The 113,935-nt window shown below is 63.5% G+C and carries 100 protein-coding genes, 1 tRNA gene and 5 pseudogenes (2 of these 106 only partly in view); 57 read left to right on the top strand and 49 right to left on the bottom strand.

Going from position 1 to position 113,935, the window contains the following annotated elements:
* Nucleotides 1-939, bottom strand: partial view of an LLM class flavin-dependent oxidoreductase gene (locus FJ546_RS05650; protein WP_140888442.1) — the 5' portion only. It extends 39 nt beyond the left edge of the window; the window shows 939 of its 978 coding nt (coding positions 1-939); it begins with the start codon at nt 937-939; its stop codon lies off the left edge, out of view.
* 78 nt (nt 940-1,017) lie between these two features.
* Nucleotides 1,018-1,938, bottom strand: coding sequence for a LysR family transcriptional regulator (locus FJ546_RS05645; protein ID WP_140888441.1), 921 nt, complete (start codon nt 1,936-1,938; stop codon nt 1,018-1,020).
* 132 nt (nt 1,939-2,070) lie between these two features.
* On the opposite strand from FJ546_RS05645, the gene FJ546_RS05640 reads away from it, so the two are divergent.
* From FJ546_RS05640 to FJ546_RS05625, 4 genes are all read left to right on the top strand, one after another.
* The gene (locus FJ546_RS05640; RefSeq protein ID WP_140888440.1) at nt 2,071-3,288 is read left to right on the top strand and encodes a urate hydroxylase PuuD; all 1,218 of its coding nucleotides are present in this window, start codon (nt 2,071-2,073) and stop codon (nt 3,286-3,288) included.
* Between the two features lies 1 nt (nt 3,289).
* Nucleotides 3,290-4,603 (top strand): guanine deaminase, encoded by a 1,314-nt coding sequence (gene guaD / locus FJ546_RS05635; RefSeq protein ID WP_140888439.1) that lies wholly within the window; start codon nt 3,290-3,292, stop codon nt 4,601-4,603.
* A 120-nt stretch (nt 4,604-4,723) separates the two neighbouring features.
* On the top strand, nt 4,724-5,227 hold the full coding sequence (locus FJ546_RS05630; RefSeq protein ID WP_140888438.1) for a heme-degrading domain-containing protein: 504 nt from the start codon (nt 4,724-4,726) through the stop codon (nt 5,225-5,227).
* Complete coding sequence (locus tag FJ546_RS05625) at nt 5,224-6,489, top strand: glycerate kinase (RefSeq protein WP_140888437.1); 1,266 nt, start codon at nt 5,224-5,226, stop codon at nt 6,487-6,489. Before FJ546_RS05630 ends, FJ546_RS05625 begins: the two co-directional genes overlap by 4 nt.
* A gap of 77 nt (nt 6,490-6,566) precedes the next feature.
* Here FJ546_RS05625 and FJ546_RS05620 read toward each other — a convergent pair whose 3' ends face one another.
* Entirely contained in the window at nt 6,567-7,445 is an 879-nt protein-coding gene (locus FJ546_RS05620; protein WP_140888436.1) for a hypothetical protein, read from the bottom strand.
* 64 nt (nt 7,446-7,509) lie between these two features.
* On the opposite strand from FJ546_RS05620, the pseudogene FJ546_RS05615 reads away from it, so the two are divergent.
* A pseudogene (locus tag FJ546_RS05615) lies at nt 7,510-7,704 on the top strand (DUF4147 domain-containing protein); the annotation flags it as partial.
* A 96-nt stretch (nt 7,705-7,800) separates the two neighbouring features.
* Here FJ546_RS05615 and FJ546_RS05610 read toward each other — a convergent pair.
* From FJ546_RS05610 to FJ546_RS05600, 3 genes are all read right to left on the bottom strand, one after another.
* Nucleotides 7,801-8,448, bottom strand: a complete 648-nt coding sequence (locus tag FJ546_RS05610; RefSeq protein WP_246686752.1) for a UdgX family uracil-DNA binding protein — start codon at nt 8,446-8,448, stop codon at nt 7,801-7,803.
* A gap of 91 nt (nt 8,449-8,539) precedes the next feature.
* Nucleotides 8,540-9,940: a glutamine synthetase family protein gene (locus FJ546_RS05605; RefSeq protein ID WP_140888434.1), complete on the bottom strand. Its 1,401-nt coding sequence runs from the start codon at nt 9,938-9,940 to the stop codon at nt 8,540-8,542.
* A gap of 11 nt (nt 9,941-9,951) precedes the next feature.
* Nucleotides 9,952-11,331 (bottom strand): aspartate aminotransferase family protein, encoded by a 1,380-nt coding sequence (locus tag FJ546_RS05600; protein WP_140888433.1) that lies wholly within the window; start codon nt 11,329-11,331, stop codon nt 9,952-9,954.
* 166 nt (nt 11,332-11,497) lie between these two features.
* Here FJ546_RS05600 and FJ546_RS05595 point away from each other — a divergent pair, with 166 nt between their 5' ends.
* Nucleotides 11,498-11,950 carry a hypothetical protein gene (locus FJ546_RS05595; RefSeq protein ID WP_140888432.1) on the top strand — a complete coding sequence of 151 codons (453 nt, stop codon included), beginning with the start codon at nt 11,498-11,500 and terminating at the stop codon, nt 11,948-11,950.
* An 18-nt stretch (nt 11,951-11,968) separates the two neighbouring features.
* Here the strand turns inward: FJ546_RS05595 and FJ546_RS05590 are convergent, their stop codons facing one another.
* Nucleotides 11,969-12,400 carry a MarR family transcriptional regulator gene (locus tag FJ546_RS05590; RefSeq protein ID WP_140888431.1) on the bottom strand — a complete coding sequence of 144 codons (432 nt, stop codon included), beginning with the start codon at nt 12,398-12,400 and terminating at the stop codon, nt 11,969-11,971.
* 64 nt (nt 12,401-12,464) lie between these two features.
* Between FJ546_RS05590 and FJ546_RS05585 the strand changes: the two genes are divergently transcribed.
* Entirely contained in the window at nt 12,465-12,920 is a 456-nt protein-coding gene (locus FJ546_RS05585) for a hypothetical protein (protein WP_140888430.1), read from the top strand.
* A gap of 2 nt (nt 12,921-12,922) precedes the next feature.
* On the opposite strand, the gene FJ546_RS05580 is transcribed toward FJ546_RS05585, so the two are convergent.
* From FJ546_RS05580 to FJ546_RS05565, 3 genes and pseudogenes are all read right to left on the bottom strand, one after another.
* Complete coding sequence (locus tag FJ546_RS05580) at nt 12,923-13,897, bottom strand: WD40 repeat domain-containing protein (protein WP_140888429.1); 975 nt, start codon at nt 13,895-13,897, stop codon at nt 12,923-12,925.
* Between the two features lie 106 nt (nt 13,898-14,003).
* Nucleotides 14,004-14,204 (bottom strand): annotated as a pseudogene (locus tag FJ546_RS31505) (GNAT family N-acetyltransferase); the annotation flags it as partial.
* A 1,274-nt stretch (nt 14,205-15,478) separates the two neighbouring features.
* Nucleotides 15,479-16,549 carry a GTP-binding protein gene (locus tag FJ546_RS05565; RefSeq protein ID WP_140888427.1) on the bottom strand — a complete coding sequence of 357 codons (1,071 nt, stop codon included), beginning with the start codon at nt 16,547-16,549 and terminating at the stop codon, nt 15,479-15,481.
* A gap of 398 nt (nt 16,550-16,947) precedes the next feature.
* Here FJ546_RS05565 and FJ546_RS05560 point away from each other — a divergent pair, with 398 nt between their 5' ends.
* Nucleotides 16,948-17,418, top strand: a complete 471-nt coding sequence (locus FJ546_RS05560) for a MarR family winged helix-turn-helix transcriptional regulator (protein ID WP_140888426.1) — start codon at nt 16,948-16,950, stop codon at nt 17,416-17,418.
* Here FJ546_RS05560 and FJ546_RS05555 read toward each other — a convergent pair whose 3' ends face one another.
* A complete protein-coding gene (locus FJ546_RS05555; protein WP_140888425.1) occupies nt 17,419-18,291 on the bottom strand; it encodes an AraC family transcriptional regulator in 873 nt (290 codons plus the stop codon).
* A gap of 51 nt (nt 18,292-18,342) precedes the next feature.
* On the opposite strand from FJ546_RS05555, the gene FJ546_RS05550 reads away from it, so the two are divergent.
* From FJ546_RS05550 to FJ546_RS05530, 5 genes and pseudogenes are all read left to right on the top strand, one after another.
* Nucleotides 18,343-18,750, top strand: coding sequence for a DUF2000 family protein (locus FJ546_RS05550; RefSeq protein WP_095771583.1), 408 nt, complete (start codon nt 18,343-18,345; stop codon nt 18,748-18,750).
* 200 nt (nt 18,751-18,950) lie between these two features.
* A complete protein-coding gene (locus FJ546_RS05545) occupies nt 18,951-19,835 on the top strand; it encodes a DMT family transporter (RefSeq protein WP_181167823.1) in 885 nt (294 codons plus the stop codon).
* A 78-nt stretch (nt 19,836-19,913) separates the two neighbouring features.
* Nucleotides 19,914-20,936, top strand: coding sequence for a LacI family DNA-binding transcriptional regulator (locus FJ546_RS05540; protein WP_140888423.1), 1,023 nt, complete (start codon nt 19,914-19,916; stop codon nt 20,934-20,936).
* Complete coding sequence (locus FJ546_RS05535; RefSeq protein ID WP_140888422.1) at nt 20,933-21,916, top strand: 2-hydroxyacid dehydrogenase; 984 nt, start codon at nt 20,933-20,935, stop codon at nt 21,914-21,916. The genes FJ546_RS05540 and FJ546_RS05535 overlap by 4 nt, the downstream gene beginning before the upstream one ends.
* Before the next feature lie 83 nt (nt 21,917-21,999).
* Nucleotides 22,000-22,397 (top strand): annotated as a pseudogene (locus tag FJ546_RS05530) (hypothetical protein).
* On the opposite strand, the gene FJ546_RS05525 reads toward FJ546_RS05530, so the two are convergent.
* On the bottom strand, nt 22,398-23,171 hold the full coding sequence (locus FJ546_RS05525; RefSeq protein WP_140888421.1) for a gamma-glutamyl-gamma-aminobutyrate hydrolase family protein: 774 nt from the start codon (nt 23,169-23,171) through the stop codon (nt 22,398-22,400).
* Nucleotides 23,172-23,435: 264 nt separating this feature from the next.
* Between FJ546_RS05525 and FJ546_RS05520 the strand changes: the two genes are divergently transcribed.
* Nucleotides 23,436-24,545: a TRAP transporter substrate-binding protein gene (locus FJ546_RS05520; RefSeq protein ID WP_140888420.1), complete on the top strand. Its 1,110-nt coding sequence runs from the start codon at nt 23,436-23,438 to the stop codon at nt 24,543-24,545.
* Between the two features lie 182 nt (nt 24,546-24,727).
* Here the strand turns inward: FJ546_RS05520 and FJ546_RS05510 are convergent, their stop codons facing one another.
* The 4 genes from FJ546_RS05510 to FJ546_RS05495 all read right to left on the bottom strand — a co-directional run bounded on the left by FJ546_RS05510 (nt 24,728) and on the right by FJ546_RS05495 (nt 29,232).
* Complete coding sequence (locus tag FJ546_RS05510) at nt 24,728-25,756, bottom strand: zinc-dependent alcohol dehydrogenase family protein (RefSeq protein ID WP_140888419.1); 1,029 nt, start codon at nt 25,754-25,756, stop codon at nt 24,728-24,730.
* A gap of 13 nt (nt 25,757-25,769) precedes the next feature.
* A complete protein-coding gene (locus FJ546_RS05505) occupies nt 25,770-27,560 on the bottom strand; it encodes a TRAP transporter large permease subunit (protein WP_140888418.1) in 1,791 nt (596 codons plus the stop codon).
* Nucleotides 27,560-28,144 carry a TRAP transporter small permease subunit gene (locus FJ546_RS05500; RefSeq protein ID WP_140888417.1) on the bottom strand — a complete coding sequence of 195 codons (585 nt, stop codon included), beginning with the start codon at nt 28,142-28,144 and terminating at the stop codon, nt 27,560-27,562. Before FJ546_RS05500 ends, FJ546_RS05505 begins: the two co-directional genes overlap by 1 nt.
* A 182-nt stretch (nt 28,145-28,326) precedes the next feature.
* The gene (locus tag FJ546_RS05495) at nt 28,327-29,232 is read right to left on the bottom strand and encodes a branched-chain amino acid ABC transporter permease (protein ID WP_140888512.1); all 906 of its coding nucleotides are present in this window, start codon (nt 29,230-29,232) and stop codon (nt 28,327-28,329) included.
* A 143-nt stretch (nt 29,233-29,375) separates the two neighbouring features.
* Between FJ546_RS05495 and FJ546_RS05490 the strand changes: the two genes are divergently transcribed.
* The 10 genes from FJ546_RS05490 (at nt 29,376) to FJ546_RS05445 (ending at nt 41,697) form a co-directional block, all read left to right on the top strand.
* A complete protein-coding gene (locus FJ546_RS05490; protein ID WP_140888416.1) occupies nt 29,376-29,987 on the top strand; it encodes a CGNR zinc finger domain-containing protein in 612 nt (203 codons plus the stop codon).
* Nucleotides 29,980-30,513 (top strand): hypothetical protein, encoded by a 534-nt coding sequence (locus tag FJ546_RS05485; protein WP_140888415.1) that lies wholly within the window; start codon nt 29,980-29,982, stop codon nt 30,511-30,513. The genes FJ546_RS05490 and FJ546_RS05485 overlap by 8 nt, the downstream gene beginning before the upstream one ends.
* Nucleotides 30,514-30,731: 218 nt before the next feature.
* Complete coding sequence (locus tag FJ546_RS05480) at nt 30,732-34,211, top strand: indolepyruvate ferredoxin oxidoreductase family protein (RefSeq protein ID WP_140888414.1); 3,480 nt, start codon at nt 30,732-30,734, stop codon at nt 34,209-34,211.
* A 143-nt stretch (nt 34,212-34,354) separates the two neighbouring features.
* The gene (locus FJ546_RS05475) at nt 34,355-36,670 is read left to right on the top strand and encodes an EAL domain-containing protein (protein WP_140888413.1); all 2,316 of its coding nucleotides are present in this window, start codon (nt 34,355-34,357) and stop codon (nt 36,668-36,670) included.
* A gap of 310 nt (nt 36,671-36,980) precedes the next feature.
* A complete protein-coding gene (locus FJ546_RS05470; RefSeq protein ID WP_246686750.1) occupies nt 36,981-37,805 on the top strand; it encodes a hypothetical protein in 825 nt (274 codons plus the stop codon).
* Between the two features lie 117 nt (nt 37,806-37,922).
* A complete protein-coding gene (locus FJ546_RS05465) occupies nt 37,923-38,072 on the top strand; it encodes a DUF3096 domain-containing protein (protein WP_019862764.1) in 150 nt (49 codons plus the stop codon).
* A 164-nt stretch (nt 38,073-38,236) separates the two neighbouring features.
* A complete protein-coding gene (locus FJ546_RS05460; RefSeq protein ID WP_095771597.1) occupies nt 38,237-38,461 on the top strand; it encodes an aa3-type cytochrome c oxidase subunit IV in 225 nt (74 codons plus the stop codon).
* Nucleotides 38,462-38,548: 87 nt separating this feature from the next.
* A complete protein-coding gene (locus FJ546_RS05455; RefSeq protein ID WP_140888412.1) occupies nt 38,549-39,868 on the top strand; it encodes a Re/Si-specific NAD(P)(+) transhydrogenase subunit alpha in 1,320 nt (439 codons plus the stop codon).
* Nucleotides 39,865-40,293 (top strand): proton-translocating transhydrogenase family protein, encoded by a 429-nt coding sequence (locus FJ546_RS05450; protein WP_027023845.1) that lies wholly within the window; start codon nt 39,865-39,867, stop codon nt 40,291-40,293. The genes FJ546_RS05455 and FJ546_RS05450 overlap by 4 nt, the downstream gene beginning before the upstream one ends.
* Before the next feature lie 6 nt (nt 40,294-40,299).
* Nucleotides 40,300-41,697, top strand: a complete 1,398-nt coding sequence (locus tag FJ546_RS05445; RefSeq protein WP_140888411.1) for an NAD(P)(+) transhydrogenase (Re/Si-specific) subunit beta — start codon at nt 40,300-40,302, stop codon at nt 41,695-41,697.
* Nucleotides 41,698-41,989: 292 nt separating this feature from the next.
* Here the strand turns inward: FJ546_RS05445 and gyrB are convergent, their stop codons facing one another.
* From gyrB to FJ546_RS05430, 4 genes are all read right to left on the bottom strand, one after another.
* Entirely contained in the window at nt 41,990-44,461 is a 2,472-nt protein-coding gene (gene gyrB, locus FJ546_RS05440) for a DNA topoisomerase (ATP-hydrolyzing) subunit B (protein ID WP_140888410.1), read from the bottom strand.
* Nucleotides 44,462-44,544: 83 nt separating this feature from the next.
* Nucleotides 44,545-44,964 carry a hypothetical protein gene (locus FJ546_RS31500; protein WP_246686749.1) on the bottom strand — a complete coding sequence of 140 codons (420 nt, stop codon included), beginning with the start codon at nt 44,962-44,964 and terminating at the stop codon, nt 44,545-44,547.
* A 71-nt stretch (nt 44,965-45,035) separates the two neighbouring features.
* Nucleotides 45,036-45,245 (bottom strand): hypothetical protein, encoded by a 210-nt coding sequence (locus tag FJ546_RS31495; protein WP_246686748.1) that lies wholly within the window; start codon nt 45,243-45,245, stop codon nt 45,036-45,038.
* 225 nt (nt 45,246-45,470) lie between these two features.
* The gene (locus FJ546_RS05430; protein WP_140888409.1) at nt 45,471-46,040 is read right to left on the bottom strand and encodes an NADPH-dependent FMN reductase; all 570 of its coding nucleotides are present in this window, start codon (nt 46,038-46,040) and stop codon (nt 45,471-45,473) included.
* A gap of 200 nt (nt 46,041-46,240) precedes the next feature.
* Here FJ546_RS05430 and FJ546_RS05425 point away from each other — a divergent pair, with 200 nt between their 5' ends.
* Nucleotides 46,241-47,608, top strand: coding sequence for a cytochrome P450 (locus FJ546_RS05425; protein ID WP_140888408.1), 1,368 nt, complete (start codon nt 46,241-46,243; stop codon nt 47,606-47,608).
* Nucleotides 47,609-47,635: 27 nt separating this feature from the next.
* Here the strand turns inward: FJ546_RS05425 and FJ546_RS05420 are convergent, their stop codons facing one another.
* The 3 genes and pseudogenes from FJ546_RS05420 to FJ546_RS05410 form a co-directional block, all read right to left on the bottom strand.
* The gene (locus FJ546_RS05420) at nt 47,636-48,613 is read right to left on the bottom strand and encodes a complex I NDUFA9 subunit family protein (protein WP_140888407.1); all 978 of its coding nucleotides are present in this window, start codon (nt 48,611-48,613) and stop codon (nt 47,636-47,638) included.
* A gap of 110 nt (nt 48,614-48,723) precedes the next feature.
* Nucleotides 48,724-48,882: pseudogene (locus FJ546_RS05415) on the bottom strand (DoxX family protein); the annotation flags it as partial.
* Nucleotides 48,883-49,136: 254 nt separating this feature from the next.
* Entirely contained in the window at nt 49,137-50,090 is a 954-nt protein-coding gene (locus tag FJ546_RS05410; RefSeq protein ID WP_140888406.1) for a GlxA family transcriptional regulator, read from the bottom strand.
* A gap of 88 nt (nt 50,091-50,178) precedes the next feature.
* Between FJ546_RS05410 and FJ546_RS05405 the strand changes: the two genes are divergently transcribed.
* The gene (locus FJ546_RS05405; protein WP_140888405.1) at nt 50,179-51,315 is read left to right on the top strand and encodes a DJ-1/PfpI family protein; all 1,137 of its coding nucleotides are present in this window, start codon (nt 50,179-50,181) and stop codon (nt 51,313-51,315) included.
* Nucleotides 51,316-51,364: 49 nt separating this feature from the next.
* Here FJ546_RS05405 and FJ546_RS05400 read toward each other — a convergent pair whose 3' ends face one another.
* The 5 genes from FJ546_RS05400 to FJ546_RS05380 all read right to left on the bottom strand — a co-directional run bounded on the left by FJ546_RS05400 (nt 51,365) and on the right by FJ546_RS05380 (nt 55,806).
* Entirely contained in the window at nt 51,365-52,366 is a 1,002-nt protein-coding gene (locus tag FJ546_RS05400; protein WP_140888404.1) for an Ldh family oxidoreductase, read from the bottom strand.
* A 91-nt stretch (nt 52,367-52,457) separates the two neighbouring features.
* Entirely contained in the window at nt 52,458-53,267 is an 810-nt protein-coding gene (locus FJ546_RS05395; protein WP_140888403.1) for an ABC transporter permease, read from the bottom strand.
* Nucleotides 53,267-53,932, bottom strand: coding sequence for an ABC transporter permease (locus FJ546_RS05390; RefSeq protein ID WP_140888402.1), 666 nt, complete (start codon nt 53,930-53,932; stop codon nt 53,267-53,269). Before FJ546_RS05390 ends, FJ546_RS05395 begins: the two co-directional genes overlap by 1 nt.
* Nucleotides 53,933-54,138: 206 nt before the next feature.
* The gene (locus tag FJ546_RS05385) at nt 54,139-54,936 is read right to left on the bottom strand and encodes a transporter substrate-binding domain-containing protein (protein ID WP_140888401.1); all 798 of its coding nucleotides are present in this window, start codon (nt 54,934-54,936) and stop codon (nt 54,139-54,141) included.
* A 54-nt stretch (nt 54,937-54,990) separates the two neighbouring features.
* Nucleotides 54,991-55,806 (bottom strand): ABC transporter ATP-binding protein, encoded by an 816-nt coding sequence (locus FJ546_RS05380; protein WP_140888400.1) that lies wholly within the window; start codon nt 55,804-55,806, stop codon nt 54,991-54,993.
* A gap of 214 nt (nt 55,807-56,020) precedes the next feature.
* Here FJ546_RS05380 and FJ546_RS05375 point away from each other — a divergent pair, with 214 nt between their 5' ends.
* The 4 genes from FJ546_RS05375 (at nt 56,021) to FJ546_RS05360 (ending at nt 60,059) form a co-directional block, all read left to right on the top strand.
* Nucleotides 56,021-56,893: a dimethylarginine dimethylaminohydrolase family protein gene (locus tag FJ546_RS05375; RefSeq protein WP_140888399.1), complete on the top strand. Its 873-nt coding sequence runs from the start codon at nt 56,021-56,023 to the stop codon at nt 56,891-56,893.
* Nucleotides 56,890-57,537, top strand: coding sequence for a TetR family transcriptional regulator C-terminal domain-containing protein (locus tag FJ546_RS05370; RefSeq protein WP_181167822.1), 648 nt, complete (start codon nt 56,890-56,892; stop codon nt 57,535-57,537). Before FJ546_RS05375 ends, FJ546_RS05370 begins: the two co-directional genes overlap by 4 nt.
* On the top strand, nt 57,534-59,114 hold the full coding sequence (locus FJ546_RS05365; RefSeq protein WP_140888397.1) for a 5-guanidino-2-oxopentanoate decarboxylase: 1,581 nt from the start codon (nt 57,534-57,536) through the stop codon (nt 59,112-59,114). The genes FJ546_RS05370 and FJ546_RS05365 overlap by 4 nt, the downstream gene beginning before the upstream one ends.
* Nucleotides 59,115-59,351: 237 nt before the next feature.
* Nucleotides 59,352-60,059 carry an SDR family NAD(P)-dependent oxidoreductase gene (locus FJ546_RS05360; RefSeq protein WP_140888396.1) on the top strand — a complete coding sequence of 236 codons (708 nt, stop codon included), beginning with the start codon at nt 59,352-59,354 and terminating at the stop codon, nt 60,057-60,059.
* Here the strand turns inward: FJ546_RS05360 and FJ546_RS05355 are convergent.
* From FJ546_RS05355 to aroA, 4 genes are all read right to left on the bottom strand, one after another.
* A complete protein-coding gene (locus tag FJ546_RS05355; protein WP_140888395.1) occupies nt 60,044-61,909 on the bottom strand; it encodes a hypothetical protein in 1,866 nt (621 codons plus the stop codon). The genes FJ546_RS05360 and FJ546_RS05355 overlap by 16 nt on opposite strands.
* 132 nt (nt 61,910-62,041) lie before the next feature.
* A complete protein-coding gene (gene rpsA / locus FJ546_RS05350; protein WP_010913037.1) occupies nt 62,042-63,739 on the bottom strand; it encodes a 30S ribosomal protein S1 in 1,698 nt (565 codons plus the stop codon).
* A 209-nt stretch (nt 63,740-63,948) separates the two neighbouring features.
* Nucleotides 63,949-64,599, bottom strand: a complete 651-nt coding sequence (gene cmk / locus FJ546_RS05345) for a (d)CMP kinase (protein WP_140888394.1) — start codon at nt 64,597-64,599, stop codon at nt 63,949-63,951.
* A gap of 91 nt (nt 64,600-64,690) precedes the next feature.
* On the bottom strand, nt 64,691-66,049 hold the full coding sequence (aroA, locus tag FJ546_RS05340; RefSeq protein ID WP_140888393.1) for a 3-phosphoshikimate 1-carboxyvinyltransferase: 1,359 nt from the start codon (nt 66,047-66,049) through the stop codon (nt 64,691-64,693).
* A gap of 206 nt (nt 66,050-66,255) precedes the next feature.
* On the opposite strand from aroA, the gene FJ546_RS05335 reads away from it, so the two are divergent.
* The gene (locus FJ546_RS05335) at nt 66,256-66,642 is read left to right on the top strand and encodes a TIGR02300 family protein (RefSeq protein ID WP_095771615.1); all 387 of its coding nucleotides are present in this window, start codon (nt 66,256-66,258) and stop codon (nt 66,640-66,642) included.
* A 172-nt stretch (nt 66,643-66,814) separates the two neighbouring features.
* Nucleotides 66,815-66,890 (top strand) — tRNA-Ala (locus FJ546_RS05330).
* Nucleotides 66,891-67,281: 391 nt separating this feature from the next.
* Here the strand turns inward: FJ546_RS05330 and FJ546_RS05325 are convergent.
* The gene (locus FJ546_RS05325) at nt 67,282-67,533 is read right to left on the bottom strand and encodes a hypothetical protein (protein WP_140888392.1); all 252 of its coding nucleotides are present in this window, start codon (nt 67,531-67,533) and stop codon (nt 67,282-67,284) included.
* Between the two features lie 584 nt (nt 67,534-68,117).
* Here FJ546_RS05325 and FJ546_RS05315 point away from each other — a divergent pair.
* From FJ546_RS05315 to FJ546_RS05305, 3 genes and pseudogenes are all read left to right on the top strand, one after another.
* Nucleotides 68,118-68,348: pseudogene (locus tag FJ546_RS05315) on the top strand (SfnB family sulfur acquisition oxidoreductase); the annotation flags it as partial.
* 62 nt (nt 68,349-68,410) lie between these two features.
* On the top strand, nt 68,411-68,971 hold the full coding sequence (gene msuE / locus FJ546_RS05310; RefSeq protein WP_140888510.1) for an FMN reductase: 561 nt from the start codon (nt 68,411-68,413) through the stop codon (nt 68,969-68,971).
* 98 nt (nt 68,972-69,069) lie between these two features.
* The gene (locus FJ546_RS05305; RefSeq protein ID WP_140888391.1) at nt 69,070-69,555 is read left to right on the top strand and encodes a hypothetical protein; all 486 of its coding nucleotides are present in this window, start codon (nt 69,070-69,072) and stop codon (nt 69,553-69,555) included.
* Nucleotides 69,556-69,655: 100 nt separating this feature from the next.
* Here the strand turns inward: FJ546_RS05305 and FJ546_RS05300 are convergent, their stop codons facing one another.
* A complete protein-coding gene (locus FJ546_RS05300) occupies nt 69,656-70,315 on the bottom strand; it encodes a TetR/AcrR family transcriptional regulator (RefSeq protein ID WP_181167821.1) in 660 nt (219 codons plus the stop codon).
* A 240-nt stretch (nt 70,316-70,555) separates the two neighbouring features.
* On the opposite strand from FJ546_RS05300, the gene FJ546_RS05295 reads away from it, so the two are divergent.
* Nucleotides 70,556-71,995, top strand: coding sequence for an aldehyde dehydrogenase family protein (locus FJ546_RS05295; protein ID WP_140888389.1), 1,440 nt, complete (start codon nt 70,556-70,558; stop codon nt 71,993-71,995).
* A gap of 54 nt (nt 71,996-72,049) precedes the next feature.
* Entirely contained in the window at nt 72,050-72,625 is a 576-nt protein-coding gene (locus FJ546_RS05290) for a DUF1349 domain-containing protein (protein ID WP_140888388.1), read from the top strand.
* 330 nt (nt 72,626-72,955) lie between these two features.
* Here FJ546_RS05290 and FJ546_RS05280 read toward each other — a convergent pair whose 3' ends face one another.
* The 4 genes from FJ546_RS05280 to FJ546_RS05265 all read right to left on the bottom strand — a co-directional run bounded on the left by FJ546_RS05280 (nt 72,956) and on the right by FJ546_RS05265 (nt 77,674).
* The gene (locus tag FJ546_RS05280) at nt 72,956-74,485 is read right to left on the bottom strand and encodes a mercuric reductase (RefSeq protein ID WP_140888387.1); all 1,530 of its coding nucleotides are present in this window, start codon (nt 74,483-74,485) and stop codon (nt 72,956-72,958) included.
* The gene (locus tag FJ546_RS05275; RefSeq protein WP_140888386.1) at nt 74,475-75,824 is read right to left on the bottom strand and encodes a glucoamylase family protein; all 1,350 of its coding nucleotides are present in this window, start codon (nt 75,822-75,824) and stop codon (nt 74,475-74,477) included. The genes FJ546_RS05280 and FJ546_RS05275 overlap by 11 nt, the downstream gene beginning before the upstream one ends.
* A 227-nt stretch (nt 75,825-76,051) precedes the next feature.
* The gene (locus FJ546_RS05270) at nt 76,052-76,801 is read right to left on the bottom strand and encodes an SDR family NAD(P)-dependent oxidoreductase (protein ID WP_140888385.1); all 750 of its coding nucleotides are present in this window, start codon (nt 76,799-76,801) and stop codon (nt 76,052-76,054) included.
* 102 nt (nt 76,802-76,903) lie between these two features.
* Nucleotides 76,904-77,674 (bottom strand): LuxR C-terminal-related transcriptional regulator, encoded by a 771-nt coding sequence (locus FJ546_RS05265; RefSeq protein WP_140888384.1) that lies wholly within the window; start codon nt 77,672-77,674, stop codon nt 76,904-76,906.
* A 110-nt stretch (nt 77,675-77,784) separates the two neighbouring features.
* Here FJ546_RS05265 and FJ546_RS05260 point away from each other — a divergent pair, with 110 nt between their 5' ends.
* From FJ546_RS05260 to FJ546_RS05240, 5 genes are all read left to right on the top strand, one after another.
* Nucleotides 77,785-79,926, top strand: a complete 2,142-nt coding sequence (locus tag FJ546_RS05260) for a hydantoinase/oxoprolinase family protein (protein WP_140888383.1) — start codon at nt 77,785-77,787, stop codon at nt 79,924-79,926.
* 14 nt (nt 79,927-79,940) lie between these two features.
* Complete coding sequence (locus FJ546_RS05255) at nt 79,941-82,145, top strand: hydantoinase B/oxoprolinase family protein (protein ID WP_140888382.1); 2,205 nt, start codon at nt 79,941-79,943, stop codon at nt 82,143-82,145.
* Nucleotides 82,142-82,627 carry an acetone carboxylase subunit gamma gene (locus FJ546_RS05250; protein WP_140888381.1) on the top strand — a complete coding sequence of 162 codons (486 nt, stop codon included), beginning with the start codon at nt 82,142-82,144 and terminating at the stop codon, nt 82,625-82,627. Before FJ546_RS05255 ends, FJ546_RS05250 begins: the two co-directional genes overlap by 4 nt.
* Nucleotides 82,628-82,697: 70 nt before the next feature.
* Nucleotides 82,698-83,525, top strand: coding sequence for an SDR family NAD(P)-dependent oxidoreductase (locus FJ546_RS05245; protein WP_140888380.1), 828 nt, complete (start codon nt 82,698-82,700; stop codon nt 83,523-83,525).
* Nucleotides 83,526-83,861: 336 nt separating this feature from the next.
* Nucleotides 83,862-85,175 carry an O-antigen ligase gene (locus FJ546_RS05240; RefSeq protein ID WP_140888379.1) on the top strand — a complete coding sequence of 438 codons (1,314 nt, stop codon included), beginning with the start codon at nt 83,862-83,864 and terminating at the stop codon, nt 85,173-85,175.
* Nucleotides 85,176-85,466: 291 nt separating this feature from the next.
* On the opposite strand, the gene FJ546_RS05235 is transcribed toward FJ546_RS05240, so the two are convergent.
* Nucleotides 85,467-86,726: a polysaccharide biosynthesis/export family protein gene (locus FJ546_RS05235; protein WP_181167820.1), complete on the bottom strand. Its 1,260-nt coding sequence runs from the start codon at nt 86,724-86,726 to the stop codon at nt 85,467-85,469.
* Between the two features lie 83 nt (nt 86,727-86,809).
* A complete protein-coding gene (locus FJ546_RS05230) occupies nt 86,810-87,487 on the bottom strand; it encodes a sugar transferase (protein WP_140888377.1) in 678 nt (225 codons plus the stop codon).
* A gap of 600 nt (nt 87,488-88,087) precedes the next feature.
* On the opposite strand from FJ546_RS05230, the gene FJ546_RS05225 reads away from it, so the two are divergent.
* A complete protein-coding gene (locus FJ546_RS05225) occupies nt 88,088-88,363 on the top strand; it encodes an exopolysaccharide production repressor exox (protein WP_140888376.1) in 276 nt (91 codons plus the stop codon).
* 24 nt (nt 88,364-88,387) lie between these two features.
* On the opposite strand, the gene FJ546_RS05220 is transcribed toward FJ546_RS05225, so the two are convergent.
* The 6 genes from FJ546_RS05220 to FJ546_RS05195 form a co-directional block, all read right to left on the bottom strand.
* Nucleotides 88,388-90,232, bottom strand: a complete 1,845-nt coding sequence (locus FJ546_RS05220; RefSeq protein WP_140888375.1) for an ABC transporter ATP-binding protein — start codon at nt 90,230-90,232, stop codon at nt 88,388-88,390.
* 8 nt (nt 90,233-90,240) lie between these two features.
* On the bottom strand, nt 90,241-91,272 hold the full coding sequence (locus FJ546_RS05215; RefSeq protein WP_140888374.1) for a serine kinase: 1,032 nt from the start codon (nt 91,270-91,272) through the stop codon (nt 90,241-90,243).
* Nucleotides 91,269-93,233, bottom strand: a complete 1,965-nt coding sequence (locus FJ546_RS05210; RefSeq protein ID WP_181167819.1) for a lasso peptide isopeptide bond-forming cyclase — start codon at nt 93,231-93,233, stop codon at nt 91,269-91,271. The genes FJ546_RS05215 and FJ546_RS05210 overlap by 4 nt, the downstream gene beginning before the upstream one ends.
* Nucleotides 93,230-93,640, bottom strand: a complete 411-nt coding sequence (locus FJ546_RS05205; protein WP_246686747.1) for a lasso peptide biosynthesis B2 protein — start codon at nt 93,638-93,640, stop codon at nt 93,230-93,232. The genes FJ546_RS05210 and FJ546_RS05205 overlap by 4 nt, the downstream gene beginning before the upstream one ends.
* An 88-nt stretch (nt 93,641-93,728) precedes the next feature.
* The gene (locus FJ546_RS05200) at nt 93,729-94,028 is read right to left on the bottom strand and encodes a PqqD family protein (protein ID WP_140888372.1); all 300 of its coding nucleotides are present in this window, start codon (nt 94,026-94,028) and stop codon (nt 93,729-93,731) included.
* Nucleotides 94,029-94,165: 137 nt separating this feature from the next.
* Nucleotides 94,166-94,318 carry a lasso peptide gene (locus FJ546_RS05195; protein WP_013891488.1) on the bottom strand — a complete coding sequence of 51 codons (153 nt, stop codon included), beginning with the start codon at nt 94,316-94,318 and terminating at the stop codon, nt 94,166-94,168.
* A gap of 518 nt (nt 94,319-94,836) precedes the next feature.
* Here FJ546_RS05195 and FJ546_RS05190 point away from each other — a divergent pair.
* From FJ546_RS05190 to FJ546_RS05155, 8 genes are all read left to right on the top strand, one after another.
* Complete coding sequence (locus FJ546_RS05190; RefSeq protein ID WP_140888371.1) at nt 94,837-95,961, top strand: nucleotidyltransferase family protein; 1,125 nt, start codon at nt 94,837-94,839, stop codon at nt 95,959-95,961.
* 64 nt (nt 95,962-96,025) lie between these two features.
* Nucleotides 96,026-97,048: a glycosyltransferase family 2 protein gene (locus FJ546_RS05185; RefSeq protein ID WP_140888370.1), complete on the top strand. Its 1,023-nt coding sequence runs from the start codon at nt 96,026-96,028 to the stop codon at nt 97,046-97,048.
* 289 nt (nt 97,049-97,337) lie between these two features.
* Entirely contained in the window at nt 97,338-97,739 is a 402-nt protein-coding gene (locus tag FJ546_RS05180; RefSeq protein WP_140888369.1) for a hypothetical protein, read from the top strand.
* A 156-nt stretch (nt 97,740-97,895) separates the two neighbouring features.
* Nucleotides 97,896-98,777, top strand: coding sequence for a family 16 glycosylhydrolase (locus FJ546_RS05175; protein ID WP_140888368.1), 882 nt, complete (start codon nt 97,896-97,898; stop codon nt 98,775-98,777).
* Between the two features lie 49 nt (nt 98,778-98,826).
* Nucleotides 98,827-100,158 (top strand): UDP-glucose/GDP-mannose dehydrogenase family protein, encoded by a 1,332-nt coding sequence (locus tag FJ546_RS05170; protein WP_140888367.1) that lies wholly within the window; start codon nt 98,827-98,829, stop codon nt 100,156-100,158.
* Nucleotides 100,159-100,222: 64 nt separating this feature from the next.
* Nucleotides 100,223-101,665: a GMC family oxidoreductase gene (locus FJ546_RS05165; protein WP_140888366.1), complete on the top strand. Its 1,443-nt coding sequence runs from the start codon at nt 100,223-100,225 to the stop codon at nt 101,663-101,665.
* Between the two features lie 13 nt (nt 101,666-101,678).
* Nucleotides 101,679-102,128, top strand: coding sequence for a hypothetical protein (locus FJ546_RS05160; RefSeq protein WP_140888365.1), 450 nt, complete (start codon nt 101,679-101,681; stop codon nt 102,126-102,128).
* A gap of 66 nt (nt 102,129-102,194) precedes the next feature.
* On the top strand, nt 102,195-103,274 hold the full coding sequence (locus FJ546_RS05155; protein ID WP_140888364.1) for a glycosyltransferase: 1,080 nt from the start codon (nt 102,195-102,197) through the stop codon (nt 103,272-103,274).
* Nucleotides 103,275-103,297: 23 nt separating this feature from the next.
* On the opposite strand, the gene FJ546_RS05150 is transcribed toward FJ546_RS05155, so the two are convergent.
* On the bottom strand, nt 103,298-104,320 hold the full coding sequence (locus tag FJ546_RS05150; RefSeq protein WP_140888363.1) for a phosphoribosyltransferase family protein: 1,023 nt from the start codon (nt 104,318-104,320) through the stop codon (nt 103,298-103,300).
* Nucleotides 104,321-104,373: 53 nt separating this feature from the next.
* Nucleotides 104,374-105,870: a lipopolysaccharide biosynthesis protein gene (locus FJ546_RS05145; RefSeq protein WP_140888362.1), complete on the bottom strand. Its 1,497-nt coding sequence runs from the start codon at nt 105,868-105,870 to the stop codon at nt 104,374-104,376.
* A gap of 187 nt (nt 105,871-106,057) precedes the next feature.
* Here FJ546_RS05145 and FJ546_RS05140 point away from each other — a divergent pair, with 187 nt between their 5' ends.
* The 6 genes from FJ546_RS05140 (at nt 106,058) to FJ546_RS05115 (ending at nt 113,788) form a co-directional block, all read left to right on the top strand.
* Complete coding sequence (locus FJ546_RS05140) at nt 106,058-107,230, top strand: glycosyltransferase family 4 protein (RefSeq protein WP_140888361.1); 1,173 nt, start codon at nt 106,058-106,060, stop codon at nt 107,228-107,230.
* Between the two features lie 15 nt (nt 107,231-107,245).
* The gene (locus FJ546_RS05135; RefSeq protein ID WP_140888360.1) at nt 107,246-108,235 is read left to right on the top strand and encodes a glycosyltransferase family 2 protein; all 990 of its coding nucleotides are present in this window, start codon (nt 107,246-107,248) and stop codon (nt 108,233-108,235) included.
* Nucleotides 108,235-109,185, top strand: a complete 951-nt coding sequence (locus FJ546_RS05130; RefSeq protein ID WP_140888359.1) for a glycosyltransferase family 2 protein — start codon at nt 108,235-108,237, stop codon at nt 109,183-109,185. The genes FJ546_RS05135 and FJ546_RS05130 overlap by 1 nt, the downstream gene beginning before the upstream one ends.
* On the top strand, nt 109,175-110,143 hold the full coding sequence (locus tag FJ546_RS05125; RefSeq protein WP_140888358.1) for a glycosyltransferase family 2 protein: 969 nt from the start codon (nt 109,175-109,177) through the stop codon (nt 110,141-110,143). The genes FJ546_RS05130 and FJ546_RS05125 overlap by 11 nt, the downstream gene beginning before the upstream one ends.
* Nucleotides 110,144-110,217: 74 nt before the next feature.
* Entirely contained in the window at nt 110,218-111,114 is an 897-nt protein-coding gene (locus FJ546_RS05120; RefSeq protein WP_140888357.1) for a UTP--glucose-1-phosphate uridylyltransferase, read from the top strand.
* A 286-nt stretch (nt 111,115-111,400) separates the two neighbouring features.
* The gene (locus FJ546_RS05115) at nt 111,401-113,788 is read left to right on the top strand and encodes a polysaccharide biosynthesis tyrosine autokinase (protein WP_140888356.1); all 2,388 of its coding nucleotides are present in this window, start codon (nt 111,401-111,403) and stop codon (nt 113,786-113,788) included.
* A gap of 58 nt (nt 113,789-113,846) precedes the next feature.
* Here the strand turns inward: FJ546_RS05115 and FJ546_RS05110 are convergent, their stop codons facing one another.
* Nucleotides 113,847-113,935, bottom strand: partial view of an acyltransferase gene (locus tag FJ546_RS05110; RefSeq protein WP_140888355.1) — the end only. It continues 994 nt past the right edge of the window; only the last 89 of its 1,083 coding nucleotides appear in the window; its start codon lies beyond the right edge, outside the window; its stop codon occupies nt 113,847-113,849.

Below are 113,935 nucleotides of genomic sequence, written 5' to 3'. Positions count from 1 at the left end.
CAACGTCGCCCCGCGATAGCCCTCCCGGACAAGGCCTCGTTGCCGCAACTCCGGCAGAACGCGATCGGCGAAATCGTCGAGCGCTGAGTGCTGCGCGGGCAGCCGGATGTTGAAGCCGTCGCAGCTTTTCGCCCGCAATTGGGTTTCCAGCCTGTCCGCGATGGCGGCTGGCCCGTCATCCGGGGTGAACGAGATATTCGTCAGGATCTTCACCGCGTCCGGATCGCGCCCAGCGGTCGTTGCGCGACGCTTCAGATCATCAAAGCGTATTTTCGCGCTCTCGGCCGACCCGCTCTCCAGCAAAATGACATCGGCGGTGCGGGCCGCAGTATCCAGGTCGGGCTCGGAAAGGCCTGACAGCACCAGCACCGGCGTATCCTGCGGCGAGCGCGCGACGTTCAGCGGCCCGCGCACCGAGAAGAACTCGCCCTTGTGGTCGAGCAGATGCATCTTTTCCGGATCATGGAAGCGGCCACCTGTCTTGTCGAACAGCAGCGCATCCGCATCCCAGCCCTGCCACAGGCCTTGAACGATACCGATATATTCCTCGGCGCGGCGGCGAAAGTCGGCGTCGGAAAACCCCTCCGGTCGGCTGAAATTGGCGGCTTCGCGAGAGCCCTGCACCATCGTCGCATGCCAGCCGGAACGACCATGGCTGATGATGTCGAGCGAAGCGAAACGACGCGCCAGATTGTAGGGCTGGTGGGCAGCCGTCGAGGCACTGGCCACGAACCCGATCTTGTCGGTGACGGTCGCCAGGGCGGCCAGCAGCGTTGTCGCTTCGAACGGGCTGCTTGATAACCCTTCCGCGGAGTCGGAAATCACGACCACATCGATGCCGGCCGCCTCTGCCGCCCGCACGAAGGTCTTGATCTCTCCGAAATCCAGAACGGCCTGTTCGTTGGCGGCAGCGATGTTGAGCGAAATGGCGAGATGCATTGCGTCAACCTAGGTTCGCCGGTGCGCAAGGCAAGTCCGGCGGATAGACCAGTGGACCCTCGCTTGTCGGCCAGCCGCTCACTTGCCGGCCAGGATATCCTTGATCAGCCGCTGGCAGCGCTCGGCCATGAAGTCGAGCAAAAGCCGCACCTTGGGGTCCTGCAGCTTCTTGTGCGGATACACGGCGGCGAACTGCACCGGCGTCGGCGGCGTGTTGGCCAGGATCACCTGCAGCCGACGGTCGCGGATGAACGGTTCGACCTCGAAGCGCGGCTTGTTGATGATGCCGCGTCCCGACAGTGCCCAGCCGGTCAGCACATCGCCATCGTCGGTGTCGTAGGGTCCGTGCACCTCGAATTTCTGCGGGCCGGCGGCGGTCTGCAGCGTCCAGACATATTCGCGTGCGCCGGAATAGCGCAGCATCAGGCAGTCGTGTTTCTTGCCGATCAGCTCCTGCGGCTCCGCCGGTTCGCCACGCGCCTCCAGATATTTCGGAGCCGCCACCAGTACGCGTTCGCACTCCATGATGCCGCGCATCCTGAGGCTGGAATCCTCGATGATACCGAGCCGGAAGGCAACGTCGATGCCCTCCTTCATGATGTCGACATTGTGGTCCGAGAGCCTGAGCCGCACCTCGATGTCAGGATATTTGTCGTGGAAATCGGGAATACCCGATGCCACCAGCCGGCGCCCGAGGCCGAGTGGCGCTGTCACGCGAATGGTGCCGCGCGGCTGGCCGGACAAAGCCGACACCGCCGCTTCGGCTTCGGTGATCGCCTCCAGCACCTGCTTGGCGCCCGAGTAGAAAACCGTGCCATGCTCGGTCGGCATCAATTGCCGCGTCGTGCGGTTGAACAGCCGCACGCCGAGGTGCTTCTCCAGTTCCTTGATGCGATTGGAGGCGACCGCCGGCGAAATGCGCATGTCGCGGCCGGCCGCCGACAGATTGCCGAGTTCGACAACGCGAACGAAGACGGCGATGTTATCGAGATAGGCCATGCGGAGCACCTTCGCCGGTTTGCAGCGACAAACCTAGTATTTTCCATTTTTTTTTGAAAGTCATCGTACACCTCGCCTCTTTCCGTTTGCGTGCGACACCGTAAAGTCGCGTCATCGGCAGGGACGACTTCAATGATGGATTTCGCGATTTTCTGGGACTGGCTGAGCTTTGCCGTGCGGTGGCTGCATGTCATCACCGGCATCGCCTGGATCGGCTCGTCCTTCTATTTCGTCGCGCTCGATCTCGGCCTGCGCCAGCGGCCGGGCATGCCGGTCGGCGCCTTCGGCGAGGAATGGCAGGTGCATGGCGGCGGCTTCTACCACATCCAGAAATATCTGGTGGCGCCGGCCGAGATGCCGGAGCACCTGACCTGGTTCAAATGGGAATCCTATGCCACCTGGCTGTCCGGCTTCGCCATGCTGTGCGTGGTCTATTATGCCGGGGCCGACCTGTTCCTGATCGATCCCAATGTGCTGCCAATGTCGGTGCCGGTCGGCATCCTTTTGTCCATGGCCACGATCGGCGTCGGCTGGGTGGTCTATGATCTCTTGTGCCGCTCGCCGCTCGGCAAAAGCGACACAGGGCTGATGCTGGTGCTCTACTGCGTGCTGGTGTTCATCGCCTGGGGGCTGACGCATCTGTTCACCGGTCGCGCCGCCTTCCTGCATCTGGGCGCCATCACGGCCACGATCATGTCGGCCAACGTCTTCATGGTCATCATCCCCAACCAGAAGATCGTCGTCGCCGACCTGATTGCCGGCCGCAAGCCCGACCCGAAATACGGCAAGATCGCCAAGCAGCGCTCGCTCCACAACAACTATCTGACGCTGCCCGTTCTGTTCCTGATGCTGTCGAACCACTATCCCTTGGCGTTCGGCACTGCGTTCAACTGGGTCATCGCCTCGCTGGTGTTCATCATCGGCGTGCTGATCCGGCACTATTTCAACACCGTGCACAAGCGGGCCGGCAACCCGCACTGGACCTGGCTCGGCGCCCTTGTCCTGTTCCTCATCATCATCTGGCTGTCGACCGTGCCGAAGGTGCTGACCGGCGAGCCCAAGGCATCCGCCTCGGCGGAGGTCTATATCGCTTCCGCGCATTTCCCGGCCGTGCGCGACACCGTGCTCGGCCGCTGCTCGATGTGCCATGCGGCCGAACCGGTCTATGAAGGCATCTACCACGCGCCCAAGGGCGTTGTGCTCGACACCGATGCAGACATCGCCAACCATGCCCGCGAGATCTATCTGCAGGCCGGCCGCAGCCACGCCATGCCGCCCGCCAATGTCAGCCAGATCACCGACAAGGAACGGGCGCTGCTGGTGGCCTGGTTCGAAGGCGCGGGGAAATAGCATGACCTCGACACTTCTGCGCGGCCGCACGCTGTCCTTCGTGCGCTGGCCTGAAACCATCGACGACCATTCGGCCTGGCGTTATGAGGAAGATGGCGGCCTGCTGATAAGCGACGGTCGGATCGTCGCCTCAGGCGCCTACCACGATGTCGAGAAGCAGGCCGGTGAGGGGGCCAAAAAAATCGACCACCGGCCGCACCTTCTGCTGCCGGGCTTCATCGACACCCATGTGCATTTCCCGCAGATGCAGGTCATCGCGTCCTATGGCGCCGAACTGCTCGACTGGCTGAACACCTACACTTTTCCGGAAGAGACGAAATTCGCCAACGCCCAGCACGGCCGCCGCATCGCGCGGCTCTTCCTCGACGAGATGGTGCGGCACGGCACCACGACGGTGGCCGCCTACTGCTCGGTGCACAAGGCCTCGGCCGAAGCCTTTTTCGCCGAGTCGCATGACCGCAACATGCTCAACATCGCCGGCAAGGTGATGATGGACCGCAACGCGCCCGAAGGCGTGCTCGACACGCCGCAATCCGGCTATGACGACACCAAGGCTCTGATCAGGGAGTGGCACGGCAAGGGGCGCCAGCACTATGCCATTACGCCGCGCTTCGCCATCACCTCCTCGCCGGAGCAGATGGAGATGGCCGGTGCGCTATGCCGCGAGCATCCCGGCCTGCACATGCAGACGCACCTGTCGGAAAATCACGCCGAAATCGCCTTCACACAACAGCTTTATCCCCGGTCGCGCGACTATACCGATGTCTACGAATACTACGGATTGCTGGGCAAAAAGAGCCTGTTCGGCCACTGCATCCACCTCAGTGAACGCGAAGCGGACGCGCTGTCGCAGAGCGGCTCGGTGGCGGTGTTCTGCCCGACCTCGAACCTGTTCCTCGGCTCCGGTCTTTTCGACTACCAGCGCTTTCGCCGCCGCGACAAGCCGCTCAGGATCGCCGCTGCCACCGATGTCGGCGGCGGCACCAACTATTCCATGCTGCGCACCATGGACGAGGGCTACAAGGTGATCGCGCTGAACGGCGAGAAGCTCAACCCGTTCCAGTCCTTCTGGCAGATCACGCGCGGCAATGCCGAGGCGCTGTCGGTGGCCGGCAAGATCGGCACGCTGGATCAGGGCACCGACGCCGACATCGTCGTGCTCGACGCCCGGGCGACGCCGGCGATGCGGCTGAGGATGGAAACGGCGCAGACGCTGGCGCAGGAATTGTTCCTGCTGCAGACGCTGGGCGACGACCGCGCGGTGCGCGAGGTCTATGTCGCGGGGCGGGCGGCCAAGAACGACATGGCGAATTAGGCACGCCTGCATCACCTGGATCTCAACCTACCTACGCGCACGACCTTACGAAGCCGCACAGACGCTTGACCCGGCGGCAGCCATCGGTCAAAGCGTGCGGCGAGTTGATAGGGGAACGACATGGCCGTTGCTGACGACATCGCTCTGATCCGGAAACAGGAAGAAGTTCTTGTCTTCCCAGCCTTCGATGAGGCCGTCGCCTTCAAGATCGGCTCCGCTATCCGCGCCCGCGCAATGGCCGAAAACATGCCTATCATCGTCGACATCAGGCTGTGGGACCGGCCGCTGTTCTATGCGGCCATGCCGGGATCGAATGCTTCCAATCCCGATTGGGCGCGCCGCAAGATCAATGTGGTGAAACGGTTCCTGAGAAGCACTTACCGCATGGTGCTGGAGCAGCAACGCCCCGACCGCGCCTTCAAGATCGGCGAGGGCCTCGACATCTCCGACTATGTCCTCGCCGGCGGCGGTTTTCCGGTGACGGTCAAGGGCGCCGGCGTTATCGGCGTGATCGCGGTCTCCGGGCTGCCGGAACGCGAGGATCACGGCGTGGTCGTCGATGCGCTGTGCGACCACCTGGGTGTCGACAAACGTAGTCTGGCACTGGCTTCGGAAGCTGAATGACCGTGCTCGACCCCAAGGCCTTCCTCACCTCCATCTTCGACGCCGCCGTTGCCGCCGCCGATCCGGAACGCACGATCAGGGACCATCTGCCGGCCAGGCCAAAGGGCCGCACCATCGTCATTGGTGCCGGCAAAGGCTCGGCGCAGATGGCGGCGGGGTTCGAGAAGGTCTGGGACGGGCCGATCGAAGGGCTGGTCGTCACCCGCTATGGTTATGGCGCGAAATGCAAACGCATCGAGATCATCGAGGCGGCACACCCAGTGCCGGACGCCGCTGGCCTCGAGGCCTCACGGCGACTGCTGGAAAAGGTCCGGGGACTGACCGCGGACGATCTGGTCGTGGCGCTGATTTCCGGCGGCGGTTCGGCGCTGCTCCCATCACCGGCGGCTGGGCTCACGCTGGCCGACGAAATCGCCGTCAACGAGGCGCTGCTCGCCTCCGGCGCGCCGATCGCGGCGATGAACACCATCCGCAAGCATGTCTCGACCATCAAGGGCGGCCGGCTGGCCGCTGCTGCCTGGCCGGCCAAGGTGATGTCGCTGGTGGTCTCCGACATTCCCGGCGACAATCCCGCCCTTGTCGCCTCCGGCCCGACGGTCCCCGATACCGGCGGCCGAGAAGACGCGCTGGCGTCGATATCGGCTTATGGCATGAAGCTGCCGGCCGCGGTGATGACGCATATCAATTCGCCGGCGGCCGACGCTCCGGATCCCGACGACCAGCGCTTTTCGCGCAATGAAGTGCATCTGATCGCCTCGGCCGGCGTGTCTCTGGAAGCAGCAGCGGCGGAAGCCAAGCGCCAAGGGATAGAGGCCGTCATCCTCTCCGATGCCATCGAGGGCGAAGCGCGTGAGGTCGGCGGCGTCCACGCGGCCATCGCGCGCGAAGTGGCCATGCGCAACCGGCCATTTCCGAAGCCGGTGCTGATCCTGTCCGGCGGCGAAACAACCGTGACCTTGCGGGCAAAAGGCAAGGGCGGCCGCAATTCGGAATTCCTGCTTGCCTTCGCTATCGGCATCAACGGCGTGCAAGGCATTCATGCCCTGGCGGCCGATACCGACGGCATCGACGGTTCGGAAAACAATGCCGGGGCCTTCGCCGACGGTTCGACCGTCTCGCGCATGCGCGCCGCCGGCATCGACGCCAAGGCGATGCTGGCCGGCAACAATGCCTGGACGGCATTCAATGCAATTGGCGATCTTTTCGTGCCCGGCCCGACCGGTACGAATGTCAATGATCTCAGGGCGATATTGATCCGCTGACGCCGTGATGCTGGCCCGGGACGGTTGTTCGCCAGGTCAGCCAGGGTGTGGCATGACCTGGGCATGGAGCAGACCTGTCAGTGCGAAATCGGGGTCAGTGTCAGGACTTCGCTGTTGGTCTTGCAGGACTTCGGTATTCCGGTGATACAGCCCTTCGTGGTTTGCCGGATCGTCATGGTGAAGCTGTCGCCCGACGGGCCGATAGTATAGGTGCCGCTGCCAGCGCCCGAAACACCGCTTCCGGCAAGCACATAGTCCACTGTCCCGCCCGCGCGCGACGTCGGCGAGTACACGAAATTGGCAGTGCCACCAGGGAACTTGCCTACCACCTTGAACGGCTCGTCCAGCTTCATCACCGTCCCGGTCACCACGATCCGCGCGCCGCCGCCGGTGACTGTCCAGGGGCCAGGGCAAATCTTGTCCAGCACGTGTTCGGCGATGCGGCCGCCCTCATCCGCCACCGCATCGTCCTTGGCAAAGCCGGTGAAGCTGTCAACAAGCGCGCCGCCGGGGTTGGTTCTGATCTCAATGGTCCAATCGGCTTTCCCGGCGCCGAACTTGATGCTGCCGCCAATCAGATAGTCTGCCGCGACAGTACCCAGTTTCTTGATCGCGGTGGCCTGGTCGACATACTCCGTCTGCTGGAACTTCTGTTCCTTGTTCACCTCGTCGATTCGCCGCCACTCAACGACCCGTCCTGCGCACCAGGCAAATTGCCCACCGTCATCCAACATGTTGACGGCAGCGTGCAAAATCGCTTCGCTCAGACCGTTGCCGGCAAACTCCTGGCCCGGATAGTTGTCGGTGGTGATGGTGCCGACAGCCAGCACGACATCGGCTTGTTGCGCTGTTGCGATCCCCGGTGAAAGCGAGGCAAGCAGAAGCGCGCAAAGCACAGGTACAAAACGCGACACCAACGACCGAACGAGCACCATGATGCCCCCCACATGGATCATGCGTTCACACTCATACAGTCACTATGGTCTGTCCAATGAAATCTCAGGCGCGGAGTAGCCGCCCCTGACGCTGGCCGACGAGATCGCCGTCAACGAGGCGCTGCTCGCTTCCGGCGCACCGATGAACACCATCCGCAAGCATGTCTCCACCATCAAGGCCGGCTGGCGGCAGCCGCCTGGCCGGCCAAAGTGGTGTTGTCTCCGATATTCCCGGCGACAATCCAGCGCGGTCGCCTCCGGACCCACCGTTCCATACAGCGGCAGTCGCGGCGTTCAATGCCGTCGGCGATCTTTTCGCGCCTGGCTCGACAGGCAAGAATGTCAACGACCTGAGAGCGATCCTCGTTAAGTAACCTTAAGCCGCCATCAGCCGTTTCACCTGTTTCATGTCGTGCAGGAACCGCTCGCGTTCGGCTTCCTTGTCCGCAGCCTCACGGATGCGCAGGATGAAGGAGGGATGGATGGTGATGAACACGCGCAAGCCATCCTCGCGCTCGATTACCTGGCCGCGCATCTTCATCACCGGTGTTGCCTTGCCCAGCAGCGACAACGCCGCCGTTGCGCCAAGCGCGACAGCAAGATTTGGCTTGATCAACTCGAACTCCTTGTCGAGCCACCAGCGGCAGGCCTGAACCTCGCCGGCATTCGGCTTGGAATGGATACGGCGCTTGCCGCGCGGCTCGAACTTGAAGTGCTTGACCGCGTTGGTGACGTAGACTTTCTGCCGGTCCACCCCTGCGTCGTCCAGTATGGCATCGAAGACCTTGCCCGCCGGGCCAACGAATGGTTTCCCTGCGAGATCCTCCTGATCGCCCGGCTGTTCGCCGACGAAGATCACCTTGGCATTGTCAGGCCCTTCACCGAAGACGGTCTGTGTTGCATCGCGCCACAGGGAACAGCGCCGGCAACCTTGCGCCGCCTCGCGCAGTTCCGTGACCGAGTTGGCATTGGTCTCGGCTGATATCAACTCGGCGTGTCGCACAGAAACGCGCCGGTCTGGCATCTTCGCCCTACGCGGAAGGCCCGTGGTCGCCATCATCCTGCCTCGTCCGGTTCGATATTGAAATGGACGAGGCGAACGATGGTTCCTTTCCTCACACCTCGTGCAGATAGAGATGATAGTCCAGTTCGCTCACCGTGCGTGCCACGCGCAGATATTCGGACTGTTTGATGGCCACGAAAGTGCGGTGCAGGTCCTCGCCCAGCGCGCCTTTCAGAAAGCTGGAGGCTTTGGCCGCTTCGATCGCGGCGCGCCAGTCCGCCGGCATTGTCGTGCGGGTAACGGCCGCTTCATAGCCGTTGCCGGTCGTTTCAGGGCCGGGATCAAGCCCTTCGTCGAGGCCTTTGATGATGCCGGCCAGAACCGTCGCGGCGATTAGGTAGGGATTGGCGTCGACGCCGGACGGCCGGTGCTCGATGCGCCGGTTCTTGGCGTCGCCGGCCGGCACGCGCAGCGCCACCGAGCGGTTGTTGACGCCCCAGGTCGGCGCCACCGGCGCATAGGATTGCGAGACGAAGCGCCGCCAGGAATTGGCGTGCGGCGCAAACACCAGCATCGATTCCGCCATCGTCTGGATCAGCCCGCCAAGCCCTTGCAACAGGGGTAGCGACCAGCTCTCGCCGCCGGCTTCGGCAAACACGTTTCGGCCGGCTCTGTCCTGCAGCGAGACGTGGAAATGCATGCCCGAGCCGGCATATTTCTCGATCGGCTTGGCCATGAAACAGGCGGTGACGCCGTGGCGGCGCGCCTGCGCCCGCACCAGCCGCTTCAGCATGACGAGGTCGTCGGCGGCCCGCATCACATCCTTGCGATAGTTCAGCGTCAGCTCGTACTGGCCGGGCGCATATTCCGATATCACCGTCTCGGCCGGAATGCCTTGCGCCTTGGCGGCGGCGTAGATGTCGGAAAACAGCGGCTCCATGCCATGCAGATGATCGACGGAATAGACCTCCGTCTTGCCCGAAACGCGGCCGTCGAGCACGGCGCGCGCCGGCTGCACCTTGCCGTCGGCGTCGCGCTCATTGGCCAGCAGGAAGAATTCCAGTTCGAAGGCGCCCGCTGGGTAAAGCCCCTTGGCCGCGAGGATGTCGACCTGCCGGGCGAGCGCCAGCCGCGGATCGGACGACATCGGCTGGCCGTCGAGATGATACATCGCCATCAGCACCTGGCCGCGCGGCGGGCTGGTGCCGTAGAGCGGCACCAGCGTGCCGGGGATCGGCCAGGCCCGGAGGTCGCCGTCGCCTGTGGTCCAGATCAGTCCGGTCTCGTGTACGTCCTCGCCGGTGATGTCGAGGCCGAGGATCGAGATCGGCATATGCCGGCCGCCCTCGAAAATGCTTTTCAGCTCATGCCGGCGCACGATCTTGCCGCGGCCGACGCCATTGGCGTCGGTCAGCACGATATCGAAGGCTTCGATTTCGGGATGGGCGTCGAGAAAGGCTCGCGCCTCGGCGGGCGAGGACCCCGAAGGGGAGGTCACGATGGCATTGTCCATGGCCGCTTGTCTCATGCCGCAAGCTTTGCCGCAACCGCGCCGAAGGCGGCGATCAGCCGGTTGACCTGCGCGCCAGACGTCGCCGGCGAGATCAGCATCATGTTATGGAAGGGCGCGATCAGCACACCGCGATTGACCAGCGCGACATGGATGGCGGCCTCCAGTTCCGGCGCATGCGCGGTCTCGGCTTGCGCGCCGTTGCGCAACGGTCCGGGTGCGCAGATGAATTCGACGCGGGCGCCGACGCGGGCGACATGCCAGGGCAGGCGATAGCGGTCGATCGCCCCGGTCAGTCCGGCATCCAAGCGCCGCGCCAGATGGTCCATGCGGTCATAATTCTCCACCGTCATCACCTCTTCGAGCGTGGCGCGCATTGTGGCGAACTGCAGCGGGTTGGCCGACAGCGTCGTGCCCATGCCGGAATAGCCGGGCTCCTTGGTCCTGTTGTAGTCGGCGTAGCGCGAGGCGACCTCGTCGCTCATGCCCCACACGCTTGCCGGCACGCCGCCGGCGATCGGCTTGCCCAGCACGAAGAAGTCGGGTTCCAGCCCGTATTTCCGGGTGTAGCCGCCGGGGCCGGTCGAGATCGTATGCGTCTCGTCGATCAGGAGCAGCGTGCCGGTCTCGCGGGTCAGTCTGCGCAGCGCGTCGTGGAAGCCAGGGGCGGCCAGCACCATGCAGGAATTGGTCAGCACCGGCTCGGCGATGACGCAGGCCACATCCTTGTCCTTGAGGGCTGCTTCAAGTGCTGCAACATCGTTGAACTCGATGACTTTCGCCGTACGGGTCAGGTCGCGGAACTCGCCCGCCAGTCCCGGCCGGTTGACCTGCTTGCCGTCGATCAGCCGCACCATCGTCTCGTCGACCGAGCCGTGGTAGCAGCCGTTGAAGACCAGGATCTTTTCGCGCCTAGTGACGGCGCGGGCGACGCGCAGCGCGAAGCGGTTGGCATCGGTCGCCGTCGTCGCGATCTGCCAGAATGGCAGGCCGAAACGCTGCTGCAGCAGCGGCCCGATGGCAAGCGCGTCTTCCGAGGGCAGCATGTAGGTCAGGCCGCGCCCGGCCTGGCGACGGATGGCGCGCGCCACCGTTGGCGGCGAATGGCCGAACATCGAGCCGGTGTCGCCAAGGCAGAAATCGTCGAGCCTGTTGCCGTCTATGTCGGTGATCGCAGCACCTTTGGCGCTGTCGACCAGGATAGGAAATGGTGTCGGCCAGTCGTTCATCCAATGCATCGGCACGCCGCCGAAGAAGCCGGGCAGGCCGTTGCCGACCTTGGCTTGCGATTTCGGCCGCGCCTTGCGGAAGGCCGCGCCTTCGGTCTCGCGCAATTGCGCGATGCGATCGCGGCTTATGCCGCCAATGGTCTTTGAACTGTCGCTGCTGTGCATGAAAACCCCTCACGTCCGTCCCTCTTAGCCAATCCATAACCGCAACCGCAATTGGCCGCGCGCCCGCCCTGCATTGGCTCAGCCGCCCGCGGCGCCGCTTGGGCGCTGCTTGACCGTGCTGGCGAAGTCGGCCCCAATATGAGCGGGAATTGAGGTGGGAACAGAAATGCGGACGATCCTCTGTGTGGCAATGCTTCTGGCGTCGGCCGGCACGGCCTTCGCCTCGGGCGGCATCTGGTGCAATGTCGACGATATGGCGGTGACATTCGATGTCGGCGCCGGCGTCACCAGAGGCATGGGCGGCCCGACCTTCAACTTCCGCGGCGATCTCGAAATCAAGGCGAGGCCGGCCGGCGATGGATTGCGCAAGACGGTGTTCGAGGACTCCAACCTGACCCAGTACTGGCTGGACGACAAGGAACTGCGGCTGAACATCTATCACGAGCACGAGGCGGCAAACGCCTTCAATTCGGTCGAACTGACGATCCTGACCAAGGCCAGCGACGAAGGCGTCTATGACGGCCAGTACACACTTGCCGTCTATGACAATGCCGCCGACATCGACAAGGATGGCAAGCCGGCTGAATTGACGGGCAAGGTGTCGTGCGGGGCTGAGTAGGGTGGCCGATCGATTGCGTCAGCCTGCCTGCATCGAGGCGATGGCGCGCCGCATCAGGTCGAGAAACACCAGCCGTTCGTCCTCGCTGAAGCCGGTCAGTGCCACCTCGTTCTGTAAGCGCGCGGCCTGTGTCGCCGGCTCGCGCAGGCCAACGGCTTTCGCGGTGAGATGGATCGATTGCGAGCGCCCGTCTTCGGGGTGCAGGCGCCGTTCGATTAGCCCGTCACGTTCCATGCGGATCAGCGTGTTGGCCATCGTCGCTTGTTCCACGCTGAGACGCTGCACGAGTTCGCGTTGCGTCAGGCCATCTTCATCCCACAGCGCCAGCAGCGTCATGAACTGAGCGGGCGCCAGGCCGAGCGGCCGGATGCGTTGCTGCAGGCCGTTGGCAAACAACCGCGCCATGTGGTTGGCCAGGAATCCCGCGGATCGTTCCTTCTGAAATGTCATGCCTGCCACTTAATAGTTGAATAGCATGCTATGCAATGATATATAGCTTGCTATGGAGATGAAAATGAAAACCAGAATTCATGCAGCGGCGGGCGCCATCGCGCTCATCACGGTCTCGGCTTTCTGGCTGTCGACGGCCACGGCCGAACTGCTCGGCGACGCGGCCGCGATCACAGCGGTCAAGAACTGTGTGCTGGCCGGCATGGCGGTGCTCATCCCGGCGATGATCGTTGCCGGGGCATCGGGCTTTTCACTCGGCAAGGGCTGGAAGAGCTCGGTCGTGGCACACAAGAAGTGGCGCATGCGCATCATCGCCGCCAACGGATTGCTGGTCCTCTTGCCCTGCGCCTTCCTGCTCAGCAGCTTTGCCGCGGCTGGTCGCTTCGACAAGTTTTTCATAGTCGTCCAGACGGTCGAACTGGCAGCCGGTGCAACGAATATCGCACTGCTGTCGCTCAACATCCGCGACGGGCTGTCGCTGCGGCGCAAGCCTCTTCGGCTGGCCGCGCGAGCCCGGTGAGTTCAGGCCGTGATGTCTATGACACCGCAATCGCCGGCCGCGCTGCCGAAGGCGATGCGGCGCTCTTCCCTGTCCCACATTATCGAGGTGATGGCGCCCTTGCCCTGACGGCGCAACAGCACTTCCTTGGCGTCGGCGAAGCGCGCGGCAATGACCATGCCGTCCTCATAGCCGATCGCCACGACATCCTGGCTTGGATGGCATGCCACGCAAGTCACCATCGTGTTGCCGCGCGTGCCGAGCTCCAGCGGCGCCTTGCCCATCGGTCCATCCTTGCCCGAAAACGGCCAGACGATCGCCGCCGGCGCGCCGGAACTCGCCAGCCATTTGCCTTTGACGCTCCATGACAGGCTTTTGACCTTGCCGGGATAGCCGCTCATGCGCATGTGCTTGCCGTCGGCCAGTTTCCAGCCATGCAGGGCGTTTTCCTGCATCGTGGTCACGAGGAAGGCGCCATCTGGCGAGAAGGTGATGCCGGTATGGGCGCCGGCCCATTCCAGTTCCACCGGCTTGCCCTCGGCGGCCGGGAAATGCAGCGTCGCGCCATTGTAGCGGGCAACGCCGAAGCGCATGCCCTTGGGCGAAAACGCCAGGCCCTCGACCGAGCGCGGATGGGCAAATTCCCTTGTCTTGCCATCGGCGAAGCGCACGAAGGCGGTCTTGCCGGTCGCATAGGCGACGGCGTCCTGCGGCCCGGCGGCGACGCTGGTGATCCATTTTTTCCCGGCGCTCGCCACTTCGGCGAGTTCGCCGCCCGCCTTGACGGCAAACACCTTGCCGTCCTCGCCGCCGGTGATCAGCCGGTCGCTGGCCGCATCGTGGAAGGCGGCGAGCAGCCCGTCATTGGCCTGGATGGTCTTGTGGCCATTGTCGAGCCGATGGATAGCGCCATCGGCCAGCGCGAAATGCGGCACGTCGCCAAGGAAGACGGCGGCGACGCAATGGCCTTCGAGGTCGAGGGGGGCAACTGTGGGCATGGGTATCTTTATTCAGTTGAATTGCAGCGGTTGCAGGGGCTTACTCGACGTTTGCGGTTCCGGCAACCTCGGAGGATCGGCGAGGCGGCAAGAGGCTGTAATCTGGTCAAAGCAGCCCCTTGGCTCGCAGTTCAGTTGCAAACGTCGCCAATGGCATCACCAGGGTCGAAGCTGATCCCTGGAGGCGCTCTGCACCATAGCTGGCATACCACCTTGCGGACCCGGTCGCTCTTGGCATCGATGATGAGAAGGATTCCCGCCGCCTTCGCCGGCAAGCCGCAAGGCAGCGCAACGCGGCGGCGAGCAGTTGACCTCCAGCCCTGCCCGATGGCGGGCTGGACATCTCCCGCCCCCCAACGGAAAGGGGGTAACATCACCGATCGTGATTTCCAGGCGGGAACTTCCGCACCCTGCGATTGTATGATGACCCGAACCATGTTCCTGGCGATGCTTGCGCCGCTCGCTCCGGTCGTTTGAGAAAGGAACAATGTGCTGGGCTTCTTGGAGCGCAGGGGCCTTCGGCTGTTCGTGACATTGTTGGTCGCTTTGTCAGCCGCTGCCGGCTACGCTTTCCTCAGACGCAAAATATTGTGGGAGACGGTGCAGACCTGCGCACTTGCAAGTACGCGGTTGGGCGTCGCCTTTCCCTGCGACGAGGTGATACTGACCGAGCAAGGGGATTATGGGTCAGTCCTCATCAAATCACCTCTACACCGGACCGAGTTTCTGGTGGCCCCAATCACAGCCGTCGCGGGCTTGGAGAGCCCATCAGCCCGTTCCACTGATGGCGCCCAACTATGGAACCGGGCATGGGAAGCCCGACAGAAAGTCGAAGCAAGACTCGGACACGGCCTGCCACGATCAGCCGTTGGCCTGGCGGTGAATTCCCGAATTGAGCGGTCCCAGGATCAGTTGCACATCCACGTCGATTGCTTGCTGGAGTCGGTTGAAAGGACGCTTGCCTTAGATGGGCCGAAGCAAGACGCGGCTTGGCAACCGTTTCCATTGATGTTGAACGGGCGACCCTATTGGATAATGGCAGTGGATGAGCCGGATCTGCGCACCACTAACGTGGTTGGCTTGGTTGTTGCCGGTTTGCCTCAGGCACGACACGCTATGGATGATCTAAATGTACTCGTCGCCGGTGCAACGCTGGCTGACGCGAGGCCGGGATTCTATATTCTGGTAAATTGGGGAAGGGCAGCTGAGCACCTCCTCGATCACAGATGTACGTCGCGCTAGCCATCGCCAATTGGTCAAAGCCGTTCATTCGGCGCCCACGTCGGCGGCGGGTTTTGTGCTGGAATGGTACGCCGCCAGCCCCCATTGGCGGCCAGCCGCCTTATTTGGGAAGGAGGCAGGCAGGCGACTTTAACCTCGACCCCGACAGGCGGCAGCCGCTCGCTTCGTCTGATCCCAATCAAATCGAGCAGACGGCACTGAGCGAAGGGACCGCCGACCTACCGTCGCAGTGGCGGCGTTCGTGGAAACAGCACGATCGTCAACGGCGCCTTCTGGAATGCCACGGCCGTAATTTCTTCGGTCATTTGATCCAGCCTGGAACCGCACGGCAAAGCCTGACTAGGCCTGGCAGGCCTCGAAACTCTTCTTCAGCCGCTCGGCGTCCAGTTCGCGGCCGATGAACACCAGCCGGCTCTCATGTTTCTCGCCGTCTTTCCAGGCGCGCTGATGGTCGCCCTCGATGATCATGTGCACGCCCTGGATGACGTAACGTTCATCATCGCCTTTCAGGGCAATGATGCCTTTCAGCCGCAGGATGTTGGGGCCTTCCATCTGGGTGATCTTCTCGATCCATGGGAAGAATTTCTTCGGGTCCATCTCGCCGCCGCGCAACGACACCGACTGCACCGTCACGTCATGGATGTCTGAGGGATGCGCGTGGTCATGGTGGTCATGCCCGTCATGATCATGGTGGTGGTGATCGTGGCCATCATGGTCGTGATGGTCGTGATCGTGGTCATGATGGTGATCGTCATGCGCCTCGAGGAAATGCGGATCGTTCTCCAGCGCCCGGGAAAGATCGAAGGCGCCGCGGTCGAGCACTTCCGAGAGGGCGACGCCGGCGCGCGTGGTCCGATGGATCCTGGCCGCCGGGTTGATGGCGCGGATGGTCGCCTCGACCTTGGCGAGCTCTTCCGGGGTGACGAGATCGGTCTTGTTGAGCACGACCACATCGGCGAAGGCAATCTGGTCCTCGGCTTCCTTGGAATCCTTGAGCCTGAGCGGCAGGTGCTTGGCATCGACCAGCGCCACCACCGCATCGAGCTTGGTCTTGGAGCGCACGTCGTCGTCCATGAAGAAGGTCTGCGCCACCGGCACCGGATCGGCGAGACCGGTGGTCTCGACCACGATGGCGTCGAAGCGGCCGGGCCGGCGCATCAGGCCCTCGACGACGCGGATCAGGTCGCCGCGCACCGTGCAGCAGACGCAGCCATTGTTCATCTCGTAGATTTCCTCGTCGGATTCCACGATCAGGTCGTTGTCGATGCCGATCTCGCCGAATTCGTTGACGATGACCGCATAGCGCCTGCCATGGTTCTCCGACAGGATGCGGTTGAGAAGCGTCGTCTTGCCGGCGCCGAGATAGCCGGTGAGAACGGTTACGGGGATCTGCGTCTGTGCGTCGCTCATGGCTTGCCTCGAGATGACTGGGCCTTGAAATCCAGGCCAAAAAGTGATTGTCGGTTCCATATAGGATGTGTGCGGGGCTTTTGCACGGGGCAAACCGATGGGCCAAAGTTCTTGGCCCGGCCACTGGGATATCGGCGTGCTGGATGACTGCGAAAGTGCGCCTTGGTCGCGGGCAAGGCGCGTCTCACGCCTCGCGCGCCTCACCTTTGCGGCGATTCCCGTGCGGCGAAAAGTCGTTTGTCATCTAACTGAAATAAACATCTGGCATTAGCCACGGCGGGCACCGCAATGCTTGCCGGCAAAGCTGTTTCATGCGCCGGATTCTTTTTATCGTCGATTGCCAACCGGCCGGCTGCGTCTATGCTGTCGCTACCGGTATGGCCGAAGAGGGGATGATCATGGCCAAGGCGGACAAAACTGCAACAATGAGCCGGCTGCATTCGGCGGCAAGACTGGCAAGAACCGCGCTGGCGGCCCGGCTCCTGGCGCACGGCTTCTATGCCGGCCAGGACCAGATCATGCTGGCGCTCTACCGCGAGGACGGCCAGACGCCTGGCAATCTCGCCGGCCGCCTCGGCGTGCGCCCGCCCACCATCACCAAGACCATCAACCGGCTGCAGGCGCAGGGCTTCCTGGAGAAGCGCGCCTCGTCGGCCGACGCCCGTCAGGCTCATATTTTCCTCACCGACACTGGCCGCGATATCATCCACGCCATCGAGAAATCGGTGAAGAAGACCGAAAAACAGGCGCTGAAGGGCCTCGACAAGAAAGACCAGAAGGCGCTGTTCAAGCTGCTGGCCCGCATCGAGGCCAATCTCTCCAACGAAGAGCTTGTGCTGATCGACGACGACGCCGAGTCGGACGAGTGATCAGGCCGCTGCTGGAGCCGCTTCCCGGATCAGCGAGGACCAACGCCCCGGCGTCATCCCGAATGCCTTCTTGAATTGCCTGTTGAAATGGCTCTGGTCGGTGAAGCCGGCCTCGACCGCGATCTGCGCCAGGGGCTCGCCGGCGGTAATCATCCGCCGCGCGCGCTGAAGCCGGCGCATCACCAGGAAACGATGCGGGCTGGTCGAGAAGGCGGCGCGGAAATGCCTCGATAAGGCGTAGCGGTCCAGTCCGGTGACGGCTTCCAATTCGCCGGAACGCACCGGGCGCATTGCGTTCTCCGTAAGATAGTCCCGCGCCAGCGTGGCCGCCCGCCATGCCGTCCGGGCCATCGGCTTTGCCGGCTGGCCGGCATGCCGTGCCAAGCTTTGCATCAGTTGCGTGAGAAAGTCATCGACGAACAGCTCGTCGAGTTCCTGTTGCAGCGGCCCCAGCGCTGAAAGCAGCGTGGCGCAGAAGGCTTCGTCCCGCACCACGGCATCCCTGACGAAGGGCAACGATGCGCCGCCAAGGCAGTCCAGCATCAGCGACGGTTCGAGATAGAGCATCCTGTAGCGCAACCCGTCCTCGGTGCCGGCGCCGCCATCATGCAGTTCGTCGGGATGCAACACGATGATCTGGCCGGGCAGGCTCAGCCGCGTCGCGCCGCGATAGCGGAAGGTCTGCACGCCATGCAGCGTCACCCCGATCGCGTAGGTGTCATGACGATGCAGGTCGAAGGCGCTGCCATGAAAGCGCGCCTCGATCCGCTCCATGCCGGCGGGGTCGGGTGCGGAGATGATGCAGTTCTCCGCCGCGTCCGCGCACAAACGTCCAAGACCCCTAGAGGCCTGCCGGTCTATTTCGAACGACATCGTCTCCTTCAGCCTCGCAGTCGCGGCCTAACCTCGAATGGTCCTTTTCTCATGTTCGATACGAAATTTGCAATCGTCCTGCGGGAAGACTTGCCCGTTTGGCAGAAACTCAACGTCACCGCCTTCCTGACCAGCGGCATCGTCGCGCAGTTTCCCGACATCATCGGCGAGCCCTATCGCGACCGCTCGGGCAATCTCTACAATCCCCTCTCGATCCAGCCGGTCATCGTGCTGTCGGCCGATCAGGCGACGCTCGCCACGATCCACCGGCGCGCGCTGGAGCGCGGCGTGACGACCTCTCTCTATGTCGAGGAGATGTTTTCCACCGGCTTCGACGCCGCCAACCGCGCCGTCTTCGCACAATTCGCGCCCGAAGACGCCCAGGTGGTCGGCATCGCGCTGCGCGCCGACAAGAAGGTGGTCGACAAGATCACCAAGGGCGCCCGCATGCAGGCATAGCGTGGGAGGTTTGGACTAAGCGCGGCGGCTTCTATTGTTGTGCCAGCGGCTCAGGCGCGCGGCAGCGGCCGACAATTGGCTTGCCGGCAGGCGACAATTCCCGCAAAGGTGCGCTCCAGCCCAGCTTTTCCCCCGGCCTGCACGTGAATGCTTCCCAAAGACATGTCGAAAGCGCGACGCCGCCGGTGGCGATCCTGTGCATGCTGACCACTTATGTCTTTTTCACCTTCCTCGACACTTCGAGCAAATATCTCGTCCTTGCCGGCGTTTCCGCGCTGATCGTCGCCTGGGTGCGTTTTGCCGTGCATGTCGTGCTGGTCGGCACCCTCCTGCGCGGCTGGCGCGATCCGCTGCGGTTTCGCCCGGTCAACCTGCCGGCGCATGTGCTGCGCGGGGTGTTTCTGTTCGGCTCGACCATGTGCAACATCCTGGCCCTGCGCTCCCTGCAGCTGGCCGAGACGACGTCGATCTATTTCTTCGGGCCGATGGTGATCACCGCGCTTGCCGGCCCGCTGCTCGGCGAATGGGCCGGCTGGCGGCGTTGGCTGGCCATTCTGGCCGCCTTCGCCGGGGTCCTCATCATCACAAGGCCAGGTGTCGGCGTCTTCGGCATCGGCCATCTCTTCGCACTCGGCTCGATGCTGTCGAACTGCTTCTATGTCATCATGACGCGCCGCATGTCGTCGACCGAGACGTCGGAAAGCCTGATCCTGTTTTCGGCGCTGGCGCCGACGGTGCTGCTTTTGCCCATGCTGCCGTTTTCCTTCTCGCTGCCGCATGATGGCTGGCACTGGTTCATCCTGCTCATGCTTGGCGTGTTCGGCGGTGTCGGGCACTGGCTGCTGGTCCAGGCCTATCGGCTGGCGACCACCACGGCATTGGCGCCCTATCCCTATTCGCAGATGGTCTGGATGATCATTTCCGGCTGGATCGTCTTCAAGCAGTTCCCGGATCGCTGGACGCTGGTCGGCGCCGCCACCATCGTCGCCAGCGGCCTCTACATCGTCCACCGCGAGCACCGGCTTCGGCTGCGGAGCCGAGCGGCCTCCGATGTCGAGGCCGAGGCGCTGGCAAAAAAACTTTGATTTGCCCCCGATCGGTGGCATAACGCCGCCTTTAAACTGTTTAGGTCGCAATTCAGCTCGTTCGGGGGGCGCAAGGCGCTGGCACAAAAAATCAAGCTTTCGACGATCGCCGATGCACTCGGCGTGTCCACGGCCACCGTGTCACTGGCGTTGCGCGACAGCCCGCTGGTGGCCGGCGCGACGCGCGACCGCATCAAGGAACATGCGCGCGCCATCGGCTATATCTACAACCGCCGCGCCGCCAGCCTGCGCACCTCGCGCTCTGGCATTGTCGGCGTCGTCGTGCACGACATCATGAACCCGTTCTTCGCCGAGATCCTGCGCTCGATCGAGAGCGAGCTCGACCGCAGCCGGCAGACCTTCATCCTGTCCAATCACTACGACCAGCTCGAGAAGCAGCGCACCTTCATCGACACGCTGCTGCAGCTCGGCGCCGACGGCGTCATCATGTCGCCGGCCATCGGCACCCCGGCCGCCGACATACTGATGGCCGAGGAAAACGGCCTGCCGGCGGTGCTGATCGCCCGCACCGTCGAAGGCGCCGACGTGCCGGTGTTTCGCGGCGACGATTCCTACGGCACCGGGCTTGCCACCAACCATCTGATCTCGCTCGGCCACAAGCGCATCGCCATGATCGGCGGCACCGACCAGACCTCGACCGGCCGCGACCGCTACCAGGGCTATGTCGACGCCATGGAGGCGGCAGGGCTCGAAGTCAGGCCGTCCTGGCGCATCGCCGGTCCGCGCACCAAGCAGGCCGGCTTCGAGGCCGCCGGGCAGTTCTTGGCGCTGAAGGACAGACCAACCGCCGCCTGCTGCTGGAACGACCTCGTCGCCATCGGCCTGATGAACGGCATTGCGCGCGCCGGCCTGGTGCCAGGCATCGACATCTCCGTCACCGGCTATGACGATCTCGAGGAGGCGGCGATCGCCACGCCGGCGCTGACCACCGTCTGGAACGGCCAGCGCGAGGTCGGCCGCCGCGCCGCCAGCGCGCTGCTCGACAAGCTCAATGGGCAGACGGTGCGGCCCTCGCAGGAATTGATCAAACCGGAACTGCATGTGCGCCAGTCGACCGGCAAGCCGGTGGAGCGGGCATGACCAAGGCCGAACAACTGCAAGCCGTCGCCATTCTGGTGCCGGCGGACTTCAGCGACCATGCCGTCCGGCGCATCGACCGTACCTTCAAACAGATCAGGATCGAGCGCGCCGATCCGGCGCTGGTCACCGACGAGATGCGCCGCATGGTGCGTGGCATTGCCTCCTTTGCCGGCATCAGCGCGGCTATGATGGATGCGCTGCCCAATCTCGAACTCATCGCCTCCTTCGGCGTCGGCTATGATTCGGTCGATGTCGGCCATGCGGCGGCGAAGAACATCATGGTCACCAACACGCCCGACGTGCTGACCGAGGAGGTCGCCGACACCGCGGTCGGGCTGTTGATCAACACGATCCGCGACCTGCCGCGCGCCGAAAACTGGCTGCGCGACGGCAGCTGGGTACGCAAGGGCAACTATCCGCTGAGCCGGCTGACCTTGCGCGCCCGCCGCGTCGGGATTTTCGGCATGGGCCGCATCGGACAGGCTATCGCCAGGCGGCTCGAGGCGTTCGGCCTGCCGGTCGCCTATCACAATCGGCGTCGCGTCGAAGGTCTTGCGTATCAGTATCACCCGACGCTGAAAGGTCTTGCGGAAGCGGTCGATACGCTGATTTCGGTGGCGCCTGGTGGCGCTTCTACGCAGAAGGCGGTCAATGCCGAGATCCTGTCGGTGCTTGGCGCCAGCGGCGTCTTCGTCAATATCGGCCGCGGCAGCACCGTCGACGAGGCGGCACTCGCGGCGGCGCTTGCCGACGGCACCATCGCCGCCGCCGGGCTCGACGTCTTCGCCGACGAGCCGAATGTGCCCAAGGCGTTGCTCGACGCCCCCAACGCCTCCCTGTTGCCGCATGTCGGCTCGGCCTCGGAGCACACGCGCCGCGCCATGGCCGATCTGTGCGTCGACAATCTGATGTCCTGGTTCAGCGAGCGCCGGCCGCTGACGCCGGTGCCGGAGACGGCGAATGTGAAGGCTCGCGGCTGACTGGCAGTTTGCCGCATTTACTAACGCCAGCTTAACCCTTTGAAATCATTCTCCATCCTGCCCATGTACGTGGATGAGACGGAATGAAAACGCTCTTCGCATTGATCGCCGCCGCCGCCTTGTTTGGCGGCGTCCATCTGTTTCATGACGGCAAAGGGGAAAGCGTCGCCGACGAGGTCACGCCGTCCAACACCTGCAGGCTGGTCGCCAATGGCGATGAGAAGGCCTGCGCGGTGAGCCGCGGGGCCGAATTTCGGATGGCCTGTCCCTGCTTTCTGTTGCTCCGACATGCCGTCGTCTGATGCCTGGCATAGAACGGGCAAAGTTCTGGCGCCAGCAGAATGACGGCACGGTCGCCTTCAGCGCCAACGGCGTCGATCCGATTGTCACCTTCGCCGTGGCTGATGGCGACGGTTACGAATCCTATGCACCTGCAACGCCCTTGCTGTCGCTGGCGGGCGACCGCAAGACCGGCGACTGATTACTCCGCCGCGGCCCGCGAGCCAGCCTTCGCGGCAGCGTGCAGGCGCACCGCATCGCCGAAGGCGCGAAAAATCTTGGCCGAGTTGCTGTCCGAGTTGACCCAGTACTCCGGATGCCATTGGACACCGACGGCGAAGGCGCGTGCTCCCTTGACTGAAACCGCTTCGACCGTGCCGTCCGTGGCGACGGCCTCGATCTCGAGCTTCGACCCGAGCCGGTCGATCGCCTGGCGATGCAGTGAATTGACCTTGATCTCGCCGGCGCCGAACACACCGGCCAGGCAGCTGCCCGGTTTGATCGAAATGGTCTGGTGGATGGCGAAGCGCTCGTCCTGTTGGTCGCTCACCGGCGCGCGGTGGTCGAGCGAACCCTCGCGTTCTTGGATCTCGGTGCCCAGCGTGCCGCCGAGCGCCACGTTCAACTCCTGGATACCACGGCAAATGGCAAGCAGCGGCACGCCGCGCTCGATCGCCCGGCGGATCAGCGGCAGCGTGGTGGCGTCGCGCGCCGGATCATAGGGACCGTTGGCTTCGCTGGCATCGCCACCATAAAGCGAGGGGTGCACGTTGGATTTCGACCCGGTGACCATGACGCCGTCGACCGAGGACAGCAGTTCATCGAAGTCGAGCCTGTCGCCGAACGACGGCACCAGCAGCGGGAACACGCCGGCGCCGGCAACCGCCGCTTCCAGATATTGCTGCGGGGCGGCATGCCAGGTGTAATTGTCGAACTGACGGACGTCGGTCGATATGGCGACGAGCGGCTGGTGCATTTTGGGTCTGTTTTCCATCTTGCAAGGGATATCCTGCCTGCAAAATAGGCGATCCCCGGCCATTTTTCCATGCCAAGTTTCGGCGTGTCGCATGGGCCACGAAACCGCACGTTAGACTATAGTTGCAGGGCTGCATGGCTCGGTTACCAAATCTGGTCGCCGTGCTGGACTAGACTTCTCGCCTGTGTATTGTTTCGGCCAACCGATACGGGAGGCCGAGGATTTCCCGGATGTCGGTCTGTTGATCCAAAAGGGAGGAACTGCATGGATCGTCGTTCATTCATTCGCAAGGCCGGCGTGACCGGCGTCGGCGCCGCGGCGGCGGCGGCAACGCTTGCGGCCCCGGCAATCGCCCAGTCCAATCCCAAGGTGACATGGCGGCTTGCGTCGTCCTTCCCGAAGTCGCTCGACACAATCTATGGCGGCGCCGAGGTGTTCTCCAAGATGCTGTCGGAAGCCACCGACGGCAATTTCCAGATCCAGGTCTTTGCCGCCGGCGAACTCGTGCCCGGCCTGCAGGCCGCCGACGCCACCACGGCAGGCACGGTCGAAGCCTGCCACACGGTGGCATATTATTACTGGGGCAAGGACCCGACATGGGCGCTCGGCGCGGCGGTTCCCTTTTCGCTCAACGCGCGCGGCATGAATGCCTGGCACTACCATGGCGGCGGCATCGACCTGTTCAATGAGTTCCTCGCCACGCAAGGTCTCTTCGGCCTGCCGGGCGGCAACACCGGCGTGCAGATGGGTGGCTGGTTCCGCAAGGAAATCAACACGGTCGCCGACCTCTCCGGCCTCAAGATGCGCATTGGCGGCTTCGCGGGCAAGGTGGTGCAGAAGCTCGGCGTCGTGCCGCAGCAGATCGCCGGCGGCGACATCTACCCGGCGCTGGAAAAAGGCACGATCGACGCCGCCGAATGGGTCGGCCCCTATGACGACGAGAAGCTCGGCTTCTACAAGGTCGCGCCCTATTACTACTATCCCGGCTGGTGGGAAGGTGGCCCGACCGTGCATTTGATGTTCAACAAGGCGAAATACGAAGAGCTTTCGCCAGCCTACAAATCGCTGCTGCGCACCGCCGCGCAGGCCGCCGATGCCGACATGCTGCAGAAATACGATTATGTGAACCCGGCGGCGGTGAAGCGGCTGGTCGCCGGCGGCGCCAAACTGCGTCCGTTCAGCCAGGAAATCATGGCCGCCTGCTTCGAAAAGGCCAACGAGGTCTATGCCGAGATGGAGGCCTCGAACGCGCCGTTCAAGAAGATCTGGGAATCGATCAAGGGCTTCCGCAAGGAGCACTATCTCTGGGCGCAGGTGGCCGAATACAATTACGACACCTTCATGATGGTCCAGCAGCGCAGCGGCAAGCTGTAGTATCCCATCGCGTTCGTTTGAGAGACCCCGGCAGCTCGTCCGGGGTCTTTCTTTTCAGGTCCGCGCGGAACCGACCTCGACCAGTATTCCGCCCGGCGCAAGGCAGTAGAAGCTCGTCGATTTGAAGCCGCCGCGTGCCAGGCGGCGTGACGGCAAGCGGGTCCGGCGGACTGGCCTTTGGTTCAGCCCCGACCTGGCACCACCAGCACCTTGACCTCGCCGGGCGCCGGCGGGTTGGCGATCACGCCGGCCGCCTCTTCGAGCGGCACCTGCCTGGAGATCAGCCGGTCGATCTCGATCGCGCCGGAAGCGATCAATTCGGCGGCGCGGCGGTGCGTGTAGGGATTGAGGAACGAGCCGACCACCTTCAATTCCCGAAACAGCAGGTCGAAAGGCTCGAATTCCGCCTTCATGCCTTGCGGCGTCACGCCGACGATGACGACCGTGCCGCCGGCCCTTGCCAGCCGCATCGACTGCTCGACGGTGTCGCGCACGCCAGCGCATTCGAACACCACGTCGGCGCCGCCCGGCATCAGGCCCGCGGGTCCAACGATGGCATCGATGACGTCGCCGGCGGTAGGATCGACCGTCGCCGCCGCGTCGAGCGCTTCGGCAAGCGCGCGCCGAGAAGCCTGCCTGGTCGACAGGATGATGGTCGTGGCGCCGGCCAGTTTTGCCAATTGCACGGTCAGCAGGCCGATCACGCCGCCGCCCAGCACGATCACCGAACTGCCCGGCTTGATCTCTGCAAGGTCGACGCCATGCAGGCAGCAGCCGAGCGGCTCGCAGAAGGCGCCATGCGTCGGCGGCAGATCGGCGGGCAGGATGAAAGCCTGTTTCTGCGGCAGCACGACATACTCGGCAAAGCCGCCATCGCGGTGGATGCCGATGGCATTGAGATTGCGGCAGAGATTGACCCGGCCGGCATGGCAATGCGGGCACCGTCCGCAGGCGATGTTGGGATCGCCGGTGACACGATCGCCGACGGCAAAGCCGGAGACGGCGTTGCCGATCGCCTCGATGATGCCCGAAAATTCATGTCCGGGCGTCACCGGCGGACGGCAGGGAAATTCGCCGTGGAAAAGATGCCGGTCGGTGCCGCAGACGCCGCAGGCCTCGATCCGCACCAGAAGCTCGTCCGGGCCGGCGACAGGTTTGCCGACTTCGCGCAGCGCAATGCTGCCCACCGCCTCCAGCCGCACTGCTTTCATGACTCCGTCCCCATCAATTGAAGCTCGGCGGCTGCGAAAGGTCCGGCGCCGGCGCCGCCGGCTTGGCCGGGGGTGCATCGCCGAAACTCGGCGGTTGCGACAGGTCCGGCGTGCCGGGCGCGGCCGGTGCGCTGCCGCCATTGGCAGGGGCCGTGCCACCAGCCGGCGGTGTACCGAGCGGCGACAGGCCGGGCACCTCCGGCACCTTGTAGTCGATCGTGCCCGGATCGATCACCGTGCCCTTGTAGCGCATCACCATTTGCGGGAAGGCGATGGTCAGTCCGATCATCACCACCTGGATCAGCACGAAGGGCACCGCGCCCCAATAGATCTGGCCGGTCGTCACCGGCGCGATCTGCTTGCCGGTAAGGCGGTCGAGATAGGGCACGCGGGCGGCGACCGAGCGGAGGTAGAACAGCGCGAAGCCGAAGGGCGGATGCATGAAGCTGGTTTGCATGTTGACGCCGAGCAGCACGCCGAACCAGATCAGGTCGATGCCGAGCTTGTCTGCCGCCGGCGCCAGCAGCGGCACGATGATGAAGGCCAGTTCGAAGAAATCCAGGAAGAAGGCCAGGAAAAAGACGAGCATGTTGACGCCGATCAGGAAGCCGACTTCGCCGCCCGGCAGCGAGATCAAAAGGTGTTCGACCCAGAGGTGGCCGTTGACGCCGTAGAAGGTCAGCGAGAACACGCGCGCGCCGATCAGGATGAACAGCACGAAGGACGACAGCCGCGTCGTCGAGGTCAGTGCCTGCTTGATCACGTCCAGCGACAGCCGGCCTTTTGCCGCCGCCATGATCAACGCGCCGACAGAGCCCATGGCGCCGCCCTCGGTCGGGGTGGCGATGCCGAGGAAGATGGTGCCGAGCACCAGGAAGATCAGTGCCAGCGGCGGGATCAGCACGATGACCACCTGCTGCGCCAGCCTGGACATCATGTTGAAGTTCAGGCGTTTGTCGGCAATCGCCACGATGTAGATGAAGAGCACCCCTACGGTGGCGCCGAGAATGTCGGCATTGTCGCCATGAGCTGGCGCGAGATAGCGATACGCGGCGTAAGAGATGGCCACCGCCACGACCAGCGCCACCAGCAGCGACAGAACACCGTGGCCAAGCGTGCGTGCTTCGAGCGGCAGCGCCGGCGCCATTTTCGGTCGGAAGATCGATATGATGAGGACGTAAAGCGCGTAGAGGCCGGTCAGCACCAGGCCCGGGATCAGTGCGCCTGCGTACATGTCGCCGACCGAACGGCCGAGTTGGTCGGCAAGCACGATCAGCACCAGCGATGGCGGGATGATCTGGGCCAGCGTGCCGGATGCCGCGATAACACCGGCAGCCAGACGGCGGTCATAGCCGTAGCGCAACATGATCGGCAGCGAGATCAGGCCCATGGCGATGACGGATGCCGCCACCACGCCGGTGGTCGCCGCCAGCAGCGCGCCGACGAAGATCACCGCATAGGCGAGGCCGCCGCGGATCGGACCGAACAACTGGCCGATCGTGTCGAGCAGATCCTCGGCCATGCCGGATCGTTCGAGCACGATGCCCATGAAGGTGAAGAACGGAATGGCCAGCAGCGTGTCGTTAGACATCACCCTGCTGCCGTAGAAATTATCCGGCAGTGCGTGCAGAAGCGGCCAGGCGAGATTGATCGATCCACCAGAATACGGCGAGAGGAGCACGCCGATGAAGAAAAACATCAAGCCGTTGGCGGCCAACGAGAAGGCCACGGGGTAGCCGATCAGCAGGAAGATGATCAGCGAGGCGAACATGATCGGCGCCATGTTCTGGGCGATGAATTCCATCACGAGCGCACCTCGTCGGCCAGTGCCTTGGCTTCGAGTTCGGCTTGCTCATGTGCCGATATGAATGGATTGGGGTCGTCCATGTCGCCGCGCATGATGGCGATCTTCTTGATGATTTCGGAGATGCCCTGCAGGGCCAGCAGGAAAAAGCCGACCAGCAGGATGGCCTTGGCCGGCCAGATGATAAGCCCGCCGGAATTGTTGGACATCTCGCCGCTGCGAAACGACAGCGAGACGTAGGGAACGAAATAGATGACCATCAGCGTCACGAACGGCATCAGGAACAGGAGATGGCCGAGAAGGTCGATCCAGTGCTGCACGCGGCGTGAAAACAGGCCGTAGACGACATCGATGCGGATATGCTCGTTCTGCTTCAGCGTATAGGCGGCGGCCAGCATGAAGGCGGCGCCGAACAAATACCATTGCAGCTCCAGCCAGGCATTCGACGAAATGTCGAAGATCTTGCGGATGACGGCGTTGGCCGCGCTCACCAGGATCGCCAGCAGGATCAGCCAGGATACCGATTTGCCGATGAATTCGTTGGCGCGATCGATCGCCCTGGATAGAGCGAGAAGCCCTGCCATGCATTCCTCCCTTTTGTCGGAGGCGTGTCGGCTCCCCTTGTTCCGTCACGCCGCTTGGTCCAACGGTATGCCGTGCGTGGACTGACGGGTCAACAAGGATGGGAGCAACAAAACAGCATCAACTGAAAGCGAGGGGTGGAGACTGGCGTCTGCCCCGCGTCATGCAACCAAAGTCTGATGGTTCAGATGACCTTGCCGGTGTCGCGGCCGGCTCCGATCAGGATCAGCACGGCCACCAGGAACAGATACATCCACGCATCGCGCCATTCGATCGGGAAATAACCGGCCCACAGTGATTCGGCCATGCCGAAGGCGGCGGCACCCAGAGCCGCTCGTGGCGGCGAGAGATAGCCGCCGACCGCCGTCACGAACAGGATCTTCAGGCCGTAGACGAGGCCGGAACCGAAGCTGACATTACCGTAGTAGAGGCTGGCCATGACGCCGGCCAACGCGGCGCAGAAGCCGCCGAGCAGCACGGCGTTGCGGAACACGCCGCGCACGTCGATGCCGCACAGGGCGGCGGCGTGCGGGTCGTCGGAGACGGCGCGCCAGCGCCGGCCGAAGCCGGAGCGGGTGAACGCGGATGTGGCCAGTGCGACAGCCGCCAGCACCACCGCGCAGTCGAGCACCTGGATCAGCGTCAGCGTCGCCTTGAAGCCGGCGCCTTCGGCGAAGACGATGGGCTGTGCCAGCATTGGTGGCAGCCAAAGATCATGCGTGTCGGCGGCGATCCGACTTGCTTCCGACAGGACGATCAGGATGCCGAGCGTCGTCACCACGATGGCGTTGGGCGTGCGGTCGGCCAACGGTTCGAAGACGCTGCGCGACAGGACATGGCTGATCAGCGCGGCATAGAGGAATGCCGCGACGACGCCGAACAGCACCGACGCCAACAGCGTCAGCCACAGCACCTGGTAGCCGAAGGCGACGCTCAGGATCATTGCCTGGCCGCTGAAGGCGAACAGTGCGCCATAGGCCAAGTTGGTGCGGTGCAGGATGCCGTTGATCAGCACGTAGCCGAAGGCGAGCAGCGCGTAGAGCGCGCCGGAGTGCAGCCCGTTCAGCACCTGCTGGAAGAAATAGAGCATGCTCAACAACACCAAAAGCATCTCGCCGACAGCGGTTGGGACGACGGAATGCTCGAGACAAAGGCGACGATACCGTGCGCAGCGGAGGTTTGCATCGCCGAATCTAACTTGTCAAACGCGATTTATTGGTTAGATTTTGCGGCATGACAGTTGCCTGGACCCCGCACCGCTTCACCGGCGGCCTGCTAGCGCTCGATACGGCGAACACCGTCGTGCTGCGCGGCGATCCGGAGCGCACGTTCGACCGCTTCGACGATCCGGCCGAAATCGCCCGCTTCGCCGACGCGGCCAGCGGTTTTCGCGCCGCCGAACTCGGCGACCGGCGGCTTGCCGTGCCTTCGCCGTCGGCAATCGCGCCCGTCGTGCTGTCGATCCGCGAGACGACCGATCGGCTGATTCGCGGCGCCGTGTCGAATGGCGCGGTCGCCACCGCCGACCTGCCCGATTTCCTGCGCGCCTGTGCCGAAGGCCTGGCCGGCAGCCGGACCGAGATCGGCGCACCGGGAAGGCCGTTCGGCGATCCCCGTGTGCCGATCCCCTTCGAGGCGGCGCTGGCGGTCTCGGCCCTTTCGCTGCTGCGCGCCGACACGGTCGCGAGGCTCAGGATCTGCCCCAACTGTACCTGGCTGTTCGTCGACAGAAGCCGCAATTCCAGCCGGCTTTGGTGCGATATGGCGGTGTGCGGCAACCGGCAGAAGGCCAGTCGTCACTATCGTCGCCGCCGCATGGCGGCCCATGAGGTCAAGGATGCCTAGAGGATTTTCACGCGCGCTCGTTGCCGGCGCCATGTTGGTCGCCGCTGCGGCGCTCGGCGCCTGCCGCGACACCGGCGGCCAGGGCAAGCTGTTCGAGGTTTCCGGCAAGATATTCGTCTTCAACTACCGTCTCGCCAGGGCGACCTATGTCGTGACGCTACGGCCCTTGCAGCCGATGGGCGAGGGCCAGGTGGCGGTTGCCAGCTTCCAGAACCCAGCCGGCGGCGCGCCCTTGGTGGTCGAGCAGAAGGTCTGGCCGAAGCTCGACAAGGTGAGCCTGGAGAGCCCGGCGCTGACCTGCATCGTCAAGAACAAGCCGTACGCCATCGCCATCAGCATCAAAGGACCCGACGGCGCGATCCTGCAGAAGATCGACACCACGCTGATGTCGACGGAAGACCAGTCGATCCTTCCCGACCGGCCGCTGGTCATCGACCAGCTCTATACGGCCAATCCCGACCTCGCCGGCCATCCCGACGGCAAGCTGCCGGGCGAGCCGAAGCCGGACTGCTCGAAAGCCGGCTGACCTTCCGACGGCATCGATTTCGGCCGGAGTTTTCGTGCGCCGAGGCACTCTCGGCGCGCGGTTTCATGCGCGCTCCTGCGCCCGCCGGACTGTTTGTTGCGCGTTGCCTGGCCCCTGCGATTTTGTTTGACCTCACTTGCAAGGGGAGAAAGGATGCGTCATCCGACCCCGACGTTGGCTGCCTGCCCCCCGTGCGGCCTTCGCAGAGGAAATGCCTGATGACGCTGCATGATGTCGCGCTCGACGACAAGTTCGACCTCGGGAAGGAGCGCATCTTCCTGTCCGGCGCGCAGGCGGTCATCCGCATGCTCTTGATGCAGCGCGAGCGCGATCGCCGCGCAGGCCTGAACACGGCCGGCTTCGTCTCCGGCTATCGCGGTTCGCCGCTGGGCGGCCTCGACATGCAGCTGTGGAAGGCGAAGAAGCAGCTCGCGGGGGCCGACATCGTCTTCCAGCCAGGCCTCAACGAGGAGTTGGCCGCCACCGCCTGCTGGGGATCGCAGCAGACGGAGCTTCTGGGCGAGGGCACCCATGATGGTGTCTTTTCCGTCTGGTACGGCAAGGGCCCGGGCGTCGATCGTTCCGGCGACGTGTTCCGCCACGCCAATCTCGCCGGCTCGTCCAAGCATGGCGGCGTGCTTGCGCTGATGGGCGACGACCATATGGCCGAATCCTCGACCAATGCGCACGCCACCGAATTCCTCTTCGTCGACACCATGGTGCCGATCCTCAACCCGGCCGGTGTCCAGGAGATCATCGATTACGGGCTGTACGGCTTTGCCATGTCGCGTTTCGCCGGCACCTGGGCGGCGATCAAATGCGTCAAGGACAACATCGAATCGACGGCCTCGGTCGATGCCTCGCTCGAGCGATTGAACATCGTCGTGCCGGAGTTCGACATGCCGCCGGGCGGCCTCAACATCCGCCACGAGATCGACATGCTGGGCCAGGAGGAGCGGCTGCACGAATACAAGCGTGCCGCGGCCTCCGCCTTCATCCATGCCAACGGGCTGAACCGCATCGTCTATTCGGGCGGCCGCAGCCCCAAGCTCGGCATCATCACGCTGGGCAAGAGCTATCTCGATGTTCGCCAGGCGTTGGAGGACATCGGCATCGACGAGGCGGCCGCCAACCGCATCGGCGTGCGGCTGTTCAAGGTCGGCTGTCCCTGGCCGCTCGACCTGCATCATATCGCCGAGTTTGCCCGCGGCCTCGACACCATCGTCGTCGTCGAGGAAAAGCGTTCGCTGATCGAGGTGCAGCTGCGCGAAAGCCTCTACGGCACCGCCTCGCAGCCGGTCATCGTCGGCAAGAAGGACGAGCGTGGCGACTGGCTGTTTCCGGCCAAGGGCGCGCTTGATCCCAACGAGATCGCCATTGCCCTTGGCGAGAGGATCGTCAAGACCATCGGCCCCTCGGAGGAGATCTCGGCGCGGGTCGGCAAGCTGCGCCAATTCCAGGCGATGCTGGCGGACGCCACCGACATCGGTTCGCGCACGCCCTTCTTCTGTTCCGGCTGTCCGCACAATTCCTCGACCAAGGTGCCGGACGGCTCGATCGCCGCCGCCGGCATCGGCTGCCATTTCATGGCGCTTTGGATGGACCGCAACACGCTGGGCTTCACCGCCATGGGCGGTGAGGGCGCGCAATGGGTCGGCCAGGCGCCGTTCTCGAAGCGCGGCCACATCTTCCAGAATCTCGGCGACGGCACCTACAATCATTCCGGCACGCTGGCGATCCGCTTCGCTTTGTCGAGCGAAGCCAACATCACCTACAAGATCCTCTACAACGACGCGGTCGCCATGACCGGCGGCCAGCCGCATGAAGGCGGCCTGACGGTTGACATGATCGCCAGGCAGGTGCGGGCAGAGGGTGTCGACCGCATCGCCATCGTCACCGACGAGCCCGACAAATATGCCGGCAAGGCCGAATTCCCGGCCGGCGCCACCATCCATCACCGCGACGATCTCGATCTCGTCCAGCGCGAGCTGCGCGACGTCAAGGGCGTGTCGATCCTGCTCTACGACCAGACCTGTGCCGCCGAAAAACGCCGGCGGCGCAAGCGCGGCACCTTTCCCGATCCCGACAAGCGCGTCTTCATCAACGAGCTGGTCTGCGAAGGCTGCGGCGATTGCGGCGTGCAGTCGAACTGCGTCTCGATCCAGCCGGTCGAGACCGAATTCGGCCGCAAGCGCAAGATCGACCAGTCGAGCTGCAACAAGGACTTCTCCTGCGTCAACGGCTTCTGCCCGTCCTTCGTCACCGTCCACGGCGCCAAGATCCGCAAGGCCGAGGGCCTTGCCGGCAAGACCGATCCGCTTGACGGTGTGCCGACACCGGCCGAATTCCCGCTGGGCGCCGAGGGCTGGGCGGCGATCATCGACGGCGTCGGCGGCACCGGCGTCGTCACCGTCGGCGCCGTGCTCGGCATGGCGGCCCATCTCGAGGACAAGGGCTGCGGCATGATCGACATGGCCGGCCTCGCCCAGAAGGGCGGCTCGGTGTTCACCCATGTCCGCATCGCCCGCACGCCGGATGACATCCATGCCATCCGCGTCTCGGCGGGCAAGGCCGACCTCGTGCTTGGCTGTGACCTCGTCGTATCGGGCGCCAAGAAGGTGCTGACTGCGGTGCGCGAGGGCCACACGATCTTCCTCGCCAACACCGCCGAGATCATGCCCGGCGAGTTTGCCCGCTCGGCGGATTTCTCCTTGCCGATCGAGCGCCTGAAGAAGGCGATCCGCACCGCCGCCGGCGACGACAAGGCGCATTTCTTCGACGCCACCCGCACCGCCACGGCGCTGTTCGGCAATTCGCTTGGCGCCAACATGTTCATGCTCGGTTTCGCCTTCCAGCATGGCGGCCTGCCGCTGTCGGCCGAGGCTGTCGAGAGGGCGATCGAGCTCAACGGCGAAGCGGTGGCGATGAACGTCGCCGCCTTCCGCTGGGGCCGCCGCGCGGCGCACCAGCCGGATTTCGTGCGTGGCCTCGTCGCCCTGCCGGGCAAGGCGGAACAAACAGCCCCGATCGCGCAGACGCTGGACGAGATCATTGTCCGGCGTGTCGCCTTCCTGACTGCCTACCAGAACGCCGCCTATGGCAAGCGCTATGCCGACAGGCTGGCGCCGCTGCGCGCCGCCGAGGCCAGGGCCGTGCCAGGCTCGACCGCCGTGACCGAGGCGGCGGCCAGGAACCTGTTCAAGCTGATGGCGATCAAGGACGAGTACGAGGTGGCGCGGCTCTACACCGACGGCTCCTTTGCCGCCGAGCTTGGCAAGCAGTTCCAGAGCTATGAAAAACTCGAATTCCATCTCGCCCCGCCGATCATGGGCCGTCGCGGCAATGACGGCAAACCGAGGAAGTCGAGCTTCGGCCCCTGGATGATGAAGGGTTTCCGCCTGCTGGCGGCGCTGAAGGGGCTGCGCGGCACCGCTTTCGACCTGTTCGGATATAGCGCCGAAAGGCGCATGGAACGGCAGCTTTTGGCGCAGTATGAAGGCGATCTTGAACTCGTCGCCAGGTCGCTGGCGCAGGGCAAGGCCGAGGCGGCGGTCGCTCTGGTTTCGGTTCCCGCGCTCATCCGTGGTTATGGCCATGTACGGCAGGCCAGCGCGGACAAGGCCGCGGGCGAGCGTCGAAGGCTGGTCGAGCGCCTGTCGAGCCCGCCGACGCGGGCGGAACTCCAGGCCGCCGAGTGATGGATACGCCTTGTTTACCTGAAGCTTGATTTTTTCCCAGTCAGTCCTGCATTTGCGGCCGTTGGCACCCGAGTCGAAATCACTGTTCTAAGCCTTTCTTAAGGCGGGTGTGACATGACAAGGCTTAGCGTTGGGCCGACAATATGGGCAGAACAAAAACCGAGAACATCCCGGCGGATGTCTATATCCAGTTTGTGCGGTCGTTGTTCGACAACGCCCACATGCTGGTGATCGGCGGCGTATGCTACTGGATCCTCGGATTCATGATCTACTTGCGTACGCACAACCCTTTGTTCCTGGGTTTTTCTTTTGGTCTGCTGTCCATCAGCCTGTTCCGTTACTCCGGTATTCGCGGCTTCCGGAAGGCGGGCGGCATAATAGCCAATGTCGAAGAGGCGCGGCGGTGGGAGCGCACCTATATCCTGAAGGGCAGCCTGCAGGGCCTCGGCCTGGGCGCGCTGTGTTTCATATCGATCTATGTATATCCCGATCCCTTTGCCGAACTGGCCGCGACGTCGCTGGCCATCGCAACCTTGGTGACGGTTGTTGGCCGGAACTACGGCTCTCCGCTCATGGTACGGATTTTTTCCGTGACCTTTATTGGTCCGGCGGCACTTGCACTCCTGCTGCGCATGGATGTCCCCTCGGTCGTTCTCGGGTTGATGATCATCCCGCTGACTTTTATCACGATCAACAGCGCCGACCACGTCCGCGACGTGCTTTTCTCCGCCGTCATCGGCCACAAGGAAGCGAGGAAGCTCGCGCTAAGGTTCGATCGCGCCCTCAACACCATGTCGCACGGCCTTGTCATGCTCGGCCCCAACGGCCGGGTGGCTGTGGCCAACGCCGAAGCTGCCCATCTGATGTCGCTCAAGTCCGCGAATGCGCTGCTCGGGCGCTCGATCCATGGTCTTTTGATGCGCGGCGTCGCCGGCGGCATGCTGGCGCCGAAGGACTGCCGCTACATCGAGGCCCAGCTGACCCGGGCCTTGCGCGAAGGGCGCGACCGGAAGGTTCTGGTGTCGCTGGCCAATGGCCAGCATTATGAATTCTCGGCGCGCGAGGGCAGCCAGGAACTCGGTGTCATCACCTTTGAAGATGTCACGGCTCGTGTCGAGGCGGAGGAAAAGATCCGTTTCATGGCGCGCTACGACAGCCTCACCGGTCTGCCGAACCGCGCTTATTTCCATGAACTGGTCGGCGAGCTGATGGCCTCCGGGGAGCGCGACCGCCTATGCGGCCTGGCCGTGCTCGACCTCGACGATTTCAAGAGCGTCAATGACACGCTCGGCCATCCGATCGGCGACGGTTTGATCTACGCGGTCGCCGAGCGCCTCGCCGCCGTTGCCGGGCAAGGCATCACCGTCAGCCGTTTCGGCGGCGACGAATTCATGGTCTTCTTCGACCGCATCGAGGATGAGAGCCATCTGACCATGCAGATCGACGAGATCTTCGCGGCATTGCAGGGCGAGGTGGACGTCGCCGGGCATGGATTGCGGATCCAGGCCAGCGCCGGCGCGGTTCTGTCCAAGGTCGCGGAAACCGATGTCGACGCAATGATCGTCAAGGCAGACCTCGCGCTCTACAAGGCCAAGGAGCTTGGCAAGAACGGCTGGCGGCTGTTCGAGGCGGCGATGGACGCCGCGTTCCGCAACCGGCAGCTGATGAAGGCGGATCTGCGCAGCGCCGTGGAAAGCAAGAGCCTGCGGGTCGTCTACCAGCCGATCGTGGCGATGAACACGATGCGCATCGCAAGCTGCGAGGCGCTGTGCCGCTGGGATCATCCCGACCTTGGACCGATTTCGCCGGGCATCTTCATTCCGCTGGCCGAGGAAATGGGCATCATATCCGAGATCAGCACTTTCGTGCTGCAGGCAGCCTGCACCGAATGTGCCAAATGGCCTGATCAGACGAGCGTCTCGGTTAACCTCTCGGCCAAGGATTTTCGCAGCCGCGATGTCATCCAGAAGGTTCGCGATGCGCTGGCGAGTTCGGGCCTCGCCGCCGGCCGGCTGGAGATCGAGGTCACCGAAACGGCGCTGCTCGACGACAAGTCGCTGACGCGCCAGTATATCGAGGAGTTGAAGCAGATTGGTGTTCGCATCGCGCTCGACGACTTCGGCACCGGCTATTCGAGCCTGAGCTACCTCCACAAGCTGCCGCTCGACAAGATCAAGATCGACCGCTCGTTCCTGATGGACGTCACCCAGAACTCGCGTTCGCTGGAATTGCTCAAGGGCATCGTCAATCTGTCACGGCCACTGGGACTTTCCGTGACCGTCGAAGGCGTCGAGACCTTCGAACAGCTCAAGATCCTGGCCTTGCAGGTCAAACCGGATCTCGTGCAAGGCTTCCTGTTCGGTGCTGCGCTCAGTGCGTCCGGTATCGAGACGATGTCGAATGTCACCTGGCCCTTCGCAGCCGACCTGCGTCGCACCGGCAAACGGACAGCCGTTTAGAGCAGTTCACCGTTTCACGGAAACGGCAAATCGCTCCAACTCCTTGTTTTGACGCAATTCCGGACGGAAAACCGCTTCACACTTTTTCCTGGATTTGCTCTAGTTCCGCGATTTCGCGAAGCGCGTAATCCCTGATTTTTCCGATTCAAGCACCGCCCTGACCTGGCTCATGCACCTGTTTGTCGAGGCGCGATGTCTGCGAGGTCGTGATCCAGGTCGGTCCCAGGCGCGTTGCTCGCCAAGCTCCTCAACCGGGGCGCGTGGCTGTTAAGGTTAACATAAGGTAAATCAACAACATCTAAATTTCTGCTTGTGTCTCATTTTGACTCGACTAGCGTATTCGGAGGCGGAATTTCGAGGACAGATGATGGATGCTGCAAGGGCTGCAAGGAATACGTCTGGCGCGGTCAGCACAGCCGGCGATTCCGTGTTGAATCGATCAATGATGCAACTGTTGGAGCATGTCGATTATCGCCTCATTACCGGAGGCGAGGATTTGGAGGCGATTTACCGGCTTCGCTACAAATCCTATCTGCGCTCGGGCATGTGCGGCCCAATCGCCAGCGGGATGTTCACGGATCGCTGGGACGATCTGCCCAATTCCTACCGGTTCGGTGTCTATTTCTATGGCGAATTGGTCAGCACGATCCGCTTCCACTACATTTCTCGCGAGCATCCGAATTCGCCCTCCGTCGATGCTTATCCGGAAATACTGATCGAGCGGCTTGCCCGCGGAGAAACCTTTATCGATGGAACCCGGTTTGCAACCGATCCTGACGGGGCACCGGCACCCGGAGTGCTGCCGTTCCTGACACTCAGGCTCGCCATGGTGGCCTCGCTCTATTTCGGCCAGAACTCGGTGCTGACGCCGGTCAAGGTCGAGCATTCCAATTTTTATTCTCGCTATTTCAATGCCGTGCAGAGGACCGAGGCCAAGGAGTTTCCGGGCGTTCTTACCCGGATCGCCCTGTTCGAAATCCCTGCCGGCGAAAATATGCGCCTGACGCTCGAACGGTTCCCATTCTTCAGGTCGACGCCAACGGAACAGAGGCTGACGTTCGCCAATCCGGCTATCAACCGGCTGACACCCTTGTCCATCGTGCCGACGGCGAAATATTATCGCGACGCCGCCTGAGGCGATCGTTTTTTGCCAGGCGTCTGGAGCCTTCCGGCCAGATCCGCGTTCTGATGACGGCGGAGTGTCGCCGTTCCGTCTTTGTCATCCCAGCGGATATGCCAGAAGGACCCCGACATGCATATTTCCCAGCTTGCGCTCACGCCGCTTATCTCGCTGATCGCCGGCGTGCTGATCCTGATCATGCCACGGCTGCTGAACTACATCGTCGCGCTCTATCTGATCGTCGTTGGCCTGCTCGGGCTTTTCCCGCACCTCGCTGGCTGAGGGCTCTCGAGCTGGCTTGTCGCAAAAGCCGCACTTCGCCGAACCGGCCGTCGGTTTCAATTTTCCCTTGAGGCAGTTGTCGGCTCCAATGCGGCAATAGCGCCATTGCTCTCGGGCCGGCTTTTCGCTATGTGCCTGAAAGATGTCTTCGAAGGGGTATTCCTATGGCTGATCACTCGCCGACCGGTCCTGTCGAACTGGGCGCGAAGATGGACTATGCCGAGCATGACCGCACCTATGCGGGCTTTCTCGCTCTGGCCAAATACGGATCGCTGTTCTGCGGCGCGCTGCTCATCGCGATGGCCTTCGGCTTCTTCGCGGGCGGTTTCTTCTCGGCGACTATCCTCTTCATCCTGATCATGGCCGCCGGCGCCTTCATTCTGCGATAGACCTTCCAAAACCCCGTTGCCGTTGACGTTGCCGGATGTTCCGGCCGACACTTTGCGCAAACAGGTTCCAGCCGAAAGGATCATGCGGTGGGACAGACGGTTTTCATCCCTCGTGAGCTTGATGCGAACGAGCCGCGGGTCGCGGCCTCGCCTGACACGGTCAAGCGGTTGGCGGGGCTGGGCTTCGACGTGATTGTCGAAACCGGCGCCGGCACAAGGTCGCGCATCCCCGACGAAGAGTTTGCCAAGGCAGGTGCCGTCGTCGGCAAGGCTGCGGACGTTGCCAAGGCCGATGTCGTGCTGAAGGTCCGCCGGCCTGATGAAACCGAGCTGAAGAGCTACAAATCCGGCGCCGCTGTGATCGCCATCATGGATCCCTACGGCAACGATGCCGCCGTCGCGGCGCTCGCAAAGGCTGGTGTTACTGCCTTCTCGATGGAATTCATGCCGCGCATCACCCGCGCGCAATCGATGGACGTGCTGTCCAGCCAGGCCAATCTTGCCGGCTATCAGGCGGTCATCGACGGCGCCTCGGAATATGACCGTGCCTTGCCGATGATGATGACGGCAGCTGGCACCGTGCCGGCGGCGAAAATCTTCATCATGGGCGTCGGCGTCGCCGGCCTGCAGGCGATCGCTACGGCGCGTCGCCTTGGTGCCGTCGTCACCGCCACCGACGTGCGCCCCGCCGCCAAGGAACAGGTCGCCTCGCTCGGCGCGAAGTTCCTGGCCGTCGAGGACGAAGAGTTCAAGGCCGCCGAAACAGCCGGCGGCTACGCCAAGGAAATGTCCAAGGAATACCAGGCCAAGCAGGCGGCACTCACCGCCGAGCACATCGCCAAGCAGGACATCGTCATCACCACGGCGCTGATTCCAGGCCGGCCGGCGCCGAAGCTGGTGTCGGCGGCGATGGTCGCCTCGATGAAGCCGGGCTCGGTGCTCGTCGACCTCGCCGTCGAACGTGGCGGCAATGTCGAGGGCGCTCAGCCGGGTCAGGTGGTGACTACGGCCAATGGCGTAAAAATCGTCGGCCACCTCAACGTGCCGGGCCGCGTCGCGGCGTCCGCATCGCTGCTCTATGCGAAGAACCTGTTCGCTTTCCTCGAGACGCTGGTCGACAAGACCACCAAGACGCTCGCCATCAAGCGCGATGACGAACTGGTCAAGGCCACAATGCTGACCGATGGCGGCAAGGTGGTTCATCCGGCCTTCGCCAAGGCCGACCAGCAGCCGTATGTCGAACCCGCGGCGATCCCGGCCACGACCATGGTCGCCGATGCCTCGGCAGCGCCCAAGAAGCCCGCGCCCAGGAAAACTGCCGCATCCAAATCGTCCTCGCCCAAATCGTCCGCGCCCAAGTCGTCCGCGCTCAAGTCGTCCTCGCCCAAGTCGAAAGGCACCGCGTGATGGATCAGACCCTGCAGAAAGCCCTCGACCAGCTCGACCAGGCAAGTGCGGCCGTCCGACTGGCGGTGCAGAACCTGGCCAATGCTCCAGGCGGCGCCGAGGCGGCGGGTGATGCCGCCCACGCCCTGTCCGGCGGCGCCATCGATCCCTTCGTCTTCCGCTTCGCCATCTTCGTTCTGGCAATCTTCGTCGGCTACTATGTCGTCTGGTCGGTGACCCCTGCGCTGCACACGCCGCTGATGGCCGTCACCAACGCCATCTCGTCGGTCATCGTCGTCGGCGCGCTGCTCGCCGTCGGCATCGCCGCCTCCGGCGTTGCCGCCGGCTTCGGCTTCGTGGCGCTGATGCTGGTCTCGGTCAACATCTTCGGCGGCTTCCTCGTCACCCAGCGCATGCTGGCCATGTACAAGAAGAAGGACAAGTAGAGCGCCATGAACGCCAACTTCGCGTCCTTCCTCTATCTCGTCTCCGGCGTCCTGTTCATCATGGCGTTGCGCGGCCTGTCGCATCCGACCACCAGCCGCCAGGGCAATCTCTACGGCATGATCGGCATGGGCGTTGCCATTGCGACCACGCTGGCGCTGGCAACCCCGTCCGCGGGCCGCTTCGGCCTCATCGTGCTCGGCCTCGCCATCGGCGGCGGCGTCGGTGCCGTCACCGCGCGCCGCATCGCCATGACCTCGATGCCGCAGCTGGTTGCCGCCTTCCATTCGCTGGTCGGCCTCGCCGCTGTCATGGTCGCGGCGGCGGCCATCTACGCGCCGGAAAGTTTTGGCATCGGCACGGCGGGCGACATCCACGCCCAGGCGCTGATCGAGATGAGTCTCGGCGTCGCCATCGGCGCCATCACCTTCACCGGCTCGGTCATCGCCTTCCTGAAGCTCGACGGCCGCATGTCCGGCAAACCGATCATGATCGGCGGCCGCCACTTCATCAACGCGGCCCTCGGCGTCGCGCTCATCGTGCTGATCGTGCTTTTGGTCACCACGGAATCGAAGCTGGTGTTCTGGCTGATCGTCGCCGCTTCGCTGGTGCTGGGCGTGCTGCTGATCATCCCGATCGGCGGCGCCGACATGCCGGTCGTCGTCTCGATGCTCAACTCCTATTCGGGCTGGGCGGCGGCCGCGCTCGGCTTCACGCTCGGCAATCTGGCGCTGATCATCACCGGCGCGCTGGTCGGCTCGTCCGGCGCGATCCTGTCCTACATCATGTGCAAGGGCATGAACCGAAGCTTCATCTCGGTCATCCTCGGCGGCTTCGGCGGCGAGACCGCGGCGGCGGCCGATGACGGCATCGAGCGCACGGTCAAGCAGGGTTCGGCCGACGACGCCGCCTATCTTATGATGAATGCACAGAAGGTCATCATCGTGCCGGGCTACGGCATGGCGGTCGCCCAGGCGCAGCACGCGCTGCGCGAAATGGCCGATAAGCTGAAGGCCAACGGCGTCGACGTGAAGTACGCCATCCACCCGGTCGCCGGACGCATGCCCGGCCACATGAACGTGCTCTTGGCGGAAGCCAACGTCCCCTATGACGAAGTGTTCGAGCTCGAGGACATCAATTCGGAGTTCGCGCAGGCCGATGTCGCCTATGTCATCGGCGCCAACGACGTCACCAACCCTTCGGCCCGCGACGACAAGTCGTCGCCGATCTACGGCATGCCGATCCTCGACGTCGACAAGGCCCGCACCTGCCTGTTCGTCAAGCGTTCGCTCGGCTCCGGCTATGCCGGCATCGACAACACGCTGTTCTACAAGGACGGCACCATGATGCTGCTCGGCGACGCCAAGAAGATGACCGAGGAAATCGTCAAGGCCATGGATCACTGATCCGGCCGATAGGAGGAAATAGTCAGAGAGCCCGGCTCTGGAGCCGGGCTCTCTGATTTCTGGCGTAAGCCTACGTTTAGCGGCGCGCCGCTGCTCCCGAAATCTGCATCGACGCACCCGGCTTTGACCGGGGGCGCGTTCCATCAGCGCCTGAAGGCCGCCCTGGCAGGCTTCTTCGGTGCATCGCTACAGTCTCAAAGCCCGTCGCATTGAAGCGGATTCAGCCGGCGCGCTTTAGGCTCTTGTGCATATCGTTCGCCCAAAACCGCCGCACGGTTTTGGGCGACATGCATCAAATATCCAGATTGGCGACCGACAGCGCGTTGTCCTGGATGAATTCGCGCCGTGGCTCGACTTCGTCGCCCATCAGCCGCGAGAACAGGCTGTCGGCATCGGTCGCGTCGTTGACCTTCACCTGCAGCAGCGACCGTACATTCGGGTCGAGCGTGGTTTCCCACAATTGCTCGGCATTCATCTCGCCGAGACCCTTGTACCGCTGCATCGTCAGCCCCTTGCGGCCGGTCGCAAAGACCGCGTTGAGCAGCGCCAGCGGCCCCGAGACGGTTTCGGAGACATCCTTGCGGCGCAGCACCGGCGGCGTCCCGTAGACCTCGATGAGGCGCTGCGCGTAGCGGTCGAGCTGGCGGGCGTCGGCCGAATTGATCAGCCCCAAGTCGAGATGGGCGTATTCCTTGACGCTGCGCACGGTGCGCTCGAAGACATAGCCGCCGCTGCCGTCATTCGAGGTCGACATCCGGCCCGTCCAGCCGCGCTCGGTGTCCTCGGCGATGATGTCGAGGCGCTGTGCGATCCGCTCCGCCATGGCGTTGGCGCGGCCAAGATCGCTGAAGACGTCGGGGTTGAGCCCGCCCGCGATCGACGCTTGTTCGACGACGCCTCTGTTGTAGCGCGTGTGCAGGCCGTTGATGAGCTGGCGCACAGCCAGCGCATCGTCGACCGCACCGCGCAGATCCTGCCCGATCCGCACTTCCCCCGAGCCCAGCGTCAGCGAAGCTTCCTCCAGCCCGGACTCGATCAGGAACTCCTCGAAGGCGCTTTCATTCTTGATGTATTGCGAGCTCTTGCCGCGCGTCACTTTGTAGAGCGGTGGCTGGGCGATGTAGAGATGGCCGCGCTCGATCAGCTCCGGCATCTGCCGGAAGAAGAAGGTGAGCAGCAAGGTTCTGATATGGGCGCCGTCGACGTCGGCGTCGGTCATCAGGATGATCTTGTGGTAGCGCAGCTTGTCGGCGTTGAACTCGTCCTTGCCGATCGAGGTGCCGAGCGCGGTGATCAGCGTGCCGATCATGTCGGAGCCGAGCATGCGGTCGAAACGCGCCCGCTCGACATTGAGGATCTTGCCGCGCAGGGGAAGGATGGCCTGGTTCTGGCGCGAACGGCCGCCCTTGGCCGAGCCGCCGGCCGAGTCACCCTCGACGATGAAGATTTCGGATTTCGCCGGATCGCGCTCCTGGCAGTCGGCCAGCTTGCCGGGCAAGGAGGTGACGCCGAGCGAGCTCTTGCGGGTGATATCGCGCGCCTTGCGCGCGGCTTCGCGCGCCGCCGCGGCCTGGATCACCTTGTCGATGACCACCTTGCCTTCGGTCGGGTGCTCTTCCAGCCAGGTGCCGAGCGCCTCGTTGACCAACCCCTCGACCACCGGGCGGACCTCGGAGGAAACCAGCTTGTCCTTGGTCTGCGACGAGAATTTCGGATCGGGAACCTTGACCGACAGCACCGCCGTCAGCCCTTCGCGGCAATCGTCGCCGATCAGCGAGACCTTTTCCTTCTTGGTCAGGCCCGAGGAATCGCCATAACCGGTGATCTGGCGCGTCAGCGCGCCACGGAAACCGGCCAGATGGGTGCCGCCATCGCGCTGAGGGATGTTGTTGGTGAAGGCCAGCACGTTCTCATGGTAGCTGTCGTTCCACCACATCGCCACTTCGACCGTGATGCCGTCGCGCTCGGCCTTGATGGCGATCGGTTTCTCGATCAGCGGCTTCTTGACCCGGTCGAGATATTTGACGAACTCCTCGAGACCGCCATCATAGTGCAGTTCATGCCGCACGACGTCGGCATGGCGGGCGTCGGTCAGTATGATGCGCACGCCGGAATTGAGGAAGGCGAGCTCACGCAGCCGGTGCTCCAGCGTGCCGAAGTCGAACTCGACCATGGTGAAGGTTTCGGCCGACGGGAAGAAGGTGATCGAGCTGCCGCTGCGACCCTCATAGGTGCCGGGCTGCTTGTCCTGCTCGTAGCTTCCCGTGGCCTTCAACGGCGCATCGGCATTGCCGTGCGTGAAGCTCATTTCGAAGATCTGGCCGTTGCGGCGGATCTTGAGCTTCAGCCATGCCGAAAGGGCGTTGACCACCGAGACGCCGACGCCATGCAGGCCGCCCGACACCTTGTAGGAATTCTGGTCGAATTTGCCGCCGGCATGCAGCTGCGTCATGATCACTTCGGCCGCGGAAATGCCTTCGCCGGTGTGGATATCGGTCGGAATGCCGCGGCCATTGTCGATCACCGTCACCGAACCATCGGGGTTGAGCGTCACTGTGACGAGGTCGGCGTGCCCTGCCAGGGCCTCGTCGATGGCGTTGTCGACCACCTCATAGACCATGTGATGCAGGCCCGAACCGTCGTCGGTATCGCCGATATACATGCCCGGGCGCTTGCGGACTGCGTCCAACCCCTTCAAAACCTTGATGGAATCGGCGCCGTATTCGGCTTCGGCGCCGTTGGTGTTCTCGGTCTGGTCGCTCATGAAAACCTATTGTCTAGATGCCGCTTGTACAGCGCGAAAAATCGCCCCCGAATCGCGCGCCTGATATGGCGTAGATATAGGCGCTAAAGGCGGTTTTTCCAAGGTTTGCAGGCATTTCCGGGCCGAATCCCGGGCTGGCAGCCGGCTATTTTTTCCGGGCGTTCAATTTTGGCGAGAAGGCCGCGCAAATATTTGATCGTGGGTTTGTCCCTTGGAGCCAGCCGGCCCGTGCGGTCAAGCTCCAGCGTCAGGTTCAGCGCCTTGGTCAGCACAGCCTTCGGATCCTTCGCCACATACGCATAGTTGATGTAGGCCTGCACCAGATCGAATTGCCAGATCGCATTGTTCGGATCGGACTGGGCCAGTTTCTGGCGGATGCCGAGGCTGGCCTCGAAGGCCTTCTTGGAGCCCTCGAAGTGGTGCTGCTTGGACTCCAGCATGCCGTCGGCATCGCTGGCGATCTGTTCGACCTCGCCGCGCATTTCCGGGGTCACGTCGGCCATGGTGAACAGCGGCCGTTCGCGCTCCGGCAGCTGTCCGTTGGCCGCAGCGGCAAGCGGCGGACTGGTCTTGTTCAGTTGATCGAGCGAAGACGCGTCGGCATCGACCGGCAGCAGCCGGTTGTCGCCCGAGATTTCGACGCCATGACCGGAGAAATAGACCAGCGCGACTCGGCGCCCTTGGCATCCCCGCGAAAGTCGTCGAGCGCGCGCCGCATGCGCCGAAGGTCCCGGTTGGTTTCCAGGTTGACCTCGAAGCCGAGCTTCTTGAGCGCGGCTTCCATCGCCTCGCCGTCATGGATGGGATTGGCCAAGGGCGGACCAGCCGGTAGTCGTCCTCTGCCATGACCAGCGCCACGCGCCGTTCCGCCATCGCGTGGCAGTGGTCGCAATCGTCAGCAGCAAGGCAAACAGCAAGCGCAAGTCGAACCGCCCCGGCTCAGTCACCTGCCGACCATTCCACCACTTTATGGCGGGCAAGCCGGCGCGTTTGGCCAAACACCGGCCTTTCAGGCAACGCGCAGCGGCTTTAGCGCTTCGCTCCAGCGCAACAGTTCGTCCAGCATGGTCCTGACGCCGCCGATCACCTGTTCGCTGGCGCTGAAGGCGCCGTTCTCGTCGAGCAGCTTCTGATACATCGGCAGCGCGACGCCTTCCGGGATCGGCATAATCCCCACCGACGTCAAAAGCGGCTTCAGCGCCTGCGCCGCGCGCAGGCCGCCGGACACGCCGCCATAGCTGAAAATGGCGGCCGGCTTGTACTTCCATTCGCGCAGCAGATAGTCGATCGCGTTGACGATCGCGGGCGCTGCGAAATAATTATACTCCGGCGCCACGAACACGAAGGCGTCCGCGGCGTCGATCGCCCTCGACCAGGCCTTGGTGTGGTCGTTCTGATAATTGCCAAGCCTTGGATGGTGGGGCTCGTCCAGCACCGGCAGGTGGAACGCGGCGATGTCGGTCAGCACCGCCTCGAATTTCCCGTGCTGGCGCGCGAATGTCTCCAGCCACTCGGCAAAAACCGGGCCGGCGCGGCCGGGCCGCGTGCTGCCGATGATGATGCTCAACTGGTGCTTCAAGGCGGGCTCCTTTCTCAGGCGGTATCTGTTGGTGACTGTCAGTACGGCAGAGCGTGCCGGCGGACAAGGCGGGATGCCGGAGCGGGCGGTCACGATCGGATGAACGGAGCGTCTGCCGGGCGCCGCGAATTGCCTGCCGTCCGGTCACATGGACGCCGGGATCGCCAGCCACTACATTGATGCCAGCAGCGGAGCACTTCATGGACATTCAGCCCGCCCCCTTCGTTCCTCCCGCGCCGAAGCCGCGCACCTCGCCGCCTTCGACGCTGGAGATGATCCGTATCGTCTATCGCAATCCGCTCGAACTCTGGGGCGAACCGACCTACAACGAGCCGTGGATTTCCGCCAATGGCGTCGGTGGCCATCTGATCGTCGCCAACGATCCCGGCCTCATCCGCCATGTGCTGGTCGACAACGCCAAGAACTACAAGATGGCGACGGTGCGCCAGAAGATCCTGCGGCCAATCCTGCGCGATGGCCTGCTGACCGCCGAGGGCGAGGTGTGGAAGCGGTCGCGCAAGGCGATGGCGCCGGTGTTCACGCCGCGCCATATCTTCGGCTTTGCCCAGCCGATGCTGAAACGCACCGAGGAGTTCGTCACCCGCTACGAGGCGGGCGGCACATCCGACATCGCCCACGACATGACATTGCTCACCTATGATATCTTGGCCGAGACGCTGTTTTCCGGCGAGATCGCGGGCGAGCCGGGCAGTTTCGCCAACGAGATCGACCGCCTGTTCGAGACCATGGGCCGCGTCGATCCGCTCGATCTGTTGCGCGCCCCCGACTGGCTGCCGCGTCTGACCCGCATCCGCGGCCGCAAGACCATGGCCTATTTCCGCAAGATCGTGACCGATACGGTCAAGATGCGCGAGGAGAAATTCAGGCGCGATCCCGATGCGGTGTCGCAGGATTTCCTGACGCTGCTGCTCAAGGCCGAGGGTCCCGACGGGCTGACGCGCTCGGAGGTCGAGGACAACATCATCACCTTCATCGGCGCTGGTCATGAGACCACCGCGCGGGCGTTGGGCTGGACGCTTTACTGCCTCGCCGAATCGCCATGGGAACGCAATCGGATCGAGCAGGAGATCGATGAGGTGCTGGCGCGCGAACCCGATCCGACGAAGTGGCTCGACGCCATGCCGTTGACCCGCGCCGCCTTCGACGAGGCGCTCCGGCTCTATCCGCCGGCGCCGTCGATCAACCGCGAGCCGATCGAGCCGGAGATGTGGAAGGATCTTTATATCCCCAAGCACGCGGCCGTGCTGGTCATGCCCTGGGTCGTCCACCGCCACAGGAAGCTGTGGGACAGGCCCGATGCCTTCCTGCCCGAGCGCTTCCACCCGGGCAACCGTGAAAAGATCGATCGCTTCCAGTATCTGCCCTTCGGTGCGGGGCCGCGCGTCTGCATCGGCGCCAGCTTCGCCATGCAGGAGGCGATCATCGCGCTCGCCATCCTCTTGTCGCGCTTCCGCTTCGACACGACTGCCGAGACCAGGCCTTGGCCGGTGCAGAAGCTGACAACCCAGCCGCAAGGTGGGCTACCCATGCAGGTCACGTCGCGCTAGGCGTGCCTTTCAGGCGGTTGCGGTGAATCAAGCCGCGGGCTTGCGCTGCTGGAACTGGCCGGCGGCGCGGAAGCGCCAGAGGTAGCTGGGCAGGATCGTCGCGATCGATTGCGGTTGGATGCCGAGCCCGGCGAGCGTCCGGTTGGCCTTGGCGGCGGCTTCCGAGACGATGTTGTGCTCGCGCAACTGCATCACCTGGTCCTTGGTCAGCATCGGATTGGGCAACAGGCCGAGGATCGAGGCCTGGATGTTGGCCACCCACCACGGCACCGGCACCAGCAGGCGCTTGCGCTCGATCACGGCGAGCAGCTCTTCCATGCACTCCTTGAAGGTGAGCACATTGGGGCCGCCAAGCTCGTAGATCTGGCCGCGATTGATCTTGCCGTCGACCGAGCGCGCCACCGCCTCGGCGACGTCACCGACATATACCGGCTGGAACTTGGTCTGGCCGCCGCCGATCAGCGGCAGCACCGGCGAATAGCGCGCCATGCTGGCGAAGCGGTTGAAGAAGCTGTCCTCGGGTCCGAAATTGATCGACGGCCGGAAGATCACGGCGTCGGGGATCGTCTCCAGCACAGCCTTTTCGCCAAGCGCCTTGGTGCGCGCGTAATCCGATTCGGAGCCCGCATCTGCGCCAAGCGCTGAAATATGGATCAGCCCGGCACCGACCGAGCGCGCCGCCTCGGCGACGGCGCGGGAGCCGAATTCGTGCACGGCGGGGAATTTCTGCCGGCCGGTCTCATGCAGGATGGCGACGAGATTGACGACGTGGTCGGCGCCTTGCACGGCGCGGTCGACCGACCAGCGCACGCGCACATTGGCCTGCACCGGCTGGATCTCGCCGACATTGCCGAGCGGCTGCAGATGGCCGGCAAGATCGGGCCGCCGGCAGGCGACCCGGATGCGGTAGCCGCGCTTGGCCAGCGCGCGCACCACATGGCGGCCGACAAAGCCAGACCCGCCAAAGACGACGACGAGCTTTGGGGTCTGCAGGATTTCGGTCATGGCTGGCTCCGGCGCACTTTCCAGATGGCTTGGCTGAAGCCGTTTCATAGTCGGTTTTGCACCAAAGGCAAAGGGTGACGCGTCGTCGCGTCACCCCTCTCGAAAGCTTGTTAGAACGCCTTGCCGATGCGCGCGTCGACCGAGTGGCGGTTGCCGCCGCGAATGGCGAGGAAGAACAGGATCGCGGCCCACGAAAGCGACTTTTCAGCACCCGAAACCCCCTGGCCCATGCTCACCAGGCGGAACCAGACGGTGACCAGTAGCACGAAACGCGGAAAACCCCGCCGAAGCGGGGTTTTCCGGGTGAAGCTCATGTCAAACCAGGGTCCAACGAGGCGGCCTGACCTGAGACGGTATCAGCGTGGCGTAAGACGCCCGCCCCAGCCCTGGACGCATTCGACAGGAGACACCGACCGGGCAACCCCGACCCGGACAGCCATTGGTCGCCGCGACATGCGGGAAGGTTCACGAAGGCAAAAAAAATCGCACCGCCGGGGCGACATGAATGCGTCGAAGGACGTCATCAGCCGCCGTTGCGGGAAACCGCGGCTGCCCGCCTGAGCGCCTGCGGTGGCTGGCCAAAGCTTCTCAGGAAAGCGCGGCGCATTCGCCCGGCATCGCCGAAGCCGCTCTCCTGCGCGATGCGATCGAGCGACGTGTGGCCCGTTTCCACTGCAATCCGCGCGCTCTCCAGGCGAATTCGTTCCACGGCCTTGGCCGGTGTGGTGCCGGTTTCCGCCCTGAAGGCGCGCGCAAAATGCCGCGGGCTCATGGCGGCACGATCGGCAAGGCACTCCACGGTCAGCGGTTGGGCGAGCGCGGTGCGCATCCATTCGATCAACTCGATAAAGCGGCCCGTCCGTCCGCCGAGTTCGACAAGGGCGGAGAATTGCGACTGGCCGCCGGGGCGGCGTTGATGCACGACAAGCTGCTGCGCAACGCGGCGCGCTATGGCCGGGCCAAGATCATCCTCGATGAGCGCCAAGGCAAGGTCGATGCCGGCCGAAATGCCGGCCGAGGTCCACACGCCGCCATCCCTGACGAAGATCCGCTCAGCATCGAGTTTCACCGCTGGGTAGCGGCGTGCGAAGTCGTGCGTGCTCCACCAATGGGTGGTGGCGCGCCTGCCGTCGAGAAGTCCAGCTTCGGCCAGCAGATAGGCGCCTGTGCACACGCTCGCCGTTCGCCTCACACCCGTGCCCCGGAGCCAGGTGACGATCTCCTGGGCGGCGGCCATGGAGCGAATGATTTCGCCACCGGCGATGATGGCGGTGTCGAGCGGCTCTTCCATCGACAAAGGCCGGGCCGCGAGCCGCATGCCGGATGAGCTCTCGATCTCCCCGCCACCGGGCGCCAGTATGTCGAGCGTATAGCTTCCGACGCAAAAATCTTCCGCCAGCTCAAAGGCCGCCGCCGGGCCCGCCGCATCCAGCAATTGGAAGCCGGGGTGAATGATGATGCCAACCTTGCGGATCATGGCAGTTTTTGCGCGATATATGTCATTTCGGACAAGTCCTATCGCAGCTAGGTTGATGGTCAAGCGTTTCGATCGGAAGGACTGGACCATGAATTTGCGTATCATGCTGTGGAGTGGTCTCGGCGTCGTGCTGGCCGTCCTCGCATTGGGTGCCGCATGGCTGCTGTCGCTGCCGGCGGCATCCCACGCTGCCGTTCAGCCGGCAATCGATGCCAAGGAGGCCGCCGCAACGCTTGCGGCATTGAAGCCGCCGAAGCGCCAGCGTCCCCTGATCGCCATCGTCGGCATCAACGACGGCACCGAAACCACCGATTATGTCATGCCTTACGGCATCCTGCGGCGCGCTGATGTCGCCGATGTCGTGGCGCTGGCAACGCAGCCCGGACCAATGCGATTGCACCCGGCCTTGCAGATCGAGCCCGATGCGACGACGGCGGTATTCGACGCCGAGTATCCGGACGGCGCCGACTACGTCATCGTCCCGGCCATGATGCGTGACGACGACGCCGAGGTGCTGAAATGGATCACGAGCCAGGCGGCCAAGGGCGCCATGGTGATCGGCATCTGCGCCGGCGCCAAGGTGGTCGGCGCCAGCGGGTTGCTCGACGGCAAGCGGGCGACGACCCATTGGTATTCTGTCGGCGAGCTCCGCGCTAAACATCCCACGATCCACTATGTCGCCGACCGGCGCTTCGTCGTCGATCAAGGTGTCGCGACGACAACGGGGATCACCGCATCGATGCCGATGATGCTGACCCTGATCGAGGCCATCGCCGGCCGGGATAAGGCCGAAGCCGTCGGTCGTGATCTGGGCTTGGCGCACTGGGATGGGCGGCATGACAGCGGCGCCTTCAAGTTCACCCGCCCATTCGCGCTGACGGCAATCGGCAACACGCTTGCCGTCCTGGATCATGAGCTGCTCGGTATCGCGCTCACATCAGACGTGGATGAGGTATCGCTGGCGCTGGCCGCCGACGCCTGGTCGCGAACCTTTCGCTCCGGCGCGGTCACATTCGCGGGCAAGGAAGGCGCGATCGTCAGCCGCGACGGCTTGCGTATCTTGCCTGACCAGGTCACCACCGACTGGCCAATGGAGCGGCAAGTGCCTGCCATGGCCGATCCGCGGCCGGCAAAGGTGCTTGACCAGGCGCTTCAAGACATCTCGGCTCGCCACGGCGCACGCACGGCCGACTTCGTCGCCATGCAGCTCGAATATCCCCGGTGAAGGACACTGTCGAAGGCCGGGCACTGGCCGGGCGTTCGGTCTTCGCAATTCAGGCCGAATAGCGCTCGGCGAACTCGGAAATCCGCTGCACCACCGCCTTGGGCGCGGTGATGCCGCGCGCCTGCGCCTTCTCGGCGGCTTCAGCCCGGGCGCGGCCCGGCACATGCACGCCAAAGCGGCGGCGCAGGCGGTCGAGCTGGTTCTTCATGCGCTGTTCGAAATCCGGATCGAGCAGCTTGGGCTCGACGGCCAGCACGAACAGGCCGGTTCCGGGGCTGTCCGGGCCGCCGGTGAACCATGGCGCGTCGAGCGACCAGTTGGCGCCCGACAGGCCGGCAGCCAGCACTTCGACCATCAGCGCGATGTTGGCACCGCGCTGGCCGCCAAAGGCAAGCATGGCGCCCTTCATGGCCGCCGCCGGGTCGGTGGTCGGATTGCCGCTGGCGTCCAGCGCCCAGCCTTCGGGAATTTTCTTGCCGTCTTCGGCCGCCTTGCGGATGTTGACGAAGGCAGTGGCGCTCGACGACTGGTCGATGACCAGCGGCGCGCCGTCGGCGGCGGGCGCGGCAAACGACATCGGGTTGGTGCAATAGACCGGCTTGACCGAGCCCGAGCCGGCAAGAACGGCCGGGCCGTTGGTGGCGGCGAAAGATACCAGCCCCTGCGCGGCCAGCCTGCCGGTGAAATAGCCGAGCGCGCCGCACGTATAGGCATTCTTCTGCGAGAAGATGGCGACGCCGAACAGCTTTGCCGCCTTGGCAAGGTCGTCGATCGTCCGGTCGAAGCCGGTATGCGCCAGTCCGCCGCGTGCATCGGAAAGATAGACGGCCAGCGCCGGCCTTGTGATCACCGGATCGGCATTGCCGTCGATGCGCCCGGCCTCCAGCGCTTCGAGATAATCGATGAAATGCGACAGGCCGACGGTCGAAAGCCCTTCCTGCTCGGCGGCGATGATCGAGGCGGTGAGCGACTGCGCCGCCTCCTCATTGGCGCCGGCGCCGAGTGCCGCCATCCGGCACAGTCCTCTTGCCTGGTCGAGACTGAGTTGCATGGTAGCTGCCTCTAAGTGAGTAGTGAGTAGGGAGTAGTGAATAGGGGATGAAGCGAGCCGCTTCTACTCACTATTCGCTACTCACTCCTCACTAGCCGATCTTGACCGGAATCCGCGCCTCGATCCGGCTGAGGGCCAGGACCAGAATGCCGGTGATCGCCATATAGATCAACGCCAGCAGCAGCAAGGGCTCGTAGGTGAGGTAGGTGTCCTGCCGCACCTTGCCTGCAACGGCGAAGATATCGATCACGCTGATCGTCGCCACCAGCGGCGTCGACTTCAACTGCAGCACGGTCTCGCCGGTCAGCGTCGGCAGCGCCCGGTAGAAGGCCTGCGGCAGCCAGATGCGCCGGAGGATCTTCCAGCGGCTCATGCCGAAGGCGCGGGCGGCTTCCAGCTGTCCCTTGGGCACGCCGGCAAAGGCGCCGCGCATCACTTCGCCCTCGTAACCGGCGAAGGACAGGGTGAGAGCGAGAACGCCGTACGGCCATGCCTGCCTCAGATAGGGCCACATCCAGGAGTCGCGGATCCATGGATATTGCGGGAACAGCGAGCCCAGCCCGTAATAGAGCAGCCACAGCTGCAGAAGCAGCGGCGTGCCGCGGATGATGGTGCAGAATACTTTCGCCGGCGCCGCGACCCAGATTGAGCCGGCGGCCTGCGCCAGCCCGACCGGCACGGCGATCAGGAAGCCGAGCGCGCAGGTGACGGCCAGGATCCACAGGGCCCGCCAGATGCCCATCAGGCCCATTTCCCAATATTGCGGCAGCCAGTTCCAGCGCATGAAAAAGGCGGCTGAGAGCACCAGCCCCAGCGCGATCAGAATGAGGACGATGCGATGCGGCTGCAGCCAAAGCGAGGCGCGCGCCGCCGTGTTGATGATGACCGCTTCGCCCGCCATCAGCGTGCCTCCTTGACCGAAGGCATGCCCCGCCGCGCCCATTTCTCGGCGCGACCAAGCAGGAAGTTCGAAAACAGCGTCACCGCGAGATAGAGAACGCCGGCGGCGAGATAGAATATCAGATAGGCCTTGGTGACGCCTGCTGCCTGCCGTGTCGCCAGCGTCAACTCGAAGAAGCCGACGACGGCCAGCAGCGCGGTGTCCTTTGTCGCGATCAGCCACAGATTGGCGAGACCTGGAATGGCAAAGGGCAGCATCGCCGGCAGCGTGATGCGCCGCAAGAGAAGGCCGGGAGACATGCCGAAGGCGCGCGCGGCTTCGATCTGGCCTTGCGGGATGGCCAGGATCGCGCCGCGCATGACCTCCGTCGAATAGGCGCCCTGGCAGAAGCCGAGCACGGCTATGCCGGCCACCAGCCCGTTAATATCGACACGCTGGTAACCGACAGCGGTCAGCACCTGGTTAATCAGGTCGGTGCCGGCATAGTAGAGCAGCAGGATCAGCACCAGTTCCGGCACGGCGCGCACCACGGTGGTGTAGACGGCGAGCAGGTCGCGCACGACAGGTCCGCCATAGAGCTTGCCATAGGCGCCGCAGATTCCGATGAGCAGGCCGACGATCGTGGCGCCGACGGCAATCTCGAGCGAATGCAACAGCCCGAGCATGAGTGTGCCGCCCCAGCCGATGGGCGCGGGCGAGAGAAGTTCGATGATACCGGCCGCCGAGGCCGGAAGATACGCGTCGATCAGCTTTGCCCCCGGATTGCTGGCTCTTTCCGCCGACGCCAGCGGCCGGCGGCAAGCATGCGTGGGAAGGATAGGCGGGAGGGCACGACTATGGCGTCATGCCCTCCGGCTCATGCGAGGGGGCGTCAGTTCGACTGCGTCGAGCCGCCGTAAATGTCGAAATCGAAATATTTCTTCGAGATCTCGTCATACTTGCCGTTGGAGCGGATCGCCTTGATGCCGGCGTTGATCTTTTCCTTCAGGCCGGTGTCTTCCTTGCGCACGCCGGCGCCGACGCCCGGTCCAAGCACCTCGTCATCCGGAGCCACCATGCCCTTCAGGTCGCAGCAGGCCTTGCCCTGGTCGGACTTCAGGAATTCGCCAAGCGCGATGGAATCGGCCTGCACCGCATCGAGGCGGCCGGCGGCGAGATCCTGGTTGGCTTCGTCCTGGGTCTGGTATTCCTTGATTTCGGAGGCGGTCGCGCCGAAATGCTTCTTGGCGTAGACGGCGTGCACGGTCGACACCTGGACGCCGACCACCTTGCCCTTCAGGTCGTCAGGCGTGGCGCCGAACTTCTGGTCCTTCGGTCCGATGATCGCCGTCGGCGTGTTGTAGTACTTGTCCGAGAAGTCGATCGTCTTCTTGCGCTCGTCGGTGATCGACATCGAGGAGACGATGAGGTCGATCTTCTTGGTGGTCAGCGCCGGGATGATGCCGTCCCAGGCGACAGGCGTGATGACGCAGTCGAGTTTCTCCTCGGCGCACACGGCATCGATGAAGTCGATCTCCCAGCCGACCCATTTGCCCGAAGCATCCGGTGAGGTGAAGGGCGGATAGGGCTCGGCGGCGACGCCGATCTTGACCGGATCGGCCTTGGCCACGCCCATCGCGGCGACGCCGAGCAGCAGTGCGGCGGCGAATGTCTTCAGAACAGTCTTCATTTCAAACTCCCAGTTTTTTGTTGGTTCCCGGTTTTCTTCCGTCTCGGCCTGTCCCTAGCCGATGTTGCGGATGAACTGCTTGAGCCTTTCGGATTTCGGCGCGCCGAAGATCTGCTCCGGCGGCCCTTCTTCCTCGACCAGCCCGTTGTAGAGATAGACGACATGGGTCGCGACCTCGCGGGCGAACTTCATCTCATGGGTGACCAGCACCATGGTGCGGCCTTCGCGCGCCAGATCGCCGATAACCTTCAGCACCTCGCCGACCAGTTCGGGGTCGAGCGCCGAGGTCGGCTCGTCGAACAGCATGACGCGCGGATTGATGGCGAGCGCGCGGGCGATCGCGGCGCGCTGCTGCTGCCCGCCCGAAAGATAGGCCGGATAGACGTCGCGCTTTTCGGCAAGCCCGACGCGCGCCAGCAGTTTTTCGGCCTGGGCGATCGCCTCGTCGCGCTTGACGCCGAGCACATGCACGGGAACCTCGATGACGTTTTCGATCAGCGTCATGTGGCTCCACAGGTTGAAGTTCTGGAACACCATGCCGAGCTTGGAGCGGATGCGCTCAATCTGCTTGCGGTCGGCCGGAACGGTGTGGCCATGGCTGTCCGCCTTGAGCTTGATCTCCTCGCCATTGACACGGATGACGCCGCTGGTCGGATTTTCCAGGCAGTTGATGCAGCGCAGCAGCGTCGATTTGCCCGAACCCGAGCCGCCGATGATGGCGATCACCTCGCCGTCGCGCGCTGAGAGCGACACGCCCTTCAGCACATGCAACTGGCCGAATTTCTTGTGCAGGTTTTCGACATGGATGGCTTCGGCGGCGCCACTGTGCGCCTTTCCGGATGAGACTGCGGCAGCTTCCACAGCGCTCACCGGCTGACCTCTGCATCGTCGGCTGCAGTTCGTCGAACGTCTATCCGGCTAATCAACATATAGGCTGTACTGCCCCGCTCCAGACTTCAGCATGGACCCAACGGCGCGAGGCCGTCAATCCCGTTCATTACGGCACTTGCGAGCTTGTTGTGCAAGTGTATAAATAGCCCTCCATGAAATTTTCTCGGTTTTTTTCAGCTAACAAAGGGCTTCGATGAGCGCTTTCGGATCACAATCCATGGCAGCGCCGCTGCGACGCGTGCTGATGCGGTCGGCGGCCAACGCGATGCGCGACGCCGACAGGGCTGCCTGGCACTATGGCCCAGGATTCAATCCAGCGAAAGCAGCATCGCAGCACGCGGCGCTTGCTGAACTGGTGGCGGCCTCCGGCGCTGAAATCGAATGGATCGAGGACAAGGCCGATGGACTTTCGGACTCGGTGTTCACGCACGACCCATCGCTGATGACCGACCGCGGCGCACTGATTCTGTCCATGGGCAAGCCGTTGCGCGCCCGGGAGCCCTCGCTGCATGAGGAGACCTACAGAAGGCTGGGCATTCCGATCCTCGGCCGCGTCGAGGCCCCAGGCCAGGTCGAAGGCGGTGACTGTGTCTGGCTGGATGCGCGCACGCTGGTGATTGGACGCGGTGTCCGTTCCAACCAGGAAGGCATCCAGCAGATCTCCAACCTGCTGACGCCGCTGGGCGTTTCCGTCTACGGCTTTGACCTTCCGTTGTGGCAGGGTGAAGAGGCCTGCCTGCATCTGATGTCGGTGATCAGCCCGCTGGCCGATGACCTCGCTTTGGTCTATTCACCGCTTTTGCCGGCCCCTTTCTATCAGATGCTGAAGGCTCGCGGCATCCGTCTGGTCGAAGGCGATGCCGAAGAGTTCGCGGCTTCCAACGGCCTCAGCCTGAACGTGCTGCCGACCAACCCGCTCAAGGTCATTGCCGTCGCGGGCTTTCCAAAGACCAAAGCCGCGATGGAAGCCGCCGGCTGCACGGTCGAGATCTTCGAGGCGGACGCGCTCTGCATCGCCTGCGAAGGCGGGCCGACATGCCTGACGCGGCCGATCCTGCGCCAATGAATACGCCATCCCGCCGCAGGTTCCGTCGCGAGGGCGAGGAGCGGCGGCGGCAGGATCTGATCGAGGCAACTCTGGACAGCATCGCGGAACACGGCCTGCAGGGCGCCACCTTGCGCACCATCGCATTGCGCGCCGGCGTCACCGCCGGCCTGATCCGGCACTATTTCCCCGGCAAGGAAGAACTGCTGCAGGAAGCCTATGCCGCCCTCATGGGCCGCATGACCGAACAGGCGAAAGCGGCGTTGGTCATGGAAGATGCCTCGCCGCGCCAGCGCCTTGCGGCTTTCGTCACCGCCAACCTCAACGTGCCGATCATCGACGCGCGGGTGTTTTCACTCTGGGCAACCTTCATCGGCCGCGCCGGTGCGGACCCAAGCCTGGCTCGCGCCCACCGCGAAGGCTACCTCGGCTTTCGCAACGAGGTGGAAGCCGTTGTGGCCGAGGTGCTCGCCGCCGAACGGCGCGAACAGGTTGCAAGTCAGTTGCGCCACCACGCCATCGCGATCAATGCCATCATCGACGGGCTCTGGATAGAAGGCTGCCTGGCCGGCGACATGTTCTCGCCCGGCGAATTGGCGGCGATCGGCATCAAGACTGTCGAGGCCGAACTGGGCCTCGCGCCGGAAAGGGAAGACAATCAATGACAACACTCGGTGAAGCCCTGATCACGCTGCTCGAAGCGCACAACGTCGACACCGTCTTCGGCATTCCGGGCGTCCACACGGTCGAGCTCTATCGTGGCCTGGCGCGCTCGAAGATCCGCCATGTCACGCCGCGCCATGAACAGGGCGCCGGCTTCATGGCCGACGGCTATGCCCGCGCCAGCGGCAGGCCAGGCGTCGCCTTCGTGATCACCGGACCGGGGCTGACCAACACCATCACCGCCATGGGCCAGGCGCGCGCCGATTCGGTACCCATGCTGGTCATATCGGGCGTCAACGCAATGCCGACGCTGGGCAAGGGGCTGGGCTTCCTGCATGAGCTGCCGGACCAGCGCGGCATGATGGAAAAGGTGGCGCTGCTGTCGCTGCGCGTCACCGAGGCCAGCGAATTGCCTGACGCGCTGGCACAGGCCTTCGCGCTGTTTTCATCCTCGCGGCCGGGCCCGGTGCATATCGAGATCCCGACCGATGTCATGGTCGAGCCGGCCGACGATATCGCGGCACGGTTGAGCAACGCGGCGCCTCCGGCGCCGGATGGCGCGGCCATTGCCAGGGCTGCCAAACTCATCGCCGCCGCGCGCCGCCCGCTGATCCTGGCCGGTGGCGGCGCCAAGCGAGCCGAGACGGCGCTACGGCGCCTGGCCGAGACACTGGGCGCGCCGGTCGTCGAGACCACCAACGCGCGTGGCCTGCTGCACCGCCACCCGCTCTGCGTGCCGGCAAGCCCGAGCCTGAAGGCGGTTCGCGCCCTGATGGCCGAGGCCGATCTGGTGATTGCCGCCGGCACCGAATTCGGCCCGACCGACTATGACGGCTATGGCGACGGCGGCTTTGTGCTGCCTTCCAACCTGATTCGCATCGACATCGGCGCCGACCAGCTCGCACGTCGCGCGGTGACGGTCGGCATCCAGGCCGACTGCGCCGAGGCGATCGAAGCCTTGCTCGCCGCGATCGGCCCCGCTCATCCTGCCGCGCCCGACGGCGAGGTGCGCGCCGCCGCCGCACGGAAGGCGGCATCCGCCGAGCTGAGCCCGGCCTATTTGGCGCAGGTGCATGCCGTGGAAATGATCCGCGATGCCTTGCCGGGGGCCATCATCGTTGGCGATTCGACGCAGCCGGTCTATGCCGCCAACCTCTACTATGATCACGACCGGCCGGGCGGCTGGTTCAACGCCGCCACCGGCTTCGGCGCGCTTGGCTACGGCCCGCCGGCAGCGATCGGCGCCGCACTTGCCATGCCCGACGCGCCGGTTGTCTGCCTGACCGGCGATGGCGGCTTCCAGTTCACCTTGCCCGAACTTGGCGCGGCGCTCGATGCCAAGGCGCCGGTCATCTTCGTGGTCTGGAACAACAGGGGCTATCGCGAGATCGAGACCTCGATGCTCGATGTCGGCGTCGAGCCGGTCGGGGTCTCGCCGGCGCCGCCGGATTTCTGCAAGCTGGCCGCAGCCTATGGCATCGGTGCCGAACGGCTCGCCGATATCGGCGCCTTGCCGCAGGCCTTGAAGCGCGCCCGGGCAACCGGATTGCCTTGCGTCATCGAAATCACCGTCGATTGAAGGCTTCAGCCCAGCGGATTTTCTCGTCTGCATCGGACCATTCGTCGGCGCGCCTGTTGTAACGCAACGGCCGCATGGCTGACGCCATTGCCATAATATGCGTTGTGACGCATGCAAAGACGCGACGGCTGCCATGTCGAGATATCAATTGAGTGATCGGCCGAAAGGCGCGACGCTTCGCGTCGGGGCGGCACAACAAGCGACACAATCATAAAAATACGACAGGAGCGGTCCAGGATGACGGAAACACTTCAAGGCAGGCATATCGTTGTGACCGGTGGGACCGGCGCGCTCGGCGGTGCGGTGGTTGGCCGGCTGCTGGAACAGGGCGCCATCTGCCACGTGCCGAACGCGCACGCCGCGGCACCCCAGCAGTTTCCTTTCACCGCCCACGACAACGTCAAGCTGGCGCACAATGTCGACCTGTCGGACTCCGCCAAGGTCGAAGCTTTCTATGCCCAGGTTCCTGCCTTGTGGGGATCGATCCATCTCGCCGGCGGCTTCACCATGGCGCCGGTGGAAAAGATCGAATCGGCATCCTTTGCCGAGATGATGGACACCAACGCCCGCACCACCTTCCTGTGCAGCCGCGCGGCGATCCGCTCGATGCTGGCGTCGGGCACATCAGGCCGCATCGTCAATGTCACCGCGCGCGCCGGGCTCGACCCCAGGCGCGGCGCCGGCATGGTCGCCTACGCGGCCAGCAAGGCGGCGGTCGCGGCCATGACGGTGGCGATGGCCGAAGAACTCAAGGCCAAGGGCATCCTGGTCAATGCCGTGGCGCCGTCGACGCTCGACACGCCGGCAAACCGCGCCGACATGCCGGACGCCGATTTCAGCAAATGGGTTAGCCTCGAAGCTGCGGCGGAAGCCATCGCCTATCTCGCCTCCCCGGCCAACCAGGCGATGAACGGAACGCTGGTGCCGCTCTACGGCCGGGCCTGAGCGGCGAGCGTCGAAGTCGGGCATACGGCATCCGATCCATCGGCATTGCGATAGCTGTAGATCCGCAACGGCGATGAAGCTTTCGTCGGGCACTCCCGCAACCATGCCGGCGGGTGGCCTTCAATCAGTGCCGCCGCGAATGGATAGGCGGCTTCCAGGCCCGGCAATGGCTGGCCTCGCCAGGCGCAAATCGCCACATGCGTTGCCTTGGAGGCATCGAGTATCGCGCGTGGGTCGACGGTCGCCGGATCCAGAAAACGATAGCTGCGCTCGATGCCCTTGGCCGATGGATGGTTGGGAATCGTCACCACCTTGGGACCTTCGGCAAGGGCGACGAAACGCGAGCCGATCAGCGGTGGAGAAAGAACGATTGCGCCAGACGGCCAACCCTGTTCCGGTTCAAAGGGGCTGGAATAGCAGCCGTCGGCGAGTTCGGCGGCGGGAACCGCCGCTTGCGCCGGTCTTACCGACAAATGGTACAGCACCATTGCTCCGGACAAAACGAGACCGGGCAGGATCAAAGCGTATCTGTGCGATGCGGCCGGGACCGGAGATTTCAGATATCGCCCCAACCCCGCATTCGGCAGGAGGTTCGCCAAGGCGAAGATGAGGCCGATGCCGGAAAAGATCGGAAGGTAGCGGTAGTAGCGGACATAACCGATCGCAAGCGCCAGCGAGACCAGCGAGAACAAGGTCAATATGACAAGAGACCGGCTTCGGGCTTCCGGCGCGGCGCAGATCACGGCTGGCGTAAGCGCGCCGATAAACAGCAGCGCCATGCTGGGAAAACTCGTCGACAGGACGACATCAGGGCGCCGAAACAGGCTCAATTCCTGGAGAATTCTGTTGATCATGTTGTCGCGGACATAGGCGTCGATCGCGGCATAGGGGCTGGCCAGGCATTGCGGGAACAACGCCGTCAGCACCGCCGCGCTGGCCGCCGCGAACACCAGTAGAATTGCCGAGCGCATCGGCCACCCTCCACGCCGTCCGGCAAGCAAAGGCACGACGGCGAATGAAAGCCCGGCCGCGGCCAGTGCCGTGACATGCGGCGTCGAATAGGTGTCGCATCTGACCGCGGTATAGGCAGAGGGCGGCACGATCGCCGTGAACAGGCCGATTGCGCCGACGGTCAAGGCAAGCCCGAAACCGATGATCCTGATTTCACCGCCCTCGCGGTCGAAGATCCAGTCGAAGGCATAGACCGCCATCACCAGCGCGTAGAACGGCGCGAATTCGGCGCTGACGGCGATTGCCAGGGCCGTCAGCAACCCGTTGACGAAGGCGGGAAGGCGATTCTGCGACATCATCAAAACCAGCGCCGCCAGCAGAAGCAGGATTTGCAGATTGTGATAGTCGATCCGTCCCGGGGCGAATTCAAAAAAGCTGTGCGCGGCAAAGATCAAAGCCAACGGCAATGCAACGGCCGGGTAGGCAAAGCCGATGGCTGTCACCAGCCGATTGTAGAAATAGAGCGCGGGCGCCAGCAGCAGCAGCGGGACGGCAAAGCTTGCCAGCGCCAGAGCCGGCTCGAAGCCGGCAAACGGGGCGAACAGGTGCGCGAAGGCGGCGTAGGGCAGGTCCACGATCCACGGCCAATGTGAGACATAGGGCTCTGGCTGGACGATGCCGGGCAGCGTGCGGTCGAAGATGTTGCCCGTTTCAAGCAAAGTGCGGATTTCGTGCAGCTTGAGGAGATCGTCCGCGTCATTGTTGAGCTGGAAGCCCAGGGACCACAGAACGGTCATCAGGATCGCCATTGCGCAAAAGCAGAACAGGACAGGCGTGCTGGTGTAGAGGCACAGCAACCCCGAAGGCTGCGCAGCGGCACGAGTGGCGCCAGTGCTCATGGAAGTGTTCCGTTGGACCACCGGCAAATACGCGATGAAGTTTATGTTCCCGTAAAGAAAAGACCCGCCGGATCGCTCCGGCGGGTCTTTTTGTAAGGCCGCACGCGAGGCGTGCTGGCTATGGCTGACGCCTTAGTTGCCCTGCTTCTTCAGCGCGGCACCCAGGATGTCGCCCAGCGAAGCGCCGGAGTCGGTCGAGCCGTACTGGGCGACCGCTTCCTTCTCTTCGGCGATTTCCAGCGCCTTGATCGAGACCTGCAGCTTGCGGGTCTTCTTGTCGAAGGCGATGACGCGGGCATCGACCTTCTGGCCGACGGTGAAGCGCTCGGGGCGCTGCTCGTCGCGGTCGCGGCTGAGGTCCGAGCGCTTGATGAAGGTCTCGATGCCGCTGTCGACCAGCCGCACTTCCAGACCGCCATCCTTGACGCCGATGACTTCACAGGTGACGACGGCGTTCTTGCGCAGTTCGCCCGAAGTCGCCGCTTCGCCGACCGTGTCGCGGGCCAGCTGCTTGATGCCGAGCGAGATGCGCTCCTTCTCGATGTCGACGTCGAGCACCTGCGCCTTGACCATGTCGCCGCGATTGTACTCTTCGATGACCTGCTCGCCCGGACGGGTCCAGTCGAGGTCGGAGAGGTGCACCATGCCGTCCACATCGCCTTCCAGGCCGATGAACAGGCCGAACTCGGTCTTGTTCTTGACCTCGCCCTCGACCTGGCTGCCGACCGGATGGTTGCGCGCGAAGGCTTCCCATGGATTCTCGAGCGTCTGCTTGAGGCCGAGCGAGATGCGGCGCTTGGCCGGATCGACCTCGAGCACCACCACGTCGACTTCCTGCGTCGTCGACAGGATCTTGCCGGGATGCACGTTCTTCTTGGTCCACGACATTTCCGAAACGTGGATGAGGCCTTCGATGCCCGGCTCCAGCTCGACGAACGCGCCGTAGTCGGTGATGTTGGTGACGGTGCCCTTGATCTTCTTGCCGATCGGGAACTTGGTGCCGATCTCGGACCACGGATCGCTCTCGAGCTGCTTCATGCCGAGCGAGATACGGTGGGTTTCCTGGTTGATGCGGATGATCTGCACCTTGACCGTCTGACCGATGTTGAGGATTTCGGTCGGATGGTTGACGCGGCGCCAGGCCATGTCGGTGACATGCAGCAGGCCGTCGATGCCGCCGAGGTCGACGAACGCACCGTAATCGGTGATGTTCTTGACGACGCCTTCGACAACTTGGCCTTCTTCGAGGTTCTGCACGATTTCCGAACGCTGTTCGGCGCGGCTCTCCTCGAGCACGGTGCGGCGCGACACCACGATGTTGCCGCGGCGGCGATCCATCTTGAGGATCTCGAAGGGCTGCGGGTTGTGCATCAGCGGGGAGACGTCGCGGATCGGGCGGATATCGACTTGGCTGCGCGGCAGGAAGGCCACGGCGCCGTCGAGGTCGACGGTGAAGCCGCCCTTGACCTGGTTGAAGATGACGCCTTCGACGCGCTCACCCTTGGTGAACTTCTCTTCGAGACGGACCCAGCTCTCTTCACGGCGGGCCTTTTCACGCGAAAGCATCGCTTCGCCAAGCGCGTTCTCGATGCGCTCGACATAGACTTCGACGGTGTCACCGACCTTGAGGGTGGTGTCCTTGCCCTTGACGCCGAATTCCTTCAGCGGCACGCGGCCTTCGACCTTGAGGCCGACGTCGATGATGGCCATGTCCTTTTCGATGGCGGTGATCGTGCCCTTGACGACCTGACCTTCGCCGGAGTGGCCGGTGGTGAATGATTCTTCGAGCAGGCTCGCGAAATCATCGCGAGTGGGATTTGCAGCTGACATTGTTTCTCCTGGAGTGCCCCGCATCTGTGAGCGGGACGGCGCGCCGTGGGTTAGCGTTGCGTTGGCCTGCCGGCGTTCCGGGCTAAAAAAGCCCTGGGCCGCATTTTAAGCGGCAATTCCGGCGCATGAAGAATGCTGGCAGGCTGGTTCGTGCCCGATATGGGTATTTTCCGTGCTTCCGGCAACGGAAACGCGGGAGAAAACCCGGATCAGGCCTTGTTTCTCCTGGCCAGCGCGTCATCAACGATCGCCATGGCCGCGAGAAACGCGGCTTCTATAGCCATTTCGCTGGTATCAAGCAAGTGCGCGTCGGCGGCAGGCTTCAGGGGCGAGTTGGCACGGCCCATGTCGCGCTCGTCGCGGCGCACGATGTCGGCGAGGATTTCGGCGAAATTGGCGGTGCCGCCGATGCTTTCGATCTCGGCCAGCCGGCGCTTCGCCCGCACCTCGGCGCTTGCCGTCACATAGAGTTTGATGTCGGCGTCGGGGCACACGACCGTGCCGATGTCGCGCCCGTCCAGCACCGCGCCCGGCGGCGTCCTGGCGAAATCCCGCTGCTTCTCGACCAGAATGCGCCGCACGGTCGGATACACCGCAACTTTCGAGGCAGCCTCGCCAATGGCATGCGCCGACAGCACCGCCCGGTCGAGCTTAGCCATATCGACCTGGCGGGCGGCGGTTTCGGCCGCCGAGACATTGTCGAGCGGCAGGGCGTGCTGGATGAGCGCATAGGCAACGGCACGATAGGTGAGGCCGGTGTCGAGCAGGTTCAGCCGATAATGGTCGGCGAGCCGGCGGGCGAGTGTGCCCTTGCCGGCACCGGCGGGACCGTCGATGGCGATGGTGAAGGTGTGGTTCATTTGCTGGCCAACGCTTTGCAAAACTTGGCGTCCGGCCCACACGGGAGGGATGTCGGCCCCCAATCTCCAGGGCTCTTGGTTGCCACGACGCTCACTTGATCTCCGCGCCCAGCCCCGTCATCAGCCCCATGAACTCCGGAAAGCTCGTCGCGATCATCGCCTGGTCGTCGATGGTGACAGGCTTTTCCGTCGCCAGCCCCATCACCAGAAAGCTCATGGCGATGCGGTGGTCGAGATGTGTCTGCACGGTCGTATCCAGGCCGTTGGGATGGCCGCCGAGGCCCTTGCCGCCAGGCCGGCCGCGCACGGCAAGCGAAGCCTCGCCCTCTGTGCAGTCGACGCCGTTGAGCTTCAGCCCGTTGGCGACGGCCGACAGCCGGTCGGATTCCTTCACCCGCAATTCTTCCAACCCCTGCATCAGCGTCTCGCCCTCGGCGAAGCTGGCGGCGACGGCCAGCACCGGGTACTCGTCGATCATCGACGGTGCCCGCTCCGGCGGTACGGTGACGCCCTTGAGCTCGGAATAACGCACGCGCAGATCGGCCACGTCCTCGCCGCCGGCATTGCGCGGGTTCAAAATGTCGATCTTGCCGCCCATTTCCTGCAGCGTCAGCAGCAAGCCGGTGCGGGTCGGGTTCATCAGCACGTTTTCGATCACGATGTCCGAACCCGGCACGATCAGCGCGGCGACGAGCGGGAAGCCGGCAGAGGACGGGTCGCCGGGCACGGCGATCGTCTGGCCGGTCAGTCTGCCCTGGCCCTCGATGAAGATGTGGCGCACGCCGCGCTCGTCGGTCTCGACCGAAAGATTGGCGCCGAAGCCTTTGAGCATCTTTTCGGTGTGGTCACGCGTCATCACCGGCTCGATGACGGTGGTGATGCCGGGCGTGTTGAGGCCGGCGAGCAGCACCGCCGACTTCACCTGCGCCGAGGCCATCGGCACGCGGTAGGTGATCGGGGCGGCGTGCTTGGGGCCATGCAGCGTGATCGGCATGCGGTCGCCGGGCGTCGCCTTCAGCACCTGCACGCCCATCTGGCGCAGCGGCTCCAGCACGCGGCCCATCGGCCGGCCGGACAAAGAGGCGTCGCCGATGAAGGTGGTTTCCATGTCATAGGTGCCGACGAGGCCCATGGTGAGCCGCGAGCCGGTGCCGGCATTGCCGAAGTCGAGCGGGCCTTCCGGCTGCAGCAGTGCGCCGTTGCCGGTGCCGCGGATCACCCATTCGGCGCCGCGCTTCTCGATATGCGCGCCCATCGCCTTCATGGCCGCGCCCGTGCGCATCACGTCCTCGCCCTCGAGCAGGCCGGTGATGCGGGTTTCGCCGGAGGCGAGGCCGCCGAACATGAAGGAGCGGTGCGAAATCGACTTGTCGCCCGGCACGCGCGCGGTGCCGGAAAGGGCTTCAGATTTGCGGGCGGTGGCCGGCTTGGCAGCGGCGGCGTGAGACATGGAATTTCCCTGGACGGAATGCCGGCGGGCCGGCGCTTTTCATTTGTTGCGGCGGTCTCGTATCACGGCGAGGCGAAATGGTCATCCCCATGGTCGTCACTTGCCGCGAGGCCTTTCAGGACTTGGTTTTGTGACGCCGGCTTTTGGCTTTGACAGCGCCGCAAACAGTGGTTAAGGGGACCACTCTTTTATTGACGAGGCTTGCCGTGGCAAAAACCGAACTTGGCACAAAGCGTATCGATCCTGAGACGGGTCGAAAATTCTACGACCTGAACAAGGACCCGATCGTCTCGCCCTACACCGGCAAGACCTATCCGCGTTCCTATTTCGAGGAAGGCAAGATCGCCGCCCTCGAGGAGGAAGAGGAAGTGGCCGAGAAGGAAGTGGACGCCGAGGACGAAGAGGGCGTTGAAGTCGTCTCGCTCGAAGAGGCCGACGACGACGCCAAGGGCGACGATCTGCCCGATCTCGGCGATGACGAGGACGTCGACCTCGGCGACGATGAGGATGACACTTTCCTCGCCGACGAAGAGGAAGAAGACGACGACGTTGCCGACATGATCGGCGTCGGCGACGACGACGACGAGGTCTGACAGGCCTGAGACGCAAGCGTTTGCAGGCTTTCTCGGCCTGTGAACAAAAAGCCGCTCTTCAAGGCTTGATATCTGAGAAAGGCGGGGTTAGAAGCCGCCTGCACTAACGGCGCGGTGTTCCAACCCGCGTTGATCTCTTCGCCGGAAACGGCGCCGGCTGACTGCCGGGAGTGGGGCCATAGCTCAGTTGGGAGAGCGCTTGAATGGCATTCAAGAGGTCGTCGGTTCGATTCCGATTGGCTCCACCAAACAGTCTTCCAATGTTTTCAAGTTATTTGCCGTTTGCGTGTCCGAGGCTGCCATTCGGAAACCTGCCGGGCACGGCCAGGAGCGTTTTCGACCCGGAGACCAAGTTTGCGAGGGGGACTGACAGGAAAAAGCGGGAAAGCCGCGACCGAGCCTCAAGTTTCACCAGCACCGCAGCCCTTAGGACTGCTCTTGGTGGGGAAGCTTCACTTCGCCGTGTAAACCTGCGGCAACCAAGCGCGATCTACGGTCGGGATCGTTCGACAGACCTTGGGAATGGCGCAAGCAGATGACGGCCAAATGGCTTGGCGCTTGACGGGGCGCTGGCCACTCCATCACTTCGCCCGTAGGCGGCGTCATGCTCACAGCAGGTTGCGGCCGGCTTGTCGGTCATCATCGGCCCGATGAGACGCTACCGTCTCGACGGATGGGCTGATGAGCAGTATCCGGTTTTGTGTCGGTGCTTTTCGTCGAGCGCTTGTAGAAAAGCCCAAATGCCAGCAGGAAATATCCAACCTGCAGCATCATCAGCGTGAGGACGGTCCATGCGAGCGCTTTGCCGACAGATCCGGTTTCTATGTCGGCCCAGATCGCCACTACGGCCGATGTGGTGAACATCCCCACCAAAAATTGCGGAAAATACATGATTGCCCACCCCCGTTGTCGATAGCCCGCCGCTCCATTTGCGAAGCGGCGGGGCCCCCCATCTGCCCCCCGATTGCTGGGTGAGAGATGTCGCCGGCATTGCCGACTATGCAATGACGGTGCCAGACACGGTGACCCATTAAGAGACACCTATGCCGACGATGCAAGGCCGGATAGCTGATTAACATTACCTGTGGCTAATATGACACCGAAGGGACGGAGCGAACCTCGCCAATGCCAGCGACGTTGCGACCGCGCGCTGACAAGCCGAAGCCGGCCTGGCTGGCCAAAATTGGTATTTCCGTCCCAAGCGGCCGCCAAAAACGGAAATAAATATCGGCGAGATCCGGCCGCGCCGGACCGATCAACGAACGGCCTGAAGGGGAGACAGTTCATGGCACACGCAGCAACCGACGCGGTCAAATTCGCCTATTGGGTGCCGAATGTTTCGGGCGGCCTGGTGATTTCCAACATCGAGCAGCGCACCAACCATTCGGCCGAATACAACCGCAAGCTGGCGCAGATCGCCGAGAAGGCCGGCTTCGACTATGCGCTGAGCCAGATCCGTTTCACCGCTGGCTACGCAGATCGTCACGGCGGAAGCAAAAATCCTGTCGACCGAGATCGCCATTGCCGCCACCAACAAGCTGTTCGAACTGGCCGGCACCCGCTCGACGCTGGCCGAGCACAATCTCGACAGGCATTGGCGCAATGCCCGCACCCACACGCTGCACGATCCGGTACGCTGGGAGTACTCGATCCTCGGCAAATATTTCCTCAATGGCGAAAACCCGCCGCCGCACGCCTGGAGCTGATTTCCCTCGGCGGGGCAGGTGGCCCGCCATTTCAAACGTCGACATCCAAGAGGGCCACTGCCATGTCAAACCCCACCGTCGTCGGTTTTTCCGGCAACATCACCCGGCCGTCAAAGACGCGCTCCTTCGTCGAATTGGTCACCAGGGACATCGCCGCGCGCCATGGCCTGTCGGCTGTCACTTACGACATCGAGGATCTCGGTCCATCGCTCGGCACCGCACGGTGGGCGCGCCACCTCGACAGCCAGGCGCAGCCGATCCTGGCGCAGATCCTCGCCGCTGATGTGCTGGTGGTCGGTTCGCCGACCTACAAGGGCAGCTATACCGGCCTGTTCAAGCACTTCTTCGACCTGATCGACCCGGCAGCACTCCGCGGAAAGCCCGTCCTGTTGACCGCGACCGGTGGCGGCGAGCGCCATGCCTTGATCGTCGAGCATCAGCTGCGGCCGCTGTTCGGTTTCTTCGAGGCCTTTGCCTTGCCGACAGCCGTCTATGCCACAGACAAGGATTTCACCGACGGCGTCCTGCGCTCCGAGGCGATCCTGAAGCGCGCGGCGCAGGCGGTGGATGAGGTCGGCTTCGTGCTGGCCAATCGCTCGCCAGGCAGGGTCGCCGCCGAATAGCAGCCAATCGAAATCCGCACGGGGGCGCCCCCGCTTACGTGCAATTTACGACCGCCCGCTACAAAGTTCCTGTCTGATTCGCCCGGGATAGGAACACCATGAGCAAAGCCCTCACGACCTTCGCACTCGTCGCCGTGCTGACCGCCCTGCTCATGGCGCTGAGCCTTGCTGTGGCCCGGCATGGCTACCCCTATGGCGCGATCGGTGTCAGGCGGCTCGACGGCATCGCCGATGCCGGAACCTTCATTCCGCTGGCGGCTGTCTTTTTCTTCAGTGCGCTGTTGATGATGATCCTGCCGATCAGGGCGGCCAGCATCGTCCTCACCCATGCCGCCGATGCGATCTTCTGGACGGTGATCGTGCTGTTTGCCACCATCGTCGGCGGCCTTCTCGCCCGATGGGCCTTCGGCCAGGGCAGCGCTCTCCTGGCCTTGCTGAACTGGCGGTTCCTGTTTGCCGTCGCCATCGTCGGCTGTCACTTCTTCATGAACGAACTGCGCCGCAACGTGCTGTTGCGCAGCCTGTTCTTCGTGGTCTTCGCCGTCGCGACGCTCGCCTGCCTGTTCTGGTCGTTCACCCTCTAGAAAAGCGGAATATTCGCCAGCCTCCACCCTCTGTTGCCGGGTGGGCGCTCTACGGATCGCGTCTGGAAAACTGTCGGGTCGGGCCAGCCGGCGACTGCGTCTAACGGTTCTCAGAAAGCGTCTTCTCGACGTAGCGTGCGAAGTCCTCGACATCCTCCGCCGGAGGCTCCTGGCCGGTGAAGCTGCGCAGATAGGAGGCGACATGCGCGAGACGGGTGCTCATCGGCTCGTTGAGCTCAAGCGAGTAATAGCCGATCTGCATGAAATAGAGGACGCGAGCGCGCACGAATGCGTCCTCTTCCTCATAGCCATGACGCTTGAACATGTCGCGTATGGCATTGACACGCTCCTCGTCGGCCTCGTCGAGCGCGCGCCTGGTGGTGGGTGAGCGCCGGGCCCAGGCCCTGATCGCGAAGTCCAGCCGGGGATCGAACAGCCTTTCGTCCACCCAGCATTCGAAAATGCTCATCACGCCGCGGATGACGGTCGCGGAAGGTCGCGAGGCGCGCTCGACGATGAACCTTGTGTTGGTCTGCCGCCAATAGTCCAGCAACTGGTCGAGCAGATCCTGGCGGCTCTTGAAATACCAGTAGAAACTGGATCGCGAGACATCGAGCTGCTGGCCAAGCGTCAGCACGCGGACGCGTTCGACACCATCCGAGATCAGTGTCTCAAGCGCCAGCTTCAGCCAGTCTTCGCGCGTGGCCTTGATGTTGCCCGTGGCGCCGGCGCGCTGGATCGTCGTTTCGAGTGCTGCCATCTGTACGACGCATGACACGCCGCATCAGCCAAATCAAGGCTATGGACATAGGTGTGCAGGGCAATTCGCCTGGTCGGGAATAACGCTCCGCAGATAACTGCCAGGCTGGCTGCAACGGCTGGCCCGGGGATTTTTGTCGCGGCTGTTCGACCAGTGCGTGCTTTCCCGCAATGCATTTGTCTGGCAAATACCAGTTCACACGGATGCCGCCGCGCGGCCAACCAGCAGGAAAGACCAGATATGGCACAGTTTCGAAAGAACCTCATCGATGGCGAATGGGTCGGCGATGCCGGCTCCCGCAACATCAACCCTTCGGACACCGGCGACGTCGTCGGTGAATATGCCTCGGCTGGGGTCGACGAGGCCAAGCAGGCAATCGCGGCAGCCAAGGCGGCGTTTCCTTCATGGTCCCGCTCCGGTCCATTGGCCCGCCATGCGGTGCTGAAGAAGGCCTCCGACGAGATCATGGCGCGCAAGGACGAGATCGGCCGCAATCTGGCGCGTGAGGAAGGCAAGACGCTGGCCGAAGGCATTGGCGAGACCATCCGCGCCGCCCAGATATTCGATTTCTTTGCCGGCGAAACATTGCGCCTAACCGGAGAGATGGTGCCGAGCGTGCGGCCGGGCGTCGGCGTCGAGATCACCCGCGAGGCTGTCGGCGTGGTCGGCATCATCACGCCGTGGAATTTCCCCATCGCCATCCCGGCCTGGAAGATCGCGCCGGCACTCGCCCATGGCAACACCATCGTCTTCAAGCCGGCCGAGCTGGTTCCGGAGAGCGCCTGGTCCATCGTCGATATCCTGCATCGCGCCGGCCTGCCCAAGGGTGTGCTCAACCTCGTGATGGGCAAGGGCTCGGTGGTCGGCCAGGCGATGCTCGATAGCCCCGATGTCAACGCCATCACCTTCACCGGTTCGGTCGGCACGGGAAAACGCGTCGCCGCGGCAAGTGTCGAGCATATGCGCAAGTTCCAGCTCGAAATGGGCGGCAAGAACCCGCTGGTCGTGCTCGACGACGCCGATCTCGCGGTCGCCGTCGATTGCGCGCTCAACGGCGCCTTCTTCTCGACCGGCCAGCGCTGCACCGCCTCGTCCAGGCTGATCGTGACCGAAGGTATCCATGACCGTTTCGTCGATGCGCTGAAGGAGCGGTTGGGCAGACTGGTGATCGGCGATGCACTCGATGCGCAGACCCAGATCGGCCCGGTCGTCGACGCGACCCAGCTGAAGCAGGACGAGGATTATATCGCCATCGGCGTCAGGGAAGGCGCCACGCTCGCCTTCGGCGGCGAACGGCTCGACCGCAAGACGCCCGGCTTCTACCTCAGCCCGGCCCTGCTGACCGAAGCCACCAATGCCATGCGCAGCTCGCGCGAGGAGATTTTCGGCCCGGTCGCCAGCGTCATCCGCGTCAAGGATTATGACGAGGCGCTTGCCGTCGCCAACGACACGCCCTTCGGGCTCACCTCGGGCATCTGCACCACGAGCCTGAAGCATGCCACACACTTCAAGCGCAATTCGGAGGCCGGCATGGTGATGGTCAACCTGCCGACGGCGGGCGTCGATTTCCATGTTCCCTTCGGTGGCCGCAAGGGCTCGAGCTATGGCCCGCGCGAACAGGGCCGCTATGCCATGGAGTTCTACACCACGGTAAAGACCGCCTATACATTCGCGGGCTGATCGGGCGCCGGCCTGTCGGGCCGGCGACCTTCACTACGGAACCGGCGTGAGGCGATGACATTGCAGGACCTGACCTGGCTCAACCCGCCGCCGCATCACGCCATCGACGGCGATGCGGTGCGCGTGCGCACCGGCAAGGAGACCGATTTCTGGCGCGAGACCTTCTACGGTTTCTGGCGCGACAACGGGCATTTCCTGCACCGGCCGGTAGAGGGCGATTTCACCGCCGAAGTCACCGTCAAGGGCGACTACAAGGCGCTCTATGACCAGGCCGGACTGATGGTCCGGCTCAGCCAAACGCATTGGATCAAGGCCGGCATCGAATACACCGACGGCCTTGCCTATTTCTCCGTCGTCGTCACCAACGACACATCGGACTGGTCGCTGGTCGCCGTTCATGCCGGTCCGAACGGCGTCAGCATCCGCCTGACCCGCCACGGCGAGGCGATCCGGGTCCAGTATCTCGACGCTTCGGACGGTCACTGGAAGCCGGTGCGGCTCGCCTATTTTCCGATCTCGAAGACGGTCGATGTCGGCATGATGTGCTGTTCGCCGCAGCGCGAGGGTTTCGAGGTCACATTCTCCGGATTTTCGGTCGGCCCGCCGATTTCCCGGGAACTCCACGGCTGACGTTCCGGCCGGAACTGGACGGCCGCATGCGACGCCGGCTCCTTGCACAGCACGACACGGGTCTCGCCCATGACCGGATCGAAGGCCGCGACGCACTCGCAGTCGATGTCGGCATAGACCCGCCAAAATGATGCAGCAGCATGTAGCGGGCCGCATCCGAGCGCTGCACGCCCCTCGTGTAGCCGCAGAACATTGACAGGAAATCCGGGTAGTGCTCGGCCACGAATTCGAGCACATCAGCGCAACCTTGTTTAGCTGAACAAGGCTTTCGTCAAGCACCGTATATTTTGAGTACTGCCGCGCCCCCGAATCCTCGGCGCGCGGCCAGGCTCATCGCCTCGACCAGGCCAGCCAGCGCGCCGCCAGACGCCTGCGCAAGGAGGTGAACCGGGTTCGCCTGTAGGCGTCGCCCGCCATCTTGATGCCTTGTGCCTGCGTCGGGAAGGGATGGATGACGTCGGCCAGGGCGTGCAATCCCATGCCCGACCTTATGGCAAGCGTCACCGCATTGATCATCTCGCCGGCATGGGCCGCGACGACCGTCGCCCCCAGGATGCGGTCGGATCCCTCCCGGACATGGATCTTGACGAACCCTTCCTCCTCGCCGTCCATCACGGCGCGGGCGACGTCATGCATCAGCACTGTATAGGTCTTGACCGGAATGCCGTTCTGCCGCGCCTCGATGGGATAGAGCCCGACATGGGCGATCTCCGGATCGGTATAGGTGCACCAGGGAACGACGAGGTCACTGAGCCTTTCGCGCCCGCGAAACAGGGCATTGCGCACGACAATGCGTGCCGTAGCCTCGGCGGTATGGGTGAACTTGTATTCCAGGCACACATCGCCCGCCGCGTAGATGTGCGGATTGGTGGTCCTCAGGTGATCGTCCACCTTGATGCCGCTGGCGTCATACACCACCCCGGCCTCTTCCAGGCCAAGACCTCTGACATTGGGCGAACGGCCGACGCCGGTGATGATCTCGTCGACGGAGATCGTTGTCGTGTCGCCGTCCCGCAAAAGGTCGGCGAGCTTCTTGCCGCCTTCCCCGCGCACCGCCACCACCTCGGTGTTCAGGCGTACCTCCACCCCCTCGCGCGCCAGCGCGTCCGAGAGAATCTGCGCGGCGTCGCGCTCCTCGCCGGACAGGAACATCGGATCGCTCTGCGCCAGGATGACCTTCACGCCGAGCAGGCAGAAGGCCTGCGCCGTCTCGCAGCCAAGCGGCCCGCCGCCGATGACCAGGAGCCGCTCGGGACGTTGCGTGAGGTTGAACATGCTCTCATTGTCGAGATAGCCGGCCTCGGCAAGTCCGGGGATCGCCGGCCCGCTGGGATGCGCGCCGGTCGCGACCAGGGCCTTCTTGAAATGCAGCGTCTTGCCGGCGACCAACACCGTGTCGGGTCCGCCAAAGCGCGCTTCGCCGAAATAGAGGTCGATGCCATCGGCTGTGATGGCAGCGGCCGAATCGGCGCGGCTCAGCCGTTGCCGGATCTGCCGCATCCGCATCATGGCCCGTTCGAAGTCGACCGGAAGACGCGCCGGCGTGTCGCCGCCGAAATTCTCGGCATCGCGCATGTCGGCATAAAGCCTGGCCGTGCGGATGATCGACTTCGAGGGGATGCCGCCGACATTGACGCAGGCGCCGCCGATCAGCCCGCGTTCGATCAGCGCAACTTTCGCGCCAAGGCTTGCGGCGTCACGCGCCGCGGTCAGCCCGGCTGGTCCGGCACCGATGACGACGAGATTGTAGTGGCCGTCGGGCGTAGGGTTCTTCCAGTGCGGCGGATGTGCGCCTCGGACCAGTTCGACGTCGTTGCGGTCGACCGGGAAGGTGGCCGCCTTTGTCTGTTCACGCGCCATCGTAGGCTCCCGATGCCGAGCCTGCCGGCTGTGCCAGCCAGCCGCCGGTGAAACCCGCTTTGTCCAGGCCGCGGCGGATGTGCCGATTGGAGCGCATCAGCTCCCAGATCAGGCGCGAGCGGTGGTTCTCGATCATCATCACCACAATGCCCTGGTCCAGCCCGTAATGGCCTTCCGACACCCAGCCGTTGCCGCCGAATTTTCGCCGGTTGGCCAAGGTCGGATTGAAGCCGCTCGGCAGGCGGAAATTGTTGATCACTTGCGGATAACGCTCGCCGAGATGACGCATGGCTGCCAGGCAGATGTCAGGCGCGAAAGGCAGCGACGCTGGATAGGACCATGGCGCGATCGTCCCGTCATCCGGCCCGAACGGTGCGCCGCGCGCGGCATAACCCGAAAACCGATGCCTCCGTCGCTCGACACTGGCGCGGAAGCCGCCCGGCCCGTCTCCGGCCGAAAGGCCCCAAAGGTTCTCGCCATAGCCGTCGAAGCCATAGGGGTTGTGGCGGGCATAGTCGCGGTGGAGATAGGTCGAGCGGCGGCTGTTTTCGAAATAGTCCGAGTTCTTCTCGCGCATGAAAGCGTCGCGGATGCCGGCGAAATCGATCCAGGCATGCGAGAATTGGTGCATGAACAGCGGACCGCCATAGAGCACGTCATGGCCGTAGATGTTTTCCCACTGGTAGGTCGCCGTCCAGGCTTCGTAACTGTCGTCGGAAGTCGGGCTGTCCGGCGAGGCCATCGACAGCACATAGAGAATGGTCGCCTCGTTATAGCCTTCCCAGCCATAGTGGAGAAAACCGCTCTTCGGCTTCCAGCCTTGCCGCAAGGTCGGGCTGCTGCCTTGCGCCCAGCGCCAGTCGACGCGCCGGTAGAGCGCTTCGGCCAGTCGCCGGATTTCGGCCTCCTTCTCATTCTCGCCGGAGAAATAGGCGCCGGCCACCAATATGCCGGCCACCAGCAAGGCGGTGTCCACCATCGACAGCTCGCAGCGCCAGACGCGCAGCCCGGTGCGCATGTCGAGGAAGTGGTAGTAGAAACCCTTGTGGCCGGTGACGCCATCACCACCGTTTTGCGGGCTGGCCGAAAAGAAACGCAGCGCCGCAAGCGTGAACTCCACCGCCGCCGCGCGCGTCATCCAGCCGCGTTCGACGCCAATTGGATAGCAGGAGAGGGCGAAACCGACGACCGCGATGCTGGCCGGCGAATTCGGCCGCGATGTATCGGCGACCAGCCCGTTGTCGGGGTTCACATTCTCCAGGAAATAGCCGAAGGCCGCGCGCTGATAGCGGTCCAGAAGCTCGTCATCGGACAGCGCTGCGGGCTCTGCTTCAGGCAAGCGATACAATCTCCAGCCTGGTGGCCGCGACCTCCGTCGATCGCGCGGGACCGGCACGGCGGCCATGGGTCATCGCCAAACTGTCTCGTCGTGTCATGGCTGTCCCTCAAACCCTGTTCTGCCGCCCATATAGACGTCAGCGACTATAAGCCTGTCCAGTTACGATCGTTCCCTCGTCACGCGGAATTGTAGTTGCACCGGCCAATGTGGGGATGTTCCGGCCCGGATCAATACGTGGCGCGGCCGCCGGAAACGTCGAAGACGCCGGCGGTCGTGAACGAGCATTCTTCCGAGGCGATCCAGCAGATCAGCGCCGCCACTTCCTCGACCTCGCCAAACCGCGCCATCGGAATCTTGGACAGCATGAAGTCGATGTGCTCCTGTTTCATCTGCTTGAAGATCGCTGTGCGCACGGCCGCCGGCGTCACGCAATTCACCGTCACCTTGGTCTTGGCCAGTTCTTTGCCGAGCGACTTGGTCAGCCCGATCACGGCGGCTTTGGACGTGCTGTAGGCGGAAGCGTTGGGGTTGCCTTCCTTGCCGGCGATCGAGGCGATGTTGACGATGCGGCCATAATTGCGTTCGAGCATGTGCGGCACCAGCGCCTTGTTGCAGTAGAAGACGCCGTTGATGTTGATGTCGATGACCTTCTGCCAGTCCTCGGTCGAATAGGCCCAGGTTGTCATGTTCGGTCCGGTGATGGCCGCGCTGGTCACCAGGATGTCGACGCCGCCAAGCGCTTCGATCGTCCTTGCGGCGGCGCCTTCGACGCCGGCGGCATCGGCGACGTCAATGGCGACACCATGCAGGCCAGGGATGAGAGTTTTCGCCTGTTCGATCTGGGCCGGATCACGGTCCCAGACGCAGACGCGTCCGCCTTCCTCGACGATCCGTTGCGCGACCGCCAGGCCGATGCCCGAGGCTCCGCCGGTGATGACGGCTGACCGGCCAGCGAAACGTCCCGCGAAGTTCGGCATCTGGTCTTCCTCCCAATCGGTGGCGAATGTGAAGTCAACTGCAACCAAATTCAAGGCGGGATCGGGCTCGCCGAACGGGATATTGGTAGGCCAGCAGGGGCGCTATCGGTGCTGAAAGAACTGCAAAAACAGCTCCCGCTCGGTGGTGATGTCGAGTTTCTCGTAGATGCGCCGGCGATGGTTCTTGACGGTGCCGACGGTGATGCCGAGACGCTCGGCGATGTTGGCGGTCGGGTGGCCGGCGAGGATCAGCTGCACCAGCTCCCGCTCGCGCAGCGACAGTTCCGGCCACAGGCTTGTCGGGATGGCCGGCTTCTGCTGCGGCGAAGCGCCGGGGCCGGTCGGGGCCGTGCTGCGCGAAAAGTCGCTGCCGCGCGCCTTGATGTCGAGCGCATGCAGCGCCTCGAACACCGGCAGCCGCTCGTCCAAGAGGGCGATCTCGCTGTCCTTGAAGGAACGGGTCGAGCGGTCGAGGAAGATGCCGAGGCACCAGTCGCCGCCATCGGCCAGCATGATGCCGACCTCGTCGCAGATTTCCGACTGCGCCAGGAAGCCGGCTATGTACTGGCCGCGCTTGGCTTCTTCGTCGGCGAGCCCCTTGAGCGGCAGAATGCCGAGACGGCGCTCGCGTCGCCAGGAGGCATAGAACGGGTCAAAGACGTAGTAATTGTCGAGATAGCGCCGCACCATCTCGTCCGAGAAGCGCCGGTGCTTGACGAATTCGGGCGTCCTGGTTGCCGAGTAGCGGGTGACCGTCACCAGGTCGTGCGTAATGTCCGCCCCGATCAGATCGATCAGGCAGTCGACATGCCGGTCGGTGCCGGTGGCGGCGATCGCCCTGGCCAGCGGTGCCCAGATATTGCCCATGCGCATGCCCTTTTCTCGGTGAACCGCGCCGCGCAGTCATTGTGTCTTTAGGCATATGGCGCGATCCGCGCGATCGAATCTAGCCTGCGGTCATTCTCGAAGAGGGAAGGCGACCCGTGGACCAGATCACCACCAACCCCATCGTCATCGGCATCGACGCCGGCGGCACCATGACCGACACGATCCTTGTCGATCAGGACGGCCACTTCAAGATCGGCAAGTCGGCGACCACGCCTAGGAACGAGGCCGAGGGTTTCCTCGCCTCGGCCGAGGACGCGGCCGATGCCTGGGGCATCTCGCTGGAGCAGCTGTTCTCCGGCGTCAACGTCGTGCTCTATTCCGGCACCGGCATGCTCAACACGCTGTTGTCGCGCACCGGCCGCCGCCTCGGCCTCATCACCACCAAGGGCCTGGAGGACATGATCCTGATGGGCCGCGGCCTGCAGGCCTGGGCGGACTATTCCTACGCCGACCGGCTGCACGCGGTGACGCACCAGCATCCCGACCCGTTGGTGCCGCGCCGCCGCACCCATGGCGTCACCGAGCGCATCGACCAGTTCGGCGACATCATCCTGCCGCTCTACGAGCATGAGGTCGCGGCCGCCGCCAGGAAGCTGATCGCCGACAAGGTCGAGGCGATCTGCATCATGACCATCTTCTCGCACGTCAATCCCGTGCACGAGAAGCGCATTGCCGAGATCTGCCGCGAGGAGATCGCCAAGGCCGGCGCCGACATCCTGGTCTACACCAGCCACGAGGTGCGCCCGGTCATCCGCGAGCAGTCGCGGCTGAACTCGGTGCTGATCGAGGCCTATGCCACCTCGCGCGGCCGCAAGCAGCTCAAGGGCATCGAGGACGTCTCCAGGAAATACGGCTTCAAATATGGCGTTCAGACGCTGCTCTCCTTCGGCGGACTGACCTCGATCAACCATCCGCGTCTGCATGAGACGATGATCTCCGGTCCGATCGGCGGCATTCTGGGCGCGGCCTATGTCGGCAAGCTGATCGGCAACGACTCGCTGATCTGTTCGGATATGGGCGGCACCTCCTTCGACATGGGCGTCATCACCCGTGGCCAGACGCGGATCGAAAACGAGCCATTGATGGACCGCTTCAAGCTCAACGTGCCGACGCTGCATCTCGACACGATCGGCGCCGGCGCCGGCATGATCCTCAAGGTCGACCCGCTGACCAAGAAAGTCTCGCTCGGGCCGGAAAGTGCCGGTTCCGATCCGGGCCCGATCTGCTTCGCCAGGGGCGGAACCGAACCGACCATCGCCGATTGCGACGCCATCCTCGGCCGACTCAACCCGCATTATTTCCTCGGCGGCAAGGTTGTGCTGCAGGTCGAGAAGGCGAGGATAGCCTTCGAAGAAAAATGCTCGCGCCTGCTTGGCGTTGGCGTCGAGGAAGCCGCCGAAGGCATGATCGACATGCTGGAGGCCGACGCCAACAACGCGCTGCGCCGCGTTATTTCCGGCCAGGGCATCCACCCCTCGGAATTCACGTTGCTCTCCTATGGCGGTTCGGGTCCACTGCATCTCGCCGGCTGCTCCAGGGGCATCGGCTTCAAGGACATCATCACCTTCCAGTTCGCCGCCGCCTTCTCGGCCTTCGGCTGCACCACCGCCGATTTCATGCGCCGCCACTCCGTGTCGACGCAGCATGACATCGGTGCGCGGGCCAGCGACGACGAGCTGCTCGCCTTCGGCAAGAAGGTCACCGCCGTCTGGGACGATCTCACCAAGGCGGCGGTCGATGAGATGATCGTGGACGGCCATGCGCGCGAAAAGATCAAGACCGTGCCGTTCCTGATGATGCGCTACACCGGCCAGCTGGAGGACGTCGAGGTGATGGCGCCGCTGCCGGCCCTTCAATCGGCCGATGACATGCGCAGGGTCATCGACGAGTTCGAGGCGGTTTACGCCAAGGTCAACCATCGCGTTTCGCGCTATGGCGAAGCCGGCTTCTCCATCACCGAGCTTGGCCTCATCGCTACCGCCGACAAGGTCAAGCCGGTGCTGCTGAAGCGTCCGCTTGGCAAGTCGGATCCGTCATTCGCCCATAAGGGCGTGCGCGAGGCTTATATTGGCGGTCGCTGGCACAAGGCCAATCTCTACGAGATGGACTTTCTGCAGCCCGGTCACGAGGTCATCGGCCCGGCCATCATCGAACATCCCGCCACCACGCTCGTCGTTCATCCGCAGGACCGTGTCCATGTCGATGAATGGACGCTGCTGCACTACACCCACGCTTGAGAAGGGCGAACGCCATGCTGGACAAACCCGCCTCCGCGCTCCGCATCCGCGAACGGCTGATCGAATCCGAACGGCTCATGGAAGAGACCGGCTGCTATGACGGCATCACCGAATTGCAGCTGCGCAATCAGGATCCCCTGAAATTCGAGACGCTGCACACCAAGCTGCGCGCTTATTGCGTCTCGGCTCGCGAAATGGCCCGCCGCATCTCGGCTTCGCCGGGCGTGCGCGAAGTCGGCGAAATGGTCGTCGCCATCTACACGCCGGAAGGCGATGCGATCGCGCTCTCCAACGGCATCATGGTGCATGTGCACACGATGAGCCGCTTCATCAAATGGATGATCCGCAACGGCTACGAGGAAAACCCTTGCATCCGCGACGGCGACATCTTCGCCAACAACGATGCCTTCATCGGAACCGTGCAGGTGCCCGATGTCATGGACGTTGTACCGATCTTCCATTCCGGCAAGCTTGTCGGCTGGGCGGGCGCGGTCTGCCATGAACTCGAGGCCGGCGGCATTACCCCCGGCGGGGACGTGGCGCTGGCCCAGGAGCGCTTCACAGAGGGCCTGTTCGTCTGCGCCGAAAAGGTCGGCGAGAACGACGAGATCCGTCGAGACTATGTCATCCGCTGCGAGCGCAATTTGCGCATGCCGATCTATTGGGTGCTCGACGAGAAGGCCAAGGTCGCCTCCTGCATCGACATGCGCGAAAGCGTCAAGGCGCTGATCGACGAGATCGGCCTGGACTATTGGATGCAGGTGTCGAAGGAATTCATCGAGGAGGGCCGGCGCGCCCAGCTCGCCCGCACGCGCCAGCTCACCGTGCCCGGCATCTATCGCGGCCACACTTTCTACGGCCATGTCACCGCGGGCAAACCGGGTTATCAGCCGCTCGGCGATCCCGACTGGCTCTACAACATGCCCATCGAGATGGAGATCACCACCGACGGCAAGATCATCATGGACTTCGAGGGCACGCAGCCCTGGGGCTACCATTCGATGAACTGCACGCCGGCCGGCATGGATGGCGGCATGTTCGTGACGCTCACCCAGCACATGAATTTCGAAGGCCTGGTCAATGACGGCGCCTGGATGGCAACCGAGCTGAAACTGCCGCACGGCACATGGACCAATCCGGACAATGAGATGGTGGCGACCGCGACCTCATGGGCCCTGCTGCTGCCGGCCTACGGCGTGTTCCAGCGGCTGTTGTCGCGCGCCTTCATCGGCCGCGGCTTTGTCGAGGAAGCCTTCGTCGGCCAGGTCAACAGCCCGATGATCGAGATGGGCGGCACCAGCCAGTACGGCAAGCTGTTCGGCATGGCGCATTTCGAGTGCGCCGCCGCCGGCTCCGGCGCGCTGGCGATCAAGGATGGTCTCGACACCGCCTATGTCGGCTGGAATCCCGAATCCGACATGGGCAATATCGAGATATGGGAACAGAACATGCCGATGGTCTATATCGGCCGCTCGATCGTTCCCAATTCCGGCGGCGCCGGCAAATATCGCGGCGGCTGCTCCTTCATCTCGACCTGGCTGGTCAGCAAGACCGACCATCTCAGGCTGGTTACATCTGAACATTCCTCCCGCGTGTTCGACAATGGCGGCATGTGCGGCGGCTATCCGGCACCGACCTGCCAGAAGCACCGCGCCGTGCGCAATTCCAACATCTTCGAACTCGCCGAAAAACGGGCGCCGCTGGCGCATCACACCGGCACCAACCCACATCGCTCGGAACTCGAACTGCGGCTGCAGGGCGAGCATGTGACGATGGAAGGTCCCTACATCACCGCCCCGCACAAGACCGGCGACGTCTTCACCCATTCCTACAATGGCGGCGGCGGCTATGGCGATGTGCTGGAGCGCGATCCGCTCAAGACGGCAGCGGATGTCGAGAATGGCTATCTGACCAAGGAAGCGGCCGAGGGTATCTTCGGCATCATGCTGGATGAGGATGAGGACGGTTATCCCGTCGCCAACATCGAGGCCACCAAGCGCCACCGCGCCGAAATGCGCGCCAAGCGGCTGGCCAAGGCACGGCCGGTCTCCGAGTGGATCGCCGCTGAACGCGGCCGTGTCGAGAAGGCCGACTTCGCCCCCGAGGTGAAGAAAATGTATGCCAGCGCGATCAAGCTGTCGTCGCGCTTCACCAGGGAATTCAGCGATTTCTGGAACGTCGACGCCAAATCGATCTTCATGCCAGGAGCAAAGCCATGACCTCGTACAGCAAGGATGTCATCGCCGATCTGGTCGCGGGCACGCTGCCTTGGCCGCAGACGCGCCGCGTCATGAGCGCCTACAAGGATGACGACCGCTTCTTCAAATACGTCGCGGTGCTGCAGGACCGTGTCGGCTGGAAGGACCCGATCCTGCTGCCGGTCTCGGATCACCTCTTCATCTGCCAGAGCGGCGACGAGCGCGTGACCCGCTGCGAATGCGGTCACTCCTTCGGCGACTATCGCGAGAACTGGAAGCTCAAGGCTTCGATCATCGTGCGCAACACCGAGGAGACGCTGCGCGAGATCTATCCCAACAGCGATATCCCCGATCCGCAATGGATGGAGATCCGCGAATTCATCTGCCCTCAGTGCGGCACCATGCACGAGGTGGAAGCGGCCGCGCCTGGCTATCCCATCGTGCACGATTTCCAGCCCGATCTCGAAGGCTTCTATCGCGAATGGCTGGGCAAGTCGCTTTAGGGAAAAGTGAACCGCGTCGACAAATACTCAGGAACCTGATTGCCTGCCGCAACCATTGGAGAAGCGCGCGATGACAAACCTTGCAGGACGCGGTGCAATCGTCACCGGCGGCTTTTCCGGGATGGGCTTCGCCATTGCCACTGCCTTGGCTGAAGCCGGCGCCGATGTCGCCGTCGGCTCCTACATCGCGCCTGCGGGGGCCGACAGATCCGACGCAGCCTGTTATCCGGGCGCCGACGAAATCGAGCGCGTACGCTCGGCCCTGTCGGCCCATGGCACCAGGGTGCATGCTGCTCACCTCGATGTCCGTGACAGCGAGGTCACCGACCGTTTCGTGACGCAAGCCGAGGCCACCATCGGTCCTGCCGATATCCTGGTCAACGCGGCCGGCACCACCGCCGAGCAACCGGTCTGCGGACATTCCGACACGCTGTGGGACAAGATCGTCGACACCAACCTGACCGGCGCCTTCCGCGCCACCCGTGCCGTGCTTCCCGGCATGATCGAGCGCGGCTGGGGCCGTATCGTCAACATCGGCTCGACTGCGGCCTCCGTCGGCTGGAAGGACAACCCCGCCTACTGCGCGTCCAAGGCCGGCCTGCTTGGCTTGACCCGTTGCGTGGCGCTGGAGGGGGCGGCGCATGGCGTCACCTGCGTCATGATCAGCCCGACCTGGGTCGAGACCGAACTGATGCGCCGCAACGTGGCGCAGGTCGTCGAGCGCGAGGGCAAGGGGCGCACCGCGCAGCAGGCGATGGCTGAGATCGCCAAGGGCAACCCGCAGCAGCGCATGCTGCAGCCGCAGGAGATCGCCGCACTGGCGGTGTTCCTGTGCTCGGATCTGGCCAAGGGCATAACCATGGAAAACATCCAGATCACCGGCGGAGCACTGTGGTAGCGTTCTCGTTGCTGATCCAGGCGGCTGTCGCGCGGGGCGGGCCGCCGGCTGCTCTCTCCCGTTCGCTAGAGGTAATTCCAGGAAAAGTGTGAACGGTTTTCCGTCCGGAATTGCGTCAAAACAAAGAGTTAGAGCGGTTCGCGGTTTCCGTGAAACGGTGAACGGCTCTGATGTAAGACAAGGTGACCGGATTGCCATTGAGCATGCGGTGCGATAGGTTATATTGCACTGCACAATGGAGATGCCGTTTATTGCACGCCCCTGTTTGCGGATATGCCGGCTGGCCCGCGGCCTGCCGGATTTGCTGGTCTTGGGCCGCGCCGACGGGACTCTGAGATGAAAATTCCAAAGTCCCTGCTGGTCGATCCCGAGAGGAACTCTGTCTACGGCGCTTTTGCCGTTGCCGTTTCGATCTGGGCGTTCTCCTATTCCGTCATTTTCGGCCAGGTGCTGATCCTGGCCTACTACGCCGTCTGGCTTCCGCTCATCCTGGTCGACTACCGGCGCTTCCTGCGCCAGCTCTCCAGCGCCTGGCTGCCCCTGCTGTTTGCGGCCTATATCTGCTTCTCCATCTTCTGGTCGCAGGCGCCCGGCGTCACCGCCAGAACGGCGGTCCAGTACCTGTCCCATATCGCCTGTGCCTATGTCGCGGCGCGCACCGTCAGCGTGCGCACCCTGACGCTCGGCGCCTTGGTCGGGATTTTCTTCGTCATGCTCTATTCGCTCAAGGTCGGGGCCTATTCCGAGGACGTCCTTGACGGCACCTACAATTTCGTCGGCGCTTTTGCCTCCAAGAACCAGATCGGCTTCGTCGGCTCGCTCGGCATCTATTTCTCCGTGGTGTTCCTCGCTTTCCTGCGGCGTGGCCGGCTGAGTTTCATGCTGACCGTGCCTGTCGTGCTGTTGTCGGCCTACCTGCTGGTCATTTCGCATTCCGCCACGTCGATGGCCTCGATACCGGCGGTTCTGGCGCTGATCGCGCTTCTTGCCATGACCAAGCTGTTGTCGCGCCGCTATCGCCGGGTGATCTTCCTGGTCGGCGCCGGCCTGATCGTGGTGGTGGCCGTTGTAGCCCTCAATCTCGGGCTCATGGACTTCGTGCTTGGCCTCTTCGGCAAGGATTCGACGCTCACCGGGCGGACCTATCTGTGGGAGCAGGGCTGGAACGCCGCGCAGCGCTCGCCGATCGTCGGCGTCGGCTATGCCGCCTATTGGGTGCAGGGCTTTGCCGAGGCCGAGCGGCTGTGGAACGAATTCTACATCACCACCCGCACCGGCTTCCATTTCCACAACACCTATGTCGAGGCGCTTGTCGAACTCGGCTTCACCGGAGCGGTGATGATCTCGCTGATCATGCTGCGCACGCTCTACGGCCATGTCTCGACGGTGATTTTCAAGGCATGGCAGGCCGAATCGGTGGTGCTGTTCGGCGTGATGGTGTTGCTGCTCATCCGCTCCTTCGTCGAGGTCGAGGTCCTCAACCCCTACATCATGGGCTCCTTCCTGATGTATTTCAGCTACTTCAAGCTGGCACGGCTGCCGGTCACCCGCACGCGCTGGTCGCCGGCCTTCGAGCCGGCGGACGCGGCAAGGGGCGAGCCGGCCTGGCCCCGGCATGTCGGCCGTCCAGCCGCCGCCGATCCATCATGAGCCCATCCACGTTGCCCAAAGGCGCATAGCGCCTTGCGGCAACGAGACATTCCCGTCCTTCGAGGCGGCGCGCTCTGGAGCAATTCCAGGAAAAGCGCGTAGCGGTTTCCCTTGGGAATTGCGTTAGAACAAAGAGATCGAACGGCTCGCCGCTTCCGTGAAACGGTGAAACGCTCTATCATTTCGCGGCCTGGATCGCTCATGGCAAAACCTCCACCAGGCGGGCCTGGTGGAGGTTGGAATTCCTTGTGCGATGGATCGGAACGGCTGGATCGCGCCGAAGTCCCCGACCTATTGGCTGGCCAGCGGTGCCAGCTTGACCTTGATGACGTCGCCGGGCAGCACCGGTGTTTCTTCCTTCGCCGCGATTTCACTGGTCTTGCCGTCGACGTTGCGCACCAGCGAATAAAGCAGGGTAGGCTGCTGGTCGTTGGTGATGGCGGCCGTCGTCGCGGGATCGCTGGCCTGGGCTATCAGGCCTTTCTGCATATTCACCTTCAGCGCGGCCTCGTTCAGGTCGGCTTCGGTCTGCTGCCGGGCGGCGGCGAGGCTCGAGCTCAACGTGTTCTGGGCATCGATGGCGTCCTGCGTCGCCTTGCTGATCGCCTGCTTGGCGGTGAGGATGGCCGTCTCGTAGTCGAGGATCTTCCCCTGCAGGTCGGTGACGGACTGCTGCGAATCCAGCAGCCGCGCATTGGCGACCAGGCCCTTCTGCGCCAGCGGACCGATGCTGGTGAGCTGCTGCTGCGCCAGGTCAACCTGCTTCTGCTGGTTGACGATCTTCTTCTGCAGCGATTCGATTTCGGCCTGAAGGACACTCTTGAGATCGCCGAGCGCCTCGAGCTTCAGCTTCAGCGCCTTCTGGTCTGCCGTCAGGATCGTCATTTCGTCGGCGACGATGGTCGGCAGCCGCGGATCGCCCTCGACCTCTTTCGGCGCTTCGAAACTTGCCTTGCCGGCCAGATCGGCATCGATGCGGGCGCGCCTGACGAGCAGCCGGACGCGCTGGTCGTCGGAGATATCGAAATTGCCCTTGGCGGTGACCAGGTCCTTGCCGAGCTGGGGACCGTAATCGGCGCTGCGCCTGATGCCGCCGGCGACGCTGATCGCTTTCAGCACCGTCAGTTCGGGCACAAAAGGAAACTGGCCGGGATTCTGCACTTCGCCCGAAATATAGAAGGGCCGGAATTGCGCCATCTCGACCGAGGCCTCGGGCTTGTCCGACAGAGCGAGCTTGTGCTGCAGTGCCTCGCCGATTGCCGCCGCGACTTCCGCCGTGGTCTTGCCGGCCGCCGGCAACTCGCCGACGAAAGGCACCGATAGCGTGCCGGCCGGGCCGACCGTGTATTCGCCGTTCACCGCCGACCAGTCGCGGAACGTGCCTTCGACGGTCTGCCATTCGGCGATGCGGATGTTGAGCTTGTCCTGCGAGCCGAGCTGGTATTCGCCTGACATGGCGACCTGGGGAAGAAAAGCGAGCGACATCGCAAGGCAGGTGGCCATAAGCCGAGAGCGGCCGGAAAAGCGGCCGCTGCCAAAGGCTTCGAACATGTCTTTTTTCAACTGAACGTTCCGATCCGTTTTAGCCCCATCGCCCGATGAGCTTGCCGCCGGATGCCTGGTGCGGCGTCCGGTCAGTAGGAGCCGCGTGACATCCAGACGGCCGGCACGGTCTTGATGATGATGCGCACGTCGCCGAACAGCGACCAGTTCTCGACATAGTGGCGGTCGAAGGCGACGCGGCTGTCGTAGGAGACGTCGTTGCGGCCGCTGACCTGCCACAGGCCGGTCAGGCCGGGCCGCGACTTCAGATAGTAGACGGCGGCGCTGCCGTAGATTTCCAGCTCGTCGCGCACCACCGGGCGAGGCCCGACAAGGCTCATATCGCCCTGCAGGATGTTGATGATCTGCGGCAATTCGTCGAGGCTGAGCTTCCGCAACACCGCGCCGACACGGGTGACGCGCGGATCGTTCTTCAGCTTGCGGGTCGCTATCCATTCTGCATTGGCGTCCGGATTGGTGGCGAGATAGGCGGCCAGCACCTTGTCACCGTCCGGAACCATGGTACGGAATTTCAGGCACGGAAAAATCCGTCCGCCGCGCCCGATTCGCCGATGGCCGTAGAAAATCGATCCACCGTCGGAAAATTTGACCAGCAGCGCTACCATGATGAACAGCGGGCTGAGAGCGATCAGACCAACCAGTGACCCGACAATATCGAAGCTGCGCTTGATGAGGCCGCCGATCGGCGGCGGAAAATCGGTGTCAGCCTGCGAAAAGCCCGCCGTGGCCGACTTGGCAATATCCCTCATGCGGAAACTCCATGCGTTGAACGAATGGTTCACCACACGATACCAAAAAAATGTTGCAGCGCAACACACAATTTCCCGGCCCACTGAAATAGTCACGTCATGAATTGACTAAATAATAAGCTAGCGATGCACATTTTTCAGGATGTTTAGCGCATTTGTGACAATAAATGGGCAAGCGTAAAAAAATGCGGACCTTTTCGCGGCGAATCTGGGGCAAGGCGTTCTCGCAGGCCCTGAATGGTACATATTAGAGCTTTAGAAAGGCGCGAAGTTCCCGACTATTAACATAAAATACTACATAATATTGGGAATTGTACTGAAAAGGGTCGGCGGCTGCAGGTTGAGTGAACTGCGGTGGTGTGCGTTGCAGCATGCCAGAGTCGATCGCGCAAGCTCAATCAAAAAAATGTGCGGTTGCCCTTGCCGCCTTCTGCTCGCCTTAATAGAATTGCAAATTATACCTGTCAGGGTGGCGACAGGTTGAAAGGCCGGAAGCAACCGGCCGATAGCGGGCACCTTTACAAGCCCGCATGACAAGGGACGGCGCTCGGGTGGGGCTATCGTTTGATATAACCCGGGCCGGTTTATGGGCTGTTGGGTATGTCGCTTCCAAAATTCATCGTTGGGATGATTTTCGCTATTGCAATCGTCGTCGCCTGGTCATGGCTTGGCGGCGCATCGCTGGGCACGACGCTGATGCGCGTCATCATCTGTGCCGTGATCATCCAGGCCGGCTATTTCGTCCTCGTCTATGCCATGATCGCCAGGAGTGCGCCGACGCAAGCCGACAGGCTGCGCGAAGCTGAGAGAAAGCTGAGTGCGCCCGACGTGACCGAAGGCGAGAAGCTGGGCAACGCCCGGCGCAGCCTGCATTAGCTCCTGCAAAGGGTATCCGCGGCCTCAGGCCACATCGGCGGGTTCGGTTTCCGATTGTTCCCCCGACAGCATCCTCGACAGCCGGCTCGCCGGCTTCGCCTTCAGCCGCTGATACTGGCCGACTTCCACGATACGGCCGTCTTCCATCGCCACCACCCAGTCGGCGAAGGCGATCATCGATGGCCGGTGCGCGATGGTCAGGATGGTCATCGCGCCGCGCAAGCCGTCGATCGACCGGGCGATCAGCGACTGGTTCTGCCAGTCGAGCGCGCTGGTCGCCTCATCGAGGATGAGCAGCGACGGCTTGCGCAGCAGCGCACGCGCCAGCGCAATGCGTTGGCGCTCGCCGCCGGAGAGCCGTACGCCGCGGTCGCCGACCACCGTCTTGAGCTGCCGGTCGAGCCGTTCGACGAAGTCACCGGCATGCGCGGCGCGCAGCGCGATCCACAGATCGTCGTCGCTGGCCCGCGGCGCGGCAAGGCGCAGGTTCGCCGCGATCGTGTCATGCAGCAGGAACACGTCCTGCGGCACATAGGCCACCTGATCTCGCCAGCGCCGGCGATTGCCGGCATCGATCTCGACGCCGTCGACCAGGATCTTGCCGGCGGTCGGCTCGAGCAGGCCGAGCAGCATGTCGGCGATCGTGCTCTTGCCCGATCCCGAGGGGCCGATCAGGGCGGTGATTTTTCCGGCAGGGAGACCGAAGGTGATGTCGCTCACCACTGCCTTGCCGGAGCCGTCGTCGTAGCCGAAGGAGACGCCGCGAATGTTCAGCCCGGTATCGAGCGACAGCTTGCCGGCATCCCCGGATTCGGCATGGCCGGGTTCGCGCTCGGCGTCGAAACGGGCCTGCAGGCTGCGCATGGCCGTATAGGCAGGCAGGTTGATCAGCACTTGCTGGGCCTGGGTCTGCATATCCATGAAGCGCGGCGCGATGCGCATGAAGATGAGAAGCAGCACGACAATCTCGGCCAGCGACAGGTTGAAGCGGACCAGCGCCACATAGATGAACAGGCTGAGACCCACGACGCTCGCCACCTGGAACACCGCGGTGCCGATCGAGCTGTTGCGCACATAGTCGATATTGTCGGCCTTCATCTTTTCCAGCGTCGACTGCAACTGCGCGAAATAGCTGGCCTCGACATTCAGGCTCTTGGCCACCTTGATGCCACCGAGGAACTCCGAGACCGTGCGGTACTGATCCTGGCGATTGCTGGTCAGGACACGCCCGAAAGCGGTGGCGCGCGCGCGAAACGGCTGCAGCGCTATGAACATCACGATGCCGATGACGATCGCAAACGCCGTCATCACTGGCGAGATGAACATCGAGATCACGAGATAGCCCACCAAAAGCACCGCTATCTGCACCAGCATCAAAAGCGAGAAGGCGGCGCCCTGGACGCGATCGATGTCGCCGGTCAGCGCATGGTCGAGATCGGAGCTGCGCATGCGCGAGAACACGCCCCAGCGCGCCTTGCCGATGCTCTCGAACAGGTTCATGCGCAAACGGTTGATGAAATCGAAGAGAAGCCTGGCCATGTAGACCGACTTGAAGCGGTTGAACGCTGCCTGCACGGCAACGAGCCCGACCAGCGCGCACAGCACCGTCGTCAGTTGCAGCGTTCCCTCGGGCACCAGCCAGCGCACGAAATCATTGTTCGGCAAGCGGACCGCGAAATCCTGGTCGGCGCGCCCGACCAGGTGCAGCAGCGGCACAAGCAGCAGGATCGAAATGCCTTCCGTCAAGCTGCCGAGGATCAGGAACAGCAGTGCCGTCCAGGTCCGCCGCCCGCCGATCTGGGCGATGACGGCGCCGAACGCTGCAACATCGCGAAACAGCGACAGGCGAAGGATCGAGGATTTCGACATGATTGCGCTCACCGCTGCCGACGGTCGGCCGCCAGATCTCTGGTCGTGTGGTCCGGGGCCGCCAGATCCCCGGCCGCCAGGTCGCCTTCGATCAGCGCCACGGCCTCGCCAATCCTGTCGAGGCCGGTCGGAACTTCCAGCCGGAACACGCCGGCATGGTTAGCGATCGCTGAACATTGGCGAAGATGCAGCGCCGCGAAATCGCCGGGGAGCGCCGCGCGGCCGAACCGCGTCACATAGGAGAACTTGATGATCGCCGGCAGGGCGGCAATGCCGGGCAAGGGCGTGATCGCGGCCTTCGCGCCGCGCTCGAGGACATAGATCCTGGTCGCCGGCACCATGCCGCCGGAGAAGGCGCCATGCAGGCGATGCTGCATCTTCTCGATCGCCGGATGCACTTGCGGCCGCACCTCCGCCTGGCCAAGCGAGATCGCGGCCGCGGCGTCGGCGGCAAGCTTGATCTGGGGAAAGCCCGGAACGATCATCGGTGCGTCCGGCCTGGCGAGATCGAGCGCCACGACATCGTCGGTAAGCAGATGATGACCGGCCCGGATCAGGGCGCTTGCCGTGGTCGATTTGCCGGCACCCTTGTCGCCCATGAAGATGGCTCCCCTGCCGGCCACCGCGATGGCGCTGGCATGCAGGACGAGCAGGCTGCGCTGGTGCAGCAGCAGCGCCATCACCGGCCCAAGCAGTGGAAAGGCAAGCAGGGCGTCACCGACGCCGGGCGCCGGCTCGATGTCGATGCGGCTGGCATCGCTGATCAGGAAGGCGCCGACGGCATGCCAAGCCAGATATTGCCGGTCCGGCTCGAAGCGGAAGATCGTCGCGGCCTCGGACGAAGGCTTCGGCATGTCGATCGTGCCGATGGCGATCAGTATATCCGCCGCCGCCGGCTCCGCCGGCTCCAGTTCGGGCAGCGCCAGGTCGGACGCCACGGTCAGGCCGTAAGCCCGATAGTAGCGCCGCTCCCTCGTGGTCCCGCCATGGGGCGGAGGATCGCCGACATATGTGGCGAGCGGCTCGCTGCGAGGCATCATGCGGAGCTCCCGCCGTGCTGGACTTGCCGCAGCCACAACGACAGCGAGGCCGAACGCCAGACATACTGGACATCCAGCGGCGCTGCCTGATCGGGCTGGCGCAGCAGCCGCGCATAGGCGGCGCTCACCTGCGGCAGGTTGACATAGGGCGCGATACGGCCGGCATCCGAAACCAGCAGCTGTTCCAGGAGGTCGCGGTGGTTGCGCACCATGCCGTTGACGAGATTGGCGGTGAAATCGATCTTGTCGCGCCGCCACTGCACCGCTGCCGGCAGGATGCCCTCCATCGCCCGTCGCAACACGTAGCGGCCAAAGCCGTGGCTGAGTTTCTCCTCGCCCGGCAGCGCCAGGCAGAATTCGACCAGCGGCTTGTCCCAGAACGGATAGCGCGGCTCGACGCCGAAATTGGCCGCCGCCTTGTCGAGCACTTCGAAAGAGTGCGGCACATAGCCGTTGGACAAGATCCAGCGATGGCTCAGCGCGTCGCTGGCCTGGACGCCGGGCGGCATGTAGCCGGCCCGATGGAAGCGGTCGATGAGTTCGGTCCGCCTGGCTAGGTCCGGATTGATCAGGTCGCGCCAGCTGCGGCCGCGCTGCATTTGCGTGGGCTTGCGTATCCTGTTCAGGGCACGGTTCGCCAGCTGTCTGGCCTTGGCTATGCGCCAGGCCGGGCCGTAAAGGGTCAGGAACTGGAAATAAAGGCCGAGCGTGCTGTCGCCATAGGTGTTGGAGGCGCTGCGAACCTCGCGCCAAAGGTCCAGCCACCTTCCGCCATTGGCAAGCTCGTGCAGATGGCCATGTCCCTGTGAGACGACCTCGTCGCCGCCATGGCCGTCGAGCAGCACCTTGATGCCTCTTGCGCCCGCCGTCCGGTAGATGCCGCGGGTCAGCGTCAGGCCCGGCGCCAGGAAGGTGCCCTCCTGTTCCTCCAGCACCCGTTCGAACTCGGCGAAGGGCGCATAATTGCCGACCGGGATCAGTGTCGGATCGGTCTTCTGCTGATCGAGCACCGCATCGATGAAAACCCGTTCGTCCATCGACGAGCCCTTCTCGAAAACCAGCGAAAAGGTCGGCAGGCTGGGTTTCCGCTCGGCGGCGTTCTGCAGGCCGGCGACACAGGCGATCGAGGAGGAATCGAGGCCGCCGCTCAGCATCGCGCCGACCGACCGGCTTCCGCGCATGCGATTGCGCACCGATTGCGAAAACAGATGCGCGAATTCCTCCGCCGCATCCGACCGCGGCGGTCGTGCCGATGGCTCGATCTGCCAGTATCGGCGTAGCACCACTTGCTGGGCGGTGACAGTCAGGCTGTGACGCGCCGGCAGGCTGAAGATATCGCTGTAGGGGGTGGATTGCGGGTCGTCGGGAAGCCCGGCCAGGAATCCCGAAATGCGGTGCTCGCTGATGCGCGCGCCGACCCCGTCAAGCCCAAGCATAGGCCCGATCTCGGAGGCAAAGGCAAAGCGCCGGTCCGTGGCGTGATAGTAGAATGGCTTGACCCCGAAATGGTCGCGCGCGCAGAACAGCAACTCCCGCTCTGCATCCCAGATGGCAAAGGCGAAATCGCCCTGCAGGTGCGTGGGGCTGGCTTCACCCCAGCGCAGATAGGCCCGCATCAGCAACATGGCGTCCGCAACCGACCTGTCGCGTATGCCAAGCCTCGCCATCAGCTCGTCGCGATTGTCCAGCCGGCAATCGGCGGTGATGGCGAGCTTGCCGCCGGCCATCGTCAGCGGGCCGGGGCCGGCTTCATCCGTGGTGTTGAGCCAGGCGTGGCCAAGGGCGACGGCGCTGTCCAGCCACCATGAATTTCCGTCGGGGCCGCGATGGCGCATGCGGGCCAGCATTCGCTGGATATCGGTCGCCGCGTCCGCAGGCGCGTGTCCTCGGACCGCAAGCGCGTGTCCTCGGACCGCTTCAGCGTGTCCCTGTCGCAGCAGGATTCCGGCCACGCCGCTCATCGGCTGCCGTGGTCGACCAGATGCGCGAAACCATCGACGGAGCCGCCAAGCACGACATGGTTGTCGCTGACCAGCCAGGCATGCGCCTTCAACTGCTCGCCCGTGCCGCGTTCGATGCCGATGCGGATGTTGGAGGCATTGCCCTGGCGCGCGAGAATGTATTGGCCCGAAAGCGCCTGGGTAAGGCAGGTGGCGCGCGGCACGAACCGTGCGGCCGCGGCAACCCCCCAGGCGACGAGCCGCAGCTCGCCCATGCTGGCGCACTGGCGCGCGTTGAGCCGGGTCACCATGCCGCGAACACGGTTGTAGGAAAACAAGGTCAGCCCCAGCCGGATGGTCGCGACCACCAGCAGGCAGTGGCAGAGGAAAAGCGCTTCCGAGCCGCTCAGGGAGAGGACCCTGGCCAATCCCCGGCCGGGCCGGCGTTTGGCAGGCCTCGGTCTTTGGTCCGCCGCAGGTCTCTGCCGCGAGATCATGGCCTTCTGCGGAACCTGCCTAGACAAGTGCCCCATTGTGCAGCCTCGCAAGTCCGTTTTCGGCGAAGCCCTTAAGCAAGGCGTCGACGTCAGCCTTGCAGCGCTCGGCGTCGACATTGTAGCGCGCAAGCACGGCGCTCCGGATATCGGCGATCGACTTCGGCTCCTGGATCTGCTCCCAGATGAACGCACCGACGCTGTTGAGGCTGTAATAGATATTGGATTTCAGGTTGAGAAGCGCGAGGCCATCGCCGAATTCACAGGCCACCGCATCCCCGGTGGCACTTACGCAATCGTGCTCGGATGGGTTCCAGTTCATGCCAAAACCTCGTTAGCAACACACGGTCTACGCGTCGTCAGTTCAAAAAGCGGAAAGTCGGGGATTTTCATCCCCGGCTCCATTTGCGGTCTTCAGTCCCGGAGGCCCAACGTCACTCCTCCAGAACCAAGCTAGTCTCAGGAGAACGTCAGATCGCCAATCGGGGTGTGCGCCGGAAACGACGCGTCGATTGCCGTGTTGCCGCCACCGCCCTGGGTAATGGTTTCGATCGAACCATGTACTGTCAGGCTTGGCGTTTCGTACTCATGCTTTTCAACATTCTGTTCCATTTTACTCTCCAATGAGGACTGGAAACGGCCTGTCGAGTGCCGTCAGCACTTTCATGCTGCGATGCAATAGCTGCATAGCAACATTTATGAGTCAAGCCTGATTTACTTCTGGTTAATCAATTACGGGTTGCGGACGTCACCATGCGTGTGCGGAATGCTCAAGATTCCGCCTTCGTCGAGACGAAGTTCGATGCAGTCTGCCTTTAGCGCTGGCGATTCTTTAAGCAATTGAATTTACTTGCATAAAAAGTTCATGGCGGTGATGTTTTTTTAGGCATGTCTAAAATGATGGAGTCTTGTTAGCCAGCTGGGCGTCGATGATCAGCTGTAGCGCCACGATTGCGTCGGAAATTCAGCCATATGTTGCGTCGCATCGAGGAAGCGCGGCAAACGCTCTGGTTGCAAAATTTCACACTGCGAAAGGAAAGACTTTACGGCGTCCAGGTTTTTGAGGATGCTTTGTTTCGCACTTGCAGCATAAACGCCGTGCAAACCGCATTTTGGAGACTATGCGCTCAATGGCCTTGCCGGAAAGTTCCTATGAACGACTGCGCGCCGCCGACTGTGCCGACGAGATTGCCTATGTGCGGGCCTGCCTGCGGTTGTATTTCTCAGGCGCGGCGGTTCCCGCCGGCGATGTGTCGACGCCGAGCCTTTCCGCCACCGCCGTCGCCGATATCGCCAGGCTGAACAAGGTCGCCACCTTCGTTTTGAAAGCGCTGTCGCGCGCTCCGGCCAGCGAAAGGCCCGCCGAACTTTTCCAATGGCTCGACACCTATCGCCGGCGGACGGTTTCGATGAATGCCGCCTGTCTCATGGATTCGATGGCGATCCATCAGGCGCTGCGCGACAGGCAGATCGATTTCGTCTTTCTCAAAGGTCCCTTCCAGCAGCATCTGCTCTATGACGACCATTTCATGAAGCCTTCGGGCGATGTCGACATCCTGGTTTCCCCGTCCGGATTCTCGAAAGCACGCGATGCGCTGCGCTCGATCGGCTATGAGGTCTCAGGCAAGTCACGCTCCCTCTGGTGGGTCCGCTTCCTTGGCGAGCAGCACATGATCCGTGGCAACGGGCCGTCCACGGTCGACCTTCATTACCGCCTCCAGCAGCCCGGTTCGCCCAGTCCGCGCGATGCCGACGGTTTCCTGCGGCGCAAGCGGCTGGTCGAGATCACCGGCATCGAAGTGCCGTTCACGTCGGCCGCCGACACATTGATGCTGTCCTGCATCAGCGTCGCCAAGGCACTATTCAACCGCGAACCCTGTGCCGGCTATGTCTGTGATATCAGGGCCAGCGCCAACCGTCTTGGCGAGGCCGATCAGCAGCGTGTGCTAGATGCAGCGGTAAGCCAGGGGCTGGACGACACATTGTTGCTCGGCCTGCGCGCCGCCGATGTGCTGCTGGGCGCCAACGGCACGCTTCTGTCGGAGCGGGCCAAGCCGGTCTTGTCGCGCATCGGCAACGAGGACCTGCTCAACATGGTCATCGCGCCATGGCTGTCATCCTTGCGGTGGCCGCAGCGGCGAACGGTGTTGTGGGAATTGTGCGGCAGGGCTCCCGTCCGCTACTTGGCCGAGGCCGGCTGGGCAGCGTCGGCGGATATCAGTCGCCGCATCTTCGAGCGGCCGGCCAGCCCGTGATGGCGGTGGCGTTGCAATACGTACAGGGCGAGGGCAAATCGAAACCTGTGCAAGAGGCTAACCCATGTCGATGACGAAATCAGAGGTCTGCGTGATCATCGCGGCCAAAAACGCGGCACGCACGATCGAGGTCGCCATCGCGTCCGCATTGCGTGAACCCGAGGTGGCGGAGGTCGTCGTTGTCGACGACGGCTCTACCGACAATACGGCCGAGGTCGCCCGCGCCGCCGACGACGGCAGCGGCCGGCTCAAGGTCATGCGCCTTGACGTCAATCGTGGCCCCTCCTTTGCGCGCAATGCCGCGATTGCCGGCTCGAAAGCGCCGTTCATCAGCATTCTGGATGCCGACGACTTCTTCCTCGAGGGCCGGCTCCGCAATCTGTTTGCCGCCGCCGATTGGGATTTCGCGGCCGATAACATCATGCTCATCAGGGATGATGCGACTGATGACGCGACCAAGATCGTCGCCCCGGATTTTGCCGCCGATCCGGAATTCCTCGACTTCGAGCGCTTCGTCGAAGGCAACATCTCCAGGCGCCGCGTGCAAAGAGGCGAGCTTGGCTTCTTGAAGCCGGTGATCAGCCGCGCCTTCCTCGATCGGCACCGATTGCGCTACGACGAAAGCCTGCGGCTGGGCGAGGACTACGAGCTCTATGCCCGCGCGGTCGCCCACGGCGCGCGGTTCAAGGTCATCCGTTCCTGCGGCTACGGTGCCATCGTACGCGCTGATTCGCTCAGCGGCCGCCACAAGACGCAGGATCTGAAGCGGCTGGCCGATGCCGATCTGGCGCTGTTGGCGATAGACAGCCTGCCGGAAGGCTCCAAGGCGGTGCTGCGGCGGCACGAGCGGCATGTGCGCGACAAATACCGGCTGCGCAATTTCCTCGACGTGAAGGCCGAGCGCGGGCTGGCCTCGGCCGCGGCCTACGCCCTTGCAAGTCAATCCAACTTGGTCCCCATCGTCCAAGGCGTGGCCTCCGACAAGCTGGAGGCGCTGTTTCGGCGCGTTGGCCTTGTGTCCAGGCAAAAGCGCGTGCCGCCGCTGCGTTTCCTAATGGCCGGGACCAGTGCGGGCAAGGAGCGGTAAGGGGCGGGGAATGCCCGCGTCACCCGTCAAACAGCATTCGCATCGTGCAAACCATTTCCACTGGATTTAAGAGTTTACGAATTGGGTGGTTGCCTCACGGCTCCGACGATGGCAGTCTATGTTGCGGTGCAGCAAATTGAACGACCAACCGAACTGGCCCCCGATCGGATTGGTCCGACGTCTCTCCCGTCAAAAGGAGCTGGACAATGCGGTACGAGCTTATCAGCCCCGCTTGCGGGGATCGGCCAGTGGTCGGCAGGCAAGCCGGCGATGACAGGAATTTAAGCCCATGGCCTCGATATTTGGCTTCAGATCAAGGGATCCTGCCCGCGACCGGCAGGCCGACATCGCGCGCCTCGACCGGCTGGCGAAACTGTTCGAGCAGATCGCCGCCGAGATCGCAGCCGAGAAAACCGGCCTGGAGAGCCGCTACCGCAAGACGGCGACCAACGCGGCCTTTCTTGTCGAAGCCATGGAAAACGGCTCCGCTTCCAAGAAGCGCTCGTCCGAAGTCAGCGCGCTGACGCAATCGATCCTCAATTGCGAGCGCCGCATCGCGGCACTCTCGCGCCAGCACGGCCTGATGAAGGAACTGCGTCATTCGCTCGACATGGTCTTCGACGCGGGTGGGGAGTCCGATTCGGCCGCCACGGCTGATTTCGCCAGGCCCGCGGGTGCCGGCCGGGTGTGAGACTACTTCAAAGGCATGATGCAAGCTTCAAAGCTATGATGCAGGACAGGAGAGGGATTTCCGGGGGGTCGAAAAGGAGGCCAAGGTTGGCCCGTTTGGAAGCGGTTCAAACGTCGACTTTGGGTTGGGGACGCACAGCACAAAGGTGAGTTTGGTATGAATTCGGATCCGAAAACCACGTCCACGACAGCAATTGACGCAACCTCAGTCGCGCATGAGACCCGGCAAGCCGACCTGCGGCGGTTGGGCTTGATCTGCGGATTGCTGCTGGCTGCTCTCGGCAGCCTCTTTGCGGCTCCATCCCATGCGCAGGATATCCAATCCGCTCCGTCTTTCGTCGATGATTTCAAGAGCTTCGACAAGTCTCGCTGGTATGCCTCCGACGGCTGGAGCAACGGCAGCCACCAGAATTGCACCTGGTCGAAGGGGCTGGTCGAGCTTTCAGACGGTGTGCTGTCGCTCGGCTTCGAAAAACAGAAGCTGAAGGATCGCGAGTTCGCCTGCGGTGAGATCCAGACCAAGCAGCGCTTTGGACATGGCACCTATGAGGCGCGGCTGAAGTCCGACACCGGTTCCGGCCTCAACGCGGCCTTCTTCACCTATATCGGCCCGTCGGACAAGCAGCCCTGGGACGAGATCGACTTCGAGATCCTGACCAAGGACACCTCGAAGGTGCAGGTCAACGCCTATATCGACGGCAAGGGCAAGAACGAGAAGCTGGTCGAGGTGCCGGGCGGCACCGACAAGGCCTTCAATGACTACGCCTTCGTCTGGGAGAAGGACAGTTTGCGCTGGTACGTCAACGGCCAGCTGGTGAACACCATCACCGACCCGGCGAAGCTGCCCAGCCATGCGCAGAAGATATTCTTCAGCCTTTGGGGCAGCGACACCATGAAGGGTTGGATGGGCGCTTTCGCGGATCCGGGCCGCAAGCTTTCGCTGCAGGTCGAACGCGTTGCCTTCACCGCGCTCGGCGAGCCATGCCAGTTTCCGGAATCGCTCGTATGCAGCGTAAAAGAGTTGGGAAAGACGAATTGAACCGGCCAGACCGAGAACGGGTCGCGGCCATGGATGGGAATGAAACCGAATGAACTTGACGGTGTTTGGAATTGGCTATGTCGGCCTCGTGCAGGCGGCGGTGCTTGCCGAGGTTGGCCACCAGGTGGTTTGCGTCGACATCGACGAAAGCAAGGTGGAGCGCCTCAACCAGGGCTTCGTCCCGATCTTCGAGCCAGGCCTCGAAAGCATCGTCAGGGAGAATCATGCCGCCGGCCGCATCAAATTCACCACCGATGCCGCCGCCGCCGTCCGGCACGGCGAAATCCAGATGATCGCGGTCGGCACGCCGCCCGGCGAGGACGGCTCGGCCGACCTCAAATATGTGCTGGCGGTCGCCGAGACCATCGGCCGCGAGATGGATAGCGCCAAGATCGTCGTCGGCAAGTCGACCGTGCCGGTCGGCACCTGCGAAAAGGTGAAAGCCAGGATCGCCGAAACGCTGAAGAAGAGAGGGCGTGAGGATCTTGCCTTCGACGTCGCCTCCAATCCCGAATTCCTCAAGGAAGGCTCGGCCGTCGCCGACTGCATGAAGCCCGACCGTATCATCGTCGGCACCTCGAGCGAGGAGACCGAGACGGTGATGCGCGAGCTTTACGCGCCCTTCAACCGCAACCACGAAAAGATGATCGTGATGGACGTGCGCAGCGCCGAATTCACGAAATACGCCGCCAACTGCATGCTGGCCACCAAGATCAGCTTCATGAACGAGATGGCCAATCTGGCCGAGCAGCTCGGCGCCGACATCGAGGAGGTGCGTAAGGGCATCGGCAGCGATCCGCGCATCGGCTACCACTTCATCTATCCGGGTCTCGGCTATGGCGGCTCGTGCTTTCCCAAGGACGTCCGCGCCCTGATCAAGACCGCCGAGGGCGTCAAGTTCGACGCCAAGCTGCTGCGCGCCGTCGAGGAGCGCAACAATGATCAGAAATCAGTGCTGTTCGACAAGGTAAACCGCTATTTCAAGGGCAGTCTCAAGGGCAAGACCTTTGCGCTGTGGGGCCTGGCCTTCAAGCCCAACACCGACGATATGCGCGAGGCGCCGGCGCGCGTCCTGATGGAAGCGCTGTGGAAGGCCGGCGCGACCGTACAGGCTTATGATCCGGAGGCGATGCAGGAATGCCAGGCCATTTACGGCCTACGCGACGACCTGCTGCTGTGCGGCACCAAGGAGGCGGCCTTGCGCGGCGCCGATGCGCTGCTCATCGCCACCGAATGGAAGAGTTTTCGCGCGCCGTCCTTCGATGCGTTGAAGGACGCGCTGACCACGCCGGTCATTTTCGACGGCCGCAACCTCTATGACCCCAAGGTCGTGGCGCGCCACGGCATCGAATATCACTCGATCGGCAGAATGGCGGCATGAGAGCGAGCGCGGGAAGCAAGCGGAATTTGGCACACGCGCCCGGCGCGGAAAGGAGTTGCGGCTGATGGTGCTGGACGTAAAGCCAGAGCAAATCACCAAGGATCATTTCGATCTTATCGCGATCGGTTCCGGTTTCGGTTCGGCCTTCTTCCTGCACGAATTCGCCAAGCGGCGTAAGGCGCGCATCCTGATCCTGGAATGGGGTCGGCACAACACGCATGAATGGCAGCTCGGCCAGAACGTCAACACCGACATCGACGACGAGTCGACCTACAAGACCAACTCCGACAAGCCGTGGAATTACACGATCGGACTGGGTGGCGGGACCAACTGCTGGTTCGCCCAGACGCCGAGGTTCCATCCCAACGACTTCAGGCTGAAAAGCACCTATGGCATCGGCAATGACTGGCCGATCAGCTATGACGATGTCGAGCCGTTCTACTGCGATGCCGAAGAGATCATGTCGATCTCCGGCGATCCCGACATGGCGGCGATGCTGCCGCGCTCGAAACCGTTTCCGCAGCCGCCGCATCGCATGTCGACCCCGGACAAGATGATGAAGGCGGCCCAGCCCGGCCAGCATTTCGTCATGCCGACCGCCCGCGCCCGGGTGCCGACCGCGCAGCGCACCTCATGCTGTGCCAATCTGCGCTGCTGGCTGTGCCCGGTCGACGCGAAATTCACCGCCAACAATGGCCTGATGCATATCTTCGAGCATCCCGACGTTTCGGTCTGCCTCGGCGCGGAAGTGCGCAGGCTCGATCAGGTCGGCGGCACGGTCCGTTCGGTCACCTTCGTTCATGACGGCAAGGAGTATCAGGTCAGCGGCGACCTCTTCATTCTCGGCGCCAACGCCATCCAGAGCGCGGCGATCATGTTGCGCTCCGGCCTGGGAGACGAATTCGTCGGGCGCGGTCTGCATGAATCCTATGGCTGGAATTTCGAGGTCTATCTCGACGGCGTCGACAATTTCGACGGCAGCACCATCACCACCGGCCTGAATTTTGGCCTCTATGACGGTCCGCACCGGTCCGAGCATGCGGCGGCACTGGTCTATTTCGAAAACCGCTGGCAGCACGGGATGCGCGCCGAGCAGGGGCGGTTGCGCCAGACGCTGCCGCTGGTCGTGGTCACCGAAAACCTGCTCGATCACGAGAATTTCGTCACCCTCGACGAGCACGACAATGCCTTCGTCTCCTTCAAGGCGCCGTCGGACTATGCGGTCAAGGGCATGGCCCGGGCGCTGGACAAATTGCCGGAGCTGCTTGCGCCGCTGCCGGTCGAGCGGCTCTTCGACCGCGGCATCCGGCCGACGGAATCGCATGTCCAGGGCACGCTGAGGATGGGTACCGGCCCGGCTGATTCGGTGATCGACAGCGACATGATCCATCACCGGCTGAGAAACCTGGTTGTCGTCGGCACCAGCACCTATCCGAGCTGCTCCTGCGCCAACCCAAGCCTGACCGCGGCGGCTTTGTCCCTGCGGGCGGCGAGCCGGATCGCGTGAGAGGAGCGGGCCGATGATCGAAGTCACACGGCGCTCCGCACTGGCCATCCTGGCGGGTGGCGTTGCCGCGACGGGCGTTGCCTACGCCGCCGTCTCCTCGTTTTCGGACGAGGATCTGGTTCGCGTCACGCTCGAAAAATATCTCGGCAGGCTGAATATGCGCATCGAGCACCTGCAGCAGTTCGTGCTGGAGTTCCGCAACCGCAATCCCTGGATATTTCCGAGCGAGAAATTGAGCGACGCAGTCACTCTGGTCGAGGAGCTCAAATTGGGTGCCGTCCGCCGTCTGCTGCCCCATGAAAAGCGGGAGGATCTGATACATTTCGACCGCTGGGTCATCGCCGAATTCCATATGCTGACGGACTACGCCTGGCGCAGTTCGCCTGACGATCCGATCCGGTTCACCGGATGGCACCCATGTACCAATCCGTTCGCGACGCTTGATACGCCAAAGAGCGCGTGAGGCGCCTTCGACACGGCTGATCATCGGTCGCAGGGAATCAAACGCGAAAAGACAGGAGCCACGACCATGAAAGTGCTTTTTGCAGGCGGCAACGGCTACCCGCCGGAGTTCAGCGGCGGCGTTCAGTCGAGCACGCATCATCTGGCCGAACAGCTGATCGAACACGGACACGAGGCCGCGGTGCTTGCCGCCCTCTTCGGCGACGGCGTCTTCGGCTTGAAGGCGCGTGCCAAGATGAAGCTGTTGCGCCAGCCTGCGGTCGTCGACAGTTTTCCCGGCTACCCGGTGATCCGGGCGTGGTTTCCCTGGCAAGCAGCGGGTTTTGCCGTCAAGAAACTGCGGCCGGATGTGGCGGTGGTTCAGTGCCACAAATCGGTGCCCCTCGGCAAAGCGCTGAAGGCCGCGGGCGTGCCGCTGGTCGTCTATCTCAGAAATGTCGAGTTCCACGAGTTGGGCGGCGATTTGCGCGAACTGGGTTCCGCACTCTACATCGCCAATTCGGAGTTCACCGCGCGCACCTACAAGAGGGAATTCGGCATCGAGGCGACAGTGATCCCGCCGACCATCAACCCGACGCAGTACAGCACGCCGACCACGGGCCAGTTCGTCACGCTGATCAACCCCTATGAGGAAAAGGGCTTCGAACTGGCGGTCCGCATCGCCGGCGCCTGCCCGGAAATCCCGTTCCTGTTCGTCGAAAGCTGGAAGCTGGACGATGACCACCGCGCGCGCATCGAGGAAACGATCGCGCCGCTCGGCAATGTCACGCTGGAGAGCCGCACCAACGATATGAAGACGATCTATGGCCGCACCAGGATCCTGCTTGCGCCCTCGAAATGGGAGGAGGCCTGGGGCCGTGTCGCGTCCGAGGCCCATTGCAGCGGCATCCCTGTGGTCGGTTCGCGGCGTGGTGGCCTGCCCGAAGCCATCGGCCCCGGCGGCACGGTACTCGACTACGATGCTCCGCTAATCGACTGGGTCGCGGCTGTCAGGCAGCTGTGGAACGACAACAAGGAATATGAACGGGTTTCAAGCCTCGCGCGCGGCTTCGCGGCGCGTCCGGAGCTCGATCCGGACCGCCAGTTCGTCACCTTCTTCTCTATCCTTGACAGGGCGGTTCAGCAGCGGGCGCGCCAGGCGGCGTAGCCAGCGCTCAGGAAGCCAGCCGATCAGGCCGGGCGCTTGACCCGGCTTTTCAGCGTCTCGTAGCCGCGGGCGCCGAGCAGGGCGCGGGCCAGCGCCTTGGCGGCGCCCTTGCGGCCTTGCTGCGAGTTGATCTGCCTGAGCCTGGCCGGCAGGTTGCGCGCGGCCTGGCCGAGCGCCGGCAGCGACAGCGCATCGGGGAAGCTCACCATATGGGTTTCGACGCACAGCACCGGCTTGCCCGACAACTCCGTGATCTTCAGCGCCTGCGCATGCTCGCTTTCGATGAACAGGATGGCGTTGGATTTGCGGTAGAAATCGGCCTTGAAACTGCCATGCGCGCCGAGCCGCTGGCGCTCCGCCTTGCTCGGCAGGTCGAGCATGATCAGCTGGCCGTACACGATCCCATTCTTGGCCAGCCACGCCTCGGTCAGCGCACGGTATTTCTCCAGCCGGCTGGTGACCAGCCATCCGATCCTGTGGGTCGGGGCATGCAGCGGCCGCGCTTCACTGAGGAATTTCTCATAGGCCGGACCATCGTCGTTTTCCGCCTCGGTCGGATCGAGGCACAATACGCCGTCAATGTCGACGCAGCATTGCGCCAGGAATTTGTGATGCATGAAATTCCACTGGAACATGCGCGGATGCGGCACGACTTCGAAGACGACGTCGGTTTCCCGATGCTTCGGCTCCAGGCCGAATACTGCGGCATAGATGAAATCACCCTCGATGCCGGCAGCCTCGATACGGGCACGGGCATCGCGCATGGCGTTGCCGCCGGCGATGCTGTCGTCGATCACCAGCACCTTGCGCATGTCCGAGACCTTGCGGTCGAGCGCGGCGCGCCGCTTGGTAATGCCGGACGTATAGACCCGGCCGTCCAGGAAGGAATCCAGGTCGGTCATCGGAATGTTCGCCGCAAGACTGACCAGCGTCGCCGCCAGCACGCCGCTCCTGGGCACGCCGACCACGAGGTCGATGTCGCGTGGCAGCCGGCGAAGGTTGCCGACAATCGTGTCGTTCATGTCGGAGATCGATCGGTAGTGCATGGATCAGACCTGATGTTCGTGTGGATATTGGGTAGCCGGCAAAGGCGCCGAAATTATTGGGCCTCGCGCGGCGTTGCCGCCGGCTGTCTTGCCGGCAGCATCTTCAGGGCCTCGCGCAAGGCCTCGCGGCCGGATGCGAAGGCCAGCGCGACGACAATAGTGATGAGATAGGCAAGCATGGCGCCGCTGGCCAGGGCGACGACATGCTGCTGCGGCAGCATCGGCTTGATCAGCCAGACCGCCGCCAGTGCCAGATGCGCGCCGAGCACGAACGGCGTCGCCGCGCGCAGCACATGGCTGGCCCGCAGCGGTCCGCTCTTGCCGACATAGAGCCACAGGAACGGCGTGCGCAGATATTCGCTGACCGCGTAGGCGATCGCCACGCCGAGCGCGCCATAGGGCAGGCCGAGCGCGAAGGCGAGCACCGAGGTCACCGCGGTGATGATGCCCCAGCGCATGAAGTCGCCGGAACGGCCCTGGCTGACGAAAAGCCAGCCCGCCGGGTTGTTGAGCGGCTGCAGGAGCCCGGCAAAGCCGAGCGCCAGGAAGATCGAGGCGCTTGCGCGCCACTGTTCGCCGAGCACGAAGGGGATCAGCACATCCGACATTGCGGTGGCGAAGGCGACGCCGGGCAGCGCCACCAAAAGGATCAGCGGCATGACGCGCAAATAGGCGCTGCGGTAGCGGTCCGGCTCGTCCTTCAGCCTGGACAGCGCCGGCACCATGACTTTCGACAGCGGATTGGTGATCTGGCTGAGCGGGAACAGAAGCAGCTTGTACGCGCGGTCATAGAGGCCGAGTTGCTGCTCGCCCCAGTATTTGCCGATCAGCACATTGTCGAGATTGCGGGCAAAGAAATTGGCGAAGTTGAAGCCGGTGATGCCGGCGCCGAAATTGATCAGCTCGCCGATGCCCGCGACCTTGCGCGGCAGGCCGGGCCGCCAGCGCGAGCTTGCCCAGTAGCACAGCGTCGGCAGCACCGCGCCGGTCAGCGTGCCGGCAAACAGCGCCCAGTAGGAACGGTCGATGAAGGTCCAGGCGATCGACGCCACCAGCCCGGCAACCGCGCTGGCGACATCGATGACAGCCAGGCGCCCGAACTGCATACGTCGTGTCAAAAGCGCCAGATGCTGGGCGCCGAGCCCATAGGCCATGATCTGCAGCCCGAACGCGGCGACCAGTCCGGCCACGCGCGGCTCGCCATAGAAGGCGGCGACAAGCGGCGCCGCACCCGCGAGCACGCAGGCCAGGATGGCACTGACCGCGACATTGATCCAGAACAGGTAGTTCACCTCCTCATGGCGGATGCCCGATTTCTGGATCGTCGCCTGGGTCAGGCCGAAATCCTGGAACAGCGCGATGAAGGCCAGCACCGGCGCGCACATCGCCACGACGCCGAAATCCTGCGGCGACAAGAGCCGCGACAGCACGATGACGGATATGATCTGTGTCGCGACCCGCACCGATTGCGACATGGCGGTCACCACCGCGCCGCGCCCGACCGATTTACGCAGCGAGCCTTCCGGCGGATCGAATGGGTTGGCTTCCAAATTCAGGATTCCTGATTTTTTGCGCGGATTTCCGAACCCTGAAAACCCACGACCGCCGCCATCCCCAAACTACGGCAATAATTTTGCAGTGCAACAGAAAATGTCCATTGCTGCGCCAAAAATGTTGCGATGCAGCAAGAGCTGTACTAGCATCCCTTTGGGTGGGTCAAACAGCGGTCGAGTTTTCATGCTGCATGTCTTGTACCTGGTGCACGATGTTTCCGATCCGGCGGTTCGCCGACGGATCACAATGCTCAGGACAGGCGGGGCCCGAGTTACTCTGGCGGGCTTTCGCCGCACCGCAGCCCCGATTGCCGATATCGAAGGATTGCAGCCGGTCGACCTCGGCGCGACGCGCGACGGCCGATTCGGCCAGCGCCTGGCGGCGGTGGCGAAGGCCGCGGTTTCGATAGGCTCGAAGCTGAAGGGCGCGCCGCGGCCCGATCTCATCATCGCGCGCAATCTGGAAATGCTGGCGCTGGCGCGCCGCGCCAAGTCGGCCTTCGGCGCGACGGTGCCGATTGTCTATGAATGCCTCGACATCCACCGCCTGGTGCTTCGCGACGACATCTTCGGCAAGGCGCTGCGCGCCACCGAGCGCCATCTGGCGCGCGACGTGAAGCTGCTGGTGACCAGCTCGCCCGCCTTCATCGCCAATTATTTCAAGCCCTTCCGCCAGGTCGCCGCACCCGTCGAGCTGATCGAGAACAAATATTTCGAGGCAGCGGCGATCCTGCCCGGCGCGCGTGAGACGGTCGAAGCGCCTGCCGCCCCGCCGTGGCGGATCGGCTGGTTCGGAGCGCTGCGCTGCCGGCGCTCGCTCAAGCTTCTGGCTGATTTCACCCGCCGCATGGATGGACGTTTCGAAATCGTGCTGCGCGGCCGTCCGGCGCTCTCCGAATTCCCCGATTTCCACGCCTTCGTCGATGCCGAACCCTATCTGTCGTTTCATGGACCCTACCGCAATCCGGAGGACATGGCGGCGATCTACCAGGACGTGCATTTTTCCTGGGCGATCGATTTCTTCGAGGAGGGACAAAATTCGGAATGGCTGCTGCCCAACCGTCTCTATGAAGGCTGCCGCTTCGGGGCGGTGCCGATCTCGATGGGCCATACGGAAACCGGACGGTTCCTCAATCAGCAGGACATCGGCATCCTGCTGCCCAAGGCGACGTCCGAGGCGCTCGAAACCGCACTCGGCACGATGGAGGAGCAGCGCTTCGGCAGACTGAAGGCGCGCGTGCTTGCCCGCAATCCGAGGACGTGGAGCTACGATCGCAGCGACTGCAGCGCGCTGGTCGAGAAACTGCGCCGCCTGACCACCGTGCGCGAGCCCCTCGCGGCCGAAGCCCTGGCATAGGATGGACATCTCCCGATGACGCAAGCGCTTCCCTCCAGCCTGATCGTGATCCCTTGCCTGAACGAGGCAGCCCATATCAGCGCCCTGCTCGACCAGCTTTGCCCGGCGGCGGCAAGGCTTGGCGCCCGGATCGTCGTTGCCGATGGCGGCAGCACCGACGGCACGCTGGCCATTGTCGAGCAGATCGCCGCGAAGGACCCGCGCGTTGTCCTGCTTCACAACAGGCGGCGCATCCAGAGCGCGGCGATCAATCTTGCCGTCGGCACTTTTGGCGAAGGTGCGGAATATCTCATCCGCATCGACGCGCATGGCGGCTATCCCGACGATTACTGCGACCGGCTGCTGGAGGAAGCGCTCGCCACATCAGCCGATTCGGTCGTGGTTTCGATGCTGACCAGCGGCAGCGGCGCCGTGCAGAAGTCGGTTGCGGCGGCGCAGAATTCGAAACTCGGCACCGGTGGTTCCAAGCATCGTCACCTCTCGGCCGGAGAATGGGTCGACCACGGCCATCACGCGCTGATGCGGATATCGGCTTTCGGCGCTGTCGGCGGCTATGACGAGACCTTCAGCCACAATGAGGATGCCGAACTCGACTACCGGCTGCGGCAAGCCGGCTACAGAATCTGGATGAGCGGCAAGACGCAGATGGTCTACTATCCGCGCGCCTCGCTCAAAGGCCTCTATTTCCAGTATCTCGGCTATGGCCGCGGCCGCGCCAAGAATGTGCTGAAGCACCGCGTCATCCCGAAGGTCCGGCAGATGGTGCCGCTGGCGGTCTTCCCGGTGGTTCTTCTGGCGGCCTTCTCCTTCGTGCAATGGATCGCGGCTGTGCCGCTGCTGGTCTGGGCTTCGGTCTGCCTCGGCTACGGTCTGGTGACGGCCATTCGCCAGCGCAATGCCGACATCGCACTGGCCGGCGTTTCGGCCATGGTCATGCATTTCGGCTGGTCCGTCGGCTTCTGGCTGCAGCTTCTGGGCCTCGGCGCGCGACGCGGGGTGGCGTGATGGTGGCTCAGGCCAAGAACCGCAGCATCGACATCGGCGTGTGCACGTTCCGCCGGCCGGAGCTGGCCGACACGCTGCGCTCGCTTGCCGCCATGGAGATGCCCGAGGGCTTCGACGTCGGCGTCATTGTCGCCGACAATGACGACACGCCGAGCGCGCAGGCATTGGTGACGGCGCTGTCGCAGGAATTGGCGCTGCCGGTCCGCTACCGGCATGCCCCGGCGCGCAACATCTCGGTCGCCCGCAACGCTTGCCTCGATGCCAGCGAGGCGGATTTCCTCGCCTTCATCGACGACGATGAGACTGCCTCCGCCCGTTGGCTGGCCGAATTGGTGGCGACGGCCGAGGACAGCGGTGCGACAGCCGTGCTCGGTCCGGTGCGGGCGCTCTACCGCCCGGATGCACCCGAATGGATGCGCCGGGGCGATTTCCATTCGACCTTGCCGGTCTGGGTGCGCGGCGAGATCCGCACCGGCTACACCTGCAACGTCTTGCTGCGCATGCGGTCGGACAGCCTGCGCGGCCGTCGCTTCAGCCTGGCGCGCGGCCAGACCGGCGGCGAGGACACCGAACTCTTCGATCAGATGGTCAAGGCCGGCGGTCGCATCGCCTTCGCTCGAGAGGCCTGGGTTGACGAGGTGGTGCCGCGCTCGAGGGCCGCGCTCGATTGGCTCGGCCGCCGCCGTTTTCGCGTCGGCCAGACGCATGGTCACCTCTTGGGCAGCAATGCGCGCGGCATCGGGCTGATCAAGCATGTCGGCCTTGCCGCCGCAAAGGCAGCGTTTTGTTTCGCCGCGGCCCTTCCCGTGGTCGCCAGCCCGATGCGCAGGAACCGCAGCGTGCTGCGCGGCATCATGCATGTCGGCGTCGTCAGCGGCCTTGTCGGCGTCCGCGAACTCCGGCTCTACGGCCAATCGTCATCCCCGGAAGGAGGCAAGCGTGCAGCCTGACGTTTCCTTCGCCCCGGATGTTTCCTTTGTCATCGCCGCCTACAATGCCGAGGCGACGCTCGACCGCGCGATTGCCAGCGCCATTGCGCAGAAGGGTGTCAGCATCGAGATCATCGTCGTCGATGACCAATCGCGCGACGCCACGCTCGATGTGGCGCGGGCCTATCCCGGGGACATCGTGCGCGTCGTCGCGCTGGCCAAGAATCGCGGTCCCGGCGGCGCCCGAAATGCCGGGCTCGACGTCGCCCGCGGCAGGTGGGTCGCGGTGCTCGATTCCGATGATGCCGTCTTCCCCGGCCGCATCGCCGCCATGATCGGCCGCGCCGAAAAAGCGGATGCCCAGATCGCCGTCGACAATCTCCAGGTCATCCGCGAGGACGGCGTCGTCGAGGACGCGATGTTCCCAAGGCAGTATCTGGAAGGCCTGCGCGAGATTTCGCTGGCCACCTACATCGCCGGCAACGTCGTCTTCGAATCGAAGTTCAACCTCGGCTACCTCAAGCCGATCTTCCAGCGCCGGTTCCTGGACGAAAACCGGCTTCGCTATGACGAGAAACTGAGGATCGGCGAAGACTACGTCCTGTTTGCCGAGGCGCTCGCCAAGGGCGGCAGATGCGTGGTCGAGCCGGAGATCGGCTACGCCTACCATATTCGCAGCGGCTCCATCTCGCGTGTGCTCGAGCTTCACCATGTCGAAGCGATGCGCAAGGCGGATGCCGTATTCGCTCAAACCCATCGGATGGACGAGGCGGCCCAGGCGGCCTTTGCCCGGCGCGGCCGCAGCCTGCGCAAGGCAGCCTCCTTCCTGGCGATGGTCCAGCACATCAAGGCGCGGTCCCCGCTCAAGGCGATCCGGACGGCGCTCAGCGACCCGGCGGCGGTCAGGCATATGGGCATGCCGATCGCCGTGCGGTTGCGACGAGTAGCGGCACAATTTGCCGTGGGGGCGGGGAGGTGAAGATGCAGGCACATGGAGGGATTTTTCGTGGCCTGTGAATGGACTGAAGTCGATCTCCTCAGAAGGAATTTGCGATGAAGAAAATCAGGAAGGCCGTGATACCGGTGGCGGGGCTTGGAACACGGTTCCTGCCGGCGACCAAGTCGATGCCGAAGGAAATGCTTCCCGTGGTCGACAGGCCTGTCGTGCAATATGCGGTGGACGAGGCCTTTGAAGCCGGCATCGAGCACATCGTGTTCGTGACCGGCCGCAACAAGGCGGTCATCGAGGACTATTTCGACCTGCATCCGGAATTGATCGGAACCCTGGAGCAGACCGGCAAGAAGACCCAGCTGGAGGCGCTCGAAAGCATGCTGCCCGTGGCCGGCGCAACCTCCTTCATCCGCCAGCAGTCGCCGCAAGGTCTCGGTCACGCCGTCTGGTGCGCCCGCGAGGTCATCGGCAACGAGCCCTTCGCCCTGCTTTTGCCAGACATGGTCTCCTTCGGCGGGCGCGGTTGTCTTGCCGAAACCGTCGACCTCTACGAGCGCACCGGCGGCAATGTCATCGCCGTCGAACGCTGCGATCCGAGCGAGACCAACAAATACGGCATTGTCGGCCGCGGCGCCGAAATCGCCGGCGGTTTCGCGGTGACCGCCATGGTCGAAAAGCCGGCCCCGGCCAACGCGCCGTCAAATTTCTACATCAACGGGCGCTATATCCTGCAGCCCGAGATCTTCGCGCTGCTGGGCAATCAGCAGCGTGGCGCCGGCAACGAGATCCAGCTGACGGACGCCATGGTCCGCCTGTCGAAGGACCAGCCGTTCTTTGCCCAGCCTTTCCTGGGCCGCATGTTCGACTGCGGATCCAAGGAAGGCTTCATCCAGGCCAACATCGCCTTCGCGCTGGCGCGCAACGACATGAAGGGCCCGGTCTTCGAGATGCTTCAGGAGTTCGTCCAGTCGCATGAACGCCAGGAAGAAGCCGCATAATGCCCATCTTTCGGGAGTATTGCCGGATGGCTGGCGGCGAGGGGCCGACAGGCCCCGTCGTCTGGCATGAAGCTTGCGTTGCTTCTCGGCAATGCTCCCGACCGTTGGGGCGCCTGCAAGTCCAAGCATGATCCCGGAAAGCGGCTCCCGGTTTCCGCAAAGGCCATGCTTAAAACTGAGACAGGTCATGATTCCCGAAGTTTTCGGAAAAGATCATGCCCAAACAAAGAGATAGAGCCTCAACCCGATTATCGGGAACGCAACGGGCTCTGGGATTGGACCGACGATGAATTATGCCAACTTTCCTCTCGACAAGAGGATGCCATTGCCGAATTCGGACGCAGGAAACGGCGAAGACTTCATCGATGTCGAGCGGCTGCTTGGCATGGCTGCCCGGCAGGCCAAGGTGGTTGCCGTGTGCGCCGCCATCGGTCTTTTCCTGGGCATGCTCTATCTGCAGACAACCCCGCCCAAATATGTGTCGGTCTCGAGCGTGCTGATCGACGAGGGCCTGAACAAGATCGTCGACGACATTTCAGCGGCGTCGACGACCATGCAGACCGACTCCGCCATTCTGAGCCAGATCGAGATCCTGACCTCGACGCGGCTTGCCGCGGTGGTCGTCGACAAGCTCAAGCTCGACCAGAACGATGCTTTCATGAACCCGCCGCAGTCCGCCCTTGCCCAGGGCGTCGGCCTGATCCGCGGCCTGATCCAGTATGTCCGCCCCAGCCCGCCTATCCCGGGCATGGGTGACATCAGCAAGCTCGACCCTGCCACCCGCAATGCGCTGATCGCCACGTCAAGCCGCGACTATGCGATCCTCAAGCTGCAGAACGAGATCCAGGCGGATCGTGTCGGACGAAGCTACGTCATCGCGCTTGGCTATCAGGCGACCGATCCGGGCCTGGCGAAAGCGATCACCAAGGCCTATGCCGACGCCTATCTGGCCGATCAGCTCGATGCCAGCTTCGACGCCACCGAGCGCGCGGCGGTCTGGCTGCAGGGCCGGCTGACGGAACTGCGCGAGAGCTCGCAGCAGGCATCGCTGGCGGTCGAAAAATTCAGGGCCGAACACGGCCTGTCCGCCAACAGCGATGGCCAGCTGTTGAGCGACAAGCAGCTTGCCGACCTCAACGCCCAGCTCATCGTGGCGCAGGCCGACACGGCGCGCGCCAGCGCCCGCTACCAGCAGTACAAGTCGATCGTCGACAGCGGCTCGGACAACGCTTTCAAGGATGCTGCCATTTCGAGCGATCAGCCGAGCAGCTCGGTCATTTCGGCGCTCAAGACCCGCTACCTCACCGTCGCCAAGCGTCAGCAGGATGTCGAGGCGAATTTCGGTCCTCAACATCCGCAGGCCGTGGCGCTTGCCAAGGAAAAGGCCGACATATCGGCGCAGATTTTCGGCGAGCTGAAGCAGCTCACCGAAAGCTATCGCAACGAGTATGAGGTGGCGCTGGCGCGCGAGACCGCGCTCAGGGCCAATGTTGCCGCCGCTCAGGGCAAGAGCTCCACCGACAACCAGTCGCAGGTCCAGTTGCGCGACCTCGACCAGAAGGCGACGGCGCTCACCACGCTCTATCAGACATTCCTTGGCCGCTACGAGGAAGCCGCGCAGCAGCAATCCTTCCCGGTCGGCAAGATCCGCATCATCTCGGATGCCTCGACGCCGCTCTCCGCTTCGAGCCCGCGCAGCATCATCGTGCTCGGACTCTCGCTCGTGCTCGGCGTGCTGATGGGCGCCGGCTTCGGCGGCCTCAATGAGTTCAATGAGCGGTTCTTCCGGACCGGCGAGGAGGTCCGCGACCGCGTCGGCCTCAAATTCCTCGGCTATCTGCCGACCATCGGCAGCAGGCCCGCCAAGGAGGACAAGCAGGCCGAGGCTCAGCCGGATGCCAAGGCAGCGAGGTCGCCGGCGGCCATCGAAAGGCGCGCGCGCATGCGGGTGAGCATCGACGCGCCGGCATCGATGTTCTCCGAAACGCTGCGCAGCGCCAAGATCGCCTTTGATGTCGTGATGGAAGGACAGGGCAGCCGCGTTATCGGCGTCATCTCGGTGCTTCCCGGCGAAGGCAAGTCGACGGTCGCGGCCAATCTTGCCGGACTGCTGGCCGCCAACGGCGCCAAGACGCTGCTCATCGACGGTGACTTGCGCAATCCGGGCTTAAGCCGCAGTCTCGGCATGGAAGCCGAGCAGGGTCTCATGGAAGCCGTGGTCAATGGCCAGACCTGGCAATCGGTCGGCAAGATCGACCGGCAGACCAAGCTCGCCATCATTCCCGCCGTGCTGCGCGGCAACTTCTCGCACACCAGCGAGCTGTTGTCCTCGGCCGGCATGCGGCGCTTCATCGAGAACGCCAAGGAGACCTTCGAATACATCGTCGTCGATCTGCCGCCGCTCGGTCCGGTGGTCGACGCCAAGGCCTTCGCGCCGTTGGTCGACGGCTTCGTGCTGGTCACCGAATGGGGCCGCACGCCGCGTGCCATGGTCAGGTCGATGCTGGAATCCGAACCCTATGTCGCCAACAAGATCGTCGGCGCGGTGCTGAACAAGGTCGACCTGAAGAAGCTCGCCAAATACGGATCGTTCGGCGCGTCGGAAAAATTCTTCGACAAATATTCGAGCTACTATCTCGACAAGTCCGAAGTGCGCAGCAAGGCGACGGTGTGATTGATCCCGCCGTCTCTGGTGAGGCCAGCCGTGTCACCACGGCTGGTGCCGGCATTGGCTACGCTGCCTTGAGCCGGTAGCGGAATACCGTGTGGTCGAGCAGCAGCCTTATGCGCGGTTCGGCTTCCGTCGCCACCAGCCAGCTTG

The organism is Mesorhizobium sp. B2-4-19, from assembly GCF_006441315.1.
Taxonomy (GTDB): domain Bacteria; phylum Pseudomonadota; class Alphaproteobacteria; order Rhizobiales; family Rhizobiaceae; genus Mesorhizobium.
The sequence above is the reverse complement of the archived record's forward strand: the minus strand, read 5'-3'. Positions and strand labels throughout refer to the sequence as shown.

What these genes read in the sequence shown, in the direction of transcription:
- FJ546_RS05645 (WP_140888441.1), bottom strand. Translation starts at nt 1,938, where the DNA reads ATGGCCTATCTCGATAACATCGCCGTCTTCGTTCGCGTTGTCGAACTC.
- FJ546_RS05640 (WP_140888440.1), top strand. Translation starts at nt 2,071, where the DNA reads ATGATGGATTTCGCGATTTTCTGGGACTGGCTGAGCTTTGCCGTGCGG.
- guaD (WP_140888439.1), top strand. Translation starts at nt 3,290, where the DNA reads ATGACCTCGACACTTCTGCGCGGCCGCACGCTGTCCTTCGTGCGCTGG.
- FJ546_RS05630 (WP_140888438.1), top strand. Translation starts at nt 4,724, where the DNA reads ATGGCCGTTGCTGACGACATCGCTCTGATCCGGAAACAGGAAGAAGTT.
- FJ546_RS05625 (WP_140888437.1), top strand. Translation starts at nt 5,224, where the DNA reads ATGACCGTGCTCGACCCCAAGGCCTTCCTCACCTCCATCTTCGACGCC.
- FJ546_RS05620 (WP_140888436.1), bottom strand. Translation starts at nt 7,445, where the DNA reads ATGATCCATGTGGGGGGCATCATGGTGCTCGTTCGGTCGTTGGTGTCG.
- FJ546_RS05610 (WP_246686752.1), bottom strand. Translation starts at nt 8,448, where the DNA reads ATGCCAGACCGGCGCGTTTCTGTGCGACACGCCGAGTTGATATCAGCC.
- FJ546_RS05605 (WP_140888434.1), bottom strand. Translation starts at nt 9,940, where the DNA reads ATGGACAATGCCATCGTGACCTCCCCTTCGGGGTCCTCGCCCGCCGAG.
- FJ546_RS05600 (WP_140888433.1), bottom strand. Translation starts at nt 11,331, where the DNA reads ATGCACAGCAGCGACAGTTCAAAGACCATTGGCGGCATAAGCCGCGAT.
- FJ546_RS05595 (WP_140888432.1), top strand. Translation starts at nt 11,498, where the DNA reads ATGCGGACGATCCTCTGTGTGGCAATGCTTCTGGCGTCGGCCGGCACG.
- FJ546_RS05590 (WP_140888431.1), bottom strand. Translation starts at nt 12,400, where the DNA reads ATGACATTTCAGAAGGAACGATCCGCGGGATTCCTGGCCAACCACATG.
- FJ546_RS05585 (WP_140888430.1), top strand. Translation starts at nt 12,465, where the DNA reads ATGAAAACCAGAATTCATGCAGCGGCGGGCGCCATCGCGCTCATCACG.
- FJ546_RS05580 (WP_140888429.1), bottom strand. Translation starts at nt 13,897, where the DNA reads ATGCCCACAGTTGCCCCCCTCGACCTCGAAGGCCATTGCGTCGCCGCC.
- FJ546_RS05565 (WP_140888427.1), bottom strand. Translation starts at nt 16,549, where the DNA reads ATGAGCGACGCACAGACGCAGATCCCCGTAACCGTTCTCACCGGCTAT.
- FJ546_RS05560 (WP_140888426.1), top strand. Translation starts at nt 16,948, where the DNA reads ATGGCCAAGGCGGACAAAACTGCAACAATGAGCCGGCTGCATTCGGCG.
- FJ546_RS05555 (WP_140888425.1), bottom strand. Translation starts at nt 18,291, where the DNA reads ATGTCGTTCGAAATAGACCGGCAGGCCTCTAGGGGTCTTGGACGTTTG.
- FJ546_RS05550 (WP_095771583.1), top strand. Translation starts at nt 18,343, where the DNA reads ATGTTCGATACGAAATTTGCAATCGTCCTGCGGGAAGACTTGCCCGTT.
- FJ546_RS05545 (WP_181167823.1), top strand. Translation starts at nt 18,951, where the DNA reads ATGCTGACCACTTATGTCTTTTTCACCTTCCTCGACACTTCGAGCAAA.
- FJ546_RS05535 (WP_140888422.1), top strand. Translation starts at nt 20,933, where the DNA reads ATGACCAAGGCCGAACAACTGCAAGCCGTCGCCATTCTGGTGCCGGCG.
- FJ546_RS05525 (WP_140888421.1), bottom strand. Translation starts at nt 23,171, where the DNA reads ATGCACCAGCCGCTCGTCGCCATATCGACCGACGTCCGTCAGTTCGAC.
- FJ546_RS05520 (WP_140888420.1), top strand. Translation starts at nt 23,436, where the DNA reads ATGGATCGTCGTTCATTCATTCGCAAGGCCGGCGTGACCGGCGTCGGC.
- FJ546_RS05510 (WP_140888419.1), bottom strand. Translation starts at nt 25,756, where the DNA reads ATGAAAGCAGTGCGGCTGGAGGCGGTGGGCAGCATTGCGCTGCGCGAA.
- FJ546_RS05505 (WP_140888418.1), bottom strand. Translation starts at nt 27,560, where the DNA reads ATGGAATTCATCGCCCAGAACATGGCGCCGATCATGTTCGCCTCGCTG.
- FJ546_RS05500 (WP_140888417.1), bottom strand. Translation starts at nt 28,144, where the DNA reads ATGGCAGGGCTTCTCGCTCTATCCAGGGCGATCGATCGCGCCAACGAA.
- FJ546_RS05495 (WP_140888512.1), bottom strand. Translation starts at nt 29,232, where the DNA reads ATGCTCTATTTCTTCCAGCAGGTGCTGAACGGGCTGCACTCCGGCGCG.
- FJ546_RS05490 (WP_140888416.1), top strand. Translation starts at nt 29,376, where the DNA reads ATGACAGTTGCCTGGACCCCGCACCGCTTCACCGGCGGCCTGCTAGCG.
- FJ546_RS05485 (WP_140888415.1), top strand. Translation starts at nt 29,980, where the DNA reads ATGCCTAGAGGATTTTCACGCGCGCTCGTTGCCGGCGCCATGTTGGTC.
- FJ546_RS05480 (WP_140888414.1), top strand. Translation starts at nt 30,732, where the DNA reads ATGACGCTGCATGATGTCGCGCTCGACGACAAGTTCGACCTCGGGAAG.
- FJ546_RS05475 (WP_140888413.1), top strand. Translation starts at nt 34,355, where the DNA reads ATGGGCAGAACAAAAACCGAGAACATCCCGGCGGATGTCTATATCCAG.
- FJ546_RS05465 (WP_019862764.1), top strand. Translation starts at nt 37,923, where the DNA reads ATGCATATTTCCCAGCTTGCGCTCACGCCGCTTATCTCGCTGATCGCC.
- FJ546_RS05460 (WP_095771597.1), top strand. Translation starts at nt 38,237, where the DNA reads ATGGCTGATCACTCGCCGACCGGTCCTGTCGAACTGGGCGCGAAGATG.
- FJ546_RS05445 (WP_140888411.1), top strand. Translation starts at nt 40,300, where the DNA reads ATGAACGCCAACTTCGCGTCCTTCCTCTATCTCGTCTCCGGCGTCCTG.
- gyrB (WP_140888410.1), bottom strand. Translation starts at nt 44,461, where the DNA reads ATGAGCGACCAGACCGAGAACACCAACGGCGCCGAAGCCGAATACGGC.
- FJ546_RS31500 (WP_246686749.1), bottom strand. Translation starts at nt 44,964, where the DNA reads ATGGCCGACGTGACCCCGGAAATGCGCGGCGAGGTCGAACAGATCGCC.
- FJ546_RS31495 (WP_246686748.1), bottom strand. Translation starts at nt 45,245, where the DNA reads ATGGAAGCCGCGCTCAAGAAGCTCGGCTTCGAGGTCAACCTGGAAACC.
- FJ546_RS05425 (WP_140888408.1), top strand. Translation starts at nt 46,241, where the DNA reads ATGGACATTCAGCCCGCCCCCTTCGTTCCTCCCGCGCCGAAGCCGCGC.
- FJ546_RS05420 (WP_140888407.1), bottom strand. Translation starts at nt 48,613, where the DNA reads ATGACCGAAATCCTGCAGACCCCAAAGCTCGTCGTCGTCTTTGGCGGG.
- FJ546_RS05410 (WP_140888406.1), bottom strand. Translation starts at nt 50,090, where the DNA reads ATGATCCGCAAGGTTGGCATCATCATTCACCCCGGCTTCCAATTGCTG.
- FJ546_RS05405 (WP_140888405.1), top strand. Translation starts at nt 50,179, where the DNA reads ATGAATTTGCGTATCATGCTGTGGAGTGGTCTCGGCGTCGTGCTGGCC.
- FJ546_RS05400 (WP_140888404.1), bottom strand. Translation starts at nt 52,366, where the DNA reads ATGCAACTCAGTCTCGACCAGGCAAGAGGACTGTGCCGGATGGCGGCA.
- FJ546_RS05395 (WP_140888403.1), bottom strand. Translation starts at nt 53,267, where the DNA reads ATGGCGGGCGAAGCGGTCATCATCAACACGGCGGCGCGCGCCTCGCTT.
- FJ546_RS05390 (WP_140888402.1), bottom strand. Translation starts at nt 53,932, where the DNA reads ATGCTCGGGCTGTTGCATTCGCTCGAGATTGCCGTCGGCGCCACGATC.
- FJ546_RS05385 (WP_140888401.1), bottom strand. Translation starts at nt 54,936, where the DNA reads ATGAAGACTGTTCTGAAGACATTCGCCGCCGCACTGCTGCTCGGCGTC.
- FJ546_RS05375 (WP_140888399.1), top strand. Translation starts at nt 56,021, where the DNA reads ATGAGCGCTTTCGGATCACAATCCATGGCAGCGCCGCTGCGACGCGTG.
- FJ546_RS05370 (WP_181167822.1), top strand. Translation starts at nt 56,890, where the DNA reads ATGAATACGCCATCCCGCCGCAGGTTCCGTCGCGAGGGCGAGGAGCGG.
- FJ546_RS05365 (WP_140888397.1), top strand. Translation starts at nt 57,534, where the DNA reads ATGACAACACTCGGTGAAGCCCTGATCACGCTGCTCGAAGCGCACAAC.
- FJ546_RS05360 (WP_140888396.1), top strand. Translation starts at nt 59,352, where the DNA reads ATGACGGAAACACTTCAAGGCAGGCATATCGTTGTGACCGGTGGGACC.
- FJ546_RS05355 (WP_140888395.1), bottom strand. Translation starts at nt 61,909, where the DNA reads ATGAGCACTGGCGCCACTCGTGCCGCTGCGCAGCCTTCGGGGTTGCTG.
- rpsA (WP_010913037.1), bottom strand. Translation starts at nt 63,739, where the DNA reads ATGTCAGCTGCAAATCCCACTCGCGATGATTTCGCGAGCCTGCTCGAA.
- cmk (WP_140888394.1), bottom strand. Translation starts at nt 64,599, where the DNA reads ATGAACCACACCTTCACCATCGCCATCGACGGTCCCGCCGGTGCCGGC.
- aroA (WP_140888393.1), bottom strand. Translation starts at nt 66,049, where the DNA reads ATGTCTCACGCCGCCGCTGCCAAGCCGGCCACCGCCCGCAAATCTGAA.
- FJ546_RS05325 (WP_140888392.1), bottom strand. Translation starts at nt 67,533, where the DNA reads ATGTATTTTCCGCAATTTTTGGTGGGGATGTTCACCACATCGGCCGTA.
- msuE (WP_140888510.1), top strand. Translation starts at nt 68,411, where the DNA reads ATGTCAAACCCCACCGTCGTCGGTTTTTCCGGCAACATCACCCGGCCG.
- FJ546_RS05305 (WP_140888391.1), top strand. Translation starts at nt 69,070, where the DNA reads ATGAGCAAAGCCCTCACGACCTTCGCACTCGTCGCCGTGCTGACCGCC.
- FJ546_RS05300 (WP_181167821.1), bottom strand. Translation starts at nt 70,315, where the DNA reads ATGGCAGCACTCGAAACGACGATCCAGCGCGCCGGCGCCACGGGCAAC.
- FJ546_RS05295 (WP_140888389.1), top strand. Translation starts at nt 70,556, where the DNA reads ATGGCACAGTTTCGAAAGAACCTCATCGATGGCGAATGGGTCGGCGAT.
- FJ546_RS05290 (WP_140888388.1), top strand. Translation starts at nt 72,050, where the DNA reads ATGACATTGCAGGACCTGACCTGGCTCAACCCGCCGCCGCATCACGCC.
- FJ546_RS05280 (WP_140888387.1), bottom strand. Translation starts at nt 74,485, where the DNA reads ATGGCGCGTGAACAGACAAAGGCGGCCACCTTCCCGGTCGACCGCAAC.
- FJ546_RS05270 (WP_140888385.1), bottom strand. Translation starts at nt 76,801, where the DNA reads ATGCCGAACTTCGCGGGACGTTTCGCTGGCCGGTCAGCCGTCATCACC.
- FJ546_RS05265 (WP_140888384.1), bottom strand. Translation starts at nt 77,674, where the DNA reads ATGCGCATGGGCAATATCTGGGCACCGCTGGCCAGGGCGATCGCCGCC.
- FJ546_RS05255 (WP_140888382.1), top strand. Translation starts at nt 79,941, where the DNA reads ATGCTGGACAAACCCGCCTCCGCGCTCCGCATCCGCGAACGGCTGATC.
- FJ546_RS05250 (WP_140888381.1), top strand. Translation starts at nt 82,142, where the DNA reads ATGACCTCGTACAGCAAGGATGTCATCGCCGATCTGGTCGCGGGCACG.
- FJ546_RS05245 (WP_140888380.1), top strand. Translation starts at nt 82,698, where the DNA reads ATGACAAACCTTGCAGGACGCGGTGCAATCGTCACCGGCGGCTTTTCC.
- FJ546_RS05240 (WP_140888379.1), top strand. Translation starts at nt 83,862, where the DNA reads ATGAAAATTCCAAAGTCCCTGCTGGTCGATCCCGAGAGGAACTCTGTC.
- FJ546_RS05235 (WP_181167820.1), bottom strand. Translation starts at nt 86,726, where the DNA reads ATGTTCGAAGCCTTTGGCAGCGGCCGCTTTTCCGGCCGCTCTCGGCTT.
- FJ546_RS05230 (WP_140888377.1), bottom strand. Translation starts at nt 87,487, where the DNA reads ATGAGGGATATTGCCAAGTCGGCCACGGCGGGCTTTTCGCAGGCTGAC.
- FJ546_RS05225 (WP_140888376.1), top strand. Translation starts at nt 88,088, where the DNA reads ATGTCGCTTCCAAAATTCATCGTTGGGATGATTTTCGCTATTGCAATC.
- FJ546_RS05220 (WP_140888375.1), bottom strand. Translation starts at nt 90,232, where the DNA reads ATGTCGAAATCCTCGATCCTTCGCCTGTCGCTGTTTCGCGATGTTGCA.
- FJ546_RS05215 (WP_140888374.1), bottom strand. Translation starts at nt 91,272, where the DNA reads ATGATGCCTCGCAGCGAGCCGCTCGCCACATATGTCGGCGATCCTCCG.
- FJ546_RS05210 (WP_181167819.1), bottom strand. Translation starts at nt 93,233, where the DNA reads ATGAGCGGCGTGGCCGGAATCCTGCTGCGACAGGGACACGCTGAAGCG.
- FJ546_RS05200 (WP_140888372.1), bottom strand. Translation starts at nt 94,028, where the DNA reads ATGAACTGGAACCCATCCGAGCACGATTGCGTAAGTGCCACCGGGGAT.
- FJ546_RS05195 (WP_013891488.1), bottom strand. Translation starts at nt 94,318, where the DNA reads ATGGAACAGAATGTTGAAAAGCATGAGTACGAAACGCCAAGCCTGACA.
- FJ546_RS05190 (WP_140888371.1), top strand. Translation starts at nt 94,837, where the DNA reads ATGGCCTTGCCGGAAAGTTCCTATGAACGACTGCGCGCCGCCGACTGT.
- FJ546_RS05185 (WP_140888370.1), top strand. Translation starts at nt 96,026, where the DNA reads ATGTCGATGACGAAATCAGAGGTCTGCGTGATCATCGCGGCCAAAAAC.
- FJ546_RS05180 (WP_140888369.1), top strand. Translation starts at nt 97,338, where the DNA reads ATGGCCTCGATATTTGGCTTCAGATCAAGGGATCCTGCCCGCGACCGG.
- FJ546_RS05175 (WP_140888368.1), top strand. Translation starts at nt 97,896, where the DNA reads ATGAATTCGGATCCGAAAACCACGTCCACGACAGCAATTGACGCAACC.
- FJ546_RS05170 (WP_140888367.1), top strand. Translation starts at nt 98,827, where the DNA reads ATGAACTTGACGGTGTTTGGAATTGGCTATGTCGGCCTCGTGCAGGCG.
- FJ546_RS05165 (WP_140888366.1), top strand. Translation starts at nt 100,223, where the DNA reads ATGGTGCTGGACGTAAAGCCAGAGCAAATCACCAAGGATCATTTCGAT.
- FJ546_RS05160 (WP_140888365.1), top strand. Translation starts at nt 101,679, where the DNA reads ATGATCGAAGTCACACGGCGCTCCGCACTGGCCATCCTGGCGGGTGGC.
- FJ546_RS05155 (WP_140888364.1), top strand. Translation starts at nt 102,195, where the DNA reads ATGAAAGTGCTTTTTGCAGGCGGCAACGGCTACCCGCCGGAGTTCAGC.
- FJ546_RS05150 (WP_140888363.1), bottom strand. Translation starts at nt 104,320, where the DNA reads ATGCACTACCGATCGATCTCCGACATGAACGACACGATTGTCGGCAAC.
- FJ546_RS05140 (WP_140888361.1), top strand. Translation starts at nt 106,058, where the DNA reads ATGCTGCATGTCTTGTACCTGGTGCACGATGTTTCCGATCCGGCGGTT.
- FJ546_RS05135 (WP_140888360.1), top strand. Translation starts at nt 107,246, where the DNA reads ATGACGCAAGCGCTTCCCTCCAGCCTGATCGTGATCCCTTGCCTGAAC.
- FJ546_RS05130 (WP_140888359.1), top strand. Translation starts at nt 108,235, where the DNA reads ATGGTGGCTCAGGCCAAGAACCGCAGCATCGACATCGGCGTGTGCACG.
- FJ546_RS05120 (WP_140888357.1), top strand. Translation starts at nt 110,218, where the DNA reads ATGAAGAAAATCAGGAAGGCCGTGATACCGGTGGCGGGGCTTGGAACA.
- FJ546_RS05115 (WP_140888356.1), top strand. Translation starts at nt 111,401, where the DNA reads ATGAATTATGCCAACTTTCCTCTCGACAAGAGGATGCCATTGCCGAAT.